Annotated in this window: 115 protein-coding genes, 1 tRNA gene and 7 pseudogenes (1 of these 123 cut by a window edge); 52 read left to right on the forward strand and 71 right to left on the reverse strand. The window is 71.5% G+C overall.

Translation table 11 applies throughout. From position 1 onward, the window contains the following. The 5 genes and pseudogenes from ABZ854_RS22655 to ABZ854_RS22675 form a co-directional block, all read right to left on the reverse strand. The coding region (locus ABZ854_RS22655) for a M4 family metallopeptidase (RefSeq protein WP_361213998.1) at positions 1-1,220 on the reverse strand (1,220 nt) is incomplete at its 3' end. A 320-nt stretch (positions 1,221-1,540) separates the two neighbouring features. Further along, positions 1,541-2,014 (reverse strand): hypothetical protein, encoded by a 474-nt coding sequence (locus ABZ854_RS22660; RefSeq protein ID WP_361213779.1) that lies wholly within the window; start codon positions 2,012-2,014, stop codon positions 1,541-1,543. 7 nt (positions 2,015-2,021) lie between these two features. Continuing rightward, positions 2,022-2,456, reverse strand: a pseudogene (locus ABZ854_RS22665) (NUDIX domain-containing protein); the annotation flags it as partial. Between the two features lie 21 nt (positions 2,457-2,477). After that, positions 2,478-2,660: pseudogene (locus tag ABZ854_RS22670) on the reverse strand (DUF397 domain-containing protein); the annotation flags it as partial. Beyond that, positions 2,657-3,493, reverse strand: coding sequence for a helix-turn-helix transcriptional regulator (locus tag ABZ854_RS22675; protein WP_361213781.1), 837 nt, complete (start codon positions 3,491-3,493; stop codon positions 2,657-2,659). The pseudogene ABZ854_RS22670 and the gene ABZ854_RS22675, both read right to left, overlap by 4 nt. A gap of 204 nt (positions 3,494-3,697) precedes the next feature. On the opposite strand from ABZ854_RS22675, the gene ABZ854_RS22680 reads away from it, so the two are divergent. Continuing rightward, entirely contained in the window at positions 3,698-4,102 is a 405-nt protein-coding gene (locus tag ABZ854_RS22680; protein WP_361213783.1) for an ATP-binding protein, read from the forward strand. A 36-nt stretch (positions 4,103-4,138) separates the two neighbouring features. After that, positions 4,139-5,047: a hypothetical protein gene (locus ABZ854_RS22685; RefSeq protein ID WP_361213784.1), complete on the forward strand. Its 909-nt coding sequence runs from the start codon at positions 4,139-4,141 to the stop codon at positions 5,045-5,047. A 101-nt stretch (positions 5,048-5,148) separates the two neighbouring features. Here the strand turns inward: ABZ854_RS22685 and ABZ854_RS22690 are convergent, their stop codons facing one another. After that, complete coding sequence (locus ABZ854_RS22690; RefSeq protein ID WP_361213786.1) at positions 5,149-5,856, reverse strand: pentapeptide repeat-containing protein; 708 nt, start codon at positions 5,854-5,856, stop codon at positions 5,149-5,151. An 83-nt stretch (positions 5,857-5,939) separates the two neighbouring features. On the opposite strand from ABZ854_RS22690, the pseudogene ABZ854_RS22695 reads away from it, so the two are divergent. Together ABZ854_RS22695 and ABZ854_RS22700 are read left to right on the forward strand one after the other, a co-directional pair. Further along, a pseudogene (locus tag ABZ854_RS22695) lies at positions 5,940-6,266 on the forward strand (FAD-dependent oxidoreductase); the annotation flags it as partial. A 141-nt stretch (positions 6,267-6,407) separates the two neighbouring features. Then, a complete protein-coding gene (locus ABZ854_RS22700) occupies positions 6,408-7,955 on the forward strand; it encodes an MFS transporter (protein WP_361213788.1) in 1,548 nt (515 codons plus the stop codon). Positions 7,956-7,992: 37 nt separating this feature from the next. On the opposite strand, the gene ABZ854_RS22705 is transcribed toward ABZ854_RS22700, so the two are convergent. From ABZ854_RS22705 to ABZ854_RS22715, 3 genes are read right to left on the reverse strand one after another with little or no spacing between them, the layout of a single operon-like run. Further along, entirely contained in the window at positions 7,993-8,475 is a 483-nt protein-coding gene (locus ABZ854_RS22705) for a GNAT family N-acetyltransferase (protein ID WP_361213790.1), read from the reverse strand. 44 nt (positions 8,476-8,519) lie between these two features. Next, a complete protein-coding gene (locus ABZ854_RS22710) occupies positions 8,520-9,944 on the reverse strand; it encodes an FAD-dependent oxidoreductase (RefSeq protein ID WP_361213792.1) in 1,425 nt (474 codons plus the stop codon). A gap of 10 nt (positions 9,945-9,954) precedes the next feature. Next, positions 9,955-10,620: a rhomboid-like protein gene (locus tag ABZ854_RS22715; protein ID WP_361213794.1), complete on the reverse strand. Its 666-nt coding sequence runs from the start codon at positions 10,618-10,620 to the stop codon at positions 9,955-9,957. Between the two features lie 144 nt (positions 10,621-10,764). Here ABZ854_RS22715 and ABZ854_RS22720 point away from each other — a divergent pair, with 144 nt between their 5' ends. Both ABZ854_RS22720 and ABZ854_RS22725 read left to right on the forward strand, forming a co-directional pair. Next, positions 10,765-11,946 carry a right-handed parallel beta-helix repeat-containing protein gene (locus tag ABZ854_RS22720; protein ID WP_361213796.1) on the forward strand — a complete coding sequence of 394 codons (1,182 nt, stop codon included), beginning with the start codon at positions 10,765-10,767 and terminating at the stop codon, positions 11,944-11,946. A gap of 65 nt (positions 11,947-12,011) precedes the next feature. Next, positions 12,012-13,040, forward strand: a complete 1,029-nt coding sequence (locus tag ABZ854_RS22725; RefSeq protein WP_361213798.1) for a methyltransferase — start codon at positions 12,012-12,014, stop codon at positions 13,038-13,040. A 125-nt stretch (positions 13,041-13,165) separates the two neighbouring features. Here ABZ854_RS22725 and ABZ854_RS22730 read toward each other — a convergent pair whose 3' ends face one another. The 7 genes from ABZ854_RS22730 to ABZ854_RS22760 form a co-directional block, all read right to left on the reverse strand. Beyond that, positions 13,166-13,495 (reverse strand): TcmI family type II polyketide cyclase, encoded by a 330-nt coding sequence (locus ABZ854_RS22730; RefSeq protein ID WP_129308364.1) that lies wholly within the window; start codon positions 13,493-13,495, stop codon positions 13,166-13,168. Positions 13,496-13,514: 19 nt separating this feature from the next. Beyond that, positions 13,515-13,994: an SRPBCC family protein gene (locus ABZ854_RS22735; protein WP_361213800.1), complete on the reverse strand. Its 480-nt coding sequence runs from the start codon at positions 13,992-13,994 to the stop codon at positions 13,515-13,517. Position 13,995: 1 nt separating this feature from the next. Further along, positions 13,996-14,253 (reverse strand): acyl carrier protein, encoded by a 258-nt coding sequence (locus ABZ854_RS22740; RefSeq protein ID WP_361213802.1) that lies wholly within the window; start codon positions 14,251-14,253, stop codon positions 13,996-13,998. Between the two features lie 22 nt (positions 14,254-14,275). Then, a complete protein-coding gene (locus ABZ854_RS22745; RefSeq protein WP_361213804.1) occupies positions 14,276-15,538 on the reverse strand; it encodes a beta-ketoacyl synthase N-terminal-like domain-containing protein in 1,263 nt (420 codons plus the stop codon). Then, positions 15,535-16,803 (reverse strand): beta-ketoacyl-[acyl-carrier-protein] synthase family protein, encoded by a 1,269-nt coding sequence (locus tag ABZ854_RS22750; RefSeq protein ID WP_361213806.1) that lies wholly within the window; start codon positions 16,801-16,803, stop codon positions 15,535-15,537. The genes ABZ854_RS22745 and ABZ854_RS22750 overlap by 4 nt, the downstream gene beginning before the upstream one ends. Then, positions 16,800-17,288 carry a cupin domain-containing protein gene (locus ABZ854_RS22755; RefSeq protein ID WP_361214000.1) on the reverse strand — a complete coding sequence of 163 codons (489 nt, stop codon included), beginning with the start codon at positions 17,286-17,288 and terminating at the stop codon, positions 16,800-16,802. The genes ABZ854_RS22750 and ABZ854_RS22755 overlap by 4 nt, the downstream gene beginning before the upstream one ends. 123 nt (positions 17,289-17,411) lie before the next feature. Continuing rightward, positions 17,412-18,503 (reverse strand): SchA/CurD-like domain-containing protein, encoded by a 1,092-nt coding sequence (locus ABZ854_RS22760; RefSeq protein ID WP_361213808.1) that lies wholly within the window; start codon positions 18,501-18,503, stop codon positions 17,412-17,414. Positions 18,504-18,843: 340 nt separating this feature from the next. Here ABZ854_RS22760 and ABZ854_RS22765 point away from each other — a divergent pair, with 340 nt between their 5' ends. Continuing rightward, positions 18,844-20,484 (forward strand): FAD-dependent monooxygenase, encoded by a 1,641-nt coding sequence (locus tag ABZ854_RS22765; RefSeq protein ID WP_361213810.1) that lies wholly within the window; start codon positions 18,844-18,846, stop codon positions 20,482-20,484. A gap of 127 nt (positions 20,485-20,611) precedes the next feature. Here the strand turns inward: ABZ854_RS22765 and ABZ854_RS22770 are convergent, their stop codons facing one another. Together ABZ854_RS22770 and ABZ854_RS22775 are read right to left on the reverse strand one after the other, a co-directional pair. Further along, on the reverse strand, positions 20,612-21,214 hold the full coding sequence (locus ABZ854_RS22770; RefSeq protein WP_361213812.1) for a HutD family protein: 603 nt from the start codon (positions 21,212-21,214) through the stop codon (positions 20,612-20,614). Between the two features lie 85 nt (positions 21,215-21,299). Then, positions 21,300-21,373 (reverse strand) — tRNA-Thr (locus ABZ854_RS22775). A gap of 223 nt (positions 21,374-21,596) precedes the next feature. On the opposite strand from ABZ854_RS22775, the gene ugpC reads away from it, so the two are divergent. The 3 genes from ugpC to ABZ854_RS22790 all read left to right on the forward strand — a co-directional run bounded on the left by ugpC (position 21,597) and on the right by ABZ854_RS22790 (position 24,241). Then, the gene (gene ugpC, locus ABZ854_RS22780; RefSeq protein WP_361213814.1) at positions 21,597-22,733 is read left to right on the forward strand and encodes a sn-glycerol-3-phosphate ABC transporter ATP-binding protein UgpC; all 1,137 of its coding nucleotides are present in this window, start codon (positions 21,597-21,599) and stop codon (positions 22,731-22,733) included. A 229-nt stretch (positions 22,734-22,962) separates the two neighbouring features. Beyond that, positions 22,963-23,424 (forward strand): hypothetical protein, encoded by a 462-nt coding sequence (locus ABZ854_RS22785; RefSeq protein ID WP_361213816.1) that lies wholly within the window; start codon positions 22,963-22,965, stop codon positions 23,422-23,424. 85 nt (positions 23,425-23,509) lie between these two features. After that, complete coding sequence (locus tag ABZ854_RS22790) at positions 23,510-24,241, forward strand: nucleotidyltransferase family protein (RefSeq protein WP_361213818.1); 732 nt, start codon at positions 23,510-23,512, stop codon at positions 24,239-24,241. Positions 24,242-24,640: 399 nt separating this feature from the next. On the opposite strand, the gene ABZ854_RS22795 is transcribed toward ABZ854_RS22790, so the two are convergent. From ABZ854_RS22795 to ABZ854_RS22820, 6 genes are all read right to left on the reverse strand, one after another. Further along, on the reverse strand, positions 24,641-26,344 hold the full coding sequence (locus tag ABZ854_RS22795) for a DoxX family protein (RefSeq protein WP_361213820.1): 1,704 nt from the start codon (positions 26,342-26,344) through the stop codon (positions 24,641-24,643). A 139-nt stretch (positions 26,345-26,483) separates the two neighbouring features. Continuing rightward, entirely contained in the window at positions 26,484-27,425 is a 942-nt protein-coding gene (rlmB, locus tag ABZ854_RS22800; protein WP_361213822.1) for a 23S rRNA (guanosine(2251)-2'-O)-methyltransferase RlmB, read from the reverse strand. Between the two features lie 157 nt (positions 27,426-27,582). After that, positions 27,583-28,983: a cysteine--tRNA ligase gene (cysS, locus tag ABZ854_RS22805; protein WP_361213823.1), complete on the reverse strand. Its 1,401-nt coding sequence runs from the start codon at positions 28,981-28,983 to the stop codon at positions 27,583-27,585. Between the two features lie 116 nt (positions 28,984-29,099). Further along, the gene (ispF, locus tag ABZ854_RS22810) at positions 29,100-29,603 is read right to left on the reverse strand and encodes a 2-C-methyl-D-erythritol 2,4-cyclodiphosphate synthase (RefSeq protein ID WP_361213825.1); all 504 of its coding nucleotides are present in this window, start codon (positions 29,601-29,603) and stop codon (positions 29,100-29,102) included. Beyond that, positions 29,593-30,393 (reverse strand): 2-C-methyl-D-erythritol 4-phosphate cytidylyltransferase, encoded by an 801-nt coding sequence (ispD, locus tag ABZ854_RS22815; protein ID WP_361213827.1) that lies wholly within the window; start codon positions 30,391-30,393, stop codon positions 29,593-29,595. The genes ispF and ispD overlap by 11 nt, the downstream gene beginning before the upstream one ends. Before the next feature lie 311 nt (positions 30,394-30,704). After that, on the reverse strand, positions 30,705-31,187 hold the full coding sequence (locus ABZ854_RS22820) for a CarD family transcriptional regulator (RefSeq protein WP_003953493.1): 483 nt from the start codon (positions 31,185-31,187) through the stop codon (positions 30,705-30,707). An 804-nt stretch (positions 31,188-31,991) separates the two neighbouring features. Here ABZ854_RS22820 and ABZ854_RS22825 point away from each other — a divergent pair. Beyond that, positions 31,992-32,699 carry a DUF461 domain-containing protein gene (locus ABZ854_RS22825; RefSeq protein WP_361213829.1) on the forward strand — a complete coding sequence of 236 codons (708 nt, stop codon included), beginning with the start codon at positions 31,992-31,994 and terminating at the stop codon, positions 32,697-32,699. A 142-nt stretch (positions 32,700-32,841) separates the two neighbouring features. On the opposite strand, the gene ABZ854_RS22830 is transcribed toward ABZ854_RS22825, so the two are convergent. Both ABZ854_RS22830 and ABZ854_RS22835 read right to left on the reverse strand, forming a co-directional pair. Next, positions 32,842-33,522 carry a response regulator transcription factor gene (locus ABZ854_RS22830; protein ID WP_129308347.1) on the reverse strand — a complete coding sequence of 227 codons (681 nt, stop codon included), beginning with the start codon at positions 33,520-33,522 and terminating at the stop codon, positions 32,842-32,844. Next, positions 33,519-34,895, reverse strand: coding sequence for an ATP-binding protein (locus tag ABZ854_RS22835; RefSeq protein ID WP_361213831.1), 1,377 nt, complete (start codon positions 34,893-34,895; stop codon positions 33,519-33,521). Before ABZ854_RS22835 ends, ABZ854_RS22830 begins: the two co-directional genes overlap by 4 nt. Positions 34,896-35,146: 251 nt before the next feature. Between ABZ854_RS22835 and phoU the strand changes: the two genes are divergently transcribed. The 5 genes from phoU to ABZ854_RS22860 all read left to right on the forward strand — a co-directional run bounded on the left by phoU (position 35,147) and on the right by ABZ854_RS22860 (position 37,771). Next, the gene (phoU, locus tag ABZ854_RS22840; protein WP_129308345.1) at positions 35,147-35,836 is read left to right on the forward strand and encodes a phosphate signaling complex protein PhoU; all 690 of its coding nucleotides are present in this window, start codon (positions 35,147-35,149) and stop codon (positions 35,834-35,836) included. 130 nt (positions 35,837-35,966) lie between these two features. Beyond that, positions 35,967-36,122 carry a hypothetical protein gene (locus tag ABZ854_RS22845; RefSeq protein WP_361213833.1) on the forward strand — a complete coding sequence of 52 codons (156 nt, stop codon included), beginning with the start codon at positions 35,967-35,969 and terminating at the stop codon, positions 36,120-36,122. 180 nt (positions 36,123-36,302) lie between these two features. Continuing rightward, a complete protein-coding gene (locus ABZ854_RS22850; RefSeq protein ID WP_361213835.1) occupies positions 36,303-36,830 on the forward strand; it encodes a DinB family protein in 528 nt (175 codons plus the stop codon). Positions 36,831-36,894: 64 nt separating this feature from the next. Further along, a complete protein-coding gene (locus ABZ854_RS22855) occupies positions 36,895-37,206 on the forward strand; it encodes a cold shock domain-containing protein (protein ID WP_361213837.1) in 312 nt (103 codons plus the stop codon). Positions 37,207-37,495: 289 nt separating this feature from the next. After that, complete coding sequence (locus ABZ854_RS22860) at positions 37,496-37,771, forward strand: hypothetical protein (RefSeq protein WP_361213839.1); 276 nt, start codon at positions 37,496-37,498, stop codon at positions 37,769-37,771. Positions 37,772-37,844: 73 nt separating this feature from the next. Here ABZ854_RS22860 and ABZ854_RS22865 read toward each other — a convergent pair whose 3' ends face one another. Both ABZ854_RS22865 and ABZ854_RS22870 read right to left on the reverse strand, forming a co-directional pair. Continuing rightward, entirely contained in the window at positions 37,845-38,300 is a 456-nt protein-coding gene (locus tag ABZ854_RS22865) for a VOC family protein (protein ID WP_361213841.1), read from the reverse strand. 263 nt (positions 38,301-38,563) lie between these two features. Beyond that, positions 38,564-39,190 (reverse strand): SHOCT domain-containing protein, encoded by a 627-nt coding sequence (locus ABZ854_RS22870; RefSeq protein ID WP_361213843.1) that lies wholly within the window; start codon positions 39,188-39,190, stop codon positions 38,564-38,566. Between the two features lie 157 nt (positions 39,191-39,347). On the opposite strand from ABZ854_RS22870, the pseudogene ABZ854_RS22875 reads away from it, so the two are divergent. Continuing rightward, positions 39,348-40,108: pseudogene (locus tag ABZ854_RS22875) on the forward strand (methyltransferase domain-containing protein). A gap of 1,159 nt (positions 40,109-41,267) precedes the next feature. Here the strand turns inward: ABZ854_RS22875 and ABZ854_RS22880 are convergent. Beyond that, positions 41,268-41,501: a YozE family protein gene (locus ABZ854_RS22880; protein WP_361213845.1), complete on the reverse strand. Its 234-nt coding sequence runs from the start codon at positions 41,499-41,501 to the stop codon at positions 41,268-41,270. A gap of 191 nt (positions 41,502-41,692) precedes the next feature. Here ABZ854_RS22880 and ABZ854_RS22885 point away from each other — a divergent pair, with 191 nt between their 5' ends. Continuing rightward, positions 41,693-42,124, forward strand: a complete 432-nt coding sequence (locus ABZ854_RS22885; protein ID WP_361214002.1) for an RDD family protein — start codon at positions 41,693-41,695, stop codon at positions 42,122-42,124. 359 nt (positions 42,125-42,483) lie between these two features. Here the strand turns inward: ABZ854_RS22885 and ABZ854_RS22890 are convergent, their stop codons facing one another. The 4 genes from ABZ854_RS22890 to ABZ854_RS22905 form a co-directional block, all read right to left on the reverse strand. Then, positions 42,484-44,175: an RING-H2 finger protein gene (locus tag ABZ854_RS22890; RefSeq protein WP_361213847.1), complete on the reverse strand. Its 1,692-nt coding sequence runs from the start codon at positions 44,173-44,175 to the stop codon at positions 42,484-42,486. A 24-nt stretch (positions 44,176-44,199) separates the two neighbouring features. Further along, positions 44,200-44,400 carry a hypothetical protein gene (locus ABZ854_RS22895; protein ID WP_361213849.1) on the reverse strand — a complete coding sequence of 67 codons (201 nt, stop codon included), beginning with the start codon at positions 44,398-44,400 and terminating at the stop codon, positions 44,200-44,202. 336 nt (positions 44,401-44,736) lie between these two features. Next, positions 44,737-45,258 carry a GNAT family N-acetyltransferase gene (locus ABZ854_RS22900; RefSeq protein ID WP_361213851.1) on the reverse strand — a complete coding sequence of 174 codons (522 nt, stop codon included), beginning with the start codon at positions 45,256-45,258 and terminating at the stop codon, positions 44,737-44,739. Beyond that, a complete protein-coding gene (locus ABZ854_RS22905) occupies positions 45,255-45,530 on the reverse strand; it encodes a UTRA domain-containing protein (protein WP_361214004.1) in 276 nt (91 codons plus the stop codon). The genes ABZ854_RS22900 and ABZ854_RS22905 overlap by 4 nt, the downstream gene beginning before the upstream one ends. Positions 45,531-45,548: 18 nt before the next feature. Here ABZ854_RS22905 and ABZ854_RS22910 point away from each other — a divergent pair. The 4 genes and pseudogenes from ABZ854_RS22910 to ABZ854_RS22925 all read left to right on the forward strand — a co-directional run. Next, positions 45,549-46,100: pseudogene (locus tag ABZ854_RS22910) on the forward strand (DUF2637 domain-containing protein); the annotation flags it as partial. After that, a complete protein-coding gene (locus ABZ854_RS22915; protein WP_361213853.1) occupies positions 46,100-46,441 on the forward strand; it encodes an RRQRL motif-containing zinc-binding protein in 342 nt (113 codons plus the stop codon). The pseudogene ABZ854_RS22910 and the gene ABZ854_RS22915, both read left to right, overlap by 1 nt. A 45-nt stretch (positions 46,442-46,486) precedes the next feature. Then, positions 46,487-46,888, forward strand: a complete 402-nt coding sequence (locus tag ABZ854_RS22920) for a DUF6251 family protein (RefSeq protein WP_361214006.1) — start codon at positions 46,487-46,489, stop codon at positions 46,886-46,888. Positions 46,889-47,062: 174 nt separating this feature from the next. Beyond that, positions 47,063-47,233: pseudogene (locus ABZ854_RS22925) on the forward strand (site-specific integrase); the annotation flags it as partial. A gap of 77 nt (positions 47,234-47,310) precedes the next feature. Here ABZ854_RS22925 and ABZ854_RS22930 read toward each other — a convergent pair. Continuing rightward, positions 47,311-48,072, reverse strand: a complete 762-nt coding sequence (locus ABZ854_RS22930; protein WP_361213855.1) for a phosphoglyceromutase — start codon at positions 48,070-48,072, stop codon at positions 47,311-47,313. Between the two features lie 172 nt (positions 48,073-48,244). Here ABZ854_RS22930 and ABZ854_RS22935 point away from each other — a divergent pair, with 172 nt between their 5' ends. Then, positions 48,245-49,537: an MFS transporter gene (locus ABZ854_RS22935; protein ID WP_361213857.1), complete on the forward strand. Its 1,293-nt coding sequence runs from the start codon at positions 48,245-48,247 to the stop codon at positions 49,535-49,537. Positions 49,538-49,638: 101 nt separating this feature from the next. Here the strand turns inward: ABZ854_RS22935 and ABZ854_RS22940 are convergent, their stop codons facing one another. Then, positions 49,639-49,878: a hypothetical protein gene (locus ABZ854_RS22940; protein WP_361213859.1), complete on the reverse strand. Its 240-nt coding sequence runs from the start codon at positions 49,876-49,878 to the stop codon at positions 49,639-49,641. A gap of 313 nt (positions 49,879-50,191) precedes the next feature. Further along, positions 50,192-50,641: a DUF2000 domain-containing protein gene (locus ABZ854_RS22945; RefSeq protein WP_361213861.1), complete on the reverse strand. Its 450-nt coding sequence runs from the start codon at positions 50,639-50,641 to the stop codon at positions 50,192-50,194. Between the two features lie 49 nt (positions 50,642-50,690). Between ABZ854_RS22945 and ABZ854_RS22950 the strand changes: the two genes are divergently transcribed. Then, positions 50,691-51,494 (forward strand): AraC family transcriptional regulator, encoded by an 804-nt coding sequence (locus ABZ854_RS22950; protein ID WP_361213863.1) that lies wholly within the window; start codon positions 50,691-50,693, stop codon positions 51,492-51,494. Positions 51,495-51,564: 70 nt separating this feature from the next. Here ABZ854_RS22950 and ABZ854_RS22955 read toward each other — a convergent pair whose 3' ends face one another. From ABZ854_RS22955 to mshA, 3 genes are all read right to left on the reverse strand, one after another. Continuing rightward, positions 51,565-53,274 (reverse strand): glycosyl hydrolase family 28-related protein, encoded by a 1,710-nt coding sequence (locus tag ABZ854_RS22955; protein WP_361213865.1) that lies wholly within the window; start codon positions 53,272-53,274, stop codon positions 51,565-51,567. A 100-nt stretch (positions 53,275-53,374) separates the two neighbouring features. Further along, positions 53,375-53,875 carry a YbjN domain-containing protein gene (locus ABZ854_RS22960; protein WP_361213867.1) on the reverse strand — a complete coding sequence of 167 codons (501 nt, stop codon included), beginning with the start codon at positions 53,873-53,875 and terminating at the stop codon, positions 53,375-53,377. Between the two features lie 31 nt (positions 53,876-53,906). Continuing rightward, entirely contained in the window at positions 53,907-55,244 is a 1,338-nt protein-coding gene (gene mshA, locus ABZ854_RS22965) for a D-inositol-3-phosphate glycosyltransferase (protein ID WP_361213869.1), read from the reverse strand. Positions 55,245-55,875: 631 nt separating this feature from the next. Between mshA and ABZ854_RS22970 the strand changes: the two genes are divergently transcribed. The 3 genes from ABZ854_RS22970 (at position 55,876) to ABZ854_RS22980 (ending at position 59,770) form a co-directional block, all read left to right on the forward strand. Next, positions 55,876-56,661, forward strand: coding sequence for a class I SAM-dependent methyltransferase (locus tag ABZ854_RS22970; protein WP_361214008.1), 786 nt, complete (start codon positions 55,876-55,878; stop codon positions 56,659-56,661). 257 nt (positions 56,662-56,918) lie between these two features. Continuing rightward, the gene (locus ABZ854_RS22975; RefSeq protein ID WP_361213871.1) at positions 56,919-58,040 is read left to right on the forward strand and encodes an NlpC/P60 family protein; all 1,122 of its coding nucleotides are present in this window, start codon (positions 56,919-56,921) and stop codon (positions 58,038-58,040) included. A 413-nt stretch (positions 58,041-58,453) separates the two neighbouring features. After that, a complete protein-coding gene (locus tag ABZ854_RS22980) occupies positions 58,454-59,770 on the forward strand; it encodes a fused response regulator/phosphatase (RefSeq protein ID WP_361213873.1) in 1,317 nt (438 codons plus the stop codon). A gap of 180 nt (positions 59,771-59,950) precedes the next feature. Here ABZ854_RS22980 and ABZ854_RS22985 read toward each other — a convergent pair whose 3' ends face one another. The 4 genes from ABZ854_RS22985 to ABZ854_RS23000 all read right to left on the reverse strand — a co-directional run bounded on the left by ABZ854_RS22985 (position 59,951) and on the right by ABZ854_RS23000 (position 63,196). Next, complete coding sequence (locus ABZ854_RS22985; RefSeq protein WP_361213875.1) at positions 59,951-60,304, reverse strand: DUF2516 family protein; 354 nt, start codon at positions 60,302-60,304, stop codon at positions 59,951-59,953. Positions 60,305-60,446: 142 nt separating this feature from the next. Further along, positions 60,447-61,076, reverse strand: a complete 630-nt coding sequence (locus tag ABZ854_RS22990) for a hypothetical protein (RefSeq protein WP_361213877.1) — start codon at positions 61,074-61,076, stop codon at positions 60,447-60,449. 86 nt (positions 61,077-61,162) lie between these two features. Continuing rightward, the gene (locus ABZ854_RS22995; protein WP_361213879.1) at positions 61,163-61,645 is read right to left on the reverse strand and encodes a helix-turn-helix transcriptional regulator; all 483 of its coding nucleotides are present in this window, start codon (positions 61,643-61,645) and stop codon (positions 61,163-61,165) included. A gap of 405 nt (positions 61,646-62,050) precedes the next feature. Continuing rightward, a complete protein-coding gene (locus tag ABZ854_RS23000) occupies positions 62,051-63,196 on the reverse strand; it encodes an NAD(P)/FAD-dependent oxidoreductase (protein ID WP_361213880.1) in 1,146 nt (381 codons plus the stop codon). Positions 63,197-63,267: 71 nt separating this feature from the next. On the opposite strand from ABZ854_RS23000, the gene ABZ854_RS23005 reads away from it, so the two are divergent. From ABZ854_RS23005 to ABZ854_RS23020, 4 genes and pseudogenes are all read left to right on the forward strand, one after another. Beyond that, positions 63,268-63,948 carry a TetR/AcrR family transcriptional regulator C-terminal domain-containing protein gene (locus ABZ854_RS23005; protein ID WP_361213882.1) on the forward strand — a complete coding sequence of 227 codons (681 nt, stop codon included), beginning with the start codon at positions 63,268-63,270 and terminating at the stop codon, positions 63,946-63,948. A 36-nt stretch (positions 63,949-63,984) separates the two neighbouring features. Beyond that, positions 63,985-64,089 (forward strand): annotated as a pseudogene (locus ABZ854_RS23010) (LysR family transcriptional regulator); the annotation flags it as partial. 71 nt (positions 64,090-64,160) lie between these two features. Then, on the forward strand, positions 64,161-65,063 hold the full coding sequence (locus ABZ854_RS23015; RefSeq protein ID WP_361213884.1) for a GNAT family N-acetyltransferase: 903 nt from the start codon (positions 64,161-64,163) through the stop codon (positions 65,061-65,063). A gap of 193 nt (positions 65,064-65,256) precedes the next feature. After that, complete coding sequence (locus tag ABZ854_RS23020; protein WP_361213886.1) at positions 65,257-65,622, forward strand: hypothetical protein; 366 nt, start codon at positions 65,257-65,259, stop codon at positions 65,620-65,622. A gap of 150 nt (positions 65,623-65,772) precedes the next feature. Here ABZ854_RS23020 and ABZ854_RS23025 read toward each other — a convergent pair whose 3' ends face one another. From ABZ854_RS23025 to ABZ854_RS23045, 5 genes are all read right to left on the reverse strand, one after another. Beyond that, positions 65,773-67,815, reverse strand: coding sequence for an AAA family ATPase (locus ABZ854_RS23025; protein WP_361213888.1), 2,043 nt, complete (start codon positions 67,813-67,815; stop codon positions 65,773-65,775). A gap of 41 nt (positions 67,816-67,856) precedes the next feature. Further along, positions 67,857-68,510 (reverse strand): helix-turn-helix domain-containing protein, encoded by a 654-nt coding sequence (locus ABZ854_RS23030; RefSeq protein ID WP_361213890.1) that lies wholly within the window; start codon positions 68,508-68,510, stop codon positions 67,857-67,859. A 9-nt stretch (positions 68,511-68,519) separates the two neighbouring features. After that, positions 68,520-70,802 (reverse strand): aminoglycoside phosphotransferase family protein, encoded by a 2,283-nt coding sequence (locus ABZ854_RS23035; protein WP_361213892.1) that lies wholly within the window; start codon positions 70,800-70,802, stop codon positions 68,520-68,522. Between the two features lie 559 nt (positions 70,803-71,361). Continuing rightward, positions 71,362-72,015 (reverse strand): HAD family hydrolase, encoded by a 654-nt coding sequence (locus tag ABZ854_RS23040; RefSeq protein WP_361214010.1) that lies wholly within the window; start codon positions 72,013-72,015, stop codon positions 71,362-71,364. Between the two features lie 113 nt (positions 72,016-72,128). Continuing rightward, the gene (locus ABZ854_RS23045; RefSeq protein WP_361213894.1) at positions 72,129-73,007 is read right to left on the reverse strand and encodes a GntR family transcriptional regulator; all 879 of its coding nucleotides are present in this window, start codon (positions 73,005-73,007) and stop codon (positions 72,129-72,131) included. A 130-nt stretch (positions 73,008-73,137) separates the two neighbouring features. On the opposite strand from ABZ854_RS23045, the gene ABZ854_RS23050 reads away from it, so the two are divergent. Next, entirely contained in the window at positions 73,138-73,326 is a 189-nt protein-coding gene (locus ABZ854_RS23050; RefSeq protein WP_361213896.1) for a hypothetical protein, read from the forward strand. A 9-nt stretch (positions 73,327-73,335) separates the two neighbouring features. On the opposite strand, the gene ABZ854_RS23055 is transcribed toward ABZ854_RS23050, so the two are convergent. The 3 genes from ABZ854_RS23055 to ABZ854_RS23065 form a co-directional block, all read right to left on the reverse strand. Beyond that, the gene (locus ABZ854_RS23055; RefSeq protein WP_361213898.1) at positions 73,336-74,244 is read right to left on the reverse strand and encodes a GntR family transcriptional regulator; all 909 of its coding nucleotides are present in this window, start codon (positions 74,242-74,244) and stop codon (positions 73,336-73,338) included. Positions 74,245-74,585: 341 nt separating this feature from the next. Beyond that, the gene (locus ABZ854_RS23060) at positions 74,586-75,830 is read right to left on the reverse strand and encodes a GNAT family N-acetyltransferase (RefSeq protein WP_361213900.1); all 1,245 of its coding nucleotides are present in this window, start codon (positions 75,828-75,830) and stop codon (positions 74,586-74,588) included. Between the two features lie 65 nt (positions 75,831-75,895). Continuing rightward, positions 75,896-76,516, reverse strand: coding sequence for an aerial mycelium formation protein (locus ABZ854_RS23065; protein ID WP_361213902.1), 621 nt, complete (start codon positions 76,514-76,516; stop codon positions 75,896-75,898). Between the two features lie 138 nt (positions 76,517-76,654). Here ABZ854_RS23065 and dtd point away from each other — a divergent pair, with 138 nt between their 5' ends. After that, positions 76,655-77,080, forward strand: a complete 426-nt coding sequence (gene dtd, locus ABZ854_RS23070; protein WP_361213904.1) for a D-aminoacyl-tRNA deacylase — start codon at positions 76,655-76,657, stop codon at positions 77,078-77,080. 355 nt (positions 77,081-77,435) lie between these two features. Here the strand turns inward: dtd and ABZ854_RS23075 are convergent, their stop codons facing one another. The 4 genes from ABZ854_RS23075 to ABZ854_RS23090 all read right to left on the reverse strand — a co-directional run bounded on the left by ABZ854_RS23075 (position 77,436) and on the right by ABZ854_RS23090 (position 79,950). Next, on the reverse strand, positions 77,436-78,401 hold the full coding sequence (locus ABZ854_RS23075; RefSeq protein WP_361213906.1) for a folate-binding protein: 966 nt from the start codon (positions 78,399-78,401) through the stop codon (positions 77,436-77,438). Between the two features lie 10 nt (positions 78,402-78,411). Next, complete coding sequence (locus ABZ854_RS23080; protein ID WP_361213908.1) at positions 78,412-78,849, reverse strand: transcriptional repressor; 438 nt, start codon at positions 78,847-78,849, stop codon at positions 78,412-78,414. A gap of 16 nt (positions 78,850-78,865) precedes the next feature. Further along, positions 78,866-79,441, reverse strand: coding sequence for an FABP family protein (locus ABZ854_RS23085; RefSeq protein WP_129308314.1), 576 nt, complete (start codon positions 79,439-79,441; stop codon positions 78,866-78,868). A 221-nt stretch (positions 79,442-79,662) separates the two neighbouring features. Continuing rightward, positions 79,663-79,950: a hypothetical protein gene (locus tag ABZ854_RS23090; RefSeq protein ID WP_361213910.1), complete on the reverse strand. Its 288-nt coding sequence runs from the start codon at positions 79,948-79,950 to the stop codon at positions 79,663-79,665. A gap of 72 nt (positions 79,951-80,022) precedes the next feature. Here ABZ854_RS23090 and ABZ854_RS23095 point away from each other — a divergent pair, with 72 nt between their 5' ends. Further along, positions 80,023-80,385 carry a DsrE family protein gene (locus tag ABZ854_RS23095; protein ID WP_361213912.1) on the forward strand — a complete coding sequence of 121 codons (363 nt, stop codon included), beginning with the start codon at positions 80,023-80,025 and terminating at the stop codon, positions 80,383-80,385. 16 nt (positions 80,386-80,401) lie between these two features. Here ABZ854_RS23095 and ABZ854_RS23100 read toward each other — a convergent pair whose 3' ends face one another. From ABZ854_RS23100 to ABZ854_RS23125, 6 genes are all read right to left on the reverse strand, one after another. Further along, positions 80,402-80,659 carry a DUF3099 domain-containing protein gene (locus ABZ854_RS23100; protein ID WP_361213914.1) on the reverse strand — a complete coding sequence of 86 codons (258 nt, stop codon included), beginning with the start codon at positions 80,657-80,659 and terminating at the stop codon, positions 80,402-80,404. 138 nt (positions 80,660-80,797) lie between these two features. Then, on the reverse strand, positions 80,798-81,085 hold the full coding sequence (locus ABZ854_RS23105) for a DUF1416 domain-containing protein (protein WP_010351646.1): 288 nt from the start codon (positions 81,083-81,085) through the stop codon (positions 80,798-80,800). Positions 81,086-81,166: 81 nt separating this feature from the next. Next, positions 81,167-82,012, reverse strand: a complete 846-nt coding sequence (locus tag ABZ854_RS23110; RefSeq protein WP_361213916.1) for a sulfurtransferase — start codon at positions 82,010-82,012, stop codon at positions 81,167-81,169. A 115-nt stretch (positions 82,013-82,127) separates the two neighbouring features. Next, entirely contained in the window at positions 82,128-82,208 is an 81-nt protein-coding gene (locus tag ABZ854_RS23115) for a putative leader peptide (protein WP_361214012.1), read from the reverse strand. A 192-nt stretch (positions 82,209-82,400) separates the two neighbouring features. Then, entirely contained in the window at positions 82,401-83,138 is a 738-nt protein-coding gene (locus tag ABZ854_RS23120) for a DUF2993 domain-containing protein (RefSeq protein WP_361213918.1), read from the reverse strand. 105 nt (positions 83,139-83,243) lie between these two features. After that, a complete protein-coding gene (locus ABZ854_RS23125) occupies positions 83,244-83,633 on the reverse strand; it encodes a hypothetical protein (protein WP_361213920.1) in 390 nt (129 codons plus the stop codon). Between the two features lie 189 nt (positions 83,634-83,822). Here ABZ854_RS23125 and ABZ854_RS23130 point away from each other — a divergent pair, with 189 nt between their 5' ends. Further along, positions 83,823-84,674 (forward strand): helix-turn-helix transcriptional regulator, encoded by an 852-nt coding sequence (locus ABZ854_RS23130; protein WP_361213922.1) that lies wholly within the window; start codon positions 83,823-83,825, stop codon positions 84,672-84,674. Next, positions 84,647-84,865, forward strand: coding sequence for a DUF397 domain-containing protein (locus ABZ854_RS23135; protein ID WP_361213924.1), 219 nt, complete (start codon positions 84,647-84,649; stop codon positions 84,863-84,865). The genes ABZ854_RS23130 and ABZ854_RS23135 overlap by 28 nt, the downstream gene beginning before the upstream one ends. Here the strand turns inward: ABZ854_RS23135 and ABZ854_RS23140 are convergent. Next, entirely contained in the window at positions 84,831-85,595 is a 765-nt protein-coding gene (locus ABZ854_RS23140) for a hypothetical protein (RefSeq protein ID WP_361213926.1), read from the reverse strand. The two genes, ABZ854_RS23135 and ABZ854_RS23140, sit on opposite strands and share 35 nt — an antisense overlap. 169 nt (positions 85,596-85,764) lie before the next feature. Between ABZ854_RS23140 and ABZ854_RS23145 the strand changes: the two genes are divergently transcribed. After that, on the forward strand, positions 85,765-87,045 hold the full coding sequence (locus ABZ854_RS23145; RefSeq protein ID WP_361213928.1) for a helix-turn-helix domain-containing protein: 1,281 nt from the start codon (positions 85,765-85,767) through the stop codon (positions 87,043-87,045). 23 nt (positions 87,046-87,068) lie between these two features. Here ABZ854_RS23145 and ABZ854_RS23150 read toward each other — a convergent pair whose 3' ends face one another. After that, positions 87,069-89,312 (reverse strand): FUSC family protein, encoded by a 2,244-nt coding sequence (locus ABZ854_RS23150; protein ID WP_361213930.1) that lies wholly within the window; start codon positions 89,310-89,312, stop codon positions 87,069-87,071. A gap of 89 nt (positions 89,313-89,401) precedes the next feature. On the opposite strand from ABZ854_RS23150, the gene ABZ854_RS23155 reads away from it, so the two are divergent. After that, complete coding sequence (locus ABZ854_RS23155) at positions 89,402-89,965, forward strand: 3'-5' exonuclease (protein WP_361213932.1); 564 nt, start codon at positions 89,402-89,404, stop codon at positions 89,963-89,965. Positions 89,966-90,150: 185 nt separating this feature from the next. Here the strand turns inward: ABZ854_RS23155 and ABZ854_RS23160 are convergent, their stop codons facing one another. The 3 genes from ABZ854_RS23160 to ABZ854_RS23170 are packed head-to-tail and all read right to left on the reverse strand — an operon-like array spanning position 90,151 to position 92,380. Further along, positions 90,151-90,633 carry a DUF4396 domain-containing protein gene (locus ABZ854_RS23160; RefSeq protein WP_361213934.1) on the reverse strand — a complete coding sequence of 161 codons (483 nt, stop codon included), beginning with the start codon at positions 90,631-90,633 and terminating at the stop codon, positions 90,151-90,153. Positions 90,634-90,669: 36 nt separating this feature from the next. After that, a complete protein-coding gene (locus ABZ854_RS23165; RefSeq protein ID WP_361213936.1) occupies positions 90,670-91,434 on the reverse strand; it encodes a WYL domain-containing protein in 765 nt (254 codons plus the stop codon). Positions 91,435-91,444: 10 nt separating this feature from the next. After that, complete coding sequence (locus tag ABZ854_RS23170) at positions 91,445-92,380, reverse strand: alpha/beta hydrolase (RefSeq protein WP_361213938.1); 936 nt, start codon at positions 92,378-92,380, stop codon at positions 91,445-91,447. Between the two features lie 102 nt (positions 92,381-92,482). On the opposite strand from ABZ854_RS23170, the gene ABZ854_RS23175 reads away from it, so the two are divergent. After that, entirely contained in the window at positions 92,483-92,866 is a 384-nt protein-coding gene (locus ABZ854_RS23175) for a VOC family protein (RefSeq protein ID WP_361213940.1), read from the forward strand. 30 nt (positions 92,867-92,896) lie between these two features. Here ABZ854_RS23175 and ABZ854_RS23180 read toward each other — a convergent pair whose 3' ends face one another. From ABZ854_RS23180 to ABZ854_RS23190, 3 genes are all read right to left on the reverse strand, one after another. After that, positions 92,897-94,006 carry a hypothetical protein gene (locus ABZ854_RS23180; protein WP_361213941.1) on the reverse strand — a complete coding sequence of 370 codons (1,110 nt, stop codon included), beginning with the start codon at positions 94,004-94,006 and terminating at the stop codon, positions 92,897-92,899. Positions 94,007-94,010: 4 nt separating this feature from the next. Further along, the gene (locus ABZ854_RS23185) at positions 94,011-94,265 is read right to left on the reverse strand and encodes a MoaD/ThiS family protein (protein WP_361213943.1); all 255 of its coding nucleotides are present in this window, start codon (positions 94,263-94,265) and stop codon (positions 94,011-94,013) included. 81 nt (positions 94,266-94,346) lie between these two features. Beyond that, a complete protein-coding gene (locus ABZ854_RS23190) occupies positions 94,347-95,174 on the reverse strand; it encodes an alpha/beta fold hydrolase (protein ID WP_361213945.1) in 828 nt (275 codons plus the stop codon). Positions 95,175-95,267: 93 nt separating this feature from the next. Here ABZ854_RS23190 and ABZ854_RS23195 point away from each other — a divergent pair, with 93 nt between their 5' ends. From ABZ854_RS23195 to ABZ854_RS23220, 6 genes are all read left to right on the forward strand, one after another. After that, positions 95,268-96,047 carry a response regulator transcription factor gene (locus ABZ854_RS23195; RefSeq protein WP_361213947.1) on the forward strand — a complete coding sequence of 260 codons (780 nt, stop codon included), beginning with the start codon at positions 95,268-95,270 and terminating at the stop codon, positions 96,045-96,047. A 107-nt stretch (positions 96,048-96,154) separates the two neighbouring features. Further along, positions 96,155-97,174: a LacI family DNA-binding transcriptional regulator gene (locus tag ABZ854_RS23200; protein ID WP_361213949.1), complete on the forward strand. Its 1,020-nt coding sequence runs from the start codon at positions 96,155-96,157 to the stop codon at positions 97,172-97,174. Between the two features lie 179 nt (positions 97,175-97,353). Then, the gene (locus tag ABZ854_RS23205) at positions 97,354-98,367 is read left to right on the forward strand and encodes a trypsin-like peptidase domain-containing protein (RefSeq protein WP_361213950.1); all 1,014 of its coding nucleotides are present in this window, start codon (positions 97,354-97,356) and stop codon (positions 98,365-98,367) included. 38 nt (positions 98,368-98,405) lie between these two features. Then, positions 98,406-98,636, forward strand: coding sequence for a hypothetical protein (locus ABZ854_RS23210; RefSeq protein WP_361213952.1), 231 nt, complete (start codon positions 98,406-98,408; stop codon positions 98,634-98,636). A 123-nt stretch (positions 98,637-98,759) separates the two neighbouring features. Then, positions 98,760-99,500 carry a response regulator transcription factor gene (locus ABZ854_RS23215; RefSeq protein WP_361213954.1) on the forward strand — a complete coding sequence of 247 codons (741 nt, stop codon included), beginning with the start codon at positions 98,760-98,762 and terminating at the stop codon, positions 99,498-99,500. After that, positions 99,497-100,954: a HAMP domain-containing sensor histidine kinase gene (locus ABZ854_RS23220; RefSeq protein WP_361213955.1), complete on the forward strand. Its 1,458-nt coding sequence runs from the start codon at positions 99,497-99,499 to the stop codon at positions 100,952-100,954. Before ABZ854_RS23215 ends, ABZ854_RS23220 begins: the two co-directional genes overlap by 4 nt. Here ABZ854_RS23220 and ABZ854_RS23225 read toward each other — a convergent pair. Both ABZ854_RS23225 and ABZ854_RS23230 read right to left on the reverse strand, forming a co-directional pair. After that, positions 100,948-101,346, reverse strand: coding sequence for a hypothetical protein (locus tag ABZ854_RS23225; RefSeq protein ID WP_361213957.1), 399 nt, complete (start codon positions 101,344-101,346; stop codon positions 100,948-100,950). The two genes, ABZ854_RS23220 and ABZ854_RS23225, sit on opposite strands and share 7 nt — an antisense overlap. Further along, positions 101,343-101,633 carry a hypothetical protein gene (locus ABZ854_RS23230; RefSeq protein ID WP_361213959.1) on the reverse strand — a complete coding sequence of 97 codons (291 nt, stop codon included), beginning with the start codon at positions 101,631-101,633 and terminating at the stop codon, positions 101,343-101,345. Before ABZ854_RS23230 ends, ABZ854_RS23225 begins: the two co-directional genes overlap by 4 nt. A gap of 105 nt (positions 101,634-101,738) precedes the next feature. Between ABZ854_RS23230 and mshD the strand changes: the two genes are divergently transcribed. The 7 genes from mshD to ABZ854_RS23265 form a co-directional block, all read left to right on the forward strand. Next, positions 101,739-102,665 (forward strand): mycothiol synthase, encoded by a 927-nt coding sequence (mshD, locus tag ABZ854_RS23235; protein WP_361213961.1) that lies wholly within the window; start codon positions 101,739-101,741, stop codon positions 102,663-102,665. Positions 102,666-102,782: 117 nt separating this feature from the next. Further along, on the forward strand, positions 102,783-103,169 hold the full coding sequence (locus tag ABZ854_RS23240) for a GntR family transcriptional regulator (protein WP_361213963.1): 387 nt from the start codon (positions 102,783-102,785) through the stop codon (positions 103,167-103,169). After that, positions 103,166-104,059 carry an ABC transporter ATP-binding protein gene (locus tag ABZ854_RS23245; protein WP_361213964.1) on the forward strand — a complete coding sequence of 298 codons (894 nt, stop codon included), beginning with the start codon at positions 103,166-103,168 and terminating at the stop codon, positions 104,057-104,059. The genes ABZ854_RS23240 and ABZ854_RS23245 overlap by 4 nt, the downstream gene beginning before the upstream one ends. Next, positions 104,056-105,129 (forward strand): ABC transporter permease, encoded by a 1,074-nt coding sequence (locus ABZ854_RS23250; protein WP_361213966.1) that lies wholly within the window; start codon positions 104,056-104,058, stop codon positions 105,127-105,129. Before ABZ854_RS23245 ends, ABZ854_RS23250 begins: the two co-directional genes overlap by 4 nt. Continuing rightward, the gene (locus ABZ854_RS23255) at positions 105,126-105,986 is read left to right on the forward strand and encodes a hypothetical protein (RefSeq protein ID WP_361213968.1); all 861 of its coding nucleotides are present in this window, start codon (positions 105,126-105,128) and stop codon (positions 105,984-105,986) included. The genes ABZ854_RS23250 and ABZ854_RS23255 overlap by 4 nt, the downstream gene beginning before the upstream one ends. 281 nt (positions 105,987-106,267) lie before the next feature. Next, complete coding sequence (locus tag ABZ854_RS23260; RefSeq protein ID WP_361213970.1) at positions 106,268-108,496, forward strand: RNA degradosome polyphosphate kinase; 2,229 nt, start codon at positions 106,268-106,270, stop codon at positions 108,494-108,496. Then, positions 108,477-108,520, forward strand: partial view of a CHAD domain-containing protein gene (locus tag ABZ854_RS23265; protein ID WP_361213971.1) — the beginning only. It continues 967 nt past the right edge of the window; 44 of the gene's 1,011 nt are visible here — the first part of the coding sequence; the start codon lies at positions 108,477-108,479; the stop codon falls past the right edge of the window. Before ABZ854_RS23260 ends, ABZ854_RS23265 begins: the two co-directional genes overlap by 20 nt.

The following is a 108,520-nucleotide window of genomic DNA, read 5'->3' on the forward strand; positions in this document are numbered from 1 at the left end:
TCCATGTAGCGCAGCGGGGTGCCGTCGCCGTTGATGTCGATCTTCTCGCCGATCAGGTAGTCACCCTTGTCGGACGAGTTGTTGGCGTACCACTCCACCGCCGTGCCGAAGATGTCGGAGGTGGCCTCGTTCAGGCCGCCGGACTCACCACGGTAGTTGAGGCCGGCGGTGGCCGCGGTCAGACCGTGGCTCATCTCGTGGCCGGCGACGTCGAGGGCGGTCAGCGGGTCGGCGTTGTTCGAGCCGTCGCCGTAGGTCATGCAGAAGCAGCTGTCGTCCCAGAACGCGTTGACGTAGGAGTTGCCGTAGTGGACGCGGGAGTAGGCGGCCCGGCCGTCGCCGGCGATGCCGTTGCGGTTGAACGCGGACTTGTAGAAGTCCCAAGTGACGGCGGCACCGTAGGCGGCGTCGACGGCGGCGGTCTGACGGCTGTTGATGGTGCCGTCGCCCCAGGTGTCGTCGGCGTCGTGGAAGAGGGCGCCGGTGCCGTTCGTCCCGCCGCCCAAGTCGTACGTCTTGTGCCCGCCGCGCCCGCCGTCGATCAGGTCCCAGCCACCGGAGGCGGCGGTCGTACCGAGGGAGACGGTTCCGCTGTACTGGCTGTTGCCGGTCCCGGTGTCGGTGTCGATCGCCTGGTAGGAGTAGATCTCCTTGCCGGTGGTGGCGTTGGTGATGACGTGCATCTCGCTCGGGGTGCCGTCGGCCTGGACGCCCTTGACGACGGACTCGTAGGCGAGGACGGGCTTCGCGCCGGCGGCCCAGATCACCTTGCGGGAGGTGGAGACGCTCTGCTTCGCCGTGTCGGCGGCCTTCAGCGCGGACTTCTTCGCGCTCGCCGCGGTGACGGTCGCGGACGTGGTCGGCACGGATATCCGGGCCGTGGTCGCCTTCGTCACGCTCTTGAGGTGACCGCCCTTGGCCACGTGGGTGACCAGGTCGCCGCCGAGCACGGGCAGACCGGCGTACGTCCGCTCGTACCTCGTGTGGACCGTGCCGTCCGCGTCCTTGACGACGTCCCGCACGACGAGCTTCTCCTGGGCGCCGAGCCCGAGCGTCTGCGCGGTCGCGCCGGCCGCGTCCTGGGCCGCCTTGACGGCGTGCGCCCGCGCGGACGCCGTGAACGGTACGGCCATGGCGCCGAGGGTGTGTGTGGAGGCGCCGGGGGTGGGCGCCGGGGCGGCGGTGGCGGCGGCTCCGCTCTGCAACGCGAGCACGACCATCGCGGCCGAGCCGATCAGGGCGGCGGCACGGGTCGCGGTCCTGCGGGACGTGCGGGAGGTGGGGGCGCTGTGGGCTGCGTGGGGCTGCTGGCTCACTCGATCTCCTTCGGACCGGTCTCGTGGGGTGTCGAGACACAGGTGGGAGGGGGTGCAACTCGTTGCGGCGGCGGGGAGAGAGTGACACCGGTGAGCGTTGAATTGACAGAGGTCAGACAAGACTTTACATGTTCGTGTCCGAATGCCGTGGCCAGAATTCCGTTATGCGAACAACCCGGAGACCCCGGCACCCCTTTGAAGAAGCGCAGGTGACCGCCCAGGTGTCACACCCGCCGGGCCAGTTCCTCCCGCATCGCCGCACGGGCCGCCCACACGGCTCGCGCGTGCCGGAGCCGGCTCTCCTCGAACTCCGGCGTGCCGAGCGCGGGCTCCCCTGCGGCGAACACCTCCAGCAGCTCCCGCAGGGAGGCGTAGACGTCCTCGATGACGGCCGACATCTCCTCCGGCGCGCAGATCAGCGCGGTCTCCCGGACCTCGTCGCAGCCCGAGGCGCGGAACGCCTCACGTACGGCCGACTCCCGCCGGGCGTGCGGTCCGTCCCGGTGAACGGTCGCGGCGGTGTGCATGTCCTCGTAGGCCAGCCGGTACTTGGTCAGGCAGGTCACATAGATGTCCCGCCGCTCGCGCCGGGCACGGTCGGCGTCATCCCTCCGCCAGCGCACCCGGTCGGCGAGCAGCGTCGACCCGACCCCGACCAGCGCACCGATCCCGGTCCCGGCGAGCGTCCCCCACTCCACCGTCGCCTCAGCCCTCCCACGCGTCCAGCAGCCGCGCGAGCCCCGGCGGCCACACCGGCTCACGCTCCTCGGCGAGTTCGGCACGGCTCCACCAGCGCCAGGTGAGGATGCCGTCGGCCTCGTGGGCGGCGGCCACGTCCGGCCCGGCGGGGTCGCGGTGCGGTCCGGGGGTCACGTAGACGTGCTCGTGCTGACGGACGGGGACGTTGTGGTGGGTGAAGTCGTGTTCCCAGGTGCACAGGAGTGCGCCCGGGGTGAGATCGGTCCACCCCGTCTCCTCCCCCAGCTCCCGCAGGGCGCCCTCACGCGGAGTCTCCCCGGCCTCCAGCCCGCCTCCGGGCAACGACCAGTGCACCCCGACCTCCACGTTGTCGTACCGGAACAGAAGAACGGCTCCCGCCGGGTCCACGACGGCTACGCGAGCGGCACGGCGAGGGGTGCGGAGGCAGGCTCCGGGCGCGCCTTTGAGGAAGTCGAGGAAGGGGGCGAAGGAGGTGAGGGGGAAGGTGAGGGTGGCCCGGGCGGGGGCTTTGGAGTCCCGGAGGGATATGTGGGTAGGGGTGGCTGCCGCGACCTCGACGCAGTTGTTACCGTCGTCCGGCCCCGAGTGGGAGGACTTTCGCCAGTTGCCCGTGAATTGCCTCATAGGTCCTTCGCCAGCCGATGGATGAAGTCGCGTGACTGTCCCGGGGTGAGTGCCACCGTCTCCACTTTACGGAAACGCGTTCGAAAGACGCCGAGTTGCGCATCCGAGTCGATGAAGGCCGAGCCATGCGGAACGTCGCGCACCACCGTGTCCAGCTTGGGCACGGTGGACCGCACGTACGTCATGGCACTGGCAGCCCCGCCGAAACGATCGAGATCGAAGGGGATGACCCGTACGGAGACGTTCCGCGCTTCGGACCGCCTCAGAAGCTCGGCGAGTTGCGCCCGGGAAGCGGCGCGGTCGCTGACTCTGATACGCAGGGCCGACTCATGAATCACCAGGTCGTACGAGACGTCGACTCGCTGGCGTCGCATGCGTAGCTGGACACGCAAGTCCAGTTCCTCAGGAGCGAGCTCCGGGATTCGGGCGGAGAAGACCGCGCGGGCATACTCCTCCGTCTGCAACAGGCCCGGCACGTAGAGGATCGCGATCTCTCGCAGAGACGTCGCGTGGTGCTCCAGTTCCGCGAGGTCCAGGAACGATGTCGGCAACAGCCCCCTGAAGTCCTCCCACCACCCACGCGTTTTGTCGGTGGCCATGACGACCAGCGCCTCGACGAACTCCCTGTCCGTGCAGGCGTAATGAGACGCAAGCCGACGTACCCGTTGCTCACTCACTCCCACGAGTCCGGCCTCGATCTGGCTGATCTGAACCCGATTGGCGCCGAGCAACGCCGCCGCCTCCACGGCAGTGAGCCCTGCCGCCTCGCGAAGCCGTCGCAGCTCGACTCCAAGGCGCAACTGCCGTGCCGTCGCCTCGCGCCTCAGGACCATCCGTGCTCCCCGCTCAACATCTCGGCAAATGCGGCTCGTTCGGGCGTAGATTACGCGATCCGCTTGCTTCGGATTACGCGTAACCCATACCGTCAGTCACGCACTGCTCACGCGCTGGAAGCGCACCGCTCCGCCCTGCCACGACGGCTGCGGCAATGCCACCGCGCGCCCTCTCCCCTCTCACACCACCGGAGTTGATGCCCCATGCCCGAAACCTGGGACTACACCCTCTACATCCCCAACGACCTCAGAGCAGTGACCGTCTCCCGCCGCACCCTTCGCCTGATCCTGACCCTGCACGGCCTGATCGGGCTCGTCGACACCGCCGAACTGCTGGCAGCTGAGCTGGTGTCCAACGCCGTACGGCACACGAAGGGCCCGGCCGCGCTCAGGGTGCGCCGCACGGAGGAAGGCGCGGTGTGGATCGGGGCATGGGACACCGACCCGGCACCTCCCGAGCCACCCAAGCCCCTCACACAGCTCACCGAGCTGGAGGACGGCCGGGGCCTGGGCCTGGTCAAGGCATGGGCGGACCACTGGGGCTGGCAGCCCTCGGCGAGGTTCGGCAAGCGGGGCAAGTTCGTCTGGGCGCAACTCGCGGCCGCGTGACTCGTTGATCATCTCGGCACACAGGAAGGAGAGCCGATGGTCGGCTCGTCGCACGAGGCGCTGCACCGCATCTTCCAGAAGGACCCGGCACTGCTGACCCGCACCTTGCAACGGGTGCTGGACGTACCGTTTCCCGAACCGAGGGAGATCGCCGCGCTCAACGTGGACCTCACCGAGATCGAACCGGTCGAGCGCCGCGTGGACACACTGCTCCGGGCGGAGACGGACGAGGGGACGTATCTCCTCGTGGTCGAGGCGCAGAGAAGGGTTGATGAGCGCAAGCGGGGCAGCTGGCCCTACTACCTGTCCTACTTGTATGAGAAGTACCGGTGCGAGCCGGTACTCATCGTCACCACACAGAGCAGGACCACCGCCAAGTGGGCGTCGCGGCCGATCCGGCTGGGTTTTCGCGAATGGCACTCGCTGACGGTACGGCCGTTGGTACTGGGCCCGGACAACGTGCCGATGGTCACCAACCTGCGGGAGGCCGAACGGGACGTCCCCCTCGCGGTGCTCTCGGCCATGACACACGGACTCGGGCCGCAGTCTCCGGCCATACTGGACACGCTGGCCACCGCCCTGCGGACCATCGATCCGGACAGCGCCGCGGTCTTCGTGCAGTTCGTCGACTCATGCCTGGCAGACCCCCAGGCCAAGCAGTTGTGGAGGGAATTGATGACGCAGATCCAGTACTTCTGGCGACACCCCCTCGCCGAACAGGTCCGCGAGGAAGGCCGGGAAGAAGGCCGGGAAGAAGGCCGCGAAGAAGGCCGGGCCCAGGCAAAGGCCGAGATGATCCTCCGCATCCTGCAGTGGCGTGGCCTTGACGTGCCCGACGACGTCCGCGAGCGAGTTGAGGCCTGCACCGACCTCGACCAGCTCGAGAAGTGGGCCCAGCGGGCCGTGCACGCCGGCGAGTCCGGGGAACTGTTCCTCCAGCAGTGACCGTAGGGGCCGTGGCCCTGGCCGGGGTTGGCGGCCTTGGTGGGCTGCGTTCTTGGCGTTGGTTCACGGGCGCGGGTTTTGCCCCATTCTTTTGACGGGGGTCAGGGGAGGACTTTGATGCCCAGCTCCGCTGCCAGGGCCGGGGCCAGGTCCAGTAGTTGGGCCGGGGTGATGGCCGAGCCCCTCAGGCGGTCCAGGCCGCGGGTGATGTCCAGGTGGGACGCGCCGCGTAGGTCGACGTCCTTCAGGGTCGTACCGCCGAAGTCGGCTCCGCGTAGGGCGGAGCCGGTGAACTCGACGCGTTCCAGGTGGGCGCCCGCGAAGTCCGGTTCGACGAGGACGCAGTTGTCGAAGACGACGTCCTTGAGGCGGGCCTCGCGGAGGTTCAGGTAGTCGATCTTGCCGCCTCGGATGACGACCCGTTCGAGGACGGCGCCGTGGAGCTGGGTGCCGCCGAGACGGGGGTCGAGGACTTCGACGTCGCGGAACGTCGACTCCGCCAGGTTCGTGCCGACGCCCCGGATGCCGGTGAGGACCGTGTCGAGGAAGCGGGCCCGGCCCAGTGCCGTCTCGTCCAGCGCGCAGCCCGTCAGCGCGCAGTCCATGAAGCGGGCGCCCGCGCCGTCGTGGCCGGAGAGGTCCGCGTCCCGGAACTCCAGGCCGTCGTAGTCGCCGTCCGGTTCCAGCAGGGCGCCGGGCCACGGGGAGGGAGGGGGCAGGCGCAGCTCCGGGCGGCGGGCGGGCCTCGGCTCCTCCGCTCCGGAGTTCGCCGAGGTCCCCGCCGGTCGTGCTGCCGCTCTTCTCACCATGGGCCCATCGTGCACTCCCCCACCGACAACGCCCTTGACCTGCGGAGATTTCCTCACACGGCCCGCCGATGTCACATTCCGGCGTCCAGGGGCAGATTCCCGTCGGGCCGGGTGAGGGGTGCGAGGACGGGGTCGTACGGGCCGAGGAGCTGCTCGACCTCGGGTTCGGGGGGTGGCGGGAGCGGGTGGTGTGGCGGCGGGAGTCCGTGGCGAGCGGGCGTACGGGGGCCGTGGACCTGCCGGGCAGCAGCTGGCGGGACCGGCCGGCGGTCGACCGGGGCGACGGGGTCTGTCTCGCCGGGGACGAGGTCGCGGCCCCCGGGGTGCTGTCGGAGGTGTCGTTCGACAGCGCCGTCACCGCCGTGTCGCTGATCCTCGGGCGGGCCGCCCTCGACCTCAGGGGTGCCTGAGGTCGACGCGGACCGGAGGAGTCGCCTGGACTACGTGGGAACCCGGGAGGGCGCGAAGTCGTGGAAGGAGGTGCTGGGGTCATGTTCAGACGCCGGTCGAGCGGGGATGCGATACGTACCGATTCGTGGTCTTCTGGCCAGGTGAGTATCGGCCGAACGGGTGAATCTGCCGACGGGGTCGCGGGGCCCGCCGGTGCTGCCGGAGCCTCAGCCGCGCGGGACGGAGGAGCCGATCCCCATCGCTGGTGGGGGCTGGTCGTCATCGCCCTCGCCCAGCTGATGGTCGTCCTGGACGCGACGATCGTGAACATCGCGCTGCCCTCGGCGCAGCACGACCTGGGCATGTCGGACGCCAACCGGCAGTGGGTGATCACCGCCTACACCCTCGCCTTCGGCGGGCTGCTGCTGCTGGGCGGCCGGATCGCCGACCTGGCCGGGCGCAAACGCACCTTCGTCATCGGGCTCATCGGCTTCGCCGTGGCCTCCGCGATCGGCGGCGCGGCGAACAGCTCGGGCATGCTCTTCGGGGCGCGTGCGCTGCAGGGCGTGTTCGCGGCCGTGCTGGCGCCGTCCGCGCTCAGTCTGCTGACCACGACGTTCACCGACCCCCGGGAGCGCGGCAAGGCGTTCGGGATCTACGGCGCCCTCGCCGGCAGTGGCTCCGCGATCGGGTTCATCCTCGGCGGGCTGCTCACCGAGTACCTGAACTGGCGCTGGTGCCTGTACGTCAACGTGCCCATCGCCGTCATCGCGGTCCTCGGCGCGCTCTCACTGCTGCACGACCGCCCAGGCCACCGCGAGGCCCGGCTGGACGTGCCGGGCGCGCTGCTGGGCTGCGGCGGGCTCGTCGCCGTGGTCTACGGCTTCAGCGAGGCCCAGCCCCGGGGCTGGACCGACCCGCTGGTGCTCGCCCTGTTCGCGGCCGGCGTGCTGCTGCTCGTCGTGTTCGTGTGGTGGCAGAACCGGGCCCCCAGCCCGCTGCTGCCACTGCACATCGTCCGGGACCGCAACCGCTCCGGCTGCTTCCTGACGATGATGCTCGCGATCATCGGCATGTTCGGCCTGTTCCTGTTCATGACCTACTACCTCCAGGTCATCCTCGGCTACTCGCCGGTCCGGGCGGGCATGGCGTTCCTGCCGCTGACGGCCGCGATCATCATCGGGTCCACGCAGATCTCGGCCCGGCTGCTGCACCACGTGGCGCCGCGGCTGCTGATGGTGCCGGGGATGCTGCTCGCGGCGGGCGGCCTGCTGCTGCTGACCCGGATGACCGTCCACTCGTCGTACACGACCGAGGTCCTGCCCGCGCTGCTCCTGCTCGGCCTCGGCATGGGCCTGACCTTCATGCCGGTGTTCGCCACGGCGACGGCCGGGGTGGCGCCCCGCGACTCCGGGGTCACCTCGGCGACCGTCAACACCGCCCAGCAGGTCGGCGGCTCCATCGGTACGGCCCTGCTCAACACCATCGCCACCACCAGCAGCGCCGCCTACATCGCCGCCCACCTGCACAACCCGGCCGACAGGGCCACGGTCGTGCCGGTGGGCGTGGTGCACGGCTACACCGTCGCCATCTGGTGGGCGGCGGCCGTGATGCTGCTGGCCGGTCTGGTCGCGGGCCTGATGGTCACCGCGAAGGCCCCGAAACACGAGGCCCCGACGGACGCCCCGGTCCCGGAACCGGTGCCGTAGACGCGCGTCAGCCCGACCAACGTCAGCCCGCCATGCGTCAGCCCGCCGCCCGGCCCAGCTCGGCCAGCGGGCCGTCCGTCAGGCGGTACACCGTCCACTCGTCCTGCGGGCGCGCGCCGAGCGCCTCGTAGAAGCCGATCGCGGGCCGGTTCCAGTTCAGCACCGCCCACTCCAGGCGCTCGTAGCCGCGCTCGACGCAGATACGCGCCAGCTCGGTCAGCAGCGCCCGCCCGTGGCCGCCGCCCCGCGCGGAGGGGCGGACGTACAGATCCTCCAGGTAGATGCCGTGCACCCCGCGCCAGGTGGAGAAGTTCAGGAACCACAGGGCGAACCCGGCCGCCTCCCCGGTCACGTCGTCCTCCGCGATGTGCGCGAACGCCGCCGGCCGCTCCCCGAACAACGCCTCCCGCAGCTGCTCCTCACTGGCCCGCACCTCGTCGAGCGCCTTCTCGTACTCGGCCAGCTCCCGGATCAGGGCATGGATGACGGGGACGTCGGCGGGGGTCGCGGTGCGAATCATGAGGGGAGGGTAGCCGTGGGGGCCCGTCCCCGGTCACCGGGGTTTCAGTGACGCCCCGACACCCGGTCCGCCACCTGGGCGAGGCGGGAGGAGTCGCTGCTGGGGTGGAGGCGTTCTCGCTGGTCGGCGGAGCGGTAGGTGGCGTACATGGCCTGGACGCCGAGCCAGCGGAGGGGTTCCGGTTCCCATTTGCGGACCTTGTGGTTGGTCCAGGGGAGGGTGGTGAGGTCGGTCGGGCCGGACTGGCCGGAGTCCTGCTGGACGAGGTCGGTGAGGGTGCGGGCGGCGAGGTTGGTGGTGGCGACGCCGGAGCCGACGTAGCCGCCGGCCCAGCCGAGGCCGGTGGAGCGGTCCAGGGTGACGGTGGCGCACCAGTCGCGCGGGACGCCGAGGACTCCGGACCAGGCGTGGGCGACGCGGACGCCGGCCAGGGCAGGGAAGAAGCGGGTCAGGATGTCGTGGAGGGCCTCGACGGTGGCCCGCTGGGTGCGGCCGTCGTTGTCGGTGCGGGAGCCGAAGCGGTACGGCACCCCGCGCCCGCCGAGCGCGATCCGGCCGTCGGCGGTGCGCTGGGCGTACATGTAGGCGTGCGCCATGTCGCCGAGGGTCTCGCGGCCCTCCCAGCCGATCGACGCCCACTGCTCGTCGGTGAGCGGCTCGGTGGCGATCATCGAGGAGTTCATGGGGAGCCAGGTGCGTTTCTGGCCCTTCAGGGCGGCCGTGAAGCCTTCGGTGCAGCGCAGGATGTACGGGGCGCGGACGGTGCCGTACGGGGTGACGGCGTGCTTGGGGCGGATCTCGGTGACCGGTGTCGACTCGTGGATGGTGACACCGAGGGCCTCCACGGCCGCCGCGAGTCCCTTGACGAGTTTCACCGGGTGCAGGCGGGCGCCGTGCGGGGTCCAGGCGGAGCCGACGGCGTCGGCGACGCGGACGCGGGCGGCGGTCTCGCGGGCGCCGTACAGCTCGCGGTCCTTCTCGCCGTACGACAGCTCGTGCTCGTGGAACGCCTTCAGCCGGGCGAGCTGGGCGGGGGTGGTGGCGACCTCCAGGACGCCGCCCTTGTGGACGTCGGCGTCGATGCCCTCCGCCTCGGCGACGCGGATCACCTCGTCGACGGTGTCGTTCATCGCCTTCTGCAGGCGTACGGCGGCATCGTGGCCGTGGAGTTTCGCGTACCGGTCGCGGCCGGCGACGCCGTTGTAGAGCCAGCCGCCGTTGCGGCCGGAGGCGCCGTAGCCGCAGAACTTCTGCTCCAGGACGGTGACGCGGAGGAAGGGGGCGGCCTTCTTCAGGTAGTACGCCGTCCACAGGCCGGTGTAGCCGCCGCCGACGATGACGACGTCGGCGCTCGCGTCCCCGGCGAGGGGTTCCCGGACGGCGGGGAGCCCGTCGTCCGCGTACCAGAACGAGACGCCGCCGTTGACCGCGCCGACCGTACCGACCGCACTGCTTGCCCAGCTGCTCATGGGCGGGACGTTAACCCCTGGTGGTGACCGGTGTCTCCTTCGGATTCCGTGCTTTTTCGGGGCCCCTGGTCAATGGATAGCAGGCGAATCCGATCAGTACGGACAGGAAGTGGCCGAAGTCGGTGAACGTGCGATCGGTGACCAGGGGGACGGTGTAGTAGGCGAGCAGGGCCGTGAGGTACAGGTACCGCCAGGGGGCGCGGATGCGGTACGTGAGGACGGCCATCACCCCGGCCAGGGCGTAACTGACGCCGATGTCCAGGGTGTTGACCGCCGAGTGCGGGGCCATGCCGTCGTGTATCGCCACCAGCAGCGCCAGCTCGCTGATGAGGGAGGCGAGGACGTGCGCCGAGGCGCAGACGGCGAGCCAGCGGGCGGTGCCGAGCCAGCGCTCGGCGGGGGCGTGGAAGACGGTGTACAGCAGGACGTACGGCAGCCAGTGGCCGCCCTGGATCCACATCGCGCTGGCCACGAGGACGCGGACCGGGTTCTGGGACAGCTCGTGGATGTTGGTCGAGCGCTGCCGCAGGAAGTGCTGCTCGAACTGCGGGGACATGTGGTGCAGGGCGACCGTGGTGACGAAGAGGACGGCCAGCCACAGGTAGGTGCCGGGGGCGCTGCGGACGTAGGCCGCCGCTGTGCGCAGGCCGCGCCGGGTTCGTATGACCAGGTCCACGTGGCCAGTATGCGGCGGACGGGAGGCGTCGGCCCGGCCGGTGGCGGCCCCGGTGGGCCGAGAGGGCGAGGGCACCAAGGGGTGACACGCCGTTGGTTGGCCGATCGAGGGGGCGGAGGCAGACTCGGTCATACCGTACTCGATATGACGAAATGCCACATCTCGTATCTCGTGTGTGCCGCCGCCCTCCTCGGCGCGTCACTGGGCGCCGCCCCCGCGGCCACCGCCTCCGCCGGCCTGCCGGCCGGGCCCGCGCAGCCGGGCCTCGCCCACGCGTTCCACCTGGTCCGTCCGGGTCAGTCGATCCAGCAGGTCGTGGACGCGGCCAAGGCCGGGGACACCGTCCTCATCGCCCCCGGCACCTACCACGAGAGCGTCAAGGTGATGACCCCGGGACTGACCCTGCGGGGTGTGGGCCCGAGGACCGTCATCGAACCCGCCGCCACCACGAGCACCACCAGCACCACCAGCGCCACGAAGAAGCCGGCCAAGAACGCCAAGGGCTCGAAGGGCGCCAAGGGCACCAAGGACGCCAAGAGCTGCGCCGCCGGCGGCAACGGCATCTGCGTGGTCGGCACCAAGGACAAGAACGTCGCGGGCGTCACCATCGCCGACCTGACCGTGACCGGGTTCAGCCGGACCGGGGTGTTCGGCATGGCGACGGACACCATGACCGTCCGCAACGTGAACGCCGTCAAGAACGGCGTCTGGGGCATCGCCCAGGAACGCTCGGTGCACGGCGTGTTCCGGCACAACACCGCCCGCGAGAACGGCGACGCCGGCATCTTCCTCGCCAACACCATCAAGGAGGAGGCGGGCGCCACCGACGCCGGGCAGACGATCGTCGAGCACAACCGGGTCGAGGACAACCGGATCGGCATCACCGTCCGCCGGCTGCGCGACCTCACCGTCGCCCACAACACCATCACCGGCAACTGCGCCGGCGTGTTCGTCGTCGGCGACGAGAACAAGCCCAAGGCCGGCGACCTCACCGTGACCGGCAACCGCGTCACCGGCAACAACAAGTCGTGCCCGAAGACCGACCGGCTGCCCGCCCTCCAGGGCTCCGGCATCGTCCTGACCGGCACCGAGAAGGTCCTGGTCAGCGACAACGTGGTCACCGGCAACGCGGGCAGCTCCCCGCTGTCCGGCGGCATCGTGCTCTTCAAGAGCTTCGTCGGCGCCACCAGCGACCACAACGAGATCAGCGACAACACGCTGGACAGCAACTCCCCCGCCGACCTCGTCAACGGCGACACCAGCGGCAAGAACAACGCCTTCGAGCACAACGCGTGCCGGGCGTCCAAGCCTTCGGGCCTGTGCTGACCGCCAGGCCGCTGCCGCTCGTGGACCGACGCAAGCCCAAGAACCCCAAGAAGGAGGCACGGCAGATGAGAGCCGCTGAGACAGCCCCACCGCCGCCCATGCGGCTGCGCGAGCTGGTGTTCGGGGCGGCCTGCGCCGCGGCCGTGCGGGCCGCCGCCCGGCTGGGCGTCGCCGACGCCCTCGGGGACGCCCCCATGGCCGTCGAGGACCTCGCCACGACGGTGAAGGCGGAGCCGAAGCCGCTGCGCCGGCTGCTGCGCGCCCTGTCCTGCTACGGCGTCTTCGCCGAGCAGGCGGACGGCACGTTCGCGCACACCGACATGTCCCGGCTGCTGCGCGAGGACGACCCGCACAGCCTGCGGGACATCGCCCTGTGGTGCACCGAACCGTGGACCTGGGACGCCTGGCCCCGGCTCGACGAGGCCGTGCGCAGCGGGAAGAACGTCGTGGAGGACCTCTACGGCAAGGAGTTCTTCCCCTACCTCAACGAGGACGCCCCCGAGTCCGCGGACGTCTTCAACCGGGCCATGACCACCTCCAGCGAGCAGTCCGCGCGGGACGTCGCCGCCCTGCTGGACCTGTCCGGCGCCAAGTCGGTCGCCGACATCGGCGGCGGCCAGGGGCACGTCGTGGCCTGCCTGCTGGACAAGTACCCGGTGATGCAGGGGTCGTTGCTCGACCTGCCCCGCGTCGTGGAGAACGCGTTGCCCCGGCTCCGCGAGGGCGGCGACCTCGCCGACCGCGCGCGGATCGTGCCGGGCGACGTGCGCGACGCCGTGCCCGTCGAGACGGACGTCTACATCATCAAGAACATCCTGGAGTGGGACGACGAGAGCACGGCCCGCACCCTGCGCAACGTCACCCGGGCCGGCGGTCCCGGCGCGCGGGTCGTCGTCATCGAGAACCTGGTCGACGACACCCCGTCCATGCGGTTCTCCACCGCCATGGACCTGCTGCTGCTCCTCAACGTCGGCGGCGCCAAGCACACCACCGACAGCATGCGCAGCCGGCTGACCGGCGCCGGGCTCGTCATCGACGACGTCCAGCCGGTCAACCCGTACCTGCACGCCTTCGACTGCCACGTCCCCGGCTGACCGGACACGGCACGTGCACGACCGGCCGCCGGGCCCGCGACGCTGCGGGCCCGGCGGCCGGTGGTCGTCCGGGCGGCTGCCCGGGTGGTCGTCCGGGCGCCTGCCCGGGCGGGTGCTCCCGGGCGTCAGACGCGGTCGCGCTCCCAGAGGTAGAAGCGCTGTGCCATGGCGTCCTTCGGGGACCGCCAGGACTCCGGGTTGTACGCGCTGACGTACGCCTTCAGGCGCTCGCTGACGTCCCGGAACTCGGGGTGCTCGGTCACCTGCGCGATGGCCGGGCCGGGGTCGTGCTCGGACTCGATGAGGTGCATGTACACGTCGCCGAACTGGAAGAGGCTGCGCCGCCGGACACCGACGAGGTGCGGCAGCTCGCCCCGGTCCGACTCCTCGAACACCTTGGCGATGTCGAGGGCGGAGCCGGGGGCCATGCGGGCGACGATCAGGGCCTGGTGCACGGTACCGTCCCTTCCCGGCTCAGTCGGCGAGGGCGGGCGCCGGACGGTTGCCCTGCGCCGCCTTCTCGATCTTGTCGCGGATGAGCCCCATCTGGACCTTCGAGTTCCGGTTGATGTTGTCGGTCATCCAGTCGTCGTCGACCGGCGCGTCCGGCTTCATCGCGAAGTCCTGCGTCCACACCATGCGGGTGCCGGCCGGTACCTCCTCGTACCGCCAGACGATGTTCATGTGCGCGAACGGCCCGGTCTCCACCCGGCGCGCGTGCACGGTGAGGCTGTCGCGGTCCGGCTCGCGCTCGGAGACCCAGCTCCACACAGTGCCGTTCTCGTCCGGGTGCATCGTCAGCCGGAACGTCGTCTTCATGCCCTCGCGGGAGAGGACCTCGACCGACGCGTACTCGGTGAACAGGTTCGGCCAGTTCTCCAGGTCGTTGGTCATGTCCCAGACCAGGTCGAGCGGGGCGGCGACGGTGATCTCGTTCTGCGTGTGTCCTGCCATGTCAGGCTCCTGCCATCAGTGTGCTGTTGACGAGTTCGAGGAACTGCCGGGGCGTCTTGCAGCGCTCGGCGTCCGGCGGCATCGGGATCTCGTGCCGGTTCTCCAGCTCGCCGACGATGCCGAGCAGACCGAGCGAGTCGACGCCGAGGGAGTCGAAGCCGGAGTCGTAAGCGGCCTCCAGCGCCTCGGGGGTGACGGTCACTCCGGCCGCCTTCTTCATCAGAGCGGCCAGTTCTTCCACGGTGATCTGGGCAGACATGCGTTGTCCTCCTTCGCTGTGCTCACTGCACGGCGCCGTGCCTCAGCACGAGCGCCGAGTTCGACCCCATGAGCCCGCGGCTGAGCACCAGTGCCGTACGCGGCTCGGCGACCCGGGCGCGCCCGGTCACGAGGTCGAGGTCGTGGCAGACGTCGAACACGTTCGGCGTCGGCGGGATCAGTCCGTGCTCCATCGCGAGGACGGCCGCCGCCACGTCCAGCACCGGCGCCGCGCAGTAGCCGCGCCCGATGCCGGTCTTCGGCGCCGTCACCGGCACCCGCGCGGCGTGCGCGCCGAGCGCGTCTGCCAGCGCCAGCGCCTCGGCCCGGTCCGCCTCCGGCACGCCGAGGGCGTCGGCGAAGACCACGTCGACCTCCTCCGGCGCACACCCCGCCTCCGCCAGCGCGCCCCGGATCGCCTGCGCGAGCCCCTCCCGGGACTCCGCCCACCGGGAGGCCCCGGTGAAGGTGGCCGCGTGCCCCGCGATCAGCGCCCGTACGGCGGCCCCCCGCGCGCGGGCGGCACCCGCCGACTCCACGACGAGCATCGCCCCGCCCTCCGCCGGCACGAACCCGCAGGCGGCGGACGTGAACGGGCGGTAGGCACGATCCGGGTCGGTCTCCCGGCTCAGCTCCTCGTAGCCGAGCTGGCACACCATCGAGTACGGCGCGAGCGGCGCCTCCGTGGAGCCCGCCACGATCGTGTCGGTGCCGCGCCGCACCGCCCGCGCCGCGTGCGCGAGGGCGTCCAGGCCGCCGGCCTCGTCCGAAGCGACGACCGAGCAGGGCCCCTTGAAGCCCCGGCGGATGGACACCTGGCCGGTCGAGGCGGCGTAGAACCAGGCGATCGACTGGTACGGCCCGACGAACCGGCTGCCCTTGCCCCACAGTTGCTGGAGCTCACGCTGGCCGAACTCGCCGCCGCCGGAGCCGGCCGCGGTGACCACGCCGACCGAGAACGGCTCGGCCGAGGTGTCCACCTGGCCGAGGCCCGCGTCGTCCAGCGCGAAGTCGGCCGCCGCCATCGCGTAGTGGGTGAACCGGTCGGTCTGGACGAGGAAACGCTCCTCGATCGTCGCCGCCGGATCGAACGACCTGACCTCGCCGGCCACCTTCAGCGGAAGATGCCCGCAGCCCTCCCGGGTGATCCGGTCCAGGACGCTCAGGCCCTCCTGCGTGGCCTTCCAGAAGGTGTCCGTGCTCGTGCCGTTGGGCGCGACCACCCCGATACCGGTGACGGCCGCCCGCCGGTCCCCGGCGCTGCCTCCCGTATGCGGTTCGCTCATCGTGACCTCTCCCTCGTCCGGGTCAGGACCACCGCCGACTGGAAACCGCCGAACCCGCTGCCCACCGACAGGACGCTCGACAGCTTTCGGTCACGGGCGACACGCGGCACGTAGTCCAGGTCGCACTCGGGATCCGGGGTCTCGTAGTTCGCCGTCGGCGGTACGACCTGCCTGGCCAGCGCCAGCACACAGGCCACCACCTCGATCGCGCCGATCGCCCCGAGCGAATGCCCCACCATCGACTTGATGGAGGACATCGGGGTGCCGTACGCGTGCTGCCCGAGCGCCCGCTTCACGGCGGCCGTCTCGTGCCGGTCGTTCTGCCGGGTGCCGGAACCGTGCGCGTTGACGTAGTCGATGGCCGTCGGGTCCAGCCGGGCGTGGTCCATGGCGGTGTCGATCGCCCGGGCCATCTCCAGGCCCTCACTGGTCAGACCGGTCATGTGGTACGCGTTGCCGAACGTGGCGTAGCCGCCCAGTTCGCAGTAAACGTGGGCGCCGCGCGCCCGCGCGTGCTCCAACTCCTCCAGGACGAGCACCGCGCCGCCCTCACCCATGACGAACCCGTCACGGTTGTTGTCGAAGGGCCGGGAGGCGTGCGCCGGGTCGTCGTTGTTCGGCGAGGTCGCCTTGATCGCGTCGAAACAGGCCATGGTGATCGGGGAGATCGGCGAGTCCGACGCCCCGGCTATGCAGATGTCGGCCCGCCCCTCCTCCACGGTGTGGAACGCGTACCCGACCGCGTCCAGGCCCGAGGTACAGCCCGTGGACACCGTCTGCACCGGGCCCCGGGCGCCGAACCGCTCCGCCACCGCCGAGGCCACCGTGCTCGGCGAGAACGCCCGGTGCAACTGTGGCTCCGCCCGCTCCTCTTGCACGTCCCAGCGCTCACCGCCATGACTGACCAGCACGTAGTCGTGCTCCAGCCGGGTCGTGCCGCCGACCGCCGTGCCCAGCGACACCCCGACCCGCCACGGGTTCTCCCGGCCCAGGTCGAGCCCCGCGTCCCGTACGGCCTCGTCGCCCGCCACGAGCGCGAACTGGATGTACCGGTCCGCCCGTTCGACGTCCTCGGGACCGAGGCCGTACGCCGCCGGATCGAAATCGCACTCCGCGGCGATCCGCGACCGCAGCCCCGACGGATCGAAGAACGTGATCCCCCGCGTCGCCGTCCGGCCCTCCGACAGCAGGTCCCAGAAGGCCGGCACACCTATGCCACCCGGCGCGACGATGCCTATGCCGGTCACCGCCACCCGCCGGCTCATGAGCCCACCTGCCCCCGGCCGGCGACCGCGGCCGTGGGCCCGGCCGCCACCGCCGCCCCCGCCCCCGTCAACGCCGCCTCGGCCTCCGCCACCGCGGCGGCGGCCGCGGCGATCTCCGACTCCGCGAGGCCCTCCGTGTCCACGTGCCCGAGCCGCGGCTCCGGCGCCAGCGGACCCAGGTGGAAGACCATCCGCGCCTCCACCTTGCCGACATTGCGGAACCGGTGCCGCATGTGCTTGGGGATCATCAGCCCCTGCTCGGGCCGCAGCGCCAGCGGCTCACCGTCCAGGTCGACCTCCAGCTCACCGCACACCACGTACACGAACTCCTCCGAGTACGGGTGGTAGTGCTCACCGATGCGCTCACCGGGCCGCACGATGGCCAGCCCCATGAAACCACTGGTGGCACCCGTCGTCGTCGGCGTCAGCATGGCGCGCAGATCACCGCCACGGCGCGTGTTGGGCTCGACCTCGCCGAGGTCCACGATCCTCGGCCGGGATGGGGTGGGGGATTGCGTCACGACATTCCTCCGTGAGGGAAGGGAAGTGGGGGGGTGGTCAGGGTGCGGTGGTCAGGCTGCGGGGGCCAGGGTGCGGCCGAGAGGTGTTCAGTCCTCGTCCGCCGAACGACGATCCGTGATCAGGTCCATGGGCGCGGGCTCCCCGGCGAGCAGCTTCCGCAACTGAGCCACCTGCCCCGCGTCCCCGGGCAGCGCCTCCGCGTCCCGCTCCCCGCGCAGATCCAGCAGCCGCACCACCACGTCGTCCCGCTGGAAGACCGTGCTGCGCAGCACCGCACTGCCCGGAACGTCCGCCGCCGCCGAGTCCCGCTGCGCCAGCAGCTCCGCCAGCCGCATCCCCGCACCCGGCCGCGCCGGATAGCACAGGGCCCGCCGTACGCCCTCGGCCTGCTCGTGCGCCGTCACGTGGTGCACCGCCGGCAGCGCCGCCCGCGTGAAGAACATCCGCGCCGACTCCTGGTCGTCCAGGTCCCGGTCCTGCTCCAGATACGGGTTCAGCGCCTCCTCGCACGCCCGGATCTCCGGCTGCCGCGCCACGTGCCGCAACGCCGCCAGCAGATCGCCGCGCACCTCGATCGCCCGCACCACCCGGTTGCCCACCATGAACAACGACGTCCGGCACAGCCGCGTCGCGTCGTCCACCCGGGCGCGCGGGGAGGCGTACTCCGACAGGATCCGCCGTACCTCCGCCTCCGTCCCCGGCTTCACCGTGAACGTCAGCGCGTGCCGGATCACTCCGTCACCGATCCGCGGATGCGCCTGCAACCGCCGCTCGTCACCCGGCTCGGCCACCGACGCCGCCGACCCCGTCTCCCGGACGATGTGGAAACGCAGCGACCGCGTGTCCCGCACACAACTGTGCAGCGGCTCCACCATCCGCACGTGCTCCTCGCTGTTCACCCAGGTCAGGAACGGCGGAGCGCTCTCCCACTCACTCGTGATGAGCCACTGCGACGGGTTCTCGATCGACTGGCACAGCTGGTCGCTCACATGCCCCGGGACCGACGCCACCTGCTTGCACAGCTGCTCGTACGCCTCCAGGAACTGCTGCTGCGCACCGTCGTACACATCCACCAGCAGGACGACCCGCAACCGGGAGCCGTCGAACACGGACTGCGAGACACGCTTGGACACCTCACGTGTCAGCGATTCAGAAAGACGTTCGGACGTGGTCGTCATCCTCGGCACATCTCCTTCGCGGGACAGGGCGGGACAGGGGCCGCGCCGGCCGCACCGGACGCGCCGGCAGCGCTCCTCGATCCTGTGCCGGTCCCCCACGAGCACGCGACTCGTATGAACCACGCGGGTGATGGGGCCCGAGGGACCGCTGAACCACGCGGGTGACGGGACCCCGCAGGGCCGCTGAACCACACGAGTGAGGGGCCCCGGCGGAGCCGCTGAACCACACGAGTGATGGCACGGCCGAAGCCACCGTCACCGGGCAAGAACACACACAGGCGCCCCCGCACGCGCGCACCCCACCGCCACGGCGCCCACGCACCAAGCCACTGGAGGCCCGATGCACCGAAAAGCCGACCACCGAGTCCCCGTCCTCATCGTGGGCGGCTCACTGGTGGGCCTGTCCATGTCCCTGTTCCTCGGCCGGCTCGGCGTACCGCACCTGCTCGTCGAACGTCACTCCGGGACCTCGATCCACCCGCGCGGACGCGGCAACAACGTCCGCACCCTGGAACTCTTCCACGTCGCCGGAGCCGAACCCGCCATCAAGGCCGCCGCGTCCCTGCTCGCCGACAACCACGGCATCCTCCAGACCCCCACCCTCGTCGGCGACGCCGGCGAATGGCTGTTCAAGGAGATCGACCCCGGCGGCGGACTCGCCCGGTTCAGCCCCACAGCCTGGTGCCTGTGCAGCCAGAACGACCTCGAACCCGTCCTCCTCGACACCGCCCGCGAACTCGGCGGCGACCTGCGCTACTCCCACGAACTGGAGACCTTCGAGCAGGACGCCCACGGAGTGACGGCCGTCGTCCGCGACCGCACCACCGACGAACGCCTCACTGTCCACGCCGACCACCTCGTCGCCGCCGACGGCCCCCGCAGCCCCGTCCGCGAACGCCTCGGTATCGGCCAGAGCGGGCCCGGCGACCTCTTCGCCAACGTCAGCGTCACGTTCCGTTCCGCCCGTCTCGCCGAAGTCGTCGGCGACCGCCGCTTCATCTGCTGCTACCTCACCAACCCCGAGGCCGACGGCGCCCTCCTCCCCGTCGACAACAAGGAGCGCTGGGTCTTCCACGCCCCCTGGCACCCCGAACACGGCGAAACCCTGGAGGAGTTCACCGAGGAACGCCTCCAACGGCACATCGCCCTCGCCGTCGGCGTCCCCGACCTCGACGTCGAGATCACCGGGATGGCGTCCTGGCGCGCCGCCGAACGCGTCGCCGACACCTACTCCGCCGGCCGCGTCTTCCTCGCCGGCGACTCCGCCCACGAGATGTCACCCACCGGCGCCTTCGGCTCCAACACCGGCATCCAGGACGCCCACAACCTCGCCTGGAAACTCGCCGCCGTCCACCAGGGCTGGGCCGGCCCCGGCCTCCTCGACACCTACGACACCGAACGCCGCCCCGTCGCCCTCGCCACCAGCGCCCGCGCCTCCGCCCGCTCCGTCGAACACGCCCACCCCGGCTTCGCCCCCGCCCCCGGCGTCGGCGGCGCCAAACGCGGCGGCATCCTCAACGTCGTCCTCGGCTACCACTACCCCCACGGAGCGGTCCTCGGCGGCGACCCCGACCAGCCCGTCGTCCCCGACACCCTCGACCTCACCGGCCGCCCCGGCACCCGCGCCCCGCACCTGTGGCTCCGCCGCGCCGGCGAGCGCCTCTCCACCCTCGACCTGTACGAACGCTCCCTCGTCCTCCTCACCGACGCCCCCGACGACGCCGGCTGGCACACCGCGGCCCGCCGCATCGCCGAGGCCGACGGCATCCCCCTCGACGCGTACCGCATCGGTCCCGGCGCCGACGCGGACCTCACCTACGACGACGACACCACCGACTGGGCCCGCCTCCACGGCGTCACCGCCGACGGCGCCGTCCTCATCCGCCCCGACGGCTTCATCGCCTGGCGCACCTCATCGGCGGCCCCGGACCCCGAGGGCGTGCTACGAGAGGTCCTACGCACCCTGCTCCGAACCAGCTGACCTACGGCAACGAGGCGGCCGGCGCCCTCGACGGGGGGGCGCCGGCCGCCTCGTACGCCGGAACGGCGCCCGGCACATGGGCAATCCGCGGGCAGGCGTGCCGCAGGGCGGCGCGGACGGCAACCTGTCAGCGCCGGGCCGCGCTACCCACCCCCGGCCGAGTGCCGCCCCGCTCCTCCAGCTCCACGATCGCCAGCACCCCCTCCACGCCGAGTTCGTCACCCTCCCCGTCCCGCAGCAGCACCGCGTCAAGGCGGCCGAGCCGGACCCCGGCCCCCTCCAGCACGGCCGACCCGTCCAGCACGACCACCAGCACATCCGTCGCGGCTACCGCCCGCACCGCCGTACGCGATCGCACCACCCGGACCGTCGCGGCCACCTCATCCCGCCGCACCATCACGTTGAAGTCCACGATCGGCCCACCCAACAGCCGGCACTCCGTGACCGCGTCACCGGAGAAGGTGAACGGCTCGTACGGCTCGTCCACGGTGTGCGGAACCCCGTCGACGACGAGCTCCATCCCCGCCCCCTCCACGAGGGTGATGACCCTCTCCACCCCCGGAAACGCGGAGAACGGCCCCCCGGCCGCCACATCGGCGACGCTGACCCGCCACCCGAAGTCCCCCGTCCCCGCCCCCACCGGCCGAACCGCGACCTCCGCCGTCAGCCCACCCCCGTTCTTCCACGGCGCGGACGCCCTGTCCCCGGCGCGCAGGATCTGCGGTGCCATGTGCTGTGTCCCTCCGGATCGACTCCCAGACGCAAACGACGAGGGCCACCCACACCGTGCGGTGCGGATGGCCCTGCGTGTCCGGAGCCCCCTGTCGGATTCGAACCGACGACCTTCGCTTTACAAGAGCGGCGCTCTGACCAGCTGAGCTAAGGAGGCATGCACGCGCGCGTGCCGCGTACGTGCCTGTGCAGTGTACCCAGGTCCCGAACCGCCCCTGCCGAGAATTTCCGTGAAGTTCACAGGGCTGTGGGTGCTGACAGATGCGGGGGGCGGCAGGTAGCGTCCTGAGGCAGTTCGCTCCGGTGGACTACACCAGACACCACCTTCCTACAACGGATCGTCCGGCACGTTCCTGCCGGTAGAAGGGGGCCCATTCACCATGGCCACAGTCACGTTCGACAAGGCGACCCGGATCTACCCGGGTTCCGACAAGCCCGCCGTCGACGGTCTCGACATCGCGATCGAGGACGGCGAGTTCCTCGTCCTGGTCGGCCCGTCGGGTTGCGGAAAGTCCACCTCGCTGCGAATGCTCGCGGGGCTGGAAGACGTCAACGGCGGCGCCATTCGCATCGGTGACCGCGACGTCACGCACCTGCCGCCCAAGGACCGGGACATCGCCATGGTGTTCCAGAACTACGCCCTGTACCCGCACATGACGGTCGCCGACAACATGGGCTTCGCGCTCAAGATCGCCGGTGTGCCGAAGGCGGAGATCCGGCAGAAGGTCGAGGAGGCCGCGAAGATCCTCGACCTGAGCGAGTACCTGGACCGCAAGCCGAAGGCGCTCTCCGGTGGTCAGCGCCAGCGTGTCGCGATGGGCCGTGCGATCGTGCGTGAGCCGCAGGTGTTCCTCATGGACGAGCCGCTGTCCAACCTGGACGCCAAGCTCCGTGTGTCCACGCGTACGCAGATCGCCTCGCTGCAGCGCCGTCTGGGCATCACCACGGTCTACGTCACCCACGACCAGGTCGAGGCCATGACGATGGGCGACCGGGTGGCCGTCCTCAAGGACGGCCTGCTCCAGCAGGTCGACTCGCCGCGCAACATGTACGACCGTCCGGCCAACCTGTTCGTCGCCGGGTTCATCGGCTCCCCCGCCATGAACCTGGTCGAGGTGCCGATCACCGACGGTGGTGTGAAGTTCGGCAACAGCGTGGTGCCCGTCAACCGGGAGGCGCTGAAGGCCGCCGCCGACAAGGGTGACCGTACGGTCACGGTCGGTGTGCGTCCCGAGCACTTCGACGTGGTCGAGCACGACGGTGGGGCGGCCGCGTCGCTGTCGAAGGACACCGCGGACGCGCCGGCCGGTCTGGCCGTCTCCGTGAACGTCGTCGAGGAGCTGGGCGCCGACGGGTACGTGTACGGCACCGCCGAGGTCGGCGGAGAGACGAAGGACCTGGTCGTCCGGGTCAACGGGCGTCAGGTGCCGGAGAAGGGCGCGCAGCTGCACGTCGTGCCGCGGCCGGGCGAAACCCACGTGTTCTCCACGTCCACGGGTGAGCGCCTCTCCGACTGACGGCTGACGCCGCCGAGCGAAACCCTCGTCTCGGGTGAAAACGCCCAGGTTGACGTCAAGGGCCCCGCAGTTCGCTGCGGGGCCCTCCGCGTTACGCGTGAATACCCCGGCAAGCGGGTGCATTTCGAGCAGCGTGCGTCAACCCGTCATCACCAAAAGGGCACCACTTCGTCCCCCGAACCGGTGACCAAATGTCGCCAAATCATTACCACGCGCTACGCTCCCGTGCGTGAAGCACTCCACCACCCCTCAGACGCGACGTGGCCACCGGGGCGGCCCTGCCCGCCGGATCGGCCGCACTCTCGCCTTCGTACTGCCCGTCGTCCTGGTGCTCTCCGGGACCCTCGCCGTCACGCGGGTCAACTGGACGGGGAGCCCCGGCAGCTCGGTGCTGACCGCCTCGGACGTCTCCTCGGCGGAGGTCTCCTCGCACCCGGTGTCCCGCCCCGCGCAGGACGTGCTGCGCGACCGGCTGATGACCGAGCTGCAGGACAAGAACCCGGGGGTGGTCCTGACCCACCTCCAGCAGGCCGTCAACGGGCACCCGGGGCTGGCGAAGCACTGCTCGTCGATCGCCCGCTCGCTGGGCAAGGCCGCGGTGCGGATCTACGGCGCCTCGCGCGCCCAGTCCTACGCCCGCCCGGTGTGCGACACGTCGTTCGCGTCCGGGGTGCTGGCCGCGCACAGCTGAAACCGCGTTCGGAAGTCGGTAACGGCTCCTTAAGAGGACGCCGTCGGCGGCCGGAGCGTGCGGGGCGCCACGTACAGTGCGGTCCATGACCCATCCGAACGCCGCGTCGCGCCCCACTCAAGCCGTGGTCCTGGCCGGTGGCCAGGGCTCACGGCTTCGTCCGTACACCGACGACCGGCCCAAGCCGATGGTCGAGATCCCCGGCACGGGCACCCCGATCATCGGCCATCAGCTCGTCTGGCTCGCCGAGGAGGGCGTGACGGACGTGGTGGTCTCCTGCGGCCACCTCGCCGAGGTCCTGCAGAAGTGGCTGGACTCCGCGGAGCTGCCCCTCTCGGTCACGACCGTCGTGGAGACCGAGCCGCTGGGCCGCGGTGGCGGCCTGAAGTACGCCGCCGCGCACCTGCCCCGACCCGAGCAGCCCTGGTACGCCACCAACGGCGACATCTGGACCCGCTTCTCGCTGCGGGACATGGCCGACTTCCACACCGAGCGGGACGCCGTCGCGACGCTCGCGCTGGCCCGTCCGCGGATTCCCTGGGGGGCCGTGCAGACGGACGGGTTCGGGCACATCACCGACTTCATCGAGGCGCCGCCGTCCACGTTCGAGATCAACGCGGGGGTGTACGTGTTCTCCGCGGAGTTCGCCGGGATGCTGCCGGAGCGGGGGGATCACGAGCGGACCACGTTCCCCCGGCTGGCCCGTGAGCGGCAACTCGCCGGGTTCCCGATTCCGCAGGGGTCGTACTGGCGGGCCATCGACACGGCGAAGGATCTGACGGAGGCGGCGAAGGAACTGTCCACGGGGCGTCGCTGACAGTTCCGCGGGCGCGGGTACGGCTGCGCTGCCAAGTGCGGGCACGTCGTGGCGTGTCGCGCAGTTCCCCGCGCCCCGGAGTCCCGAGTGCCGGCACGTATCGGCCCGTCGCGCAGTTCCCCGCGCCCCTGGGTGGGGTCACTTGCCGTGCGCCGGATCAGCTCCGCCTCCTGCGCGCGACGCACCCGCCTGCCCCGCCCAACCGCGGGCCAGCCTCCCGCGTCCCCCCTCAGCCGCCCGTCGGCCTCCTGCTCCCCGCCTCCGCCCAAGCCGCGGGCAGGCGGGCCACAGGGCGGCACGGGTGGGCGCGGGCGGCAACCTGTCGGCACCGGGGAGTGCACCCCGGTCGGCGCACGAAGGGACCGCACCTTGTGAGGTGCGGTCCCTTCGTGGGGGGGGTCAGCCGAGGAGGCCGCCCACCAGGCCCGGCTGGCCGGTGGAGGTGTTACCGCCGGAGGTGCCCGTGCCGCCTGTGGACGTGCTGCCGCCGCTGGAGGAGCCGGAGCTGGTGGGGCCGGCCGTGGTGCTGGGGGCGCCGCCTGTGGGGGAGGAGCGGCGGGGCGGGGTGCGGCCGGTCGTGCCCTGGGTCGAGCTGGGCGTGGTCGTCGTACCGCCCGTGCCGCGGGCCGTACCCGGAGTCGTAGCCGCCCCGGAGGGGCTCGCGCCGGTCGTGGCGCCGTGGGACGGCGTCGTGGACGGCGGCGTCTTCTTGCGCGGTGTGGTGGCGGGGTCACCGGGGAGCGGTGAACCCGGGAGGTTGTTGCGGGGCGCCTCGCCGGGACCGGGCACGACCACACGCCCCGAGTCGCGGACCGCGCTGCCCAGCAGCGAGCCGACCAGCAGGGTGAGCCCGACCGTGACGGCGGTGACGAGGGCGCCGCGCCGCAGGACGTACCGGCGCAGGTCCCAGATGTCGGCGCGGGGCCCGAGCGTGCGCCAGGCACCGCCCGCGAGGCGCCCGTCGATGGAGTAGACGGGGGCGCCGGCGATGATCAACGGGGACCAGGCGGCCAGGTAGATGATGTCGGGCGCGTCGTACGCCGGGACGGTCTTCCAGCTGACGGTGACGATCAGCGCGGCGGAGAGCAGCCCGCCGAGGACCGCGCCCACGCGCTGCCAGCAGCCGAGGATGGTCAGGACACCGACGACGACCTGGGCGAAGGCGATGACGAGCCCGGAGCCGACCGGGTGGTGCAGGGCGAACTGGCGCAGCGGCTCGGCGACTTCCCAGGGGTGCAGGGTGTTGAGCCACTTGACCATGGAGCCGCGCTTGCCGCCGTCGAAGTAGACGGGGTCGCACAGCTTGCCCATGCCGGCGTAGATGGAGATGAAGCCGAGGAAGATGCGCAGCGGGAGCAGGACGACGCCGAGGTTCATGCGGCGGCCCGGGTAGTACGCGTGCCGGGCGGGGTCGTCGCCGTGGCGCTTGGGGGAGCGCGCGTAGTCGTCGTCGGCGTCCCTGTGGTCGTCCTCGAAGCCGGCGCCCGCGTAACCCGGTTCGGCGTACCCCGGTTCGGTGTAGGCCGGTTCGTCGTAGGCGCTGCCCGCCTGGCGCATGTGGGGGAGCAGGCGGGTGCCGTCGTCGGGGGACGTGCGCTGGTGGCCGACGACGGGGGACTCGACGGTCTGGTCGAGGGCGTCGTACGTCTCGGCGTAGCTGCCGGTGCCGGCGTAGCCGGGGGTGACGCGTGGGATGACCTGCGTGGCACCGGGCTCGGTGAGGGGTTCGTCGGTGTGTCGGACGCTGCTGCCCCGGACGGCCTGGAGGAGGCGGTGGGCGCCGGTGTCGTCGGGCGCGGACTTGCCGCTCCAGACGACGGGTCGGCGGCGGCCGGTGGTGGCGCCCGCGCGGCCCGCGGTGCCGCCGGCGGGCGTGCGGGCGGTGGTCGGGGTGGCGCTGAGGTGGCGGGCGATCCGCGGGGACTGGTTGCGTTTCGCCGACGCGCCCAGCTGTACGCGGAAGCTGGCGTGATTGACGATGACCTGCGCCGGATCGCTCGGCACCTTCACCATGCTCAGCGCGGGAGCTTCGTCGGGACCGGACTGGAATCCCGAGGAGCGGTCCCCCGTGGGTGTGCGGGGTGTTCTGGTGTCCACACTCATCTAACCGAGTGACGTGGTGTTAGGACACTGCCTTGACCGCCCGGATGTGTCCGGACCCCGTCAAACCCGCCCGGAGGCCCGAATGGACGCCGTATGGCCCCCGGAATTCCCCCGGGCGGGTGAACCGACGGACAGGTGTTCAGCCCCGCCTGCGGGCCGCTTCGTAGAGCACGATGCCCGCCGCGACGCCCGCGTTGAGGGACTCGGCGCCGCCCGGCATCGGGATGCGGACGCGGTGGTCGCAGGTCTCGCCGACCAGGCGGGACAGGCCCTTGCCCTCGCTGCCGACGACGATGACGACCGGTCCGGCCAGCGCGTCCAGGTCGCCGAGTTCCAGCTCGCCGTCGGCGGCGAGGCCGACGACCGTGAGACCGGCCTTCTGGTACGACTCCAGGGTCCGGGTCAGGTTGGTGGCGCGGGCGACCGGCGTACGGGCCGCCGTACCGGCGGAGGTCTTCCAGGCACCGGCGGTCATGCCGGCCGAGCGGCGCTCGGGGACGACGACGCCGTGGCCGCCGAAGGCGGAGACCGAGCGGACGACCGCGCCGAGGTTGCGCGGGTCGGTGACGCCGTCGAGGGCGACGATCAGCGGGTCGGCGCTCTCGTCGTAGGCCGCCTCGGTGAGGTCCTCGGGGTGCGCGTACTCGTAGGGCGGGACCTGGAGGACCAGGCCCTGGTGGTTGAGCCCGTTGGTCATGCGGTCCAGCTCGGGGCGCGGGGCCTCCATGAGGTTGATGCCGCCGCGCTCGGCGGCGAGCTGGAGGGCCTCGCGGACACGCTCGTCGTTGTCGATGAACTGCTGGACGTAGAGCGTGGACGCGGGCACGCCCTCGCGCAGCGCCTCGACGACGGGGTTGCGGCCGACGACGAGTTCGGACGCCGACCTGCCGCCGCGGCCACGGGGTGCGGGACGGCGGGCGCTCTGCTTGGCCTTGGCGTTGGCGACGCGGTTCTTCTTGTGGCCCTTGCGCATCTCGGCCGGCGGGGTCGGGCCCCGGCCCTCCAGGCCCTTGCGCCGCTGGCCGCCACTGCCGACCTGCGCGCCCTTCTTGCCGGACATGCGGCGGTTGTTCGCGGCCATGACCTACCTGTCTGTCGTGAGGTGCCGTACGCGGTGGGCGTACGCGGTGTACGGGTTGCCGTACGCGATTGTCGTACGTGCGTCTATGCAGTGTGCCGCCCGGGGGGCCGGGCGGCACAATCGATCAAGGTTGCGGATGGTGGAGGACGGCGGCGGGCTAGCGCGGGCCGAGGGTCCAGCGGGGGCCCTGGGGGCCGTCCTCGATGAGGAGGCCGGACTGGTTCAGCTGGTCGCGGATGGCGTCGGCGGTGGCCCAGTCCTTGCGGGCGCGGGCGGACTCGCGCTGGTCGAGGACGAGGCGTACGAGGCTGTCGACGACGCCGTGCAGGTCTTCCCCGCGGTCGGTCTCGCCGGCCCAGTGCGGGTCGAGCGGGTCGAGACCGAGGACGCCGAGCATGGCCCGGACCTCCGCGAGGCGTTCTACGGCGGCTTCCTTGTCGTCGGCGGCCAGCGCGCTGTTGCCCTGCCGGACGGTGGTGTGGATGACGGCGAGGGCCTGCGGGACGCCCAGGTCGTCGTCCATCGCCTCGGCGAAGGCGGGCGGTACGTCGGCGGCCGGTTCGACCACTCCCCCGGCCTTCTCGATGACGCGCTGGATGAAGCCCTCGATCCGCGCGAACGCCGACTCGGCCTCGCGCAGCGCCTCCTCGCTGTACTCGATCATCGAGCGGTAGTGCGGGGTGCCGAGGTAGTAGCGGAGCACGATGGGGCGCCACCGCTTGACCATCTCGGAGACGAGCACACTGTTGCCGAGCGACTTGGCCATCTTCTCGCCTGAGATCGTCACCCAGGCGTTGTGCACCCAGTACCGGGCGAACTCGTCGCCGTAGGCCTTGGCCTGGGCGATCTCGTTCTCGTGGTGCGGGAAGATCAGGTCGATGCCCCCGCCGTGGATGTCGAAGGCGGTGCCCAGGTACTTGTGGGCCATCGCCGAGCACTCCAGGTGCCAGCCGGGGCGGCCGGGGCCCCACGGGGTCGGCCAGGTAGGCTCGCCGGGCTTGGCGGCCTTCCACATGGCGAAGTCGCGCGGGTCCCGCTTGCCGGTCTCGCCCTCGCCGGACGGCTGGAGCAGGTTGTCCAACTCCTGCCGGGACAGTTCGAGGTAGCCGGGCAGGGAGCGTACGTCGAAGTAGACGTTGCCGTCGGCCGCGTAGGCGTGCCCGCGCTCGATGAGGCCCCGCATCATCTCGATCATCTCCGGCACATGGCCGGTGGCGCGGGGCTCGACCGTCGGCGGCAGGCAGCCGAGCGCCGTGTAGCCGGCGTCGAAGGCGCGTTCGTTCTCGTAGCCGAGCGACCACCAGGGGCGGCCCTGGTCGGCCGCCTTGGCGATGATCTTGTCGTCGATGTCGGTGACGTTCCGGACGAAGGTCACCTCGTAGCCGCGGTACGCGAACCAGCGGCGCATGATGTCGAAGTTGAGGCCCGAACGGATGTGCCCGATGTGCGGTGCGGCCTGCACGGTGGCGCCACACAGGTAGATCGAGACGCAGCCCGGCTTGAGCGGGGAGAAGTCACGGATCTGCCGGGCGCTGGTGTCGTACAGGCGAATAGTCACCAGTCCAGGGTAGTGGGCCGGGGGCAGTGGAATGCACCGGTCGTACGAGTTCCCCGGCGGCGTTTCTCGTCCCGCTTCCCGGACCGGTGGGGTCCGCTTCTCGGCTCTCCCTCTTCTCAGCCCGCGCGGGCGACCAGGGCGGTGGCGACGGCCATCAGGCCTTCGTCCCGGCCGGGGAATCCGAGTCCGTCGGTGGTGGCGCCGGAGACGGAGACGGGGGCGCCGGCCGCCTCGGAGAGGATCTTCTGCGCCTCCTCGCGCCGCTTGCCGATCTTCGGGCGGGGGCCGACGACCTGGACGGCGACGTTGCCGATGACGAACCCCGCCTCGCGCACGATCCGGGCGGCCTCGGTGAGCAGGGTGACCCCGGAGGCGCCGGACCACTCGGGGCGGCCGGTGCCGAAGTGCTGTCCGAGGTCGCCGAGTCCGGCGGCGGAGAAGAGGGCGTTGCAGGCGGCGTGCGCGACGACGTCGGCGTCGGAGTGCCCGGCCAGGCCGGTGCCCTCGCCCTCCCACTTCAGCCCGGCGCACCACAGTTCGCGGCCGTCCTCGAAGGCGTGGATGTCGGTGCCGATGCCGACCTGGGGAAGGGCACCGGGGGCGGGGTGGTCAGAAGCCATCGTTGAGCCTCCGGCGGGCGAGGACGGCCTCGGCGAGGACGAGGTCGAGGGGGCGGGTCACCTTGAAGGCCTCTTCGTGGCCGGGGACGGTCACGACCTGGAGGCCGAGCTGTTCGACCATGCTCGCGTCGTCGGTGACGTCGTCGGTGACGGTCTCGTGGGCGCGGACGAGGGTGTCCCGGTCGAAGCCCTGGGGGGTCTGTACGGCGCGCAGCCGGGCCCGCGCGGGGGTGGCCACGACGGGCTCGGGGTCGCCGGGGGTCGCGGCGGGCTCGACTTCCTTGACGGTGTCGGCGAGCGGCAGGGCGGGGACGACGGCGCGCGCGCCGTCGCGGACGGCCTCGATGACGGCGTCGACGGTGTCGACGGGGACGAGGGGCCGGGCCGCGTCGTGGACGAGGACGACATCGTGGCCGGGGGGCAGTGCGTCCAGGCCCAGCTTCACCGACTCCTGGCGGGACTCGCCGCCGGGGACGACGAGGAAGTCCGTGCTCCCCCAGCTTCCGCTGGGGGTGCCCCCAGGCAGCGCGTGCGCGTCGAGCAGGGACTTGACCTCGGGGGCGCCGTCGGGCGGGGCGACGACGACGACGAGGGTGACGTGCCGGGAGGCGGCGAGGGCGCGGACCGCGTGGATCAGCATGGGGGTGCCGTTCAGCGTGCGGAGCGCCTTGGGGGCACCCGGCCCGAGGCGTACGCCCCGGCCGGCGGCGGGGATCACGGCGGCGACGCCGGTGTGCGGGCCGGTCTCGGCGCGGACTTGCGCGGGCGAAGGGCGCGAATCGTCAGACATCGGTTCCTGTCAGGTTTGTGTGCTCGACCCAGGTGGGTATGGCCTGGAGGAGTGCCGGGCGCGACGCCTTGACCGGACCCTTCCGTGACCCTGGTCAAGCCCTCTGCCCGGGCCCGGCACGTCAAGTATCGGGGGGATTTTCCCGAGGTGTGCGCCAGGTGGTTCGTCGGCCTGCGGGGTGTTCCGGACACGGATATGCCGCAGCGCCCGGCGACAGGGTCAGTGTCATCGGGCACCGCGGCATTCTCATCGTGCTGAGCGTGCTGAGCACACCGGCTGCTGCCTGCTGCCAGGCCGCCGTCCGCCGTGCGTCAGGAGGCGAGCACCTCGTCGAGGAGGGCCTCGGCCTTGTCCTCGTTGGTGTTCTCCGCGAGAGCCAGCTCGCTCACCAGGATCTGGCGGGCCTTGGCGAGCATGCGCTTCTCACCGGCGGAGAGTCCGCGCTCGCGCTCACGACGCCACAGGTCACGGACGACTTCCGCGACCTTGATGACATCGCCGGAGGCGAGCTTCTCCAGGTTTGCCTTGTAGCGGCGCGACCAGTTCGTGGGCTCCTCGGCGTACGGCGCGCGCAACACCTCGAAGACCCGGTCGAGTCCGTCCTGACCGACCACATCACGCACACCCACGAACTCCGCATTGTCCGCCGGCACGCGCACCGTCAGGTCACCCTGGGCGACCTTCAGCACCAAGTAGGTCTTGTCCACGCCTTTGATCTGACGAGTTTCGATGGCCTCGATCAGCGCGGCCCCGTGATGGGGATAGACCACGGTGTCGCCAACCTTGAACGTCATGTGACAGGTACCCCTTCCGTGGCTATCCAGGGTAACACGGAAACCAGCGGTTCTGAATGGCGTTTTCGCAGGTCAGGGCATATCTCGGGGCTTGACAACAACGACAGGAACGTGCTGCGGAGGCCGCGCGGGGGCGGGTATTCGCAGGTCGGAGGGGCTCTCCGGACGCAGTGAAACAGGCTCGTCACAGGCCTCCGGAACCGCTCCCAAGCGGGCAAACGTCCCTATATGTCCGGTTCCAAGCGTACGACTTCCGCTACTCCGTTCGGTGGTCCGAGCCGGATACGAGACGAATCCGGAATTGATCACGGGGGGCCGGATGGGCGACCGATGATCAATATCCGGGGTGCCCGCGCATTCCTTCACGGAAAATTCGCCGAGGCTGTTGCGCGCATCCGGACGACGCTCTTGCGAGCGCGTTATGTGAATGCCGTACGAGCACCCCGCCAATCCGGAACCGCACGGAAGCGAAGCCGACGGGCCCCCTTCAGGAGCGCGGGGAACTGCGCGGCCGGTCACCAGGCACCCGCAGGCCAAGACGGCGCGAACGGGGCGCGCCCAAGGGGCGCGGGGAACTGCGCGAGCGTCCCTGGGGGCCTGCCCCCAGGGACGGGAAGGGAAGGGGCGGCGGGGGCGAGACTCCCCACGGTACGGATCAGGTACCGCCGCCCGGAGGGAGTGACCGGCGTTGGGGGAGGGTCGGGTGCGGACGCACGGGGAGCGCTCGGTAACCTGAGGTCGCCGACAGACACTCAGGGTGGCTTTATAGGGAGCCGCCCATGCGTTCAAGGAGTTGCCGCCGCCGTGAGCAGCAGCCTTCGACGCGGCGCCCTCGCCGCTTCCGCCATCGTCTTCTCGATCGCCTCGCTCGCCGCCTGCGGCGCCGGCAACAACTCGCAGACCCTGGAGATCAAGCCCGACAACGCCGCGACCACCGTAGGGAACATCAAGATCCAGAACGCGCTGGTCATCACCCAGCCCGACCTGAAGTCCACCGGCCCGGCCGTGATCTCCGGCACTCTGTTCAACCAGGGCAGCACGCCCGAGACCCTGCAGTCGATCACCGTCGACGGCAGCGGTACGTCCGCCCAGCTGAAGCCCGCCAAGGGGCAGAGCCTGACGATCGCCGCGCACAGCTCGCTGATCCTCGGCGGCAAGGGGAACGCGTCCGCGGTGCTGCCGAGCGGGCGTGAGGCCGTACAGGACGGCAACGCCCAGAAGATCACGTTCACCTTCGACAAGGCCGGCACGGTGGGTCTGCGGGCGTTCGTGGTGCCCGCGAGCAGCTACTTCACCGACTGGGGACCGAGCCAGATTCCGTCGAGCCCGGCCACGGGGTCGCCTGCGGCGGGCACGACGGCTACGGCTACGGCCACGGCCTCGGGTAAGCCGGGGAACAAGGCGCCCAAGGGCAAGGCGAGCGGTACTCCGAGTGGGAGTGCTTCGCAGTCGAGCGGGGCGAACGGGGTCACTCCGAGTGACTCGGCTTCGCAGTCCGCCGCGGGGCAGTGAGTGCGGTAAGCAGCGGTATCTGACAAAGGGCGGCGCCTCTCTGGTGAGAGGCGCCGCCCTTTGTTCGTAGAGCTTCTGTCGTCGTGCGACCGCGGCAGGGTTCTGGCTGGTCGCGCAGTTCCCCGCGCTCCTTCGGGGCGCTCTACGGCTCGAACTTGTAGCCCAGGCCGCGGACCGTGACCAGGAAGCGCGGTGCTCCCGGGTCGGGCTCGATCTTGGCGCGGAGACGCTTGACGTGGACGTCGAGGGTCTTGGTGTCGCCCACGTAGTCGGCGCCCCAGACGCGGTCGATGAGCTGCATGCGTGTCAGGACGCGGCCGGCGTTGCGCAGCAACATCTCCAGGAGGTCGAACTCCTTCAGCGGGAGGTCGATCTTGGAGCCGGACACCGTCACCACGTGCCGGTCGACGTCCATGCGGACCGGGCCGGCCTCCAGCGCGGCCGGCGTGACCTCCTCCGGCTCGCCCCGGCGCCGTAGGACGGCCCGGATGCGGGCGACCAGCTCGCGGGAGGAGAAGGGCTTGGTGACGTAGTCGTCGGCGCCTATCTCCAGGCCGACGACCTTGTCGATCTCGCTGTCCTTGGCGGTCACCATGATGACCGGGACGTTGGAGCGGCCGCGCAGCTGGCGGCACACCTCCGTGCCGGGCAGCCCCGGCAGCATCAGGTCGAGGAGGACGAGGTCGGCGCCGTTGCGCTCGAACTCGTCGAGTCCGTCCGGGCCGGTCGCGGCGACCGCGACCTCGAAGCCCTCCTTGCGGAGCATGTAGGACAGGGCGTCGGAGAAGGACTCCTCGTCCTCGACGACGAGCACTCGGGTCACGGAAGGACCTCCGGGGCGGGAAGCGATGCGTACGGGGATGAGGGTGCAGCGGGCGAAGAAGGTGAAGCGGCTGGAGAAGGCGAGGACCACGATGATCCGGCGTGGCCGTCGGCTCCGTCGGCCGCCTCGGCCTCGTCGCCCGGGCCGGTGTGTCGCTGGGCGGCGCGGTCACGGGCGGCGCCCGCCTCCGGCAGCCTCAGGGTGAACGTGGAGCCCTGGCCCTCGGCGCTCCACACCGTGACCTCCCCGCCGTGCGAGGCGGCCACGTGTTTGACGATCGCGAGCCCCAGGCCGGTTCCGCCGGTGGCGCGGGAGCGGGCGGGGTCGACGCGGTAGAACCGCTCGAAGACGCGTTCCTTGTCCTTCTCGGATATGCCGATGCCCTGGTCGGTGACGGCTATCTCGATGAGGTCCCCGCCCGGTGCGGTGACCCGGCGGGCGGCGATGCCGACGCGGGTGCGGGCGGGCGAGTAGTTCACGGCGTTCTCGACGAGGTTGCCGAGGGCGGCGGCGAGTTGCCCGCGGTTGCCCCAGACATGCAGGTCGGCGGGGCCCACCTGTCGCCCACCACCACCCTGCTCGAGCCCTTCGGGCGCCCCCGTATTCGTAGCCATGGTGATCTGCTTCGTGCCTGCCTGGTGGCGGCAGCGGTCGACGGCCTCGGCGACGAGTTCGTCGACGCGGACCGGCTCGGCGTCCTCCAGCGGATCGTCGTTCTGCACGCGCGAGAGGTCGATGAGTTCCTGCACCAGGTTGGTCAGCCGGGTCGCCTCGATCTGCATGCGGCCGGCGAAGCGCTGGACGGCCTCGGGGTCGTCGGAGGCGTCCATGACGGCCTCGGAGAGCAGGGAGAGCGCGCCGACCGGTGTCTTCAGCTCATGGCTGACGTTGGCCACGAAGTCACGTCGTACCGCCTCGATCCGGCGGGCCTCGGTGAGGTCCTCGACGAGGAGCAGCACCAGCCGCGAGCCGAGGGGCGCCACGCGCGCGGAGACGGCGAGGGCCTCGCCGCGTCCGGTGCCGCGCCGGGGCAGGTCCAGCTCGACCTGGCGTATCTCCCCGTCGCGCCGGGTGTCCCGGGCCATCTGCAGCATGGGCTCGACGGCGAGCCGGCCGCCCCGGACGAGCCCGAGGGCGTACGCGGCGGAGCTGGCCTTGACGACGGCGTCGGCCTCGTCGAGGACGACGGCCGAGGAGCGGAGCACGGAGAGGACGGTGTCCACGCCGGGCGGGAGCATGGGGTCGGTGTGCAGGGAGGTCCTGGTCGGCCGTTTCTGGTCGCGTTCGCTCCAGCGAAACGCCAGCATGGCGATGACGCCGGTGACCGTCCCGGCGATCGCCGCAGCTGCGGCGACCGCCGCGTTCACGTCCATGCCTCCAGGTTATGCATGGGGTACGACATGCCCCCAGCCGTCCGGGTGCGACCTCGGACACTCGTCGCCCAGAGTTCACCTGGGGGCTGGTGCCGGTTCACTTGGGAGGGCGGAAACGGACGCGTACGGGACGGAACTTTGGGAGCGTGGGGTTCGCACGTCGGCTTCACACCGCCGGCTTCACCACGGGTCGCGCGGGTGAGGCGACGGCCCCGGAACCCCGTAGGACGACGTACGAGAGGGAACCGAAGATGCGGGACGCGTACCACGAGGAACTGGACTCGATCGGCGACGGTCTGGTGGAGATGGCCCGGCTGGTCGGCTCGGCGATCGGGCGCGCCACGACCGCCATCCTCGACGCCGACCTGAAGCTGGCGGAGAGCGTGATCGAGGGCGACCGGAAGGTCGACGAGCTCCAGCACGACCTGGAGGCCCGGGCGATCGCCCTGCTGGCGCGGCAGCAGCCGGTGGCGACTGATCTGCGGATCGTCGTGACGTCCCTGCGCATGTCCGCCGACCTGGAGCGCTCCGGCGATCTGGCGCAGCACGTGGCGAAGCTGGCCCGGCTGCGCTTCCCGGACCGGGCGGTCCCGCACGACCTGCACGCCACGATTTTGGAGATGGGGCAGCTGGCGCAGCGGCTGATGGCGAAGGCGGCAGAGGTCCTGGTGACCAAGGACGTCGACCTGGCGCTCCAGCTGGAGCAGGACGACGACGACATGGACCTGCTGCACCGCACGCTCTTCCAGCACCTGATCGACGACCGCTGGAAGCACGGCATCGAGACGGCCGTGGACGTCACGCTGCTGGGCCGTTACTACGAGCGGTACGCCGACCACGCGGTGGCCGTCGCCAAGCGGGTGGTCTACCTGGTGACGGGCGAACACGCGGACGAACTCCAGCCGGACATCCAGCCGGTGACGGGGGCGGAGGGAGCGTAGGCCGCCGGCCCTCGGGGGCTCGCGCGATAGTGGCGGGGTCGCCCCTGTGCGCCGTTGATGCGCCCGGCGGAAGGGGCATGGAATGGGTGAGGGCGTGCATGCATCCATGCCCAGTGTCGAGGAGGGACCCATGGCCGAATCCCCCAGCACCACACCCGACCCCGCGCGGCAGCGCGAGTCCGAGCAGTCGGCGGAGCCGAGGAGCCTCCCGCTGGTGGCCGCCTGCGGTTGCGGCTCGGGCTGCGGCTGCGGGTGCCAGTCGGGCGCCCCGTGCCAGTGCGGCTGACCGTGACGGGCTGAGAGACGTACGACGGAGGGGCCCCGGTCACCACACCGGGGCCCTTCTTCCGTCCAGACACATCCAGGACGGGTCATCTAGGCCAGAATCTGACCCACATGGGCTCTACCTTCTTCTTACGCGGTCGCCCGAACCAGGGAGACCAGGGACAAAGAAAGAAGGCGCCCCATGACTGCCTCCTCCTCCCTCACCGGTGAGCGCGCCGACGTGCTGGCGCTGCTGACCAAGCACCGGGAGCTGCTGCGCGGGACGACGCGGGGCCTGACCGACGAAGAGGCGGGCCTGCGCACGACGAAGAGCGAGCTGTGTCTGGGCGGCCTGATCAAGCACGTCGCCGCGGTGGAGCGGAACTGGACCGCCTTCATCGTCGAGGGCCCGTCCGCGATGGGCGACTTCACCGCCATGACCGAGGAGGACTGGGCCCGCCGCGCCGACGAGTTCCGCATGCTGCCGGGCGAGACCCTGGAAGGCGTGCTGGCCACGTACGCGGACGTGGCGGCCCACACCGACTCCCTGCTCGCCACCCTCCCCGACCTCGACGCCGCCCAGCCCCTCCCCAAGGCCCCCTGGTTCGAGCCCGACACCCACTGGTCGGCCCGCCGCGTCCTCCTCCACATCGTCGCCGAAACCGCCCAGCACGCCGGCCACGCCGACATCATCCGCGAGTCGCTGGACGGGGCGAAGAGCATGGGCTGAGAATTGAAGATCACGTATTCGCGCGGAACAGCGCATTACCGAAGCTTCAAAGGGGGAGCGGGAAGTGTCCGACACCACGTCCGCCGGGACGTTTTCCGGGCGCGTGCTCGAGTGGCACGGCGAGGAAGGCTGGGGAGTTCTCGCTTCCGATGCCCTCCCGGACAGGGTGTGGGCACACTATTCGGCCATTGAGGCCGAGGGCTGTCGCGAGCTCACCGTCGGCCAGCCCGTCACTTTCACGGCCGAGCAGGCCGAACAGGACGAGTTCAGCTGGCGCGCCGTGTCGGTCCGGCCCGAGACCGGAGCACGACGCTCGTCCGAGGGGAACGACGAGCCCGGCTTTTCATCTGACCTGAACATCAGGTTCGATTCCTGACACCGCCTCGGTTATCGACCGGATCTCTCCTAGCGGCACGCGTGGCAGCGGCGTGGTCTCTTCTACCGCGCGCTCTGGAGAGGATTCTCGTGTCTTGGGCATCCACGAAAAGGATCGCGGCGGTCGGCTCCGGCGCCTTTGCCGCGGTTCTCGCCCTGGGGGCCGTTCCCGCTCACGCCGGAACGCAGCAGGACAAGTTCACTTCAAGGTCTCGTCGCCGTTCTACAAGAAGACGGACGCCAACGGCACGTTCACCGGCCAGGTGAACATGGGCGGGACCGTCGGCCGCATGCAACTGCCGTACCACGACAAGCACACCAACGTCGCCGTCAACTACTTCTGGCACTCGTCGGTCCCCAACAACCGGCGGAACAAGAACTACACGCTGTTCGGAAACTGCACGTTCCGCGTCAAGGTCGGCGGCAGGACCGGCACGGCCAACCTCGGCTTCAGCTTCCGGTACTCCCTGTTCGACGGGATCAGCCGGCTGATCGGCCAGGGCAGCGGCGCCACCGCCGAGAAGCCCTCCTACGCCACCGACCTCAAGATCGCCTATGACTCCTGAGGCCCCTGCCCGGCCTGGCCCGGCACCGGCGAGCTGCGTCCCGCCGGTGCCGGGCGTGTTGAGCAGGAGCCGCTCACGCCGTCGCGGGGGCGGAGGACGCCGAGGCGTCCGACATGCTCGCCGGATCCATCCACATGACCTGCCAGCCGTGGCCGTCGAGGTCGAAGAAGCTGCGCGAGTACATGAACCCGTGGTCCTCGGGCCCGTCCGCCTCGGTTCCCCCCGCGGCGAGCGCGGCCTCGACCACCGTGTCGACCTCGTCCCGGCTCTCCACGCTGAAGCAGTACAGCGCCAGCGCGTGCGTGGCGGGATCGCCCATCGGCAGCTTCGAGAACCGCGCGAACGTCTCGTGATCGAGCAGCATGACGAAGGCCTGCTCACCGACCGGCATACAGGCGGCACCCTCACCGGTGAACCTCGGGTCGTACCCGAACCCGAGCCGCGCGAAGAACGCCTTACTACGCTCGAGGTCCGCCACAGGCATGTTCACGAACAACATGCGACCGGCGTGCGCGGGAGTGGTGGTCATGGTGGGCTCCTGAGGTCCGAGGTCCGATGACGTACGCCGGGGTAGACCGGCGCAGCCGACGGAACTCATCGGTGGCGCAGAGGAAAGGACTCCTGCCTCACTGAGCTCCACAGGTGGTGGCCGTTGTGCATCCGCCCGGATCTGCTCAGGGGACTCGGCCACGCGCCTCGTCGAATATCCACGCGAACCGGCGCAGTACCACGCCGAAGGTTTGGATCACGCGCGTCGGCCCAAGGCCAGGCGTCGAGTGGCCGTCTCAAATTTCAGAGGCGCTCGAGCAGCTGAGCCTTCTTCTCCGCGAACTCCTCGTCCGTGAGGATGCCGGCATCATGGAGCGACGCGAGCTTCTCGATCTGCTCGACAACATCCGGCTGAGCTTCGGCCTCGGCCGGTGCCCCATGCCTGCCTCGCTGCACCACCGAGGAAGCGAGGTCCAGAATTTTCTCGGTCACGCCAGGCTGCGCCGGGAGGGGCTCCGAAGACTCGGCCTGCGCGGAGGTATCGGTTACGACCTTCCGGTCCTCGAGCAATACGGAGAAGATCATGAACAGCTTCTCCGGCAACTCGATGACTGACTGCTTGCCGTCGGCCCAGTTCACGCGGACGGTGTGCCCGGACTTCATCGCAGCCCCGAGGCCCGCACCCACAGCCTTACCGATCACCCCGGGCAAAGCCGCCTTTGCGGCAGCCTGGCCCATGACGCCGGCGACCCCTGTATCGGTCGACAGTTCCTCCCACTCGAGCACCGTCTCGGCGTTGAGCTTGGGCCGCTTGAATGGGTTGCGTGGGTGCTGGATGGTGAGTCCGCCGTGGCCTGAGAGAACGCTGCCGCTCGCCAAGTGGCCGCCCACTACGCGTCCCTGGTTCGTCAGGGCCTGCAGAATCGCCATTCGCGAACCGTAGAGCAAGACTTCGACCCCAGTCCAGCCCAGAAGATCAGCCGGCAGGACGGCAGGAAGGGCGACGTCGAGAGAAGGGGATTCCTGACGCGGCGCTACCCTCATGAGGATGACAGGAATCAATGCCGACCGGCTTTGGTCCGAATCCATGCCGTTGGCCTATGAGCAGCACCTCGTGCCGGTGGTCTTCCGGCCTTCGCCAAGGACCTGTCTGCCCGGGCGGCGGCACTCCACCCTCGGCGAATCCTCGAACTCGCCGCGGGAACCGGTGTGTTGACAGCGGGCCTGCTCGCAGCGGCGCCCTCGGCCGAGGTGACGGCCACCGACCTGAACGGGGCCATGGTGTCTTTCGGGTCGGCCCAGGCCCCTGGCGCGGTGTGGCAGTAGGCCGACGCGCAGCGGCTGCCGTTCCCTGCCGGAGGTTTCGATCCGGTGATCTGCCAGTTCGGCGTGATGCTCTTTCCCGACCGCATCGAGGCCTTCACCGAGATCCACCGGGTGCTGGCCCCGGGCGGCCGGTTCCTGTTCAACACCTGGGGCCCGCTGGGGACGCACGCCTTCGAAGTCGCGCTGCAGGCCGGGCTGGAGCGGGCCTTCCCGGTCGACCCACCACGCTTCTTCCAGACGGTTCCGCACGGTTACACCGACCCCGCTGTCGTGGCCACTGATCTGGCGGCCGCCGGGTTCACCGTCGAGGACGAGCAGGAGCTGACGCTTCAGGGCCGGGCCGCGTCGACGGCCGACCTTGCCACCGGGTACCTCACCGGGACACCGGTGCGCGCAGTCATTGAGGAGCGCGGCGACGGGCCGGCTGTCCGGGACACCGTCATCGAAGAGATGACGGCCCGTCTGGGCGCGGGGCCGGTCACCGCCCCCATGACTGCGTACGTCTTCCGTGCCCTGGCCTGAACGCAGGCGGCGTCCGGTCGTGGCACGAACGAACTACACGCTGCTCAAGAGGTGGTGCTCATCGACTGCGGGCCCCGCGAGATGGATGTAGTCCTGGCAGTGCGCAAGGTGACCGGGCTGAGCTTGTGGCACAGCCGGGTCCCAGCGCGCCAAGCGCCCGTCACCCTCCGAAAGGGGCTGTCTGCGTACCGGGCCCAGTCCGCTGTCGCTGTGCTCCGAGCGCCGGCGCGAAAGTGGAGTGGAGTCGTCGTCGGTCGCTCGGGGGGCCCAGAGGGGCCCAGGGAGGGCCCGGTCAGAAAGGCCTGCATGGGCGGGCCCCAAACGATCCGATACGCAGACCCGAGGGGTTGCGCAAACTGGGAGCAGCCTACGGCCGCGCGTCGGTCAGGCACTCCGCCCGCCGCCACAGGACCCGCCGCGCTGAGGTCCCACTAAGGGCCCAGGCCGCGAAAATGCCCCCGCTCCGCACCGTATGCGCAGGTCGGGGGCATGATCATGTTCCCTACTTTTTCTTGCCCTGGGTTTCGACCGCCCGGTTTTTGGGGCTGGTCAGCGCGGTGCTCACCTCAACTGACCTGCGGTAGGGCGGTCGTTGGTGGTCGTTGTCTGTCGTTGCGGGTTTACCTCGGAGGTTCCAGACAGGTCCCGGCTCCGGGGCTCCCATGGCCTCTAGCGCTAGAGGCCAGACCCTCTACCGCTAGAGGTCTCGCTAGCGGCCCGCACCGTCTCTGACCAGGTCGCTAGACGATAGAGGGCCACCTGCGGAACCCCTCGAATTCTGCGCCTGGCGCGGCTCACCGTGACCGCGCTGCGGACCCCTATCGGGCTAGCTCAGCCTGCACAAGCAAGAGGAGCACCCCCGGCGGGGGTGCTCCTCTTGCTTGTGCAGGCGGCAGGGTCGTGCGAGCCTCGCCATGAGTCGTTAGGCCCGCTAACGTTAGCGGCACTGGTAGCGGGCACCCCTTACATTTGAGCCGCTATCGATAGCAGCGCGGGGGTCGCTAACGATAGCGACCAAAACGGCAGGTGACCAGCACGTTAGCGGATAGCGGCTGATCCTCGCAGACCCCGGAAGCGGCCCGATATGGGCTCCCGAGAGGGTGGCCCGTGCTGCTATCGCCCGGAGCTCCCGCCAGAGGCCATCAGGTTTCCCGAACGCTCAGGCATCGCTCTGGCCTGCCCGGTATGCCTCGTACTGCGTCCAGGCGCCTTCGAGCGTCTCGATAGCCGCATCAATCGCGCCGCACTCTTCAAGGTAGTCAAGCTGGCCCTGCCTTCCTTTGCGTGAGGGCCAGTCTGGATCAGCGGAGACGTCCCGAGCGAGATCCCCGATGGCGTTGTGCTGATCGGCATGAGTCTTCAACCACGCGGTGAAGCTTTTCGACCTGGACATGTCTGCATCCTTCACCGCCGCGTCGGAACCAGGAGGGCACGGTGAGCGTGACTCTCCTGCGTGCGCCACCCGCAGCCGGGCCTGTATCCGGCACGCCGCACCAGGTGGCGCACGCCCTACCCCCGCAGCATTATGGGTGTGTAGTCGTGAATATCGACGCCAGAAGTTGGGAGGGCGTCGTGGCTAACCACATGACCATACATAGCCCCATCGATCGGCCGTGCCCCAACTGCGGACGCGACTGGGGCAGGGGCATAGCCTGCCAGTTCTGTCGCCAGGTGACTGGTCTCCCCCAAGGTGTGGTGATCGCTAGCGGCGCTCGCAGATTCGGTGAGTACCTGCTGGAAGGACTGCTGTTCCTGGTGACGCTGATCATCGGGTGGCTCATATGGTCTTTGATCGTCTACAAGGGCGGTCAGACTCCCGCGAAACAGCTCCTGCATATGCGCTGTGTGAAGCTGCGCACTGAGCAGAAGGCCAAGTGGGGAACGATGTTCCTCCGCGAAGGCATCGCGAAACCAGTCATCGGCATCCTCGGCGCGGTGACTTCGGGATCGTCTACTTCTGGCTTCTGTGGGACGAGAACACGCAGGAACTGTGGGACAAGATGGTCGGCACGATAGTCGTCACGGAGTCTCCCCAATCGCCGCAATGGTCCAGCACGGCGATCCGCTCGCCAGCCTGAGGACCGTGGGTCAACGATTGGAACTGGGCGGGAGTAGGGCTGCCTCGGAAAGATTGAGGAGCGGCCTACGTCCGCGCGTCCCTTGGCGCTCGCTGCGCTCGCGCGTCGGCCGGCACAGGGCTCGCGCCGTGCTCGGACTGCGGCGCCCTTTCACGAGAAGAGGCCACCCTCCCCGGGCGCGCGAGGTGGCCTCTTCGCCCCAAGAGCCTTTCAAGGGGGAGACGCTAGACGTCAGCAGGCGCCGCCGGACCCTCCCTGCCCTGGAAGGCATCCTTAAGACTCGCAGCGAGGCTGCCTTCAGGCGCCGAGCTGGTCGAACCAAGCCTGCGGCATCTCTCCCCTAGCCTGACGCAGGACTTCCCGCGCGGCTGTCTCGTCGGCGGTCGTGGGGTGTGGCTGGATGAACTCCCATGGAGCGTCCGTGAATACCAGTACGTATGCGCCACGGAGCTCGTGCCATTTCCCGCCCCCCACCTCGAGACCGTCGGGCAGTATGTACCCGCCCGCCGTGAGCCTCCGGTTGCTCCAATCCGTGGTGAAGCTTTCCGGCTGGTCGAAGATCACCGACCAGCCCGACCCTTCTCGAGTGCACTGAGCCCACACGTTCCCCTGGCCAGTGGCGAGGAGGAACCGGCGTGACCTTCCTCGCGCTTGGGAAGTATCCTCCCTCAACGCTTGCCAGCCGTAGACGCTGGGGAGCACCGTTTCCGGCGCCCCTGTAGTGGCCGTGCTCGGTGTGCCCACAGTGCTCGTGCTCGGCTTTTCCGCGCCGGTGGTACTGGTCTGCTGCTCTGCTTCCTTGGGCTTGGGCGGGCTCTTCAGTTTCTTAACAGCGTTATCAAGGGTGAGTGTGAGCCACTCAGGGAATTCTACGTGGGTCTTGAGGTTTTGGCGCGTCAGCGGATGGCAGTCGAGGTAGGCACCAATGGCTTTGACTGGGTCGGTTTTGCCCACGGCTATTAGCTGGTCGAAGAGTTCGTCGATTGCATTTTCTTGCAGGTCCTCCGTAGTGATTTCCCCTCCGCAGGCCGCTATATAGATGTTGGTGACTCCTCGATAGACAGAGAGGAGCCCCGAGCAGAGATGGAAGGGCGATCGACAGGAAGAACTGGTGCACAGTTGATATTCGTTTTGGACCCATGCCGCATCCGGCTCCTGCCCTGCCTCCATACCATCTGGGATTTCGCCGTACTGCCGGGTCTGGGCGAACATTGCCGCGACTTCCGCCGCAGGCGTGCCTGCCACTCCAGGTGCACCCTCGGGAAACAAGGAATCGTAGGCGTCGTCATCGATGGCCTGCTCGCCATCATCCAGTTTAGATAGTACAACATTCGGGATCTGCGCCCCTGGGGGGAATGTATACGGAGGGTTGCTCAGGAGTGGATTGGACATGATGATCTGTGCTTGCGCCGCTGATATCGTCGCCCCGGGCCGGGCAAATGTATACACCGTCATGCCTAGCGGAACGAACGTCGACGTCCCCGCGTCGGAGCCGTGACCGAGAATCGTGATGTAGTCTTTCTTGTGGGATATCGGACGGGACGTTTTCCAATTTTCAGGGCTGCTGCACAGGCGACAGGTATTAGCTTCGACCCAATCGGCATAGCAGTCTTCGTGGACCACATGACCATGCGTGCAGTCGGGGGTCACGCTGATGGTGTCATCCACTCCGAAGGGCTTCGAGCAGTGGGCACATGCGGGTGTCTCGAGGGTCCCGGCGACGGTGATGCCCGTTCTTACTTCCTTCTCCCGGGTCTCCAGATGGGCCTTTTCCTGGGCTTTGACTTCAATGGTCTTTTTCTGCTCCTCCTCGTAGTCTTTTTCCCCCTTTACCTTCGCGGTCTCGTAGTCGACTCTTTGTGTCTCCTCGAGCCACTCTTTCTGCATCCTGGTGATCTGCGCCAGACTCGGCAGCTCAATTGTCGTGAGAGCGTCTTTGAACTGTTCCTGGATCTTAGCGCGGATCTCTCTGCCGGTCGGAGTGCTCATCTTCTCGTAACCTGCAATCTTGGTTCAGTCGCCGCGCGCCGCGGCAAGGATCCCGTAGAGCTCCTCGGCGGGGAGCCGGGCCGCTTCGGGGTATGCGCGGAATATTTCCTTCAGCACCGCATCCGGGTCCTGGCGACCTGGTGGTGCGGGGGACGTCGCGGCGATTTGGGTGATCAGTTCCAGTGCTTCCTTCGAGGGGGTCCTGGCGCGGAGGAAGGCGCGCACCGCCCGCTCCAGGGGGGCGCTGCCAGGGCTCTGTGAATCTGATATCGGAAGTGTCATGGATTATCCCCTTGGTATCAGGGGCTGTCCTGTGTGAGGTTCCAGGCTGTCGTGACGGGTCACGCGGTGGATGCCTTGTCGGCATACGGGTTTCTCTCTCCATGTTTTCATGGTGGGGGCGGTGGGGCCCACGGCCTGCGGGGAGACGTGTGGATCGTTGTTGTCTTCCCTATCGGGCAAAGGGATCCTCACCGCCTGCGAGAGTGCGATGCGGAGGAAGCGGGCCGCGTTGAGTGGGTACCGCTCGCGCGCATCCCCGACCTCGGCAGGGCGTTGATGTCACCTGCTTATGTCAGGCACCAATCCGGTCGACCGCTGAAACAGGGCACCCGACCTGCGGTGTGGGAGATCCACGATGCGGAGACGTGTGAAGCCTGCGTCCTTGTAGAACCGGTGCAAGCCCTGGTTGTCCTTCCACGCGTCCAGCCGCAACCATCGCTTGCCGTGCGCTGCGGCACGCTCCGACGCCCAATCCAGCAGCATGCCGCCGACGCCTGCACCGGCGGTCTCGCGCGTCACAGCCATACGGTGAACGTAGAGGGCCGCATCCGGCTGATCGTCCGGAGTCCAGAATTCAGGATCCGCGAAGTCGTCCACCTGCATGGTCGCGATCGGAGCACCGTCCTTGAACGCGAGGAAGCAAACCCCCTGCTCTAGGGCCGCCGTGATGCGGTCACGGTGCGGCGGGTACTGCCATTGGTCGATGCCACGCGAGGCAAGCCAGGCTGATGCCTCGCGCAGCAGCGCTTCCACGGCGCCCAATTCGTCAGGGCGGCCGGCGCGGATGAGCAGGTCTGTCATGCGTCCTCGTTCGGCGCTTCGCGCTGTCGTTCGTACGAGATCACGTGTCGGTCACCGGGGAGCACAGTCACCGCGACCCTCACAGGCTTCTCCTCAGCTGTGTGGCCGGTGACGACATGAACCCCGACCGGTGTCCCGGGACCCAGGTCAAGTCGATGGACCTGCTCGGGAGTTGGCATCCGGACGTACAACTCATCCAGTGCTCGCTCCTGCCGGTATCCGAGTTCGGCTAGAACCTGGTTGGCGCCCCGAGCGATGTCCTCTGGCCGCATGATCTCCGAGTCACGCACAAGGGCGAGCGGGAAGCCCGTGAACGGGCCGCGATCGAGCAGCGCGAGGATGCCGCACGGCAGGCCCGCGAGGAACGCGAGCACGCGGCGGCGCTGGCCCCTGAACAGCGGGAGCACGAGGCCCGCATGGTCCGTGAACAAGCTGAGCGGGAGGCCGCCGTTACGGCGCGAGGAACGCGAGCGCGAGCAGGCCCGCGAGCGTGCTGAGCACGAGGAGCGTGAACGCCAGGAGCGCGAGCGTGAACAGCTCCGGGCGGAGCGTGAACGCCGTGAACGCCAGGCCGCCGAGCGTGCTGAACGTGAGCGGCGTGAGCGTGTCGAGCAGGAGCGCCGTGAACGCGCCGCGCTGCTGTCCGGTGGCCCGGTCGCGGACAAGCTCCCGGAGGATGACGCGCGCGCGCCATCGTCGCCGCCGCGCTGGCCGAGGGCCTGTCGGTGCGTCAGGCGGCGGAGCTGTGCGGTTGGTCGGTCGGCTGGGTGTCGACCCGCTACGCCGAACTGCGCGGGCCCGTCAACGGCGTCCCCGTTGACCTCGCCGGAACGGCCCGCTGATGACCACGGCTCCGATCGGTGGCTCGCTGCCCGTGTACCGGTGGCGGCTCGCTCCTGACGGTCTTGCCACCCGCAGGCAGCTCCGCGCTATGGGGTTGCGCCCGGGAGGTCAGGACGTGGTCGCCGAAGTCCAGCGTCCCCGCCGCAGGCGCGGCGCGCTGGTCGCCTACCTCTATCGCATCGACTGGGCGAAGCCCGTCCGGCCGATGACGCCGGGCCGGTGGGCCGCGCTCGCCCGGGCCAACCGCGCCCGTCGCATCTGCCCCACGTGCCGGCGTGATGCCGGATACGTCATCCCCGCATCTCTTGGCGCGTGCGTGCCCTGCGCCGACTCCAACTGACCTGGGAGGTCCCTGGTGGACTCCGACAACCTGCCCGTGCCCGGCATCGTCTGTCTCCCGGACGGCCGATACGTCTACAACGACCAGCCCGCCAACCTCACCCCGATGCCGCCGCAGCAGGCGGTGCCGCCGATGGTGGTGCAGCACATCCACCACGCGCCCCCGGATCGCACGGTGCAGCGCATCGCGCTCGGTTCCGGCGTCGGTGCCGGGGCGGTGGCTGCCGGGGTCTACTTCGGCCCGCTGCTGGTCGGGGTGCTGACCGCGATGGCCGCCAACCTCGCCATCCTCACGCTGCTGGCCGTGGCCATGGCGTGGGGCGTGGTCACTGTCGTCCGCTCGGTCGGCGGCGCCGACGGCAAGGCCGCCGCCAAGGGGGCTTGGCCGCCGGGGACGTTGACCCCTCCGAGCGGTCGACAAGAGGCGCAAGCCGTAGACGGCCCTTAAAGCCTCCGACCCCTCTTCGGTGAGGGGTGAGAACCCTGGGCCCGTGAACGGCCGTTCAGAGCGCCGTGAGGGGGTTGCACGGCCCGGTTTTCCGGTCTCTCTACGCGCGCGTGCGCGTAAGGCCCCCACCCCTCCCACCGCTCAACTCTGCAACATCGCAGGTCAGATGCGAACGCGTCCGTGCTTCTAGACGCAGGGGAGAGCATCAAGGCCCTCGCGGAGTACCTCGGGCACTCCGATCCGGGTCTGACACTGAAGGTGTACGCGCACCTCATGCCGAGCAGCCGGGACCGGGCCCGGAAGGCTCTCGGTAAGGCACTCAGGCCCCAAGATCACAAGGGCTGAGGTTCCAGAGAGGTTCCGGATCATGAAAATGCCTCCCATCCGCGCCATATGCGCAGGTGGGAGGCATGAGACAAACCCTACTTCTTCTTGCCCTGGTTCTTGACCGCCTCGATCGCCGCCGCAGCCGCGTCCGGGTCGAGGTACTTGCCGCCCGGGTTGAGGGGGCGGAAGTCCGCGTCGAGGTCGTAGGCGAGGGGGATGCCCGTGGGGATGTTCAGGCCCGCGATGTCGGCGTCCGAGATGCCGTCGAGGTGCTTGACCAGGGCGCGGAGGCTGTTGCCGTGGGCCGCGACCAGGACGGTGCGGCCGGCCAGGAGGTCGGGGACGATGCCGTCGTACCAGTACGGGAGCATCCGGCCGACGACGTCCTTGAGGCACTCCGTGCGGGGACGCAGCTCCGGGGGGATCGTCGCGTAGCGGGCGTCGGCGGACTGGGAGAACTCGGAGTCGTCGGCGAGCGGCGGGGGCGGGGTGTCGTAGGAGCGGCGCCAGAGCATGAACTGCTCCTCGCCGAACTCGGCCAGCGTCGCCGCCTTGTCCTTGCCCTGGAGGGCGCCGTAGTGGCGCTCGTTCAGGCGCCAGCTGCGGTGGACCGGGATCCAGTGGCGGTCGGCGGACTCCAGGGCGAGCTGGGCTGTGCGGATCGCGCGCTTCTGGAGGGACGTGTGGACCACGTCGGGGAGGAGACCGGCGTCCTTGAGGAGCTCGCCGCCGCGGACCGCCTCCTTCTCGCCCTTCTCGTTCAGGTTCACGTCCACCCAGCCGGTGAACAGGTTCTTCGCGTTCCACTCGCTCTCGCCGTGGCGGAGGAGGATCAGCTTGTACGGTGCGTCGGCCATGTGTCAGAGCGTAATCCACGCGTTCGGGGCGCCGACCCGGCCGCCCGGTGGGCGGACAGCAGAGGGGGCTTTTAAAGGCTGGCACTCCGCGCACCCGCCCTTGTAAGTTGTGCACACCGGTTGAGCCGCTTACAGCGCCGTACCCTGGCGCCGAGCATCGTGGGGGTCCGTCATGTCCGTCGCCCGACTGAGGGGTGCCGCCCGGGAGACGGTCTCCGGTCTCCCCCGCGCGTTCTGGTGGCTGTGGACCAGCACCCTCGTCAACCGGCTCGGCGCGTTCGTCGCGACGTTCATGGCTCTGTACCTCACTATCGACCGCGGCTACTCCGCCTCCTACGCCGGTCTCGTCGCCTCGCTGCACGGACTCGGCGGGGTCGTCTCCTCCCTCGGCGGCGGCGTCATGGCCGACCGGCTCGGGCGCCGGCCCACCCTGCTCATCGCCCAGACCTGCACGGCCGTCTTCGTCGCGCTGCTCGGCTTCGTCCACGATCCCGTGTCCATCGCCGGCGTCGCCTTCCTCGTCGGCCTGGCGTCCAACGCCTCCCGGCCCGCCGTGCAGGCGATGATGGCCGACATCGTCCGGCCCGAGGACCGGGTGCGGGCCTTCTCGCTCAACTACTGGGCGATCAACCTCGGCTTCGCCGTCTCCTCCACGGCCGCCGGCTTCATCGCCGAGTTCAGCTACCGCGCCGGCTTCCTCATCGAGTCCGGCATGACCCTGGCCTGCGCGATCGTCGTATTCGCCAAGCTGCCCGAGTCACGCCCGGCGCCCACGGCGAAGGGAAGGAGCGAGGACATCGGGCTGGGTACGGTCCTGCGCGACCGGCGGTACATGGCCGTCGTCGGGCTGTCCTTCCTCGTCGCCCTCGTCTTCCAGCAGGGCTCGGTCGGCCTGCCCGTCGCCATGGGCCGCGCCGGGTTCTCCCCCGCCGACTACGGCCTGGCCATCGCCGTCAACGGCATCCTGATCGTCGCCCTGCAGATCCCCGTCACCCGCTTCATCGAGCACCGCGACCCGCGCACCCTGCTCGCCGTCTCCTCCGTCCTCGCGGGCTACGGCTTCGGGCTCACCGCCTTCGCCGGGTCGGTCGGCGTCTTCACGCTCACCGTGTGCGTGTGGACGCTCGCCGAGATCGTCAACGCGCCGACCCAGACCGGGTTCGTCGTCCGCCTCTCACCGGTCCATGGGCGCGGCCGCTACCAGGGCATGTACACGCTGTCCTGGTCCGCCGCCGCCCTGATCGCCCCGCTGATGTCCGGCACGGTCATCGACCGCCTCGGCGCGGACTGGCTGTGGGGACTGTGCGCGGCCGTCGGCACGGTGGCCGGGCTGGGCTACGCCCTGCTGCTACGACGTCTGCCGATGGGGGACGGGGCGGAGACGGCGGACGAGGGCGGAAACGGGGACGGCTTCGGTGGCGTGGAGCGGCCGCACGCCGAGCCGGCAACGAGCCCGGCCCAGTAGCCCATAGCTGTGTGCGTACGACGGACGCCCCGCGGTCAGGTGACCTGCGGGGCGTTCGCGTCAGCGGTTCACGCGGCCGGGCGTCAGAGCGCGGCCGGGCGTCAGAGCGCGACCGTGACGCCGACCCGGCCGTACCGGCCTGCCACGCCTTCGACCGTGTCCGTGACGGTGTCCAGCTTGGCCAGGACGTCCGCGCTGTTGATCGCGGTGGGCCCGGCGGCGATGCCGGCCTGCGGGCTCAGGCCGCCGGCGACGGCGTCCAGGTCGGCGTCGGAGATCTCAAGGGTCTGAACCTGGGGAGCGGAGTTCATGACGTGACTGCCCTTCGCATGGATGGTCATGGGTGAGACGGAAGGTCCACTTGGGGAGTGGAGCGGTCCCGCCGGGGACAGAGGGCGGGCCGCGGCCATGGATCAAACCACGGAGCGTGTCGGGCATCCAGTCAACCGCGTTGACCGAGCGAGCAGTTGGGTGTCCTGGGGCGACGAAGGTGTGGGCGGGCCCACCGATCGGCGGCAGCATCTCCACATTCCTTTGCGGAAACGGTGCCACGCGGCAGGCCGCCGCCCCTTGCCAGGCCGGCGCCGAAACGGACGACCGAGGACCAACCGCACACGCCGGCACGGCGGTTACGCACACCTTGTGCAGATCCGGTCACGGATGCATCCGCGCCCCCTTGAGCACCTTGTCCACCGCGTTCCGCGGTCCGTAGACCGCGAGGCCGACCAGGTCCAGTTCGGCCGTCGGCACGGCACGTACGGCGGCCCGGTTGTCGCGGTCGTTGCCCGTGGCGAAGAGGTCGGAGGTGAAGACCGCGCGGGGCAGGGCGCGGGAGAGGGCCTTGGCGTGCGCCGCGGTCAGCGTCTCCTTGGCGCCCTGGAAGACCAGCACCGGCTGCCGGAACATCGGGAGGTACGGCACGCCGTCCGCGTCCTCGTACGGCTCCCCGATCACCTCGGGCACCTGGCCGCCCAGGCCGCTGACCAGGAACGCGGTGACGTTGAGCCGCTGCCACGGCTCCAGGTCCTCACGCAGCAGTACGGCGATCTTCGTGTCGAAACGGACCGGTTCCCCGGCGGCCTGGGTGTCGCTGTGCGTGTTCATGCAGTGAGACTGCCGGTCGCTGCCGGCCGCCGTCTTGTACGTTCTATACGTGGCCGAGCAGGCGGAAGTCAGTGCCTGGCGCCCGCGTGTCCCGGGTGTCGTGGAGGTCTTCCACGCCCACTTCACCGAGTACGCCTATCCGATGCACGTCCATGACGCCTGGACCCTGCTGATCGTCGACGACGGGGCCGTCCGGTACGACCTCGACCGGCACGAGCACGGCACCCCGCACGACACCGTGTCGCTGCTGCCCCCGCACGTGCCGCACAACGGCTCACCCGCCACCCCGCACGGCTTCCGGAAACGGGTCCTGTACCTGGACGGCAGCCGGCTCGGGGACGATCTCATCGGGCCCGCCGTCGACGGCCCCGATCTGCGCGACCCGGTGCTGCGGCGGCGCGTCGGCCAGGTGCACGGCGCGCTCGCCCGGCCCGGCGACGAGTTGGAGGCGGAGAGCAGACTGACGCTCGTCGGCGAGCGGCTCCGGGAGCACCTGCGGTGCCGGGAGCCCGGCGGGGCGGACGCGTTCCGGCGCGATCCCGTGCTCGCGCGCTCCCTGCGGGAACTCCTCGACGAGCATGTCGTGGACGGGCTCGTCCTCGCCGACGCTGCGGCGCTGCTGCACGCCCATCCCGCGCACCTGGTGCGGGCGTTCAGCGGTGCGTACCGCATCGCCCCGCACCAGTACCTGATGTCCCACCGGGTCGGGCGGGCCCGGCGGCTGCTGCTGGCGGGGCGGAACCCGGCCGAGGTGGCGGCCGAGACCGGGTTCTACGACCAGGCGCACCTCACCCGGCACTTCAAGAAGCTGGTCGGGGTGACGCCGGGACGCTACCGCTCGCGGACCCGCTGAGCGCCGTACCGGTGATGCCAGGCACGATTCGGCGACGGCCCGCTGAGCCCCGTACCGGTGCGCCCACGCGCTACTCCTCGAGGGCTCGCTGGGCCTCGTGCAGGTTGCGGGGGCGGACCGTGTTCGTCGTGGCGTACAGCTCCAGGCGGGAGTGGAGGTCGCCGGGGAAGTCGGGGACGTCGGTCTGGCCGAACTCGTGGACCTCGCCCAGGCCAACCGTGGCGGAGTAGGGGGCGAGGCCGTCGAGCTTCATCAGGCCCGCGCGGCCGTTGGTGACGCGGATGTTCCAGTGGGTGAAGCGGGCGCCGAACAGGGGGCCCGCGCTCGCGTCGCCGCCGTGGCGGCCGTCGTTGTTCACCGTGATGTCGGTGCGGACGTTGGCGAAGGGCAGACCGCGATGGCTGTCGAAGGTGCCCATCCGCATGTCCCCGCGCGACCAGACGTTGTGGGAGGACAGGCCCTCGACGTTGATGCCGTGCAGTTGGGTGTCCGGCGGGGCCGGGACCGTGCGCTGCTCGACGGTGAAGTCCTCGATCAGGTTGTCGTGCGAGCCCTCCCGGCAGAAGTACGGGTGGTGTTCCCCGCGCCCGGCGACCCGGGTACGGCGCAGCGTGCAGGCGGAGGCCGCGACCAGGCCGAAGCCGTTGTCGACGTGGCGGACGGTGACGTCGTCGACGAAGCAGTCGTAGGCGCACTGGAGGACGACGCCGTTGTAGCCCTTGTCCAGGAGGTGGGGGGACTGCGGTGTTTCCACCGCCTCCAGGGTGAGGCCGGCCACGCCGGAGCCGGTCAACTCCGGGACGTGAGTGGTGAGTCTCGGGTCCCATTCGGGGCGTATGTCGAGCGGGAGGGGGCGTTCGAGGGTGACGCGGCGGTCGTGGACCCGGGTGACGCGGACCGGCCATTCGTACGGGACGTACGACGTGAGCTTGGTCTTGTCGTCCCAGGAGTACGACGCCGGGCCCGGGCCGCCGCCCGACATGTGCTGGAGGAGGGTGTGGCCCGGGTCGTCGGCGAGGCGGAGCAGGACGAGGGCGCCGGGGTGGAGGCGGGCGGGGTCGGTGACGGTGATCGTCCGGTCGCCCTGGCGGGCCGGTTCGACGGTGGTCAGGGTCGCCCACTCGTCCCGCTTGTTGCCGGTCCAGCCCTCGAACGGCCAGTCCCGGGACCGGACGGCGGCCACCAGGGAGTCCCAACGGGCGTGCGGGGCCAGCCAGATCAAGCCGCCGGCCCACGACCAGGACGACTTGTCGCCGCCGTAGCGGGAGCCGTAGGGGCCGATGAGTTCGGTGAGGTTCCGGGTGGCGTAGAGGGTCGTACGGCCGCTGCCGGCGCCCCGCAGGACGACGTTCGAGTCGCCGATGCGGATCAGGCCGTCGATGCGGAAGGTGCCGGGCGGGATGGTGACCGTGCCACCGCCGGCCCGTCCGGCGGCGGCGATGGCACGGTTGATCGCGGGGGCGCAGTCGGTGGTGCCGTCGGGTACGGCGCCGTGATCGGTGACGTCGGCGACGACGCGGGGATGGTGCAGGCGGGCGGTTCCGTGGCGGTAGCCCGCCCGGCCGATGTAGGGGATCTGCGGGTGGGTGCGGGGTGTTCGAGTGAACTCCAGCCAGATGGGCGGCACTTGGGCCGCGATGGGGAGTGGCGCTGCCGCCGACGCTCTGCCTGCCGTGGCGCCCAGGGCCACAGCTGTGGCTCCGGCGAGGAGGGTTCTTCTGCCGACCTGCCACTGCCCGGGGTTCATGCGCCCCACCACCCATCCATCCGTCGAGTTCATGTTCATGAACTTCGTTCAAGAATGTGCTGGCGGTGAGCATGCCACTGCCGGGCACGGGGAGGGAAGAGGTGGCGATGGAACAGGGACCGGCGGGCGCGGGTTAGTCCGTCGAGCGTTCGGTCAGATGCTTGAACGCTTCCAGGTTCCGCGTGGACTCCCCCCGCGACACCCGCCACGCGTACTCCTTGCGGATCGCGGAGGCGAAGCCCAGCTCCAGCAGGGTGTTGAAGGCGCCGTCGGCGGCCTCCAGGACCTGGCCGAGGAGCCGGTCGAGTTCCTCGGCGGTGACGGAGGCGAGGGCGATGCGGGCGGTGACGTAGACGTCGCCGAGGCGGTCGACTGCGTAACTCACGCCGTACAGCTTGAGGTTGCGCTCAAGGAGCCAGCGGTGAACGCCCGCCTCGTTCTCGTCGGGGTGGCGTACGACGAACGCGTTGAGGGAGAGGGAGTGGCGGCCGAGACGGAGGGAGACGGTCGTCGACAGCTTGCGGGTGCCGGGCAGCTTCACGACGTACGTGCCGGGCTCGGGGCTCTCCCACTCCAGCTCGGCGTCCTTGAGGACACCCTCGACGACGCCGGCGGCCTTCTCCACTTCACCCATGCTCAGCACCCATCGTCATCACCCATGGTCATCACCCATGGTGGGAGCGTACGGCACGCCGGTGGGAGTGGGTCGCGGCCGTGTAGACGTCGGCGGTGGCGGCGGCCGAGGCGTCCCAGCCGAAGGAGCGGGCGTGGCGGGCGGCGGCCTCGCCCATGCGGGCCGGCAGGGCGGGTTCGTCGGCGAGCCGGCCCAGCACGCGCGCGTAGTCGGCCGGGTCGTGCCCCTGGACGAGGAAGCCGGTGTCGCCGTCGCGCACGGCCACCGGGAGCCCGCCGACCGAGGCCGCGAGCACCGGCGTGCCGGCCGCCTGCGCCTCGATCGCGACCAGCCCGAAGGACTCGCTGTACGACGGCATGACCAGCACGGACGCGGCCCGGAACCAGTCGGCGAGCTGGTCCTGCCCGACCGGCGGCCGGAACCGTACGACATCGGCGATGCCCAGCCGCGCGGCGAGCTTCTGCAGCCCCTCGGGCCTGGCCAGACCGCTGCCACTGGGGCCGCCGACGACGGGCACGACGATCCGCGAGCGGAGTTCCGGACGCTCGTCCAGCAGGACCGCGACGGCCCGGAGCAGCACGTCGGGGGCCTTGAGGGGCTGTATGCGGCCCGCGAAGAGGGGGACGAGGGCGTCCTGCGGCAGTCCGAGGCGGGCGCGGGCGGCGGCGCGGCCGTCACCGGGGCGGAACCGGTCGAGGTTCACACCGGGGTGCACCACGGCGACCTTGGCGGGGTCGGCGCCGTAGTGCCGGACGAGCTGGTCGGCCTCCTCGGCGGTGTTGGCGATGAGCCGGTCGGCGGCGGCGACGATCTGGGTCTCGCCGATCACCCGCGCGGCCGGCTCGGGGGCGTCACCGGCCGCGAGGCTGGCGTTCTTGACCTTGGCCATGGTGTGCATGGCGTGCACCAGGGGGACGCCCCAGCGCTGGGCGGCGAGCCAGCCGACGTGCCCGGAGAGCCAGTAGTGCGAGTGGACCAGGTCGTAGTGACCGGGGCGGTGACCGGCCCACGCCTGCATCACCCCGTGGGTGAACGCGCAGAGCTGGGCCGGGAGTTCCTCCTTGGCCAGGCCCTCGTAGGGGCCCGCGTCGACGTGCCGGACGAGGACGCCGGGGGCGAGTTCGACGGTGGGCTCCAGTCCGCCCGAGGTGGCCCGCGTGAAGATCTCGACCTCGATGTTGATCGCGGCGAGGCGCTGGGCGAGTTCGACGATGTAGACGTTCATGCCCCCGGCGTCGCCGGTGCCGGGCTGGTGGAGCGGTGAGGTGTGCACGGAGAGCATGGCGACGCGGCGCGGCCTGCGGTGCAGCCGGAGCAGCGCGGGTGCCGCCGAAGCGCGACGCCCGAGCCTGCTGACGTACTGGCTCACGTGGCGTTCCTCCTTGGCTGCGGGCATGCCTGCCGGAGGACCGACCGCGCCCTCCGGGAACTCCAACAGCGGGCGGGTGCCCGCGCATTTCCGGATCACTTCCGGGGCCGGCGCCTTTACCGAATCCTGACCTTGACTCGCTCAACCGTTCGAGATGGTGCGGGCGTCGACGGCTGCCCGCCCGAGGGGCCGTGGGGCGAGCGCGGAACGTCCGGGACCCATCCTTCGCTGCCCTGTGACCTGCGGCGATACGACCCGACCTGGGCACGGTCATAGGGGCTGATGGACGTGACAGCACCGGGTCGGCACACCGCACGCGCTCGCCGCGGGTGGTCCGGCAGTGTCGCCGCGGGTCGTCCGGCAGTGTCGCCGCGGGCAGTCCGTCAGCGCCGGAGTCCCGGCAGCGTCGGCCGTCCCGCTGAGGCGGGTGCCGGGTTTCGTCCGCGACGAGTGCCGGACCCGGCCCGGGCGAGTGCCGGACCCGGCCCAGGCGGGTACCGGACCCGGCCTGGGCGGGGGCGGGTCCGGACGGTCCGGCGCGCGTGTGGGCGCGTTTACCCTCGTAGACATGTGTGCCCACGCCGCCCCCCTCCCCCATTCCCGGCTCCGCCCGGGTGGGCGGGCCGGCGTCGTGGGGAGCGTGACGCGCGGGACGACCAATCCCAACCGGCTGCGCCGGATGGACCGCTGGATCGCGGCCACGCACGGGGCCGAGCTGCGACGGGCGGCCGATCCGGTGGCGGTCGACCTCGGGTACGGCGCCGCGCCCTGGACGGCGGTCGAACTGCTCGGCCGGCTGCGGTCCGTCGCCCCGCGCACGCGGGTCGTCGGCGTCGAGATCGAGCCCGCGCGGGTGGCCGCCGCCCGGCCGTACGAGCGGGACGGCCTCGTCTTCCGGCACGGCGGCTTCGAGATCCCGCTGCCGGTGCGCCCGGTGCTCGTGCGGGCGGCCAACGTGCTGCGGCAGTACGACGAGTCCGAGGTGGCCGCCGTATGGCAGCGGCTGTGCGCGCGGCTCGCCCCGCCGGACGGCCCGTTTCGCGGCGGGCTCCTCGTGGAGGGGACGTGCGACGAGATCGGGCGGCGGCACGTATGGGTGGCGCTCGGCCCGGAGGGGCCCCGGACGGTCACCTTCGCGACCCGGCTGGGTTCCCTGGAGCGGCCGTCCGACCTCGCCGAGCGGCTGCCCAAGGCGCTCATCCACCGCAATGTGCCCGGCGAGCCGGTCCACGCCTTCCTGCGCGACTTCGACCGTGCCTGGGCCGCCGCCGCGCCCTACGCCTCCTACGGCGCCCGTCAGCGCTGGATCCGCGCGGTGCGGGACCTTCGGGCCGACTGGCCGGTGACGGACGGACCGGCGCGCTGGCGGCAGGGGGAAGTGACCCTGGCGTGGGGGGCGTTGGCGCCGGCCGGGTGAGCGCCGAGGGGTTCGGTGAGCCCGTGGGGCGGGCGGGCTCGGCGGCCCCGGTGATACGGACGGGGCCGTGCTGGACTGCTGGTGCGGGCGAGGGGAACGATCTCGGTGCGCCGTACGTCACACCGTCGAGGAGATCGTCGTACGGACTCTGCCGGCCCTGACGCCCCGGTCGCCCTCTGTCGTTTTGGGCGCGGTCGTGGCACGATCCCCCGGACGACCGTAAGTTACTGACGGTAAATCAGGTGGGGGGACGACCTATGGGTCCGGGCAAGCGCGGCCTGCTCACGGCCGCCGTGACCGTGGTCTGCGCGGTGACCGTACTGGCGGCGCCGGGCACGGCGTTCGCGCAGGCCGGCGGCACCACCCACGCGGCGCAGAGCCCCGCACCCACCCCGGCCGCATCCCCCGCCCCTTCCCCCGCCCCCTCCGCGACCCCCGAGGCGACCAAGAAGCTGGAGAAGGTCCGCGACACCCTGGACCGGCTCTACCACGACGCGGCCGTGGCCACCGACGCGTACAACGCGGCCGAGGAGGCGTCGAAGAAGCAGTCCGCGCAGATCGTCGCGCTGGCGAAGAAGATCGTCGAGGGACAGCAGAAGCTGGAGAACCTCAAGAACCAGGCGGGCGCGGCGGCCCGGTCCCAGTACCGCACCGGTGGTCTGCCGCCCACGGCCGAGCTGCTGCTCAGCGACGACCCGCAGCAGTTCCTGGACGGGGCCGGGCGGGTGCTCCAGGGCCAGCGGGCGACGAAGAATCTCCTCGGCGAAATGACCCAGACGCAGGCGGACTTGAAGGACTACGCCGCCGACGCCTCCTCGCAGTGGGTGAAGCTGGAGGCCAACCGCAAGGCCAAGGCGGCCGCCAAGAAGAGGATCAAGAAGCAGATCGCGGCCGCCGAGAAGCTGCAATCCAAGCTGGAGAAGAAGGAGAAGGAGCAACTCGCCGCGCTGGAGCAGCAGGCCGCGTACAAGTCTCAGACCGCCTGGCTGGACACCGGCATCCTCAAGGAGATCAACGGCAAGGCGTCCGCGCAGGGGAAGCAGGCGGTGAAGTACGCCACGGCCCAGCTCGGCAAGCCGTACGTGTGGGGCGCGGAGGGGCCGGCCTCCTTCGACTGCTCGGGCCTGACCTCCCAGGCGTGGGCGGCGGCCGGCCATCCCATTCCGCGCACCTCGCAGGAGCAGTGGAAGCAGCTCAAGCACGTCGACGTGAAGGACATGCGCCCCGGCGACCTCATCATCTACTTCGACGACGCCAGTCACGTCGCGATGTACGTCGGCGACGGCGCGATCATCCACGCCCCGCGCCCCGGCCGGACGGTGACGGTCGCGGGGGCGGGCTCGATGCCGATCCTGGGGGTCGTCCGCCCGGACGCGTGAGGGCGGCTCCGCCGGGCCCACGAGACTGCTGGGCCGGACGCACGACTGCACGGACCCGCCGGTCCTGCGCCCGGCACCCGGCACGCGGCACCCGGCACCCGGCACCCGGCACCCGGCACGCACCTGACCGAAATGCTCCGTTCGCGATACTCCGTACGCCCGTGACGCAGGCCATGTGACCCACCACACGGCCAACTCCGGTCAAATCACCGGAGGACGTGAGCTTCGTCATCCCCGCCGGTGGGTCGGCCTGTCCAACTGCGGTAGGGATCGCGGCATATGACAGCGGCGGGAGACCGGGCGACGGGGCTCACACCATTCCGTTGCGGTGGCCAGTACCGCTATGGTCCCCGTCGGTGGGTCGAGGTCCCTCGCCCCACCGTGCCCTCGGGGGGAGGGAAGGAACCGAGACAATGCCCGTACCCGTACCGCGGCAGAGAGCGATCCCGGCCGCGGAGAGCGGTCAGGCGCGGGCCGCGTCCCCATCCGGCGGCGGCCCCCTCACCGAAGAGGCCCACCGCACCGCCACGCCCGCCACCGGCGCGAACAGCACCACCCTCACCCTGCTGCTGATAGAGGACGACCCGGCGGGCTCGCCGATCGTGCCCCAGCTGCGGGACTCGGCCGGCAAGCCGATCCGCGTCCGCACCGCCCGCAACCTCACCGAGGCCGAGCGGCTGCTCACGGACGACGTCCACTGCATCCTGCTGGACCTCGCCATGGCCGCCCCCGGCGGCACGGGTGACGGTGACGGCGACGAACTGGCCGTACTCCGGCACATCCTGCGGCTGGCGCCCCGGCACGCCGTGCTCGCGCTCACCGCCTCCAGCGACGCCGAGCGCGGCGCCGAGGCCGTACGCGTCGGCGCCCAGGACTACCTTTTCCGGGACGAACTGGACGGTCGGCTGCTCAGCCGCGCCATCCGGTACGCCGTCGAACGCAAGCGCTCCGACATCGCCGAGCGCAAGCTCGCCGAGGGCCGGCTGCGCGCGCAGGAGAACCGGCGCCTGGAGCGCGGGCTGCTGCCCACGCCCCTGCTGGAGGGCTCGCCCCTGCGCTTCGCCGCCCGATACCGCCCCGGCCGCTCGCGCGCCCTGCTCGGCGGCGACTTCTACGACTGCGTGCGCACCCCCGACGGCACCGTGCACGCCATGATCGGCGACGTCTGCGGCCACGGCCCGGACGAGGCCGCGCTCGGCGTCGAGCTGCGGATCGCCTGGCGCGCGCTGACCCTCGCGGGTCTGTGCGGGGACGAGCTGCTCGGCACGCTCCAGGAGGTGCTGGAGCACGAGCGCGGCGACGAGGAGATCTTCGCGACGCTGTGCACGGTCGACATCGCGCCCGACAGCCGCCGCGCCGGCCTGTGCCTGGCCGGCCACCCGTCCCCGCTGATCGCCCGCCCCGGCCGGGCACCACGACTGCTGCCGTACGACAACAACGGCCCCGCCCTCGGCCTGCTGCCCGGCGCCCGCTGGCCGCGGATGCAGGTGGAGCTGGGCCCGGAGTGGAGCCTGATGCTCTACACCGACGGTCTGATCGAGGGCCGGGTCGGCGGCCCGGACGGGGAACGGCTCGGCCAGGACGGCATGGTCGAGATGATCAGCCGCCAGCTGTCCGAGGGGTTGCGCGGGGAGGAGCTGCTGCGGGCCGCCGTGAGTGAGGTGCGGGACCTCAATGGGGGGGAGCTGACGGACGACGTGGCGGTGGTCCTGCTGGATCGCGTGCGCTAGCTTCCGCCGGGCGCGTGGAGGCCGTGCGGGTGCGTCGCCGGGTGCGGGCACGTCGTGGCCGTTCGCGCAGTTCCCCGCGCCCCTTGGGGAAGCTGCAGCTCACCCACCTAAGGGGCGCGGGGAACTGCGCGACAAGCCACGGACTGCCCGCACCCGGCGACGGAGAAGTACCGCGGGACGCTACCTGCGCCCGTTGTACGGCCCGTAGGGCCCGTCGCTGCTGCTTCCCCCGCGCCGGCGCCCCCACCCCCCGTTGCCACCGCCGGAGACCTGCTTGACGGCGGGCCGTACGTCGACGATGTAGACGATGCTGGCGACGAGGCCGGCGATCGGCAGGATGCCGAGGATGGAGAACAGGTAGCTGACGACCAGGGCGATGCCCAGGATGATCAGCCAGAACACCTTGTTCTGCTTGTTGGCCGCGCGGAAGGCGTCCTCGCGCCGGAACGCGGCGTCGAACAGCCCGAACGCGGCGAGGGCCATGAGGACGATCTTCAAGATCCCCAGGAACCCCGCGAAGCCCAACATCAGCATGCTGCCACCGCCCGTAGTCTTCCGATCCGTACGGTCCCGTACGCCTGGTACCCGCCGTACTCGCCGTACACGGTCACCGTCACCGTACCCGGACAACGGGCCGGGCACCCCGAAGGTGCCCGGCCCGTACGCGCCTCGCGGGTCACTTGGCCGGCGGGGTGGTCTTCTTGGCGGTGGTGCTCTTTCGGGCGGCCGGCGTCTTCTTGGCGACGGGCTTCTTGGCCGCGGCGGCGTCCGCCGGCCTGGCCTCGGCGGGCTCGGCCTTCTTCTCCTGCGCGACCTCGACGGGCTTGACCGGTTCGGGCTTGACGGGCTCGGGCTTGCCCTCGACGACGATCGCGAGGTCCTCGATCTCCTCGGCGGCACCGCCGCGCCAGGTCTTCACGGTCTGCTCGCCGTGCTCGGCGACCTTCTCGTAGGCCTCACGGGCGCGTACGGCGTACTCGGCGGCGACGCCGACACCGCGCAGGGCGAGGTCCTGGGCGCTCTCGCCGAGCTTCTTCAGGTCCAGGTCGAGCGTCCCGATGAACTCGTTGACCTTGGTCTGCAGGGTCTCCTGCGCCTCCTTGGCGCGGGCGGCGGCCCTCTCCTGCACGGCCTTCGGGTCGGTGTTGCGTACGGCCTCGATCCGCGCGGGGGCGTCGGCGCGCAACTGCTCGACGAGGGCGGGCACCTTCCTGGCCTGCTGGAGGGCCAGGTCGGCGGTGCCGGCGGCGAAGTAGAGCGGGGTCGGGTCGCTGAGGGTCTTGCGCAGGTCGTCGGTGATGGCCATGGTGATGGTCCTCCCGGATTCGCGTTCGGCTGAGGTCGGTGTGGGTCCGCGGTGGAGCGGTCGGGGCTGAATTGTCGAGGTCCGGCCTATCCGGCCGTCTTCCGCGGGCCGGCATCGCCGTCGGCGGCGGCACGGGCGCCGCGTCCGGCGGTACGGTCATCGCTCTCCAGGCTGTCGTCGCCGTCCGGGTCGTCCGCCCCCAGGTCCTGCTCCGGCCCGCCGAATCCGTTCTCCTTGCGGAAGGACTCGTAGATCTGGAGGAGGACCTGCTTCTGCCGTTCGTTGAGCGTGGGGTCGGCGAGGATGACCGCGCGGGTCTCCACCTCGTCCCGGTCCCGCTCGGCGTCGAGGATGCCTGCGCGGACGTACAACGTCTCGGCGGAGATGCGCAGCGCCTTGGCGACCTGCTGGAGCACCTCCGCGCTGGGCTTGCGCAGCCCGCGCTCGATCTGGCTCAGGTACGGGTTGGACACCCCGGCGGCATCGGCGAGCTGCCGCAGCGAGAGCTGGGCGTTGCGCCGCTGCTCGCGCAGGTACTCACCGAGGTTGCCGACATTGAGCGATGCCATGACTCCACCTTGCCCCACCCTCGCTAACAATTGCAAGCACCCCGCTTGCAAAAGTGCACCACATCACGCAGCCGGCTCACCGCCGGACCCGGCCCGTCCCCAAACTGCGAAGTCGAGGCAGTCCCGGCGCCAACGGGGGAGAAGGTCAGTCCCTGCTCCGCAGCGCGTCGAGGACATGGGGCCAGGCCGCTTTCCCCAAGAGCGCGTCAGCTTCCCGCGTGCCTCCGTACTGGAAGCGCGGGGAGGCCGACGCAGGGCTCTCTCCGGGAAAACGTGGGCGGTGGCCTGCATCGTGGCGGGCGATCAGGCGCACCGTGGCCCCGACTGTATTCAGCCGGTACCGCGCGTTCCGGAGCACACGGCTCTGACCCGCTCGTCGGTCACGGGCCGCGCCATGAGCCGCGCTCAGTGGGACGAAACCCGGTCGAAGACGGCGAGGGCCTCCGCGGGGTCCGGGCTGACCAGGCGTTCCAGGCCGGCGGTCGTGATCTCCGCCCACCTGGTGGCCCGTGCCCACATCCGTTCCTCGAAGGCGCGGACGGCCTCGTCCAGGTCTTCGGGGCCCGCGTCCGGCGGGAAGGCGGCGAGGGACTCGGCGAGTTCGGCGCCCTCCAGCATCGCGAGGTTCGCGCCCGCACCCAGCGGGGGCATCAGGTGGGCGGCGTCGCCGAGGAGTGTCACGCCGGGGACGTGGGTCCAGGTGTGGCCCATGGGGAGGGCGTGGAGGGGGCGGTGGACGAAGGCGGTGCCGTGGCGGAGGAGGTCGAGGACGGGAGCGGTCCAGCCGTCGAACAGGGCCAGCAGACTCGATCGCATGGCCTCGGCGTCGGCCAGATCCAGGTCCGGGCCCTGGTCCGTGGGCCGGTCCAGCGGTGCGCGGAACTTGGCGTACACCTTGACGTGGCCGCCGCTGTTGCGCTGGGCGACGAGGGAGCGGTTCGCGCCGTACACCGCGACGGAACCGTCGCCGACCATCCGGGCGAGGTCGGGGTGGCGGGTGTCGAGGTCGTCGAGGGAGGTCTCGATGGAGGTGACGCCGGTGTAGTGCGGGGTCGCGGACGAGACCGCGGGGCGCACCCGGGACCAGGCGCCGTCCGCGCCGACCACCAGGTCGTACGCCTCCTGCCGCCCGTCCTCGAAGTGGACGAGGACGCCGTCCGGGGTGCCCGGCACCACCCGGGTCACGCCCCGGCCCCACTGGACGTCGAGCGGGCCGAGCAGCAGGTCGCGAAGCTGCCCGCGGTCGATCTCGGGGTTGGCCCGCTCGTCCGGGCCGGGCCGCCAGTCGCGCAAAACGGTCCCGTCCGTGTCCAGGATGCGCATGGCCTGCCCCTCGGGCCGTGACAGCTCCCGGAAGCGGTCCAGCAGCCCCGCCTTCTCCAACGCGAGCTGCCCCAGACCCTCGTGGAGGTCGAGCGTGCCGCCCGGGGGACGGGCGTCGGGGCCGGCGTCGCGTTCGAGGAGGGTGACGGGGTGGCCATGGCGGTGCAGGACGCGGGCGAACGACAGGCCGCCGGGACCGCCCCCGACCACAGCGATACGATGTCTCATGCCGATACACCGTATTACCCTTGTACGATGCCTCGCAACAGAACGGTGTGGACGGTTTGGACGGTGCGGACATGACTGTGTGGGACCGGCCGGAGCCGCGGAGTCGTCCGGTGCCGCTCGACCGGGAGCGGATCGTCGCCGCCGCCGTCGCGCTCGCGGACGAGGGCGGGCTGGAGGCGGTGTCCCTGCGCAAGGTCGCAGCCCGGCTGAACGCCGGCCCGATGCGGCTCTACGGCTACATCGCCACCAAGGAGGAGCTGTTCGACCTCATGGTGGACGAGGTGCAGGCCGAGATCCTCCCCGAGGAGCGGCCCGATGACTGGCGGGAGGCCCTGCGCGTCCTCGCCCACGGCACCCGGCGGACCGTCCTCCGCCACGAATGGCTGGCCGACCTGCTCGGCGGCCGCCCGGCCCTGGGCCCGAACGGCCTCGCCGTGACCGAGGCCAAGCTGGCGGCCCTGGACGGTCTCGCCGGCGTCGACACCGTCATGCGCGCCGTGGAGACCGTCAGCGCGTACGTCACCGGCGCGATCCGGCGCGAGATCGCGAACCTGCGGGCCGAGCGCGCCACCGGCCTCTCCAAGCTCGACTGGCAGCGCGCCCACGGCCCGCACGTGACGAGGATGCTCGACACGGGCCGCTTTCCGGCCCTCGCCAAGGCCGTGCACGACGGCACCGACGTCGACGCCGAGACCTCCTTCACGACCGGCCTGGACTGGGTCCTGGACGCGGTGGCCACCAAGCTCGCCTGACCAGTGGTCAGACGGGGTCCCCGTCGGAATCGACGGGAGCCACTGGCCGGCCACGAACGCCTGCGCCTGCGCCTGGCCGACCTGAGCGACCGCCGCTGGCCCCAGTTCCCGCCGGGCACCGGCCTCGTCCGGCAGTCGTACTGAAACGGGGGCAGCCCGCCACGGCCGCTGAATCACCGAGTCGCCGCTCCCCTGTGGGGGAAGGATGAGGCATGCGACCGAAGGACTGGTGTCTGACCGAAGACGTCGACGACTTTCTCGGCCGGGCCGGGGGCTTTCTGCGGTCGCGGCCCGGGGCGCACGTCATGCAGCTGACCCTGGCGGAGAGGGTGCGCGTGCGGGGGCCGGGGGCGTACGGGCCCGAAGTGCCCCTGTTCGGCGTGCTGGAGCGGGCGGGGCGGGTGCGGGCCACGTTCTACCGGCTCACCCCCGGAGCCCTGGGCCTCTCCTCGCTCGGCGCCGAACAGGCCGACTCCCTCGCCGCCCGGCTGGCCGCCCTCGGCCGCCCGCTGTCCCGGGTCAGCGCGGACCACGGCACCGCCACCGCGTTCGCCGAGGCCTGGCGGCAGCACACCGGAGTGGCGGCGAGAGCGCGCGACACCCGGCTCCGCCTCTACCGCCTCGGCACGCTCACCCCACCGGAGCCGATGCCGGCCGGCCGGGGCCGCGTCCTGGGCGGAGAGGACCTGGATGACGTCATGTTCTGGTGCGGCGAGTTCGCCAGGGCCGTCGGGGAGGACGTCCGCATCGACGCCGGCACGTGGGCCGGCACCCGCTTCGCCGACAAGCGGTACACACTCTGGGAGACCCCGGACGGCACCTCCGTCTCCGTCGCGGGCCTGAACCCGCTGATCGGCGGCCAGGTCCAGGTCGACGTGGTCTACACCCCCGCGCACCTGCGCGGCCGTGGCTACGCCGGTGCGGTGACGGCCGAGGTGAGCCGGGCCGCGCTGGCCGCGGGCGCGAGGGACGTCGTCCTGTTCGCCGACCTCGCCAACCCCACCAGCAACGCCCTCTACCAGAGCCTTGGCTACCGGACACTCGCCGACTGGTCCGTCTACGACTTCCTGCCGCCGGTACCGACGGGCGGTCACCGGGTGCTGAACCGCCCCTGACACCGGGAATGTTCCGAACCCGCTTCCTCGTGCTTGCACGATCGAGCCGGCGTACGACGGTTGGTTCGCTGTCGGTATGAACAGGGATCAGCTTCGTGGGAGGCGTCGGACCGGTGGGCCTGCGGTGTGGCGGGGTGTGGGAAGAGGGATGGTCCTGCTCCCCCTGTCCGTCGGCAGGTTGGCGGGAAGAGGCATGGGACCCGGTGGTGCTCAAGTACTCCGAGGGTGCTGCGGTGTCGCGCTGGGACTCTTCGGCTGGGCCGTGGCGCTGTTGGCGGGGCAGGGGTTGGTCAACGGCCTGCTGTATCCCCTGGTCGACGCGCACGACTACCAGCACTCATGGGGCGGCCCCACCCTCATAGGGGCCTGGGTGGTGCATGCCCTGGTCGCCGTACCCGTGGTGGCGGTCGCGATCGGCGTGCTCTGGGGCACGGCTGCCGCCGATCACGCTCTTGATCCGGCACCCGGTGAACGGCGGCCCCGGTGGCCCGTGTTGCTGTCGCCGGCACTCGCACTCCTGGCAGCCCTGCTCCTCAACGCCTGGCTCCGCCAGGTGTGAGACCGCCCTCAGTGGTGGGTGAGTTCGTCGTCCTTGCTGGAGCGCGAGGAGCGGGACGCCGTGTTCGCGCGGGAGCGGCTCGCGGGCCGGCTGGAAACACATCCGGAGTACCGGGAGCGGGAGTTGGTGCCCCTGCTGGGCGGCTGCGGCTCAGAACGGGAGGGGTCTGGCGTGGATCACGTCCAGGCGGGAGACCGCTCGGGTGAGGACGACGTACAGCCGGTGTGCGCCGCGTTCCTCCGCCTCGGCCACGGCGGCCGGTTCCACGGCGATCACGTGGTCGTACTCCAGGCCCTTCACCAGGCTCGCGGGCACGACGGAGACCCGGGGGGCATCGACGCGGGCTGCTTTCAACGCCGCTTGCAGCGCGTCCACTTCGGTGTCCGCCGTCACCACTCCGATCGAGCCCTCGTGGGCGAGTGCTTCGCGTACGGCGGTCACGGTGGCCGTAGTGACGTCGTCCGTCGGGCGGAGGGTCAGTTGGCCGTCACGGCGGAGGGAGGTCGCGCCGGGGACCGGCACCGCCAGGCGGGCCAGCAGGCGGTTGGCGAGGTCAAGGACGGCCGCCGGCACGCGGAAGCCCGTGGTCAGCGGGATCACCGGGGCGTCCGGCTTGCCCAGGTGGCGCAGCTGGTCCTGCCAGTTGCGGGCCGCCCAGGGAGTGGTGCCCTGCGCCAGGTCGCCGAGGACGGTCAGCGAGCCGAAGGCGGCGCGGCGGGCGATGGCCCGGCACTCCATCGGGGAGAGGTCCTGCGCCTCGTCGACGACCAGGTGGCCGTAGCCCTCGGGGTGTTCGATCAGTCCGGCGATCTCGTCGAGGAGGACGAGGTCGGCGGGTGACCAGCGGGCGGACTTGTAGGAGCGGGGTGGGCGGGACCGCCAGTGCAGTGCCGCCCGTTCGCCTGGGTCCAGCAGGCCGTCGGCCGCTCGCGCCAACCCCGCTGGGTCCGTGAGGAGTTCGTGGAGTACCTCCTCCGGGCGTGTCTTCGGCCACACCATGTCCAGGTGTTCGGTCAGCGCTCGGGCCCGCTCGATCCGGCGGACCCAGGCGGCCGGCACGGTTCCGGCGCGCCGCTCCGCCCGCTGCCGCAGGAGCCGTACGACTCGCGTGCGGACGCGCTCGCGGCCGATGGCGTACGGCGGTTCCTCCGCGCGTACCTCCTGGACGATGCGGGTCAGGGTGTCGGCGGACACCCGCCAGCGGTAGGTGCCGTCGGGGACGGCGAGGTCGGTGACGTCGTCGGTCGCGACCCGTCCGTAAAGGGCCCGGCGCAGCACCTCGGCCATACGCGGGTCGTGCTTGAGGGCGGCGGCGGACGGGGTGTCAGTGTCGGTGGCCGGGTGGCGGGCGATCTCGTCGAGGAGCGTGGTCTGGCGGACGTTGGTCTCGCCGAGGGCGGGCAGCACTTCGGCGATGTAGGAGAGGAAGGTGCGGTTGGGGCCGAGGATGAGCAGGCCGGAGCGCTGGATGCGGCGGGGGTGGGTGTAGAGGAGGTAGGCGGCGCGGTGCAGGCCGACGGCGGTCTTGCCGGTGCCGGGAGCGCCCTGGACGCAGACGGAGGTGGCGAGGCCGGCCCGGACGAGGTCGTCCTGCTCGGGCTGGATGGTGGCCGCGATGTCCCGCATGGGGCCGACGCGGGGGCGTTCGATCTCCTGGGTGACGATCTCGCTGACGGGCCCGTCCTCGTTCGCGCCGGCTCCGGCACCGGCACCGGCACGGGCGAGGTGCTCGTCCTCCAGACCGGTCAGGTCGGCGGAGTCTCCCCGGCTGCCCGGGGCCCAGCCGAACCGGCGCCGGACCCGGACGCCCTGGGGGGTGCGGGTGCTCGCCTGGTAGAAGGCGCGGGAGACGGGGGCCCGCCAGTCGACGACGAGGGGCGGGGCGGCGGGGTCCTCGGTGATGCGGAGCCGGCCGACGTGGTAGCTCTGGCCGCCGTGCTCGGGGTCCGTGTCGGCGAAGTCCAGGCGGCCGAAGAACAGGGGGCCCGGGGGCAGTTCGCGCAGGGCCTTGGCGCGGCTGCGGAGCTGGTGGCCGAGGACCTCGGCGTCGGCGCCGGAGGCGGAGACGTCCTCGCCGGTGACGACCTGGTGGGCGGCGCCGTCGACCATCGCGGTGAGGGCGGCGCGGCAGGTGTCGTGGTAGGCGCGTTCGAGGCCGAGGGCCGCTTCGAGGCCGGGTGGGCGTGACGTCATGCGTCTCACCGTACCCAGAAAACGTGACTGAGTTAAATTAGTTACCTGGTTTCAGAAGTGGCCAGGTACGGGAGGCCGGTCTCCAGGCGGTCGAAGGCCCGCTCCGCCACCCGCACCGCCTCCGGGCGTACTGCCTCCACCGCCTCCCCCGCCGCGATCCGCCGCCAGTTGTCCTGCGCGAGGATCCGCTGGACGGCGATGATCTGGCCGGCGGCCAGCCTGGCGTCCAGGTCGCCGCCGAGGGCCTCGGCGAGCGCGGCCTCCGAGCGCTCCAGGTGGCCGTACGCCCGCGCGACCAGGGCGGGGGTGCCGTAGAGCAGGGTGTGGAAGGCGAGCACCTGGGGGTGGTCGTTGAGGCCGGTGACCGGGTCGGCGCGGTCGAGGCCGTCGAGGAAGTGGCGGCGCAGCGCGGCCAGCGGGCCTGCCGGGGCGGCGGTGACGATCCGGGCGGCCTCGGTCTCGTGGTCCGCGATGCGGTGCAGGACGAGGTCTTCCTTGGCGGGGAAGTAGCGGAACAGCGTCGGCTTGGAGATGCCCGCCTCGGCGGCGACCTCCGCCACGGACACGGCGTCGAAGCCGCGCTCCAGGAACAGGCGTACGGCGATGTCGGACACGTCCTGGTACATCCGCTGCTTCTTGCGTTCGCGCAGGCCCAGCTCGCCCGTGCCCGTCCTGCCCATGGCCGTCTCACCCATGGGGTGAGCCTACGATTTGCCGCCCGTCGTATGCCGCGCCCGGACCGGCCCCAGCGGGTACGGATGGGGCCGGCGGGGTGCGGCCAGGCCCAGGGAGGCGGTGGCGGCGGCCAGGGTCATCGCGTACGACTCAAGGGCGCGGCGCACGTTGGGGGCGTCCAGGCCGGCCCCGGTGACGAGGCGGTCGAGATCGACGTAGGCGGAGCGGACGACCTCGATCCAGCGGTAGACCCGCCAGTCGTGCCGCCAGTCGCGGGTGTGCCCGGCGGGCAGGGTGCGCTCCCAGCGGCGGAACATGCGGTCCCGGATCTCCGGCCGGGTCGGGGTGAGGTGCATGTGCCGGACCAGGTCGTAGAGGGGGTCGCCGACCAGCGCCATCTCCCAGTCGATGAGGGTGAGGGCGAGGGCGTCGTCGCGGCGGACCAGGTTCCAGGGGTTGAGGTCGCCGTGCAGCAGAGCCGGGGCGCGCGGGGTGACGTCGTGCCGGGCGAGGATCTCGCGCAGCCGGTGCGGGCCGGGCAGGCCCAGGAAGCGGGCGAGCCGGCCGGACTCGGCGGGCAGGCCGTCGACGAGGGCGACGAGCTGGTCGCTGAGCCAGTGGTAGAAGCCGAGCCGGCCGGCGACCGGGTCGACCTGGACGTGGTCGACCTCGGTGAGCGCGGCGAGCTGGTCGACGAGCCCGTCCGCCTCGTGCGGGAGCAGCCCGCCCACCGGGTGCGCGGGCCCGCGGCCGGGGGCGCGCGGGCCCTCGTAGGTGTGGATGGTGAAGCGGTCGCCGGGGTGGGCGCGGACTCCGGCGCGGTCGTGGACGTGGCTCTCGCCGAGGGCCAGGACGCGGGGGGCGGCGACCGCCGCGCCGGAGCGTTCGATCGCGCGGAGTACGGCGTGCTCGCTGAGGGGGCCGCGTTCGCGCCGGGTGACGCCGGGGAGCAGACGGCGTACGACGACGGGGAACGGGACGCCGGGCACCTGGAGCACCGAGTTGAGGTGGGCGGTGCCCTTGAAGACGCGGTCGGCGGGGGCGGCGCCCTCCCGGAGCAGGGCGGCGTGGACGGCGCGGTGGGGGAAGTCGGGGTGCTCGGGGACGCGGCGATCGGGCCGCCAGCCGACGGTGACCGTGCCGGGGGCGGGGCCGTTGCCGGGGCCGCCGGTGCACGTGCCGGGGGCCGCCCAGGCGGAGGTCCGCCAGCGGAGCAGGACGCGTTCGATCTCCGGCTCGCCCGGCACCCGGCCGAGGCCCAGTGGTCCGGCGGCCGCCGTGAGGGCGGCGTGCACGGCTGCCGTGGCCCGGTCGAGGCTCTGCTCGTCGAAGGATTCGGCCAGCGACTGGGCGGCCCGGATCACGCCGGGGTAGACGGACTGGGCGCGCTCGAAGGCGAGGTAGTGCGGCAGGTCGCGGGCGAGGCCGTGGACGGCCGTGGGCCGGACCCGGCGTACCGCGTCGGCCCAGGTGTCGACGACCTCGTCGCGCTGGTGGTCCGGGTAGCGCATGCGGACGAGGTGGACGGCGAGGTCGTGCAGGGGGTCGCCGTATCCGGCCGGCTCCCAGCCGACGGGGAGCAGCGACGGTTCTCCGCCGGGCGGCACGAGGAGGTTGTGGCGGTGCAGGTCGCCGTGGAACAGGCTGTACGGCCGCCTGGCCATCGCCGGGACCCGGCCGGCGAGCCGGAGCAGGGCGTCCTCGGGGACCCCGAGGGCGGTGAACAGGCCGCCGAAACGGGGCCAGTTGGGGCGGCGGACCTGACGGTCGGCGAGGTGGGCGAGGGTGCGCAGGAAGGCCTGGGAGTCGGTGTGGTTGCGGGGCCAGGCCGGGGGCAGCGGGGGGAGGGCGGTGCCGCGCACCTGGACGAGGGTGGCGAACAGGTCGGCGAGGGCGGTCAGGTGCAGGGCGCCGACGGGTTTGCCGTCGGGGCAGACGCGGGCGAGGGGGGTGCCGTCCACATGGCTGTGGACGGTGTAGCCGTCGCCCTCGGCAAGGCACTCCGGTACGTCGGGGAGGGCGCGGCGGACGGCCCGCAGGAGCTCCCGTTCGCCGTCCCAGGTGCGGATCGCCAGGGGCGGGGCGTCGGCGGGCCGCAGCCGTACGGTCACGCGGGTGCCGGGGGGGCGGTTCAGGAGGCCGGCCAGGGGTTCGGTCAGCGGCAGGACGTAGGTGCGGTGGGGGAAGGTGCCGACGGGGCGGGCCTCCCCCTTGGTGACGGCGCGCGCGAGGAAGGCGCGGACGACGTTGTCCGCCGTGACTCTGCGGGCGGGTCTCCCGGCTGCGGCGCGGGGGACCGGCGGTGCGCCCACGGGCCGCTCCGGGTGGTGGGGTGGGGTGGAACAGGAGAAACGGTATTCCCGGCCGGGGGTTGGCACTGGCTCCCGGCTCGGTGGAGTAGCCGAACGGGTGGTGGGCCACTCATCTGTGCTGGGCCCTGGCCGGGGTGGGGGCGGGGGCGCGGGCGCTCAGACGGTGCGGGCATGCTAGCGCACGGGGTGTGGGGGGCGGGGGTGTCTCACGGGCCAGCGTGGCGCGGCCGGCTGCCGCCCCGGGCACCGCGTTCCCCTCCGGGCACGTGGTGGCTTGTCGCGCAGTTCCCCGCGCCCCTAGGTGGTTGCCCCGCCGGGCGCCGTGGTCGTCTGCGCGTGTGACGTGGCTCGTCGCGCAGTTCCCCGCGCCCCTAGGTGGTTGCCCCGCCGGGCACTGTGTTCGTCCGCGCGTGCATCGTGGCTTGTCGCGCAGTTCCCCGCGCCCCTGACGGGGCGCTGACGACACTGCCCAGGGCAGGCGCCCCCGAAGGGGCGCGGGGAACTGCGCGAGCGGCCGGCGCGTGACCGCAGGCAGGGACGGCGCCCCGGGGGGAAGGGGTCAGTGGCGGAGGGTGGTGAGGAGGGGTTCCAGGGAGGTCACGACGTGGGCTGCGCCGGACTCCTGGAGGAGTTTGCGCTTGGGGTCCGTGCGGGCGTAGCCGAGGAAGGGGACGCCGGCGTAGTCCGCCGCGGTGAGGTCGGACGGGGAGTCGCCGATCATCAGCGCGGCCGAGGGAGCCGTACCCATCCCGTTAAGCGCGCGGTTGAGACAGTGCGGGTCGGGCTTGAGCAGGTGCAGGTCGGCGGTACGGCCGTAGATGTGCGGGGCGAAGCAGGCGGTCAGCCCCCGGCCGTCTAGGTAGGCGCGGACCACCCGCGGGGAGTTGTTGGTGGTGATGGCCAGCCGGGCCCCGACGGCGGCCCACGTGCGGATCAGCGGATCGGCGTAGGCGGTCGGCAGTGCGGAGGACGCGGCCCGCAGCTCCTCCTGGGTGAGCCGTTCCTCCAGTTCGGCGACGAGGTCGCTGCCAGGGTGCCGGCGGTCCACGGCCCGCAGCACGACCTGCGGGTCAAGGGTGTCCCGCTCGGCGTCGCTGAGCAGCCCGTGCAGGCCCTGCAGCTCCAGCCACTCCACCAGCTCCGCCGCCACCCGCTCGGCCTTGTGCCGGGCGAACAGCCGGCAGATCGGCCCGTCGAAGTCCCACAGCACCACCCGCGCCCGTCCGATCAGTTCACGGACCTGTTCGATCTCCTTCGCGTCAGAAGTCGTACCGGAATCCGCACCGGAGGTGTCAGTGGTCGCATCAGAAGTCGCATCAGAGGTCACTAGGAGAGTGTCAGGTCCGTCGTGATGGTTTCCCAGAGGGCGTCGAACCACTTCTGCGATTGCTCCACGAACGCCGCGTCGCGCTGTCCCGCCCGCTGCTCGAAGGAGAACAGCAGGGACTCGGAGCCGAGGGTGTCGTACATGTCGAGCGTGCCGCTGTCGGTCGGCTCCTCGCGGCGGGCGACCATGTAGTACGCGAACAGCGCCTCGGCGCCGTTGAGCAGGTACAGCTTGACCGGCGGGGTGAACGGCAGCGCGCGGAACGTCACGTGGACGTCGACGTCGTGCGTGGAGCGCAGCGCCTGGAGGTTGTAACGCAGCACCTGGCCCTGGGCGTTGCGCATGTCGAGCCAGCGCCGGTGCACCGGGTCGTCCGCGCCGTGGGCGTCGACGGAGACCGGGAACGCGAGGTTGATGTCGCGCGAGGGCAGCAGGACGCGCACGTCGATGCGGTCGGGGCGGATGCGGCCCTCGTGGATCAGCCGCAGCGGCTCGCCGAGGGCCGGGATGAGGGTCTGCGCGGTCAGGCAGACGGCGTCGACGCGGACGTGCGGCGCGGAGAACGCCTCGGCCAGCCGGGGCGCGAGGCCCACCATCGTCGGCTGGGGCTCATCGGGGGCGGCCGACGGTCCGGCGACCCTCGGTGGACTGCCCTTGCTGACGTGGCTGAGCAGGCCCTCCCCCGCCAGCACCTTGATCGCCTGGCGTACGGCGCCGCGCTCCACCCCGAAGGCGGCGGCCAGTTCGGCCTGGGTGGGCAGGCGGTCACCCGCCTTGAGGTCGCCCGTGCGGATGCGGCCCCGCAGGGCGTCGGCGATCTCCTGCGGCGTGAGCCGAGTACTGCCGTTCACTGCCACGTTCTCCTGGGTCACGACCAAACGCTACAACCCCGACCCACCTAAGGGGAGTTGTCGCGAAGTTGTTTATGAGTATTGACCAAGTGGGAACAACTTAAACGAGGTTGGTTGCCAACTTGGCTAAGTTGGCAGAGCCGAAGGGGGAACCACCATGCCTGCCATCGCTCTCCTCTCCGCCGTCTTCGTGGTCGGCTTCGAACAGCTCGTGCAGTGGAAGTACGGCGCCGCAGGCCTGGTCGGCGTCCTGCTGCTCACCATCGGCGTCAAGGCCAAGAGCCCGGCGGTCAGCTCCGCCGGCGCGGTGCTCCTCGCCCTGCTGCTCGCCGGCCCGGCGCTCTGAACGAGTTCGTCACGCGCTGAGCCGCAGCTCCGAACTGATCGTCTCCCACAGCGCGTTGAACCACAGGTGGGACTGCTCGACGAAGGTGGTGTCCCGCGGTCCCGCCGCCTGGTCGAAGGCGAACAGCATCGACCGGGTGCCCTCGGCGTCGTACAGCTGAAGGTGCTCGTGGTCGATCTGCCGCTCGCGGCGGGTGAGCGTGTAGTACGCGAACAACGCCTCGGAGCCGCCCAGCAGGTACATCTTGACCGGCGGGGTGAACGGCAGCGCGCGGAAGGACACGCGCACGTCGATGCCGTGCGTGGTGCGCAGCGCCTGGAGGTTGTGCCGCAGCACCTGGCCCTGCGCGTTGCGCTGCTCCAGCCAGCGCCCGTGCAGCAGGCCGCCGTCGGCGGCGTCCACCGGCGCCGGGAAGGCGAGGTCGATACGGCTGCTGGGCAGCAGCACGCGGACGTCGATCTTGGCCGGTTTCAGCCGTCCCGCGTGGATCTGCCGGAGCGGCTCGCTGATCGCCATCGTCAGCGACACCGAGGTCAGGCAGAGGGCGTCGATCTCCACGTGCGGCGCGGCGAAGGCGGCCAGGACGCGCGGGGCGAGGCCGGCCATGGTGGGCTGGGGCGGTGCGCCGGGGCCGGCCGGCAGGCCCGCCGGCATCGCGGCCCCCGCCACCCGGGACGGGCTGCCCCTGGACACGTGGTCGAGCAGGTGCTCGGACTGCAGGATCAGCAGCGCCCGCCGTACTGCACCGCGCTCGACGCCGAACTCGTCGGCCAGCTCGGCCTGCGTGGGCATGCGCTGGCCCGGCCGCAGCGCACCGGAGCGGATCCGGGCACGCAGGACGTCCGCCACCTCGCGGTGGGACGCGGGTGGGCGCTGGGACGGCTTCCGTCCACTGGCCAAGGCGTGTTCCGGGTCCACACCAGAACGGTACAACTTCCCGCCATCTTCCGGCAGTTCATGGAAAGGTGGTTATGAGTCGCGTCGTAACGGAGATAAGTACATTGAAGTTGGTCGCCAACTTGCGCGACATGGTCAAACTTCCCAGTGGTTGGCCGAGCGGGCTTCCTTCCGGAGGGGAGCCGGGAGCCCGGGCAGGGGACGGCCGCCGACCGCACAGCCACAACTGAACAGCCCGTACCGCAGGTAGGGCCCGCACAGCCACAAGTGAACAGGGTCAGCGCACAGCCACAACTGAACAGCTCGCTACGGATGAGCAGGATCGACAGGCAACCGTCGTCGGCAGGAGGGAGCGGAAGCCGTCAGAACAGGTCCGGGCACCACGGGCGCCCGGACGTGCGGAGCAGGGCGTCGGCCGACCGGGCGGCGCCCTCTCGTCCTTCCCGGACCCGGCCGAGGGCAGCGAGCCGCCCGACGGACTCCCCGCCGAGCCACACCGAGCCCAACTCCCCGATCTCCAACGTGAGATCGACTGTCTCGCCGGGCGCGGGCGTACAGGACGCCCCCTCGGGCGAGGCGTCCAGCCGGAACCGGCCCCCGGTGAACCCACCCTCGTCCAGCACCTCCAGCACGAGCGTGCCCGTCCCGTCGTACGACCGCGCCTCCAGGGCCCGTACGACGTCCAGGATGCGCACCCACAGCCAGTCCGCCTGCTCGGTGACGCGGGCCGCCCGCGGATCGGGCAGGAAGTACGGCAGCAGGTCGTCGGGGCCGCGCCAGCCGCTCTTGACCTTGGTGATCCAGTCGATCGAGCACAGGTACCGCCACAGGGCGCGCTCGGCCGCCGGGCCGGTGCCGAGCAGCCAGTTCACGTCGGCCGTGTTGTGCGGCTGCTTGCCGTGCCAGGTGTCGTCCGACGTGTACGACACCAGTCCCTCGACCTCGCCGGAGGGCGCGCGGTAGGCGGCGTAGAACGGCTCGGTGAAGCCCGCCTCGAAGCGCACGGCGCCGGTGTCCCGCTGCCACCACGACTCGGACCGGCTGACCGCGCCGGGCTGGGCGCGGCGCACCCGCTCGTGCAGCGCGGGGCCGAGCTTGCGGACGTCCTCGGCGTCGACGAGGTCGATCCGGCCGCCGTCCTCCGGGCCCGACCAGCGGGGATCGAGGCCCGCGCGGGGCACGTCGACAGTCCACGCGGTGGTCCAGGTGGCCGGGCCGAAGCCGTACCGGCCGTAGATCGGGTACTCGGCGGCGATCAGCGTGGCGACGACGTCACCGCGCTCCTTCGCCGCCGCCAGGTCCTGCCGCACCATCCGGCTGAGCAGGCCGCGCCTGCGGTGCGTCGGGCTCACCGTGACGTTGGAGATCGCGTTCGCGGGGACGGGGGTGCCGCCCACCGCGGTCAGCTCCTGCGCGAAGGACCGGTACGTCGCCACACACCGGTCCCCGTCGAAGGCCCCGAGCGTCCGCCCCGGCTCGAACAGCCGCCGGCGGGGTTCGAGGTACTCCGGATCCTGGACCGGCGGGCGCAGGAAGCCCGTGTTCAGGGCTCGCTGCCACTCGGCGAGTTCAGCCTCGGTGACGGCTCGGACGTCGGCATCGGTCATGGGGTCACGCTAGGCGCGGTGCAGCCGGATGTCGCCCGGATTTTCCGGTGCCGGGACCGCGCGGGTCACGCGAGCAGGTCGTCCACCTGGGCCTCGCCCTCGCGGTAGCGGCGGGCGATCTCGCCGCTGCAGTCGTCGGTCGTGCGCTGGAGGTGCTGACGGCGCCGGGACACCTCCTGCTCGTACCGGGTCAGCCGGCCCATCGCCGTGTTCAGCTCCAGGTCCGTGCGGGCCGTCAGGTCCGACAGCTCCACCTCGGCGAGCATCTCGGCGGCCAGCCGCCGGGACTCCTCGTTGTGCGGGGTGCCGAGCGTGACGTGCCGGGCCGAGGAGCGCTGGCGGGCGGGGGCGTCGGTCAGGATCTCCGGGAGCCGGTCGACGACCGGGCCGTCCGCCGGCGCCGGCACGGACGCCGCGCCGCCGCGCCGGGCCAGCTCGGCCCGCAGGATGTCGATACGGCCCTGCAGCAGGCGCCGTACGTAACTCAGGTCCGCCTCGTCCCGCTGGGCGTCCCGGCGCAGGGCGCGCAGCTCGGGCAGGCTCAGCGGGGCCAGATCGTGCGTGGGCGGCTCGGCGGGTGGCCCGGCGGGCGGTTCAGCGGGCGGTTCCGCCGGCAGCGCCGGGCTGTCGCTGCGCTGCGCGGGCGGCCGGTGCGTGCTCAGCCGCCCGGTGCTCGGTGTGCTCATGGTCCTGTGACCGTCCCCTCGACCGGCGTGTGAACAGCATCGTGCCACCCTCGGTGGCCGCTATGTGACCGAGTGCCCCCGAACGGCCCTAGATGGGTGTTTAGGGATCCGTGGGACGGGGGCTGCATCATGGTGCGCATGCGTGCGGTGGTGCAGAGGGTGGACGGGGCGAGCGTCGTCGTGGACGGCGAGGTCGTCGGCGCGATCGAGGGCGAGGGGCTGTGCGTCCTGGTCGGGGTGACCCACGAGGACACCGAGGAGAAGGCGGCGCAGCTGGCTCGGAAGCTGTGGTCCGTGCGGATGCTGGCGCAGGAGCGGTCGTGCAGTGATGTGGGGGCGCCGCTGCTGGTGATCAGTCAGTTCACGCTGTACGGGGATGCGCGCAAGGGGCGTCGGCCGACGTGGAGTGCGGCGGCGCCGGGGTCGGTCGCCGAGCCCCTGGTCGACGAGGTCGTCGCCCAACTCCGCTCCCTGGGAGCGACGGTCGCCACAGGCCGCTTCGGCGCCCAGATGAGGGTCTCGTTGACGAACGACGGCCCCTTCACGGTCCTACTCGAAATCTAGCCCCCGCCAACCGGTCCGGTGCTGCGAGGGCGCCCCCCGCTGCGGTCACCCGGGGGTGGGTTTCACTTGCCCGCGCTGGCGGGGTGCCGCTGCGCCCACCCGTGCCGCCCCTAGCGGCACGCATGCCCGCAGCTACGTGGGCACGCCCAGCCCGCGTCCGCCTGCGGGCGGGCTGCCCGCAGCGACGCACGCGCCCCCGTAAGGGGCGCGGGGAACTGCGCGACCAGCCACGACGCGCCCGCAGGCGAAGACGGCGCAGGCGGGGCAGCGCCCCGTAAGGGGCGCGGGGAACTGCGCGACGAGCCACGACGCGCCCGCGGCCGGGGACGGTCCCCGGGGTGGCGGCGCGGCCCCGCTACGGCTGGACCACCGGTTCCTGGGCCGCCGCTGTCTCTCCGGCCAGGAGCCTCGCGTCGAGGGGGATGTTCCGCTTGACCAGCGCGAGAGCGATCGGCCCGAGTTCGTGGTGGCGTACAGACGTCGTCACGAAGCCGATCCGACGCCCCTCGGACCCCTCCTCGGCCAGGAACAACCCCGTCCCCGGCACCGGCAGGTGCACCTCGCTGCCGTCGAGGTGGAGGAAGACCAGCCGGCGCGGCGGCTTGCCCAGGTTCTGGACGCGGGCGACCGTCTCCTGCCCCCGGTAGCACCCCTTCTGCAGATGCACGGCCGTACCGATCCACCCCAGCTCGTGCGGAATGGTCCGGTGGTCGGTCTCGAAGCCGAGCCGCGGCCGGTGGTGCTCGACGCGCAGCGCCTCGTAGGCGAGGAGTCCCGCCGCCGGACCGGACCGGTCCGCGAAGGACTCCAGATCGGCACGGGGGAGGAACAGATCACGGCCGTACGCCGTCTCGCGCACCACGACGCCCTCCGGGACCTCCCCGATCGAACCCGCCGGGAGGTGGACCACCGCGGTGTCGGCCGTTCGGTCGGCGACCTCGACCCGGTAGAAGAACTTCATCGACTCCAGGTACGCGATCAGCGCCTCCTGGGTGCCCGGCTCCACGTGCGCCCACACCGTCGTGCCGTCGTCCACCAGGTACAGCGCGTACTCGATGTGCCCGTGGGCGGACAGGATCAGCGCCTCGGTGGCCTCGCCCGCCGGCAGCTCGCTGATGTGCTGGGTGAGCAGCAGGTGCAGCCAGCTCAGCCGGTCCTCGCCGGTGACGGCGACGACCCCGCGGTGCGAGAGGTCGACGAATCCGGTGCCGTCGGCGAGGGCGCGCTGCTCGCGGAACAGGTCGCCGTAGTGGGCGGCGACGCCTTCGTCCACGCCCTCGGCGGGGACGGCGCCGGGCAGGGACAGCAGGGGGCTCTTCATGAGGGCCAGCCTACGACGTGCCGGCCGAGCCCTTCCGGGTGCAGTCCGCACACCGCCCGAAGATCGCGAAGTGCTTCATGTCGGTGTCGAACCCGAACTGCTGCCGCAGCTTCGCCGTGAACTCCGCCGCCACCGCCACGTCCGCCTCGATCACGTTCTCGCAGTCCCGGCAGACCAGGTGGAGGTGGTGGTGGCGGTCGGCGAGGTGGTAGGTGGGCGCGCCGTGCCCGAGGTGGGCGTGGCTGACCAGGCCCAGCTCCTCGAGCAGCTCCAGCGTCCGGTAGACGGTGGAGATGTTGACCCCGGAGGCCGTCTTGCGGACCTCGCCGAGGATGTCGTCCGGGGTCGCGTGCTCCAGGGTGTCCACGGCTTCGAGCACGAGTTGCCGCTGCGGCGTCAGCCGGTAGCCGCGCTGCCTGAGGTCGCTCTTCCAGTCGGTGCTCACCACAGCCCCGAGTCTAGGCTTACTTGAAGAAGGCGATCCCGTCGTCCGGCATGTCGTCCGGGAGGGCCTTGGCCCAGCGCTCGACGTCCTCCGGGGTGACGACCTTCTTCAGGTGGGCCGACATGTAGGGGCGCAGCTCGACCTCGGGGGTCTGCTTCTCGCCGACCCACATCAGGTCGCTCTTGACGTAGCCGTACAGCCGCTTGCCGCCGGTGTACGGGGCGGAGGCGGCCGTGCGGGCGACCGCGTCCGTGACCAGGTCGATCTGCGGCTTCTTGTCGGCGAGCTCGCCGTACCAGATCTCGACGACGCCGTCGTCGCGGACCATGGTCACCTCGACCTTGCGGTCGGCGTCGATCCGCCAGTAGCCGGACTCCGACTCCAGGGGGCGGACCTTGTTGCCGTCCTGGTCGAGCACCCAGCTGTGGGAGTGGTACTCCAGGAAGTCCCGGCCGTCGTGGCCGAAGGTGACCTCCTGGCCGAAGTTGCACTTCTCGGCACCGGGGAAGTCGTGCACGCCCGCGCCGGCCCAGTTGCCGAGCAGGAAGGCGAGCGGGACGAGGTCCTTGTGCAGGTCGGACGGGATCTCGATCATGAGCGGCGATTCCTGGGGTGGGTGGTCAGCGCTGGCCCTGGTACAGCTTCTTCACGGTCAGGTAGGCGAAGGCGAGGACGCCGACGCAGACCAGGACCAGCAGAACTTCGAAGAAGGTCTCCACGGATACTCCTTGAGCGAGGGTGGGCGGTACACAGAGCCGGGGCCCAGCTTACGCGGCCGGGCCCCGGGGCTCTCTGCGAGGTGGGCGGTAGCCCGGCTCAGCTGAGCAGCTGCTCCTGGAGGACCTCCGTCTGCTGGAACGGCACCGCCTTCGCGCCGCCCTTGCGGGACTGCACGACGAACCCGAGGACGTCCCCGCAGACCAGGACGGCCTCCCGCACCTGCTCGGCGCCGTACGGCTTCGGCTCCACGTAGACGTAGTGCAGGGCGCGCGTTCCCAGAGCCTCCGGGAACGCGTCGTCCATCTGCATGGCCGGTGCCCCGCGCAGGGCGTGCGTGGGTGTGATGCCGCCGAACTCGTCCTGCTGGACCTTGCCCGAGACCATGCCACACTCGCGCCTCACAGGAGTCTGATGTCATGCGCATGGAGTTGTAGGCAAACGAATTACGATTCGGCCATGGCCAAGAAACTCGTGATCAAGGTGACGGCCGGGGCGGACGCCCCGGAGCGCTGCTCGCAGGCGTTCACGGTCGCGGCGGTGGCCGTGGCCAGCGGTGTCGACGTGTCCCTGTGGCTGACCGGCGAGTCCGCGTGGTTCGCGCTGCCGGGGAGGGCCGCCGAGTTCGAGCTGCCGCACTCGGCCCCGCTGCCGGACCTGATCGACTCGATCCTCGCGGCGGGCCGCGTCACGCTGTGCACGCAGTGCGCGGCCCGGCGGGACATCACGGAGAAGGACGTCATCAAGGGCGTCCGGATCGCCGGCGCGCAGGTCTTCGTCCAGGAGGCGCTCGGGGACGAGACGCAGGCGCTCGTCTACTGAGACGGGCAAACCCCGCTCACCGGCGCTTCTTGCCGTCCAGCTCGTCCCACCACTCGTCGGACTTCGGGTCGCCGGACGGGTCGTCCCACCAGCGGTCGTCGGGGCCGCGCCGGTTGGCGACCATCGCGGCGACCGGCGGGATCAGCATGGCGAACACGCACATGCCGACGGCGGCGGTCACCGACCACAGGCGCACGACGCCCCACGCCAGGACGAACATGCCGATGCAGATGCCCATCATGACGAAGTACTGGCGACGGCGCCGGGCCAACATGACTCCAGAGTAATTCCGGCGGGCTCCGGACGGGAGGACGCGGAGCACGCGGAGCACGCCGAAGGGCCGCACCCGAGGCGTCCAACCCGTGGGTGCGGCCCTTCGGCCGGTGCTGAGGCCGGCCGGAGCCGGCGTCGCTCAGACCGCGATCGCGACCTCCGCGAGGCCGCCCTGCTGGGCGACGACCGTGCGGTCGGCGGTGGCGCCGGGGACGAGGGCGCGGACCGTCCAGGTGCCCTCGGCCGCGTAGAAGCGGAACTGGCCCGTGGCGGAGGTGGGGACCTCCGCGGTGAACTCGCCGGTCGAGTCCAGCAGGCGGACGTAGCCCGTCACCGGCTCGCCGTCACGGGTCACCTGGCCCTGGATCGTCGTCTCACCGGGCTTGATCGTCGAGGCGTCGGGGCCGCCGGCCTTCGCTCCACACATGTCTTTCTCCAGAGGGGTCTGACCAGAAGGTCGGGAAGTCGGGAAGTCGGAGAGTCGGTCTGAGAGGGCTCTCGCCGGGTCCTACTTGGCGGCGCCGAGCTCGATCGGCACGCCGACGAGGGAGCCGTACTCGGTCCAGGAGCCGTCGTAGTTCTTGACGTTCTGGACGCCCAGCAGCTCGGAGAGGACGAACCAGGTCAGGGCCGAGCGCTCACCGATGCGGCAGTAGGCGATCGTGTCCTTGGCGAGGTCGACGTTCTCCTCGGCGTACAGCTCCTTCAGGGCGTCGTCCGACTTGAAGGTGCCGTCGTCGTTGGCGTTCTTCGACCACGGGATGTTCTTCGCGGACGGCACGTGGCCGGGGCGCTGCGACTGCTCCTGCGGCAGGTGGGCCGGGGCGAGCAGCTTGCCGGAGAACTCGTCGGGGGACCGCACGTCGACCAGGTTCTGCGAGCCGATCGCGGCGACGACGTCGTCGCGGAAGGCGCGGATCGCGGTGTTCTGCGGCTTGGCCTTGTAGTCGGTCGCGGCGCGCTCGGCGATGTCGTCGCCGGCGACCAGCTCGCGGGCGTCCAGCTCCCACTTCTTGCGGCCGCCGTCGAGGAGCTTGACGTTCTCGTGGCCGTAGAGCTTGAAGTACCAGTAGGCGTACGACGCGAACCAGTTGTTGTTGCCGCCGTAGAGGATGACCGTGTGGTCGTTGGCGATGCCCTTGCCGGACAGGAGCTTCTCGAAGCCCTCCTGGTCGACGAAGTCACGGCGGATCGGGTCCTGCAGATCCTGCGTCCAGTCGATGCGGATCGCGTTCTTGATGTGGTTCTTCTCGTAGGCGGACGTGTCCTCGTCCACCTCGACGATGGCGATGGTCGGGTCGTCCAGGTGCTCCTGGAGCCAGTCGGCGTCGACCAGGACGTCGCTGCGGCTCATGCTTTCTCCTCCGGGGCAGTTGCGGCGGGGCGTGTGCGAGTGCGAGGGCGCGCTTCAATGCGCACGGGTGCCCGAGTCGGGGCAGGGTGGTGAACGCGGACGCGGAGCGGTCCGCTCAGAACCGGCGACAGAGCATGGCGGCGACGCGGCACAGGTCGACTGCCCGCCGCTTCGTGAGATCCGCCTGTCGCTTCATAGACTCGATCGTAGGGATGTCCGGGCGGACATGTCACCGGCGTGTCGCATCCTGAGACGCGATCGTCCACATGGCGGGACCAGAGGGCCGTCCGGCCCGTGTTCCCGCGGCTCCCGCCCGCCCGTACCGTCCCCCACATCTACGAGCCGGACTCCTCCGTCTCGCCTGTCGGACTGCGGCCCCGCGCAGGCCCTATCCGGCCAGCTTGACGTCGGTGCCCTTGACGGTGATGTCGACACCGTCCTCGGCCGCCTGCACACTGTCCAGCTTGATCCCGCCGGGCAGCCGGTCGATGGCCTGCTGGAAGTCGGTGATCTGGCGGACCTTGCCTTCGGCCAGGGCCGCGCCGGCCACCTGCGGGAGGTCGTCGGCGCGCACGCTGACCTTGTTGTTCGCCACCGACACCGAGCTGAGGACCGGCACCGTCCGCTTCACGTGCAGGGCCTGGATCTCGAACTCCACCGCGACCTTGATCTTCCCGTGGCCGCCGTCCGACAACCCGACCACCTGGGCCAGCACCCCGGGCGCCACCTCGGTCTGCCGGAACTTCGCGGCCTTCATCAGGTCGTCGTACCCGATCGTCGCGGTACCGGTCGCGCTCGCGGCGGTGGCGGAGCTGTAGTCACTGGAGAAGTCGACACTCTTCATGTCGGCCTTCAGGTGGTCGATGCGGATCGTCTCGCCCGCCGTGCCGGTCGCGGCCTCGTAGTCGTCGATGCCGACCTCGACGTCGTCCAGGGTGCCGCCCGCGACCTGCGTCAGGAACGGGAATCCCTTGATGTTCACGTCCGGCGTCGAGGCGAGGTTCTCCGTCGACTTCAGCTTGTCCGCGGCCTCGCCCTCCGCGAAGTGCACGGCGATGCGGTCCGCGAGCACGAAGAGTCCGCCCAGGATCACGACGATGATCAGCGTTATACGAAGCGCGCGCATTGCTCTTGGTCCCCCACGTGGCCGGTCGGCGGTCAGCGGACCCACCGTAACCCTGCCGGAAAGACCCACCGGAGTTTTGTCGACCACTTGTGACCGACGGGTAGTTCAGGCCCGGTGCCGGCTCCCCTGGTGCTGCCGCAACAGCACGTTCGCGTCGGTCTCGGCACTGCGGTCGTACGACGCCCTCGCCGCCTCGCGGCGCTCCACCAGCTCGGCACACCGGCCACAGCCCGGCACGGGCCGCGGGGCCCGGCTCGGATCACCGGGCAGCGGCAGCGCCATCACCGGCGCACCCGCCGCCCGCTCGTTGACCGCCCGCACCCCGGCAGTGAGCCGCTCCCGGTCGGTCGCCGGCCGCACCGCCCTCGGATCGGCCTCCCACTCCACTCCCCCGCCGACCGGCCGCAGCATGACGTACGACCCGACGCGGTCCCGGTACTCCCCGACCCGGTCGGTGGCGGGGTCGTAGAACAGCGTTCCGGGTTCGGCCTGCATGATGGTGCTCCTTTTTCCAACTTCTCCCTGAATTACGGCAATTGCACTACTCTGTGTGCTTGCCGCGTCACCCAGGAGCATGGCCCACGAGCGGGGACGGCACACCGCCGAGGAGGGCTGCTTCGCCGGAGGTCGGCGCAAGTTCCACAAATTCCACAGGCTGTTCCACAGGGTTGAGCGGAGGATGCGATGCCGCCGAGGCGGGTGATCACGGGGCGCAGCCAGGAGCCACGGCAGCGGTTCGCGGAGGAGCTGCGGTTACTCCGGGCGGAGAAGGGGGTGTCCCTCCGGGAGTTGGCGAGAGTGGTCGGCTGGGACCCGTCCCAGTTCGGGAAGATGGAGAACGGCCACACCCTGGGCAGTCCCGAGATCGTCCAGGCACTCGACCAGTACTACGGGACTCCGGGGCTGCTGCTGGCCCTGTGGGAGCTGGCGATGGCGGACCCGACGCAGTTCAGGGAGCGGTACCGCCGGTACATGTCGCTGGAGGCCGAGGCGGTGAGTCTTTGGCAGTACTCGGTGAGCAGGCCGCCAGGTTTGCTTCAAACGGCCGGGTACGCACGCGAGGCGCTCGCCGCCGGCGGTCTCAGCGGTGAGGAACTGGACCAACAAGTCGACGCTCGCATCAGCCGACGGGACGTGCTGGAGGGCGCTGATGCGCCGCCGTTCCGTGTGATCCTCTCCGAAATGGTGCTGCGTAACTCGCTGCGGGATCCCGGCGAGTGGCGGGGCCAGCTCGCTCACCTCGCGGAGTGGTCGGAGCGCTCCAACGTCACCCTTCATGTGCTGCCGTTCGGCACCGGACTCCACGGTCTGGACAGCACCGACACCATGTTCCTGCGCCTGTTGGACGGTCGTACCGTGGCCTATGCGGAGAACGACGTACAGGGCGAACTCATCGAGGAAACCGGCAAGGTCGAGTCCCTGCACCACACTTATGATGCCGTTCGTGACCTGGCGTTGAACCCGACCGAGTCGCGGGCGTTCATCTTGCGAGTGTTGGAGGAAGTACCGTGCGAGCCATCGACCCGAACGGCCTGACCTGGCGCAAGAGCAGCTACAGCAACTCCGACGGCGGCAACTGCCTCGAAGTCTGCGACGGCGTCCCCTCCCTCGTTCCCGTGCGGGACAGTAAGGACGCCGCCCGGGGCGCCCTCCTGTTCGGGGCGGGGGCCTGGGCGGCGTTCGTGGCGGGGGTCAGGACTGGGTGTCCGCGCTCCGCATCGAGGTGACGGCGTCCGCGACCGTCGAGCGGTAGAGCCCCAGCTTGGGCTTCTTGACGTGCGCGCCGGAGCCCAGGGAGAAGTTCAGCGTCTCGGCGTTGGACATGTGGTCCCCGTTGGCGAGGACGTTCAGCTCGTCCATGCCCGGCACTGTGCCCGTGGTCGCGCCGCTCGGGTCGAGGTCGATGACGGCGTACGCGGTGCGGCCGGCGTACACCGGGTACGCGGGGGCGCCGCCGAGGCCGCCCGGGATGAGCGGCTTGACGACCGTGCCGCCGTTCGCGGCGTGCGAGTTGTCGATGCTGACGAGCGGGAAGTAGCTCAGGCCGCAGGAGTCGGAGCCGAGGTTGCGGACCTCGATGACCCGCTGGGAGGCCGCGCCGGACCGGTGGACGACGTGCACGGAGATGCCGCGGCTGGTGCAGGGGTGGGTCCACGCCCAGCTGTCGCTGGTGGCGTGGCCGCCGCCCGAGCGGCGGTGGGCGGAGGCGGCGCCGTGCGAGGTGCTGGTGCTGGTGGCGTCGCTGTGCGCGGCCACCGTCGCCGACGCCTTCGAGGCGGTCCTGGCCGGGGCCGAGTGGGTGGCGCCGGCGGCGGCCGGGGTGGAGGCGGCGGCGTGCGTCTTCTGGCCGCCCGTCGCCGGGGTGCCCGCGGCGTCGGCGGACCCGCCGCACGCGGTGAGGGCGACCGTACCGGCGAGCAGGACGACGGCGGAGGAGAGGGCGGTCTTCACGGACATGTCGGTGCACCTTCCGAGGTGATCGAGTGGGATGCCGCAACTGTGCGGGCTGCCCCGTCCCGCTTGCCACAGTCTCGCCACAGGTGGGGAAAGAGAAACCGTTCCACCCATCTGAGCTGCGAGAATGAGGTTGCCTGGAACGTGAATCCGGGACGCGGAGGGGGATGGAATGGCCACGCACGTCGAGGATTTCGCGCAGGCGTTGCGCGAGCTGAAGGAGCGGTCGGGGCGCACCTACGGCTCGCTCGCCACCCGGATGAACGTCAGCACCTCCACGCTGCACCGCTATTGCCACGGTGCGGCCGTGCCGACCGAGTTCGGCCCGGTGGAGCGGTTCGGCCGGCTGTGCGGGGCGACTCGGGAGGAGCTGACCGCGCTGCACCGGCGCTGGCTCCTCGCCGACTCGGTCCGCCGCGAGCCCGGCCGTCCGGCACCGGAGACACCGGCCGAACCCGAGGTGCAGGAACCTTCGGCCACCCCCGAGGGTGCTCTCCCGGACCCGGCCCCGGCCCCGCAACGCTCCCGCCGCCCCGGCCGTACCAAGGCCGCCGTCCTCAGTGGCGTAGCCGCCCTCGCCGTAGCGCTGCCGGTGGGCCTGCATGCGGGATTCGGGGACGACGGCGGCCGGCCGACGGCGGCGCACCGGCAGGCGGTGGCTGACGTCGGCGCGGCGGAAACCCCGTCGTCGGCGCGGTCGGCAGGGGCCACCGCGTCCGGCACGCCGTCGCCGTCCCCCTCCGCGCACGCCTCCCGGAAGAGCGGCGGCAGCGGCACCGCGCCCGAGTCCGGCCGGGCCGCGTCCAAGGCGCCGGTGAAGGACGGCGACGGCGCGCCGCCGGTCGCGGTGAGCGTGCTGTCGGACAACTGGGACACGCAGTGCGGGCAGTGGTTCGCGCTGCCGCAGTCGCCGGACAAGGTTCCGCCGCCGCCGTCGCTCCAGGAGACGAACGCGTGGGCGGCCGCGCTCGGCGGGATTCCGGGCGGGCATCTGCGGCTCCAGCTGACCGCGCAGAGCCTGCACGGGCAGCCGGTGGTGCTGCACGCGCTCTACGTGCGGGTGGTCAGCAGCGCCCCGGCGCCGAAGCAGAACGGCTACACGCCGGGCTCCGGCTGCGGCGGCGGGCTGACCCCGGCGTCGTTCGCCGTGGACCTCGACGTGCCGGTGCCCCGCGCGAAGCCGGCGCCCGGTCTCGACGTGGCCCGGAAGACGCCCACCAGCAACTTCCCGTACCAGATCTCCACCCACGACCCGCAGGTCCTCGACGTGGACGCGCACACCTCGGACCGCGTCGTCAGCTGGTACCTCCAGCTGGTCTGGAGCTGCGGCGACCGCCAGGGCACCCTGCGCGTCGACGACCACGGCAGGCCCTTCCGCACCGCCGGCCTCAAGGGCGACCCCGCCTACTTCTACGACGGCTCGGCCTGGGCGAAGTCCGACCCGGTGGAGTGAGCCTCGGACACCCGGGGGTCGCGTCAGGCGTCGGCGGGTCTGGCGACGACGGCCGGGCTCGTGCTGTCCGTCGTGATGCGTTCCAGGCCGGTGAGGAGGGAGTCCAGCCAGGCCGCTGCCGCGTAGTAGCGGCGGGGTGCTCCGTCCGGCTGGGCCATGAAGCCGTCGAAGGCGGGGTCCCGCAGGGGAACCGGGGGCTCCGGGGTGTCGTCGGTCGGGTCGGTCCGGGCCGAGACCAGCAGCATCCGGCCGGCCACCCGGTCGCCGAGCCGGTCCAGCGCCGCCGCCGCTGTCTCGCCCAGGGGCGGGACGACGGACCGCTCGGGCGGCAGCAGGAGGCGGTCCGCTCCCCACAGGGCGTGGTGCCCGACGATGAGCACGGCCGACCAGTCGGGGGCGTCGTCCCCGGCGCGCATGCCCTTGGGTTCGCTCTGGTACTGCGCGTACGCCGACTCGGCCAGCACCAGAGCGTGGTTCAGCGAGCGGTGGCCCGGCGCGGTGGCGGCCGGCTCCCGGGTGCCGCCGACGGCGAGGCGCGCGGTGGTGGCGACCACGACCTCCGCCGCGCTGCGCAGGAGTACGGCCCCTGCCCGCCGTAGCTCGTCGTGGGCGCCCCGGGGCCAGGCCAGCAGCCCGAAGACGGCGCCGACCGCGCTGCCGGCCAGCACCTCCAGCACCCGGAAGCCGGCGATCTGCCAGGTCGCCGGCGACAGCTGGGCGAACAGCAGGGCGACGACCACCGTGAACAGGCCCTGCGCCCAGCCCACCCCCCTGACCGGGCCGAGCGTGAACGCGGCCAGCATCAGCGGGGGCAGGATCGCCGCGTAGACGACGGTGTCGGAGCCGGCCAGGGTCAGCAGCGCGGCGGCGACGAGCGCGCCGACCAGGGTGCCGACGAGGGCGGGTCGCATGGCGGACCGGGTCTCGCCGACGGTCGTACGGGTCAGGGTCAGGGTCGCCAGCAGCGCCCAGAACCCGTGCGGCAGGGTGTCCACCCCGGCGATCACCCGGGTCGCGGCCAGCGCCAGGCTGATCCGTACCGCGTTCTGGAAGAACACCGACCGGCTCCCTGCGTGCCCGGCGAGCCGCCGCCACCACAGGCCGGGCGCCCACACGTCGGCGTACCAGAACCGGCCGGGCGCCGCCATCGTCGCGGCCTCCCGCCCCCGTACGGCGAGGTCGGCCGCGGTCGACATCGACAGCGCGGCGTCCGCCACCTCCAGCACGGCGGCGTCTCGGCGCAGCTCCTCCGGGGCGTCCCCCTCGTCCCGGCCGGCGAGCAGGTCCGCGCGTGCCCGCAGCAGGTTCTCGTGCGCCTCCCGGCGGGGCTCGGCCCCGCGCAGCAGGTCCGCGGTCTCGGCCGCCGCGGTGGCCACCGCCCGCAGGAGGTCGGGGCCGGGGCCGGTGGCGGCGTGGCCGGGCGGCAGGTTCCGCAGCGCGCCGAGCAGGGTGCGGGCGGCCAGCCCGGTCTGGGCGAGGGCCCGCTGGCGCACGCTGGGCCCGGCCGGGCGGTCGGCGGGCGGCACCTTGGAGGCGCGCAGTCCCGTGCTCGCCTCCCGCGTGGCGCGCGCGGAGTCCTCGGAGAGGGCGTACGGCTCCCCGGCCAGCTCGTCGGCGCACGTCCGTGCGAGGTCGGCGGCGCGGGCGGCCAGCTCCCGGTAGGGCACGGTCGGCGGTTCGGGGAACAGGAACGCCTCGGCCAGGACGAGGAGCAGGATGCCGGTGGTCGCGCCGGTCAGCCGCTCGCCGAGCGCGCCGGGGTCGTAGGGCGGGAAGCAGGGCAGGATGTACATCAGCTGGAGGCCGGGCGCCGCTCCCGCCGGGCGCGGGCCGCCCACGGCGACGAAGGCCAGCGTGAAGCCGATGACCAGCATGCCGACGGCCGCGCTCCAGGTCCGTACGGACAGGTAGGTGCCCAGCACGATCAGCACCCAGCAGGCGGGGAGCGACCGCAGCACGACGGCTGCGCGCTGCCGCCCGGTGCCGGGGATGCGGGACAGGCCGGCGAGGGCTACGGCGGCGAACACCGCGTAGGTGGCGCCGGCGGGGGCATCGAGGCCGTAGAGGAAGAGGTAGAAGCCGGCGGTGCCGGCCAGGGTGACGCGGGCCGAGCGGCGGGCCGCGTCGGCGTAGGCGGCGGACACGCGTCCGTTGCTCCGACCGGCCTTGCGCGGACCGGCCTTGCGCGGACCGGCCTTGCGCGGACCGGCTTTGTGCGGACCGGCTTTGTGCGGACCGGCTTTGTGCGGACCGGGCAGATCACCCATGGCCCCAGGATCGCGCACGCCCGGCCGCCCGGCACACGCGGCGAAATCCGGGTGCCGCGGGGGCGGGCCGGTCCCTACGCTCACTGCTCATGACCGCGGACGAGTACCTGCTGAACGTCGTCGATGTCGAGGCGACGTGCTGGGAGGGGGAGCCGCCGCCCGGTGAGGTCTGCGAGATCATCGAGATCGGACTCACCGTCGTCGACCTGCGGGCCGGCGAACGGCTCGGCAAGCACCGGGTGTTGGTGCGGCCGGCCCGGTCGAGGGTCAGCTCCTTCTGCACTGAGCTGACCGGGCTGACGCAGGCCGAGGTCGACCAGGGGCTGTCCTTCGCGGAGGCGTGCCGGGAGCTGGCGGTGCGGCACCGGGCCGGGCTGCTGCCGTGGGCGAGCTGGGGCGACTACGACCGTCACCAGTTCACCCGGCAGTGCCTGCGGACGGAGGTGCCGTACCCGTTCGGCCACCGGCACACCAACGCGAAGGCCGTCTTCACCGCCTCCTACGGCCTGCGCCGCCGCCCCGGCATGGCCCAGGCCCTGAAGATGGCCGGGCTCCCGCTGGAGGGCCGCCACCACCGGGGCGACGACGACGCGTGGAACATCGCCGCGCTGGTGCTGGACGTGTCGGGCCGGGGGGACTGGCCGGCGGGCTGAGGGGACGTAGCGCCGCTTCGGAGGGATGGCGGGGAGCGTCGGCGGCTGCGGGTGCGTGGTGGCTTGTCGCGCAGTTCCCCGCGCCCCTGGGTGGGGTGCGCCCGAGTGAGTTCCGAAGGTGACCACTTCTGACGTACCCGTGGCACAGATTTCGGGCAGCCCGTCGGCCGGGGCGGCGCGCGGGCTCAGTGGTAGGCGTGTACGACCGCGTGTCCCTTGCCGTGGCCGATCATCCACCGGTTCACCGGCGTGGTCACGAGGAAGGCCAGGGCGAGGGAGAAGGCCAGCGAGGCCCAGAACAGCCACTGGCCGAGGCCCGCGTTCATGGCGCCGGGCACGCCGACCATCACGGTGTTGTCGATCAGCTCCATCACCGCGATCGACACGGTGTCCGCGGCGAGCGCCACCTTGACCGCCTGCCGGAACGGGACACCGGCCCGCAGCACGCCCCGCATGGTCAGCGCGTACCCGAAGACGAAGGCCAGCACGATGGAGATGCCGACTGTGGCCCCGTTGTGCAGCCCGGCGGCGGTGCCGATGACCATGCCGAGGACCTCACCGACGGCACAGCCGGTGAGGCAGTGCAGGGTGGCCTGCGCGGCCATCCGCCAGGAGGAGCCGGCCGGCTGGTGCGGGTGATGTTGATGTTGATGAACGCTGTGATCCATCGTCGGTCTCCCCTCCGGGGTCTGCTTCCGACCGAATCAACGGTATACCCCCCTGGGGTATTCCCCAGCACGTTCCGGGGCGGCGCCCGAAGGCGCCAGGGCCGACAAAGCGGCGGGCCTCTCCGCACCGTCCGCGGCCGAACCGCGCAAGAGGTCGGCCAGATCGTGGGGCTTCGCCCGCTCCGTCGTGGGCGCCGCCGCCGTGACGCGGTCGAGGCGGAAGCCCCGGCCGGCCTCGCGCGAGCGGCACCAGCCGATGAGGTACCAGCGGCCGTCGGCGACGAGCAGCCCGGCCGGCTCCACGGCGCGCTCGCTCTCCCGCCCGGCCGCGTCGACGTAGGACAGCCGCAGCACCATACCGGCGGTGAGGGCCTGCTCGACCGCGGTGCGGATCGCGGAGTCGGACGGCGGGGGCAGCGCGACGATGCGTGCGGCGAGGTGCCGGGCCGCCGCCGAGGCCGGGCCGGTCATCGACGCCGCGATCTTCTGGGCCGCCGAACGGGCCGCACCGGCGTACGGGGCGCGGGCGTCGGCCGCGGCGAGGGCGGCGGCCAGGGCCGAGGCCTCGTCGGCGGTGAAGCGGATCGGGGGCAGGGTCATGTCCGGGTCGACCGTCCAGCCCCCGCCGCGCCCGGAGGTGGCGCGCACCGGGACGCCCGTCTCCATCAGTGTCTGGAGGTCGCGCTGGACCGTGCGCGTGCTCACCTCGAAGCGTGCCGCGAGCGCCGCGACCGTCAGGGGGCGCGGCGCTGTCGCACGCAGCTCTTCCACCAGCGCGTAGAGCCGGGCGGTGCGGTTCATGCGGGTGACGCTACCGGCCCGCGGTGGACAGGAAGTCCCGCTGGCGCCGCAGTTCGCGCTCGGTGACGGTGAGGGGGAACAGGGTGAAGCCGTGCATGGCTCCGGCGACGAGACCGAGTTGCACGGGCGCGCCCGCCGCCTGCCATCGCTCGGCCAGGAACAGCGAGTCGTCCCGCAGGGGGTCCTCGGTGCCGACGACGATCCGGGCGGGCGGCAGGCCGGCGAGGTCGGCGAACAGCGGTGAGATCTCGGGGGCGCGGCGCTGCTCCGGACTCATGCCGGGGGTGAACATCTCGTAGGTGCGCCGGATCGTGTCGGTGTTGCTCAGCAGCCGCCGGGAGCCGAAGGACCGCTGACTCGGTGTCATCGACAGGTCGTAGGGGCCGAACAGCAGGTGGGCCGCCTGGAACGCTCCGGTGATGCCGTGCCGGTCGCGCAGGCGCAGGAGGGTCACGACGCTCAGGTGGGCGCCGGCCGACTCCCCTCCGATGAGCAGCCGCCCGGTGCCGAACTCGGCCGCGGCGTGGCGCACCAGCCAGCGGGCGGCCGCCTCGCAGTCGTCGGCCCCGGCGGGGAATGGGTGTTCGGGCGCGAGGCGGTAGTCGACGCTGACGACGGCCAGCCGGGTCTGTTCGGCGAGCATCCAGAGCCTCTCGTCCTGCCCGTCCGCGGAGCCGAACGCCCAGCCACCCCCATGGATGTGCAGGTACACACCCTCGACCCGCTCGGGCACGAAGACCCGTGCCCTCACGCCCTCGATGACACGGTCGCGGCCCTGCGGCAGCCGCACCGGCGGTGTGTCGCCGCCGAGCCGGTTGCGCCGAAGGGTGGCCAGCAGGGCCGCATCCGGCGGGCCCTGGCGGGCCGGGCGGCTCGCGGCGGCGGTCTCGAACTGTTCGTTGAACGCGAGGGTCTCGGCGAGGCAGTCCTCATCGGTGATCGTCATGCCGTCGACGGTCGCAGCCGTCCGCGACACCGTCCTGTCACCCTTTTCCAGTGAGCCGCGTCACAACTCCCTGGCGACCGCGGTCTCCCTACACTGGCCGCCATGGCATGCCGCATCACGGAACTGGTCCTCGACTGCGCCGACCCGGAGCGGCTCGCCGCCTTCTGGAGCGAGGTCCTCGGCTACGTCGAACTCGGCCGCGAGGACGACGGAAGCATCGAGATCGGCCCGCCCGGCACCGGCTTCGGCGGCCCCCAGCCCACGCTCGTCCTGAGCCCCAGCGACGACCCGCGCCCCGCCAAGTTCCGCCTCCACATCGACGTCAACGCCACCGACCACGACCAGCCCACCGAACTGGCCCGCCTCCTCGCCCTCGGCGCGACCCCCGCCGACGTAGGCCAGACCGGCACCGAAACCTGGCACGTCCTCGCCGACCCGGAGGGCAACGAGTTCTGCCTCCTACGCACCCGAGTCACCCCCGCCTGAGCTGCGCCCGCCCCGGTACCGAACCCGTGACTACTGCCCCAGGGCGCGTCCCAGTACGTACACCGCCGGGGCTGCCGCCGCGAGGGGGAGGGCGACGCCGGCTGTGAGGTGGACGAAGCGGGACGGGTAGTCGTAGCTCGCGACCCGGTGGCCGATCAGGGCGCACACCGCCGCGCCCGCGCCGAGCAGCGCGCCCTTCGCGCCCAGGCCCGTGACACCGCCCAGCGCGATTCCGGCGCCCGTCGCCGCCAGCAGGGACACGACCACCGAGGCAGGGGTCGGCAGCGGCAGCGCCCGTGCCAGGACGGCCACCGCGACCGCTCCCGCGCCGACCGACACCGCCTTCGGGCCGGCACCGAGATAGCCGGTCGCCACGATCGCCAGGGCCGCCGAGGCGACCGTCGCCATCAGGCCGTACATCCGCTCGTCCGGGTCCGCGTGCGAGCGGAGCTGGAGGACCAGGCTGAGCAGCACCCACACGCCGAGCGTGCCCAGGATCGCGGCAGGGGCGTGCCCGCGCCCGGCGCCGAGCACGGCGGCGTCGGCGACGAGCGCGCCGAGGAACGCCAGCGCGATGCCCTGCCGGGCCGGCCACATCCCGTTCAGCCGGAACCAGCCCGCCGCCGTCACCGCCTGGAGCGCCACGAGGGGCACGACCAGGGCGTACGAGGCGACGGGCGCCGTGGCCGCGAGGAGCAGGCCGAGCAGCGCGGTGAGCGCCGCGGGCTGCATGCCGGGCTCGATGACCGGCGAACGGCCTTCCAGCCTGGCCCGCTGGGCATCGGTGATCCGCGCGTTGCCGGCGAGCGTCGCCGGGCCGTACTCGGGGTCGGGCTCGGGCTCCGGGGACGCCGCGGGCGCCGGCTCGGGCGCGGGGTGCGGTGCGGGTGCGGGGACGTACGCCTGCGCCGGCTGCTGATACGCCTGCTGGGGCTCCTGATAAGCCTGCGCCTGTGCGCCCAGCGAGGCGTGCGTCTGGGTTTCCCAGGTCTGGCCCTGCCACTGCTGGGTGAGCTGGGGGTCGTAGCCGCCCTGCTCGTACTCGCCGGGGTAGGGCCCCTGCCACGACTGCTGGTGCTGCTGCTGCCCGTAGGGGTCGTACCCCTCGTAGGAACCGCCCTCGTACGGCTGGTCGCTCATCGCCTCACCCTCCTGCGAACGGCGGGAGCACCTCGACCGTGCCGCCCTCGGCCAGCCGTACCGTCTCATGCGCGCGGGTCCCGACGGGGTCACCGTCGATGAGGAAGGAGCATCGCTGCAGGACGCGCGTGAGTTCGCCGGGGTGTCGCTCGCGCACCGCGGCCAGCGCGTCGGCGAGCGTGACCGCGTCGTACGGTTCCTCGGCGACCCCGGCGGCGGCCTTGGCGGCGGCCCAGTAGCGCACCGTGACCTTGGACATCTGGTTCCTCAATCGAACGGCAGGACGTCGCGGGACGCCCCAGGACTTCAAAGGACCGTCAAATGACGGATGACGTTCAGGCTAGCCGCCCCGCGCCGCCGACCAGTCCCCGATCCGGGCCAGCAGGGCGTCCGGGGCCGCGTTCTCCGCGTGGCCCATGCCCGGCTCCAGCCAGAGTTCCCCGTGGTCACCGGCGGCTTCCGCCAGCATCCGAGGGTGGTCGAGGGGGAAGTAGGCGTCCCGGTCGCCGTGGACGAGGAGGAGCGGGGTCGGGGCGATCCGCGGCACCGCCTCGACCGGAGACAGCGGCACCGGGTCCCACGCGCGGTGGTGGATGCGGGTGCGCAGGCCGTAGCGGCCGACCAGGCGGCCCTCGGGACGCGTGACCAGCCAGTGCAGGCGGCGCATGGGGGCCGTACCCCGGTAGTACCAGCGGGCGGGCGCGCTGACCGCGACCACCGCGTCGACGGCGCCCGGGTGCAGGGCCGCGTGCCGCAGCACCACCGAGCCGCCCATGGAGAAGCCGACGGTCACCACGCGCGCGTGCCCGAAGCCGCGCGCCCACGCCACGGCGGCCGCCAGGTCCAGCACCTCCTTGTCGCCGACCGTGGAGCGGCCGCCCGAGGCGCCGTGGCCGCGGAAGGAGAAGGTGACGACGGCGCCGTAACGGGCGAGGACGCCCGCCACCCTTCGCACATGCGGCCGGTCCACGTCCCCGGTGAAACCGTGCGCGACCACGAACACCAGGCCGCAAAAGCCGCCATCGGGGTCCTCCGACGGCCGGTACAGGGCGTCCACACGGGTGCCGTCGGCCGCGCGGAGGAACGTCCGGAGCGGGCCGCGGCCGGGCGTCTCGGGATGCGGACAGTCCGTGGAACGCGCCACACAACCTGCCGGACGATTGCTCATGTGGGCTATTCTGCTGGGCAGAGGACTCGGGCAGCGAAGCCCCCGGGTCCTTTTGTGCTTTCGGTAGCGTTGGACCGAGGAGGAACAAGACGTATGAGTTCTCTGCTGCTCCTGACCAACGCCCTCCAGCCGTCGACGGAGGTGCTGCCCGCCCTCGGCCTGCTCATGCACCACGTGCGGGTCGCCCCGGCGGAGGGCCCCGCCCTCGTCGACACCCCCGGCGCGGACGTCATCCTCGTCGACGGCCGCCGCGACCTGCCCCAGGTCCGCAGCCTGTGCCAGCTGCTGCGCTCCACCGGCCCCGGCTGTCCCCTCGTGCTCGTCGTCACCGAGGGCGGCCTGGCCGCCGTCACCGCGGAATGGGGTGTCGACGACGTCGTCCTCGACACCGCGGGACCCGCCGAGGTGGAGGCGCGGCTGCGGCTGGCGACGGGCCGGCAGCAGCTCGTCGGCGACGACTCGCCGATGGAGATCCGCAACGGCGACCTGTCCGTCGACGAGGCGACCTACTCCGCCAAACTGAAGGGCCGGGTCCTCGACCTCACCTTCAAGGAGTTCGAGCTGCTCAAGTACCTCGCCCAGCACCCCGGCCGGGTCTTCACCCGCGCGCAGCTACTCCAGGAGGTCTGGGGCTACGACTACTTCGGCGGCACCCGGACGGTGGACGTGCACGTACGGCGGCTTCGCGCCAAACTCGGCCCCGAACACGAATCGCTGATCGGAACCGTCCGGAACGTCGGTTATCGATTCGTTACGCCTGAGAAGTCCGACCGGTCCGGCGAGGATCCCCAGGGCAAGGCCGACCGGTCAAAACCGGGCAAGTCATCCTCTTCCGTCGTCCGGGGCGGCGCGGAAGTGACGGCGGAGGCATAGCGACGGCTCCGGAGGGGCAGACAAGCTCCACGGAGAGGCATTGCTTCCGCACAGCCGCCCTGTGATACGCCCTGCCCAGGGACGGTCCATCCGCGTAGACTCCGCGCGTGGCCAAGGTGACTCGGGATGACGTGGCACGGCTGGCTGGGACCTCCACCGCCGTCGTCAGTTATGTCATCAACAACGGACCCCGGCCGGTCGCCCCGGCCACGCGCGAGCGTGTCCTCGCGGCGATCAAGGAACTGGGGTACCGGCCGGACCGGGTCGCTCAGGCGATGGCCTCGCGGCGCACCGATCTCATAGGCCTGATCATCCCCGACGCCCGCCAGCCCTTCTTCGGGGAGATGGCGCACGCGGTCGAACAGGCCGCCTCCGAGCGCGGCAAGATGGTGCTCGTCGGCAACACCGATTACATCGGCGAACGCGAGGTCCACTACCTGCGCGCCTTCCTCGGCATGCGCGTCTCCGGCCTGATCCTCGTCTCCCACGCGCTGAACGACCTGGCCGCCGCCGAGATAGAGGCCTGGGACGCCCGCGTGGTGCTGCTGCACGAGCGCCCGGAGGCCATCGACGACGTCGCCGTCGTCACCGACGACCTCGGCGGCGCCGAGCTCGCCGTCCGCCACCTGCTGGAGCACGGCTACGAGTACGTGGCCTGTCTCGGCGGTACGGCGGACACCCCGGCCGTCGGCGACCCGGTCTCCGACCACGTCGAGGGCTGGAAGCGGGCCATGGACGAAGCCGGCCTGTCGACCGAGGGCCGGCTGTTCGAGGCGCCGTACAACCGGTACGACGCCTACCGCGTCGGCCTGGAGGTGCTGTCGGGGCCGCGCCGGCCGCCAGCGATCTTCTGCTCCACCGACGACCAGGCGATCGGTGTGCTGCGCGCCGCGCGCGAGCTGCGCATCGACGTGCCCGGGGAACTGGCGGTGGCCGGCTTCGACGACATCAAGGAGGCGGCGCTGGCGGATCCGCCGCTGACGACGGTGGCCTCAGACCGGTCGGCGATGGCCCGCTCCGCGGTGGATCTCGTCCTGGACGACGGGTTGCGGGTCGCCGGGTCGCGCAGGGAGCGGCTGAAGACGTTTCCGTCCCGGTTGGTCGTCCGGACTTCCTGCGGCTGCTGAGCGCTCCGCGGGGTTCGGTTGATTGCCGCGTGCGGGTACGTTGTGGCTGGTCGCGCAGTTCCCCGCGCCCCTTAGGGGGCTAACCGCGTCCGGCGTCTTTATATCGGGCAAACGCGGTTCTGTCGGGCTTCTCAGTCGGCCCTCAGGAAGCTCTCATGGTCACGGGGGACGCTTCACTCATGACCGAGAGCATGCGCAGCAGTGGTGACTACGAGTACGAGCCCGCTCCGGTGAACCCGGAGTGGCCGCCCCCGCCCCCGCACCAGCCCCCGACGGTCCACCAGGACGGCGGCCCCGGACCGAAGCCGAAGCGGACCCGCGGCCCGGTCGCCCTGCTCGCGGCGGTCGCGATCGTCGCGGCGGCGGTGGGCGGCGGCACCGCGTACGCCTTCCAGGAACTGACCGGCAAGGACACGGTCGCCTCCGCCTCGGCGAGCACCAACGTGGTGCCGTCGAGCAAGAAGGGTGACGTCGCCGCGATCGCCGCCGCCGTCAGCCCGAGCGTCGTCGAGATCAACGCGACCCTCAGCAACGGCTCGTCCACCGGCTCCGGCGTGATCATCACGAGCAACGGTGAGATCGTCACCAACAACCACGTCATCGCGGGCGCCGACTCGATAAAGGTGCGCACCAGCGACGGCAGGAGCTACACCGCCGACGTCGTCGGCACGGACAGCTCCAAGGACCTCGCGCTGATCAAGCTCCAGGGCGCGTCCGGGCTGAAGCCGGCCTCGCTCGGGAACTCCTCCGACGTCCAGGTCGGTGACACGGTCGTCGCGATCGGCTCCCCCGAGGGCCTGACGGGCACGGTCACCAGCGGTATCGTCTCCGCGCTCAACCGCGATGTCACGGTCCCCACGGACGAGGGCCAGGGCCAGGACCAGGGCGGCGGCTCCGACGGCCAGTGGCCGTTCGAGTTCGGCGGCCGCCAGTTCAACGGCGACACCGGCTCGTCCACGACGACGTACAAGGCGATCCAGACGGACGCCTCCCTCAACCCCGGCAACTCCGGTGGCGCGCTGATCAACGCGGCCGGGCAGGTCGTCGGCATCAACTCCGCCATGTACGCCTCGAGTCAGCAGTCGTCCTCGTCCTCGGACGCGGGCAGCATCGGGCTCGGCTTCGCGATCCCGGTCAACACCGTCAAGTCCGACCTCGCGCACCTGCGGGCGGGCGGCACCGACAACAACTGACGGGGCACTCCCCGGCGCTCCGACGACAGGAGTACGTCATGACCAGACAGGTTGCGCATCAGGTGCCCGGCACCGGTCCGGCGGACATCGCCCTCGCCCTCGCGGTGGCCGGCGCGCTGCACGAGCCGCTCACGGCGGCCCGCGCCGCCGAGGCCGTCCCGAAGCCGCCGGCCGCCCGGTTCCCGCAGCTGATGGGGCTGCGGACGAGCGCCTCGCGCCCGCACCGGCGCCGGGTGCCGCTGAACCGGCTGAGCACCGTCACGGTGTGACACCCCCGCCCCCCGCGCGTGCGTGCCCTGCCCGTGGGAAACATGCGACGCTGAAAGACGCCGAACGCGCCGAGAGGCACCGGCCGGCGCCCCCGTCCCCACCACCCTGAGGAACCCCGACCGATGAGCCCCGCCGACGGCGACCGCGACCGTGACCCCCAGCGCATCCTGATCGTCGACGACGAGCCGGCCGTACGGGAGGCGCTGCGGCGCAGCCTCGCCTTCGAGGGGTACGACACTGAGGTGGCCGTGGACGGAGCGGACGCCCTGGACAAGACGGGCGCCTACCAGCCGGACCTGATCGTCCTGGACATCCAGATGCCGAGGATGGACGGTCTGACGGCGGCCCGCCGGATCCGGGGCGCCGGTGACACGCTGCCGATCCTGATGCTGACGGCCCGCGACACGGTCGGCGACCGGGTGACGGGGCTGGACGCGGGCGCCGACGACTACCTGGTCAAGCCGTTCGAGCTGGACGAGTTGTTCGCCCGTATCCGCGCCCTGCTGCGGCGCAGCTCCTACGCGGCGGCGGTGTCGGCGCAGGCCCAGGAGGACGAGGCGCTGACCTTCGCCGACCTGCGGATGGACCTCGCGACCCGGGAGGTGACGCGGGGCGAGCGCCAGGTCGAGCTGACCCGGACCGAGTTCACGCTGCTGGAGATGTTCATGGCCCACCCGCGCCAGGTGCTCACCCGTGAGCAGATCCTGAAGGCGGTCTGGGGCTTCGACTTCGAGCCGTCGTCGAACTCCCTGGACGTCTACGTCATGTACCTGCGCCGCAAGACCGAGGCGGGCGGCGAGCCGCGCCTCGTGCACACCGTGCGGGGCGTGGGCTATGTGCTGCGGCAGGGCGGCGCGGAGTGAAGAGGCTCCTGCGCCGCTACCGCGCCCTGCCCATCCGGGCCCGGCTGGCGATGCTGGTCGCGGCGGCGGTGGCGTTCGCGGTGGCGGCGGTGTCGGTGACGTGCTGGTTCATCGTGAAGGGCAAGCTGTACGACCAGGCGGACCAGGACTTGCAGAAGGCGGTCGCGGTACCGCAGCACCAGCTGGAGAACCAGGTGAACTCCGCCCTGGCCCTCTGCCTGCAAAAGCCCTCCCCCTACTTCGGCGGCTTCCGGAGCACGTACTCGGAGGTGGTGAAGCCGGACGGCAGCGTGTGCCTGTTCACCAGCTCGCTGGGCCGGGTCAAGGTCACCGGCATCGACCGGGACGCGGTCGAGCGGGCCGGGACCAACGACGACCACGGGGAGTTCCACAACAGCACGGACACCGACGGCAACCCGGTGCGGGTTCTGGTCGTACCGCAGGCGCTGCGCAACACCGCGGACAACTCTCTCGTCAAGGCCGCCGTCATCAACGCCGTCTCCCTGCGCAGCACCGAGAAGACCCTCAACGACCTCGCCCTGATCCTGCTCCTCGTCTCCGGGGTGGGTGTCATAGGCGCCGGGGCGGCGGGCCTCGCCGTGGCCCGTGCCGGTCTGCGGCCCGTGGACAAGCTGACCGAGGCCGTCGAGCACGTGGCCCGGACGGAGGACCTCGCGATCCGGATCCCCGTGGACGACGACAGCGAGGACGAAGTGGCCCGGCTGTCGCGGTCGTTCAACTCGATGACGTCCTCGCTGGCCGGCTCGCGCGAGATGCAGCAGCAGCTGATCGCGGACGCCGGTCATGAGTTGCGTACCCCGCTGACCTCGCTGCGGACGAACATCGAACTCCTCACCCGCAGCGAGGAGACGGGCCGTCCGCTGCCCCCGGAGGACCGCAAGGCGCTGCTCGCCTCGGTGAAGGCGCAGATGACGGAACTGGCGGCGCTGATCGGCGACTTGCAGGAGCTGTCCCGCTCGGAGAGCCAGCGGGGCGAGCGCGTCGAGGTGATACCGCTCCAGGACACGGTGGAGGCGGCGCTGCGCCGGGCGCGGCTGCGCGGACCGGAACTGACGATCACGGCGGATCTGGAGCCCTGGTTCGTCCGGGCTGAGCCGTCGGCGCTGGAGCGGGCGATCGTCAACATCCTCGACAACGCGGTGAAGTTCAGCTCCGAGGGCGGCACGATCGAGGTGCGGCTGACCGAGGGCGTGCTGACGGTCCGCGACCACGGTCCCGGCATCCCCGTCGAGGAACTCCCCCACGTCTTCGACCGCTTCTGGCGCTCCCCCAGCGCCCGCGCCCTGCCCGGCTCGGGCCTCGGCCTCTCCATCGTGGCCCGCACGGTCCGGCAGGCGGGCGGCGAGGTGACCCTGACCCTCGCGGAGGACGGGGGGACGGTGGCGACCGTACGGCTGCCGGGCGCGCCCACAGCCCCGCCGAGCGATCAGTAGAAACCGAGCATGCCCGGGGAGTCGATGTCGACGGCCACCACGCCGGGCGGGTAGCGCTGTTCGTCGTCCGTGAGCAGGATCGACATGCCCTTGAAGTCGGGCCGCGGCAGGGAACAGTACAGCGCGTGACAGATGTCCGCACCGCCGTACCCGTCACGGAACATGGTGCCCACGCCTACCGCCGCGACCGTGCTCAGCTGATCCACGACGACCGAGGAGAAGGCGAGTACGCGCTGGGCGGCGCCCGCGTCGTCCGCCTCGGCCTGCATGAGGCACAGGGCCGGGATTCTCAGGGCGTCGCCCGGCGTGCGCGCCATGTTGCCCGCGAGCAGATTGAGCGTCTTCTGGCCGTCCGCCAGGGCTCGGACGGCGCTGGTGTCGAGGATGATCAAGCTGCTGCCGCCCCGCTCGCGGTCCGCGCCTTCTCGGCGGCGATGCGCTGGATATTGGCCAGGATGTCGGGAGCCAGGTCGAACTCCTCGTCACTGATGTCGATGCCGATCCTCTCGCGTACGACCTGGCGGTCGGCCGCCAGCCGCTCGGCGATCTGCTCGGCCGTCGGCTGTTGCGCGGCCATCTCCTCCACCAGCTGCCCCAAGGTCATCCCGCGTTCCTTGGCCACCTGGGCGAGGTGGTCACGGGCCTGGCGGGACACCTGAATGGTCGTGTTGTCTGCCATGTAGACACCATAGCGTCGCCACAATCCAGACCGGCCGGAATCCCGGCGTCTTCACCCGTTCGTGGCACCCCTCCCCCCGCACCCCGTCGCCGTACCCTCATATCCATGAGCAGCGACGACGCCCTGCGCCCCTTCCCCTCCCGTTCGATCGAGACCCACGCCGAACTCACCCCGGAGCAGGCCGAGGCCGTGCTCGCCCTGGTCGCCGAGGCCGCCCGGAGCGACGGCCAGCAGCCGGTGTCCGAGCAGGGGCGGCTGCAGTTGCGCGGCGGCGCCCGGGAGGGCGTCTCGCACCTGCTGCTGTCGGTCGACGGCGAACTCGTCGGCTACGCGCAGCTGGAGGACACGGACCCGGTGGAGGCGCCGGCCGCCGAGCTGGTCGTCCACCCCGCGCACCGCGGGCACGGGCACGGGCGGGCGCTGGGCTCGGCGCTGATGGCCGCCTCGGGCAAGCGGCTGCGGGTGTGGGCGCACGGCGGGCACGCCGCGGCCCGGCACCTCGCCCAGGTGCTGGGACTGACCCTGTTCCGCGAACTGCGCCAGATGCGGCGGCCGTTGGCTGGCCTGGAGCTGCCCGACCCGGTGCTGCCGGAGGGCGTGGGCGTACGGCCGTACCAGCCGGGCAAGGACGACGCGGCCTGGCTCGCGGTGAACGCCGCCGCCTTCGCGCACCACCCCGAGCAGGGCTCGCTGACCCAGCGCGACCTGGACGACCGCAAGGCCCAGCCGTGGTTCGACCCGGCCGGGTTCTTCCTGGCCGAGCGGCGCGGGGAACTGGTCGGCTTCCACTGGACCAAGGTGCACGCGGCCGAGGGACTCGGCGAGGTGTACGTGCTCGGGGTGCGCCCCGGCGAGCAGGGCGGCGGCCTGGGCAAGGCGCTGACCACCATCGGCCTGCGCCACCTCGCGGGACTCGGCCTGCCCACGGCGATGCTCTACGTCGACGCCGACAACAAGGCGGCGGTGGCGGTGTACGAGCGGCTGGGGTTCGGCACGTACGAGACCGATCTGATGTACCGCACAGAGACGTGACATACGGAGAACTAACTTAAGGGGACGAAGAGCCACACAAGGGGCGGCCGGGTTGACGGTCGCCCCTTCTTTGCACCACCCTTTCACTACTCAATTAGTGAAAGGGTGGTTCAGCGCGTGGTCGAATACCGCATCGACCGGCACAGCGGTGTCGCCACCTACGTCCAGCTCGTCCAGCAGACCAAGCAGGCCCTGCGCCTGGGCCTGCTCCAGCCCGGCGACAAGCTGCCCACGGCCCGCGAGGTCGTGGAGGCCACCGCCATCAACCCCAACACCGTCCTCAAGGCCTACCGCGAACTGGAGCGGGAGGGGCTGGTGGAGGCCCGGCGCGGGCTCGGCACCTTCGTGCGGCGCTCGCTGGGCGCCGCCCCGGCCGACTCGCCGCTGCGGGCCGAGCTGGAGGACTGGGCGGCGAGAGCCGTCGAGGCGGGCTGGGACCGCGACGACGTGGCGGCCCTGTTCACCGCCGTACTCGACAAGCACTTCCAGGGAGAACGTTCATGACCGACACGGCACTGGAGGCCACCGGCCTCGGCAAGCGCTTCGGGCGCCGGGGCGGCTGGGCACTGCGCGACTGCGCGTTCCGGCTGCCCGCCGGGCGCGTGTGCGCCGTCGTCGGGCCCAACGGCGCCGGCAAGTCCACGCTGCTCGCACTGGCCGCCGGACTGCTCGCGCCCACCGAGGGCCGGCTGACCGTGCTCGGCACGCTGCCCGCCGAGGCCCGCACCCGGGTCGGTTTCGTCGCCCAGGACAAGCCGCTGTACCCCCAGCTCACCGTCGCCGAGACGCTGCTCATGGGCGCCGACCTCAACCCCGAGCGCTGGGACGCGGACACCGCCGCCCAGGTCGTCGCGGCGGGCGACCTGGACCCGGCCGCCCGGATACGGTCGCTGTCCGGCGGCCAGCGCACCCGCGTCGCCCTCGCCCTCGCCCTCGGCAAACGCCCCGAACTGCTGCTCCTGGACGAGCCGATGGCCGACCTCGACCCGCTGGCCCGGCACGAGCTGATGGGCACGCTGATGGCGCAGGCCGCCCAGTACGGCACGACGATCGCGATGTCCTCGCACGTGGTCGCCGAGCTGGAGGACTCCTGCGACCACCTGCTGCTCGTCGGTGCCGGCCAGGTCCGACTGGCCGGCGACATCGACGATCTCCTCGCCGCCCACCTGCGGATCAGCGGCCCGGCCGACTCCGGCGAGACCGGCCTCGACGCGCACACCGTCGTCGAGTCCCGGATCACCGGACGCCAGCTCAGCGCCCTGATCCGCCCCTCGGGCCCGCTCGGCGGCGACTGGCGCACCGCCACGCCGTCCCTGGAGGAACTCGTCCTCGCCCACCTGCGCAACCCCGGGGCGCCCGCCCTCACCGCCGCCCCGCAGGAGACCCTGGCATGACCACCGCCCCGACCACCGCCTCCCCGGCCGCGACGGCCCCCGCCCGCCCGCGCCAACTGCGCTGGCTGCTGCGGCTGCACCGGCCCGCCCTGCTCGTCTGGACCGGCCTCGTCGCCGTCCTCGCCGCCGCACTGCTGTGGCTCGGCGGCCCCCTGACCGACTCCGCCGCCGCGGCCTGGCACCAGTTCGACGCCTGCGGGATGAACCCGCACTGCGCCTACGACCAGACGTCGATCCTGCGCTACAAGGACTACTACAACTACCTGACGTACGCCGTCCTCGCCGTCCCCTTCCTCGTCGCCGCCTGGGCGGGTGCCGCCCTCACCGGCCGCGAGCTGGAGAACGGCACCGCGTGGCTCGCCTGGACCCAGGGCGTGCGCCCCGCCCGCTGGCTGGCCGGCAGGCTCGCCGCCCCGGCCGTCGCCATCGCCCTCGGCACCTGGCTGCTGACCTGGCTGCACCACAGGGCCTGGACGGCGGGCGAGGGCCGCATCGACACGGCCAAGAACTGGTCCGACCTCGCCACGTTCTACGCGGGCGGCCCCCTCGCCGTAGCGCTGGCCCTGGCCGGCCTCGCGACCGGCGTCCTCCTCGGCCTGCTGTTCAAGCGGCAGCTCGGCGCGCTGGGCGGCGCCCTGTGCGGCACCGGCCTGCTCTGGTTCGGCGTCCAGCAGGCACTGCCCCACCTGTGGCCCACCGTCACCAGCGTCGCCGCACTCGACAGCGACGGCCCGCGCGGCAGCGGCATCACCGTCGCCCAGGGACTCGTCACCTCCAGCGGCGCCCACATCGCCGACCCGGGCTGCGGCAGCGGCACCTATGGCCCCTGCAAGGCGCTCTACGCCAAGCTGCACGCCGTCAGCTGGTACAAGGACTACCACCCGCAGTCCCACTTCTGGCCGCTGCACCTGATGGGCTGCGCCCTGCTGCTCGGCGTCGCCGCCCTGCTCACCGTCGTCGCCTTCCGGGTCCTGTCCCGCCGGACGGCACCGGGCCGCCCCCGGTCCGGCAAAGTCACCCAGGCCGGCAAGGCTCCCCAGGCCACCGGTCCCACCGGGGCCGCCGTATGAGCGGCGGGGTCCTCGGCCTCGGGGGGCTGCCCCGCACCGTGCTGCGGCTGCACCGCACGTCCCTGCTGCTGTGGACCGCCGTCGTGGCCGGACTGTCCGGCTGGCTGGTGTGGCTGGACGAGATCACCGCCGACCACGCCCGAGCGTCCCTGGCCCACTGCCGCCAGGCCCCGTGCGCGGTCGTGTTCGGCGAGCAGGCCTACAACGAGCCGGTCGGCTGGATCGGCACCCTCATCTGCTTCAGCTTCCTCGCCGTCGCCGTCTTCGCGGGCGGCGCGCTGATCGGCCGCGAACTGGAGTCCGGCACCGCGCGGCTGGCCTGGACGCAGGGTGTGACGCCGGTGCGCTGGCTGACCGCCAAGCTGGCCCTGCCCGCGCTGGCCGTGACGGCGGGCGGCACCGTCCTGGTGCTGGTGTTCCGCTGGAGCTGGGCGGACAACCGGGACCTCCTCGGCGACCACTGGTACGAGGCCGAGGTGTTCGCGGCCCGGGGCCCGCTCGTGGTGGCGTACGGCCTCGCCGCCCTCGCCGTCGGCGCGCTCGCCGCGCTGCTGCTGCGCCGCACCCTGGCCGGGCTGGGCGCCGCCTTCGCCGCGATGTGGCTGATCGACTTCGTCCTCGGCCGCTGCCGCGCGGACCTGTGGCCGGCGCTGACTAGGACCTCGGCGGAGCGGTTCACGCTGCCGGGCAGCGCCTGGCAGGTGAACGAGGGGCGGAACGCGCACGGGTATTTCGCCGTCTACCACCCCGCGTCCCACTTCTGGCCACTGCACCTGGTGGAGACGGGCATCGTCCTGGCCGTCGCCGCACTCGCCACCGTCGCCGCGTACGCGGTGCTGCGCCGCCGGGCCGCCTGAACGAACCGAGGGCGGCCCGGAGCCCGGGGTTCCCGTACGCCCTTTCCACGGGGGGAAGGGCGTACGGGCCGTCGCGCACCCGGTGTCGATCACCCGTGGGCCGCCCCCCGCTGTCCCGCACGTCATGTCGCCGTAACCGCTGGTTCAGACCGGCTTGCGACGCTCGCCCCATGCAGCCCGCCGCGCCAGAGCCCTCCCCGCCCCCCGAGGGGCCCGCCGCCGTGCTCCCGGCCGTGGACTCCGACGCGCCTGTACGGCTCGTCACGCGGAAGAATGGGTTCATGAGTCAGCCAGACGCCCAGGCACCGGTCCAGATCCAGCCCTCCGTGGGCTCCCTCGCCGCGCACCGCCCGCACACCGTGGCCGCGGCCCTGTCCGACCTGGATCCCGACATCGACGCCGACATCGACGCGTATGAGGAGCCGGAGGACGGTGGCGAGCTGCCGCAGGGCCGGTTCCTGGACCGGGAGCGCAGCTGGCTGGCGTTCAACGAGCGGGTCCTGGAGCTGGCCGAGGACCCGAACACCCCGCTGCTGGAGCGGGCCAACTTCCTGGCGATCTTCGCCAGCAACCTGGACGAGTTCTTCATGGTCCGGGTGGCCGGCCTCAAGCGCCGTATCGCCACCGGGGTCGCCACCCGGTCCGCGTCCGGGCTCCAGCCGCGCGAGGTACTGGAGATGATCTGGGCGCGCTCGCGCGAGCTGATGGCCCGGCACGCCGCCTGCTACCACGAGGACGTCGCCCCCGCACTCGCGGACGAGGGCATCGAACTGGTGCGCTGGAACGAGCTGACGGAGAAGGAGCAGGCCCGCCTGTTCACCCTTTTCCGGCAGCGCATCTTCCCCGTGCTGACCCCCCTCGCGGTCGACCCCGCGCACCCCTTCCCGTACATCTCCGGCCTCTCCCTGAACCTGGCCGTCGTCGTACGCAACCCGGTCACCGGGCACCGGCACTTCGCCCGCGTGAAGGTGCCGCCGCTGCTCGCCCGCTTCCTGGAGAGCTCCCCGGGCCGGTACGTCCCGCTGGAGGACGTCATCGCCGCCCACCTGGAGGAGCTGTTCCCGGGCATGGAGGTGCTGGAGCACCACACCTTCCGGCTGACCCGCAACGAGGACCTGGAGGTCGAGGAGGACGACGCGGAGAACCTCCTCCAGGCCCTGGAGAAGGAGCTGATGCGGCGCCGGTTCGGGCCTCCGGTGCGGCTGGAGGTGGAGGAATCCATCGACCGCGAGGTGCTGGACCTCCTCGTGCGTGAGCTGAAGATCAGCGAGGCCGAGGTGTACCCGCTGCCCGGCCCGCTCGACCTCACCGGACTGTTCCGCATCCACAGCCTGGACCGGCCCGAGCTGAAGTACCCCAAGTTCGTCGCCGGCACCCACCGGGACCTCGCCGAGGTCGAGTCGGCGTCCCCGCCGGACATCTTCGCCGCCCTGCGCAGCCGGGACGTGCTGCTGCACCACCCGTACGACTCCTTCTCCACCTCCGTCCAGGCGTTCCTGGAGCAGGCGGCGGCCGACCCCGACGTGCTCGCCATCAAGCAGACCCTGTACCGGACTTCGGGCGACTCGCCGATAGTCGACGCGCTCATCGACGCCGCCGAGTCCGGCAAGCAGGTCCTCGTCCTGGTCGAGATCAAGGCCCGCTTCGACGAGCACGCCAACATCAAGTGGGCGCGCAAACTGGAGGAGGCCGGCTGCCACGTCGTCTACGGTCTCGTCGGCCTGAAGACCCACTGCAAGCTGTCCCTGGTGGTCCGCCAGGAGGGCGACGACACGCTACGGCGCTACAGCCACGTCGGCACCGGCAACTACCACCCCAAGACCGCCCGCCTCTACGAGGACCTCGGCCTGCTCACCGCCGACCCCCAGGTCGGCGCCGACCTCTCCGACCTGTTCAACCGCCTCTCCGGCTACTCGCGCCGCGAGACCTACCGGCGGCTCCTCGTCGCCCCCAAGTCCCTGCGCGACGGCCTCATCGCCCGCATCGACCGCGAGGCGCAGCACCACCGCGCGGGACGGCCCGCGTTCATCCGGATCAAGGCGAACTCGATGGTCGACGAGGCCGTCGTCGACTCCCTCTACCGCGCGTCCCAGGCGGGCGTGCCGGTCGACGTGTGGGTGCGCGGCATCTGCGCGCTGCGCCCCGGCGTGGCCGGACTCTCGGAGAACATCCGCGTCCGCTCCGTCCTCGGCCGGTTCCTCGAACACTCCCGGGTGTTCGCTTTCGGCAACGGCGGCGAGCCCGAGGTGTGGATCGGCAGCGCCGACATGATGCACCGCAACCTCGACCGCCGCATAGAGGCCCTCGTGCGGGTCACCGACCCCGCCCACCGCGCCGCCCTGAACCGGCTGCTCGACGCGGGCATGGCCGACTCCACCGCGTCCTGGCACCTTGGCCCGGACGGCGAGTGGACCCGGCACGCCACGGACGCGGACGGCCAGCCCCTGCGCAACATCCAGGAGATGCTCATAGACGCCCGGAGGCGCCGGCGTGGCACAGCGACATCCTGACCCCCCGGCCCCCTCCACCCCGGC

This window comes from Streptomyces sp. NPDC047028 (assembly GCF_040644095.1).
Lineage (GTDB): Bacteria > Actinomycetota > Actinomycetes > Streptomycetales > Streptomycetaceae > Streptomyces.

Excerpts from the sequence above, each read along its gene's own strand:
- ABZ854_RS22880 (WP_361213845.1), bottom strand. The coding sequence starts at position 41,501 with ATGTCCAGGTCGAAAAGCTTCACCGCGTGGTTGAAGACTCATGCCGAT.
- ABZ854_RS22760 (WP_361213808.1), bottom strand. The coding sequence starts at position 18,503 with ATGACGACCACGTCCGAACGTCTTTCTGAATCGCTGACACGTGAGGTG.
- ABZ854_RS22870 (WP_361213843.1), bottom strand. The coding sequence starts at position 39,190 with ATGGCGATTCTGCAGGCCCTGACGAACCAGGGACGCGTAGTGGGCGGC.
- ABZ854_RS23090 (WP_361213910.1), bottom strand. The coding sequence starts at position 79,950 with ATGGTCTCGGGCAAGGTCCAGCAGGACGAGTTCGGCGGCATCACACCC.
- ABZ854_RS23125 (WP_361213920.1), bottom strand. The coding sequence starts at position 83,633 with ATGCAGGCCGAACCCGGAACGCTGTTCTACGACCCCGCCACCGACCGG.
- ABZ854_RS23260 (WP_361213970.1), top strand. The coding sequence starts at position 106,268 with ATGAGTCAGCCAGACGCCCAGGCACCGGTCCAGATCCAGCCCTCCGTG.
- ABZ854_RS23020 (WP_361213886.1), top strand. The coding sequence starts at position 65,257 with ATGGGACCCGGTGGTGCTCAAGTACTCCGAGGGTGCTGCGGTGTCGCG.
- ABZ854_RS22850 (WP_361213835.1), top strand. The coding sequence starts at position 36,303 with ATGACTGCCTCCTCCTCCCTCACCGGTGAGCGCGCCGACGTGCTGGCG.
- ABZ854_RS22795 (WP_361213820.1), bottom strand. The coding sequence starts at position 26,344 with ATGAGTGTGGACACCAGAACACCCCGCACACCCACGGGGGACCGCTCC.
- dtd (WP_361213904.1), top strand. The coding sequence starts at position 76,655 with ATGCGTGCGGTGGTGCAGAGGGTGGACGGGGCGAGCGTCGTCGTGGAC.
- ABZ854_RS22820 (WP_003953493.1), bottom strand. The coding sequence starts at position 31,187 with ATGACGTTCAAGGTTGGCGACACCGTGGTCTATCCCCATCACGGGGCC.
- ABZ854_RS22980 (WP_361213873.1), top strand. The coding sequence starts at position 58,454 with ATGCCCGTACCCGTACCGCGGCAGAGAGCGATCCCGGCCGCGGAGAGC.
- ABZ854_RS23085 (WP_129308314.1), bottom strand. The coding sequence starts at position 79,441 with ATGATCGAGATCCCGTCCGACCTGCACAAGGACCTCGTCCCGCTCGCC.
- ispD (WP_361213827.1), bottom strand. The coding sequence starts at position 30,393 with ATGTCTGACGATTCGCGCCCTTCGCCCGCGCAAGTCCGCGCCGAGACC.
- ABZ854_RS23205 (WP_361213950.1), top strand. The coding sequence starts at position 97,354 with ATGACCGAGAGCATGCGCAGCAGTGGTGACTACGAGTACGAGCCCGCT.
- ABZ854_RS22735 (WP_361213800.1), bottom strand. The coding sequence starts at position 13,994 with ATGGCAGGACACACGCAGAACGAGATCACCGTCGCCGCCCCGCTCGAC.
- ABZ854_RS22905 (WP_361214004.1), bottom strand. The coding sequence starts at position 45,530 with ATGCGGCCAGAGGACATCGCTCGGGGCGCCAACCAGGTTCTAGCCGAA.
- ABZ854_RS23175 (WP_361213940.1), top strand. The coding sequence starts at position 92,483 with ATGGCATGCCGCATCACGGAACTGGTCCTCGACTGCGCCGACCCGGAG.
- ABZ854_RS22955 (WP_361213865.1), bottom strand. The coding sequence starts at position 53,274 with ATGAACTCGACGGATGGATGGGTGGTGGGGCGCATGAACCCCGGGCAG.
- ABZ854_RS22985 (WP_361213875.1), bottom strand. The coding sequence starts at position 60,304 with ATGCTGATGTTGGGCTTCGCGGGGTTCCTGGGGATCTTGAAGATCGTC.
- ABZ854_RS23190 (WP_361213945.1), bottom strand. The coding sequence starts at position 95,174 with ATGAGCAATCGTCCGGCAGGTTGTGTGGCGCGTTCCACGGACTGTCCG.
- ABZ854_RS23140 (WP_361213926.1), bottom strand. The coding sequence starts at position 85,595 with ATGTCCGTGAAGACCGCCCTCTCCTCCGCCGTCGTCCTGCTCGCCGGT.
- ABZ854_RS22685 (WP_361213784.1), top strand. The coding sequence starts at position 4,139 with ATGGTCGGCTCGTCGCACGAGGCGCTGCACCGCATCTTCCAGAAGGAC.
- ABZ854_RS23065 (WP_361213902.1), bottom strand. The coding sequence starts at position 76,516 with ATGAGCACACCGAGCACCGGGCGGCTGAGCACGCACCGGCCGCCCGCG.
- ABZ854_RS22865 (WP_361213841.1), bottom strand. The coding sequence starts at position 38,300 with ATGACCACCACTCCCGCGCACGCCGGTCGCATGTTGTTCGTGAACATG.
- ABZ854_RS23230 (WP_361213959.1), bottom strand. The coding sequence starts at position 101,633 with ATGGCAGACAACACGACCATTCAGGTGTCCCGCCAGGCCCGTGACCAC.
- ABZ854_RS23145 (WP_361213928.1), top strand. The coding sequence starts at position 85,765 with ATGGCCACGCACGTCGAGGATTTCGCGCAGGCGTTGCGCGAGCTGAAG.
- ABZ854_RS22740 (WP_361213802.1), bottom strand. The coding sequence starts at position 14,253 with ATGTCTGCCCAGATCACCGTGGAAGAACTGGCCGCTCTGATGAAGAAG.
- ABZ854_RS23165 (WP_361213936.1), bottom strand. The coding sequence starts at position 91,434 with ATGAACCGCACCGCCCGGCTCTACGCGCTGGTGGAAGAGCTGCGTGCG.
- rlmB (WP_361213822.1), bottom strand. The coding sequence starts at position 27,425 with ATGGCCGCGAACAACCGCCGCATGTCCGGCAAGAAGGGCGCGCAGGTC.
- ispF (WP_361213825.1), bottom strand. The coding sequence starts at position 29,603 with ATGGCTTCTGACCACCCCGCCCCCGGTGCCCTTCCCCAGGTCGGCATC.
- ABZ854_RS23150 (WP_361213930.1), bottom strand. The coding sequence starts at position 89,312 with ATGGGTGATCTGCCCGGTCCGCACAAAGCCGGTCCGCACAAAGCCGGT.
- phoU (WP_129308345.1), top strand. The coding sequence starts at position 35,147 with ATGCGGGACGCGTACCACGAGGAACTGGACTCGATCGGCGACGGTCTG.
- ABZ854_RS22720 (WP_361213796.1), top strand. The coding sequence starts at position 10,765 with ATGACGAAATGCCACATCTCGTATCTCGTGTGTGCCGCCGCCCTCCTC.
- ABZ854_RS22835 (WP_361213831.1), bottom strand. The coding sequence starts at position 34,895 with ATGGACGTGAACGCGGCGGTCGCCGCAGCTGCGGCGATCGCCGGGACG.
- ABZ854_RS23030 (WP_361213890.1), bottom strand. The coding sequence starts at position 68,510 with ATGGGTGAGACGGCCATGGGCAGGACGGGCACGGGCGAGCTGGGCCTG.
- ABZ854_RS23255 (WP_361213968.1), top strand. The coding sequence starts at position 105,126 with ATGAGCGGCGGGGTCCTCGGCCTCGGGGGGCTGCCCCGCACCGTGCTG.
- ABZ854_RS22770 (WP_361213812.1), bottom strand. The coding sequence starts at position 21,214 with ATGGCACCGCAGATCCTGCGCGCCGGGGACAGGGCGTCCGCGCCGTGG.
- ABZ854_RS23005 (WP_361213882.1), top strand. The coding sequence starts at position 63,268 with ATGACTGTGTGGGACCGGCCGGAGCCGCGGAGTCGTCCGGTGCCGCTC.
- mshD (WP_361213961.1), top strand. The coding sequence starts at position 101,739 with ATGAGCAGCGACGACGCCCTGCGCCCCTTCCCCTCCCGTTCGATCGAG.
- ABZ854_RS22705 (WP_361213790.1), bottom strand. The coding sequence starts at position 8,475 with ATGATTCGCACCGCGACCCCCGCCGACGTCCCCGTCATCCATGCCCTG.
- ABZ854_RS22975 (WP_361213871.1), top strand. The coding sequence starts at position 56,919 with ATGGGTCCGGGCAAGCGCGGCCTGCTCACGGCCGCCGTGACCGTGGTC.
- ABZ854_RS23105 (WP_010351646.1), bottom strand. The coding sequence starts at position 81,085 with ATGTGTGGAGCGAAGGCCGGCGGCCCCGACGCCTCGACGATCAAGCCC.
- ABZ854_RS22765 (WP_361213810.1), top strand. The coding sequence starts at position 18,844 with ATGCACCGAAAAGCCGACCACCGAGTCCCCGTCCTCATCGTGGGCGGC.
- ABZ854_RS22750 (WP_361213806.1), bottom strand. The coding sequence starts at position 16,803 with ATGAGCCGGCGGGTGGCGGTGACCGGCATAGGCATCGTCGCGCCGGGT.
- ABZ854_RS22890 (WP_361213847.1), bottom strand. The coding sequence starts at position 44,175 with ATGAGCACTCCGACCGGCAGAGAGATCCGCGCTAAGATCCAGGAACAG.
- ABZ854_RS22725 (WP_361213798.1), top strand. The coding sequence starts at position 12,012 with ATGAGAGCCGCTGAGACAGCCCCACCGCCGCCCATGCGGCTGCGCGAG.
- ABZ854_RS23095 (WP_361213912.1), top strand. The coding sequence starts at position 80,023 with ATGGCCAAGAAACTCGTGATCAAGGTGACGGCCGGGGCGGACGCCCCG.
- ABZ854_RS23120 (WP_361213918.1), bottom strand. The coding sequence starts at position 83,138 with ATGCGCGCGCTTCGTATAACGCTGATCATCGTCGTGATCCTGGGCGGA.
- ABZ854_RS22885 (WP_361214002.1), top strand. The coding sequence starts at position 41,693 with ATGACCATACATAGCCCCATCGATCGGCCGTGCCCCAACTGCGGACGC.
- ABZ854_RS22960 (WP_361213867.1), bottom strand. The coding sequence starts at position 53,875 with ATGGGTGAAGTGGAGAAGGCCGCCGGCGTCGTCGAGGGTGTCCTCAAG.
- ABZ854_RS23250 (WP_361213966.1), top strand. The coding sequence starts at position 104,056 with ATGACCACCGCCCCGACCACCGCCTCCCCGGCCGCGACGGCCCCCGCC.
- ABZ854_RS23210 (WP_361213952.1), top strand. The coding sequence starts at position 98,406 with ATGACCAGACAGGTTGCGCATCAGGTGCCCGGCACCGGTCCGGCGGAC.
- ABZ854_RS23180 (WP_361213941.1), bottom strand. The coding sequence starts at position 94,006 with ATGAGCGACCAGCCGTACGAGGGCGGTTCCTACGAGGGGTACGACCCC.
- ABZ854_RS22990 (WP_361213877.1), bottom strand. The coding sequence starts at position 61,076 with ATGGCCATCACCGACGACCTGCGCAAGACCCTCAGCGACCCGACCCCG.
- ABZ854_RS23015 (WP_361213884.1), top strand. The coding sequence starts at position 64,161 with ATGCGACCGAAGGACTGGTGTCTGACCGAAGACGTCGACGACTTTCTC.
- ABZ854_RS23075 (WP_361213906.1), bottom strand. The coding sequence starts at position 78,401 with ATGAAGAGCCCCCTGCTGTCCCTGCCCGGCGCCGTCCCCGCCGAGGGC.
- ABZ854_RS23170 (WP_361213938.1), bottom strand. The coding sequence starts at position 92,380 with ATGACGATCACCGATGAGGACTGCCTCGCCGAGACCCTCGCGTTCAAC.
- ABZ854_RS22790 (WP_361213818.1), top strand. The coding sequence starts at position 23,510 with ATGACCCATCCGAACGCCGCGTCGCGCCCCACTCAAGCCGTGGTCCTG.
- ABZ854_RS23130 (WP_361213922.1), top strand. The coding sequence starts at position 83,823 with ATGCCGCCGAGGCGGGTGATCACGGGGCGCAGCCAGGAGCCACGGCAG.
- ABZ854_RS22900 (WP_361213851.1), bottom strand. The coding sequence starts at position 45,258 with ATGACAGACCTGCTCATCCGCGCCGGCCGCCCTGACGAATTGGGCGCC.
- ABZ854_RS22690 (WP_361213786.1), bottom strand. The coding sequence starts at position 5,856 with ATGGTGAGAAGAGCGGCAGCACGACCGGCGGGGACCTCGGCGAACTCC.
- ABZ854_RS22745 (WP_361213804.1), bottom strand. The coding sequence starts at position 15,538 with ATGAGCGAACCGCATACGGGAGGCAGCGCCGGGGACCGGCGGGCGGCC.
- ABZ854_RS22945 (WP_361213861.1), bottom strand. The coding sequence starts at position 50,641 with ATGAACACGCACAGCGACACCCAGGCCGCCGGGGAACCGGTCCGTTTC.
- ABZ854_RS23160 (WP_361213934.1), bottom strand. The coding sequence starts at position 90,633 with ATGGATCACAGCGTTCATCAACATCAACATCACCCGCACCAGCCGGCC.
- ABZ854_RS23195 (WP_361213947.1), top strand. The coding sequence starts at position 95,268 with ATGAGTTCTCTGCTGCTCCTGACCAACGCCCTCCAGCCGTCGACGGAG.
- ABZ854_RS22940 (WP_361213859.1), bottom strand. The coding sequence starts at position 49,878 with ATGACCATCCATGCGAAGGGCAGTCACGTCATGAACTCCGCTCCCCAG.
- ABZ854_RS22930 (WP_361213855.1), bottom strand. The coding sequence starts at position 48,072 with ATGGCCGACGCACCGTACAAGCTGATCCTCCTCCGCCACGGCGAGAGC.
- ABZ854_RS22845 (WP_361213833.1), top strand. The coding sequence starts at position 35,967 with ATGGCCGAATCCCCCAGCACCACACCCGACCCCGCGCGGCAGCGCGAG.
- ABZ854_RS22680 (WP_361213783.1), top strand. The coding sequence starts at position 3,698 with ATGCCCGAAACCTGGGACTACACCCTCTACATCCCCAACGACCTCAGA.
- ABZ854_RS22935 (WP_361213857.1), top strand. The coding sequence starts at position 48,245 with ATGTCCGTCGCCCGACTGAGGGGTGCCGCCCGGGAGACGGTCTCCGGT.
- ABZ854_RS23000 (WP_361213880.1), bottom strand. The coding sequence starts at position 63,196 with ATGAGACATCGTATCGCTGTGGTCGGGGGCGGTCCCGGCGGCCTGTCG.
- ABZ854_RS23185 (WP_361213943.1), bottom strand. The coding sequence starts at position 94,265 with ATGTCCAAGGTCACGGTGCGCTACTGGGCCGCCGCCAAGGCCGCCGCC.
- ABZ854_RS23025 (WP_361213888.1), bottom strand. The coding sequence starts at position 67,815 with ATGACGTCACGCCCACCCGGCCTCGAAGCGGCCCTCGGCCTCGAACGC.
- ABZ854_RS22710 (WP_361213792.1), bottom strand. The coding sequence starts at position 9,944 with ATGAGCAGCTGGGCAAGCAGTGCGGTCGGTACGGTCGGCGCGGTCAAC.
- ABZ854_RS22860 (WP_361213839.1), top strand. The coding sequence starts at position 37,496 with ATGCAACTGCCGTACCACGACAAGCACACCAACGTCGCCGTCAACTAC.
- ABZ854_RS22675 (WP_361213781.1), bottom strand. The coding sequence starts at position 3,493 with ATGGTCCTGAGGCGCGAGGCGACGGCACGGCAGTTGCGCCTTGGAGTC.
- ABZ854_RS23050 (WP_361213896.1), top strand. The coding sequence starts at position 73,138 with ATGCCTGCCATCGCTCTCCTCTCCGCCGTCTTCGTGGTCGGCTTCGAA.
- ABZ854_RS23215 (WP_361213954.1), top strand. The coding sequence starts at position 98,760 with ATGAGCCCCGCCGACGGCGACCGCGACCGTGACCCCCAGCGCATCCTG.
- ABZ854_RS23155 (WP_361213932.1), top strand. The coding sequence starts at position 89,402 with ATGACCGCGGACGAGTACCTGCTGAACGTCGTCGATGTCGAGGCGACG.
- ugpC (WP_361213814.1), top strand. The coding sequence starts at position 21,597 with ATGGCCACAGTCACGTTCGACAAGGCGACCCGGATCTACCCGGGTTCC.
- ABZ854_RS23060 (WP_361213900.1), bottom strand. The coding sequence starts at position 75,830 with ATGACCGATGCCGACGTCCGAGCCGTCACCGAGGCTGAACTCGCCGAG.
- ABZ854_RS23245 (WP_361213964.1), top strand. The coding sequence starts at position 103,166 with ATGACCGACACGGCACTGGAGGCCACCGGCCTCGGCAAGCGCTTCGGG.
- ABZ854_RS23115 (WP_361214012.1), bottom strand. The coding sequence starts at position 82,208 with ATGAAGCGACAGGCGGATCTCACGAAGCGGCGGGCAGTCGACCTGTGC.
- ABZ854_RS22995 (WP_361213879.1), bottom strand. The coding sequence starts at position 61,645 with ATGGCATCGCTCAATGTCGGCAACCTCGGTGAGTACCTGCGCGAGCAG.
- ABZ854_RS23100 (WP_361213914.1), bottom strand. The coding sequence starts at position 80,659 with ATGTTGGCCCGGCGCCGTCGCCAGTACTTCGTCATGATGGGCATCTGC.
- ABZ854_RS22915 (WP_361213853.1), top strand. The coding sequence starts at position 46,100 with ATGACCACGGCTCCGATCGGTGGCTCGCTGCCCGTGTACCGGTGGCGG.
- ABZ854_RS23110 (WP_361213916.1), bottom strand. The coding sequence starts at position 82,012 with ATGAGCCGCAGCGACGTCCTGGTCGACGCCGACTGGCTCCAGGAGCAC.